The sequence below is a fragment of the Bradyrhizobium sp. LVM 105 genome (assembly GCF_003957705.1).
GTDB lineage: Bacteria > Pseudomonadota > Alphaproteobacteria > Rhizobiales > Xanthobacteraceae > Bradyrhizobium > Bradyrhizobium frederickii.
The window spans coordinates 51,902-161,627 of sequence record NZ_QZMV01000006.1 but is presented as its reverse complement, the minus strand read 5'-3'; the positions used below and the strand labels follow the sequence as shown (position 1 = coordinate 161,627).

115 protein-coding genes and 2 pseudogenes (1 of these 117 only partly in view) are annotated in these 109,726 nt (G+C 65.3%); 53 read left to right on the top strand and 64 right to left on the bottom strand.

Annotation, left to right across the window (positions count from 1 at the left end; all coding sequences use genetic code 11):
• Positions 1-52 precede the first annotated feature (52 nt).
• Positions 53-1,234: a GNAT family N-acetyltransferase gene (locus D6B98_RS19025; protein WP_126258480.1), complete on the bottom strand. Its 1,182-nt coding sequence runs from the start codon at positions 1,232-1,234 to the stop codon at positions 53-55.
• A gap of 162 nt (positions 1,235-1,396) precedes the next feature.
• On the opposite strand from D6B98_RS19025, the gene D6B98_RS19020 reads away from it, so the two are divergent.
• A complete protein-coding gene (locus D6B98_RS19020; protein WP_126258715.1) occupies positions 1,397-2,443 on the top strand; it encodes a polysaccharide deacetylase family protein in 1,047 nt (348 codons plus the stop codon).
• On the opposite strand, the gene D6B98_RS19015 is transcribed toward D6B98_RS19020, so the two are convergent.
• Positions 2,427-2,648, bottom strand: coding sequence for a DUF2842 domain-containing protein (locus D6B98_RS19015; RefSeq protein ID WP_126258479.1), 222 nt, complete (start codon positions 2,646-2,648; stop codon positions 2,427-2,429). The two genes, D6B98_RS19020 and D6B98_RS19015, sit on opposite strands and share 17 nt — an antisense overlap.
• A 95-nt stretch (positions 2,649-2,743) precedes the next feature.
• Between D6B98_RS19015 and D6B98_RS19010 the strand changes: the two genes are divergently transcribed.
• Positions 2,744-3,820, top strand: a complete 1,077-nt coding sequence (locus D6B98_RS19010) for a COX15/CtaA family protein (RefSeq protein ID WP_126258478.1) — start codon at positions 2,744-2,746, stop codon at positions 3,818-3,820.
• Positions 3,821-3,837: 17 nt separating this feature from the next.
• On the opposite strand, the gene D6B98_RS19005 is transcribed toward D6B98_RS19010, so the two are convergent.
• The 4 genes from D6B98_RS19005 to D6B98_RS18990 form a co-directional block, all read right to left on the bottom strand.
• Complete coding sequence (locus D6B98_RS19005) at positions 3,838-4,170, bottom strand: hypothetical protein (protein WP_126258477.1); 333 nt, start codon at positions 4,168-4,170, stop codon at positions 3,838-3,840.
• Positions 4,171-4,367: 197 nt separating this feature from the next.
• Positions 4,368-5,648 carry an O-acetylhomoserine aminocarboxypropyltransferase gene (locus tag D6B98_RS19000; protein WP_126258476.1) on the bottom strand — a complete coding sequence of 427 codons (1,281 nt, stop codon included), beginning with the start codon at positions 5,646-5,648 and terminating at the stop codon, positions 4,368-4,370.
• A gap of 138 nt (positions 5,649-5,786) precedes the next feature.
• The gene (locus D6B98_RS18995; RefSeq protein WP_126258475.1) at positions 5,787-6,371 is read right to left on the bottom strand and encodes a CoA-binding protein; all 585 of its coding nucleotides are present in this window, start codon (positions 6,369-6,371) and stop codon (positions 5,787-5,789) included.
• A gap of 107 nt (positions 6,372-6,478) precedes the next feature.
• Positions 6,479-7,303, bottom strand: coding sequence for an enoyl-CoA hydratase (locus tag D6B98_RS18990; protein WP_126258474.1), 825 nt, complete (start codon positions 7,301-7,303; stop codon positions 6,479-6,481).
• Positions 7,304-7,389: 86 nt separating this feature from the next.
• Here D6B98_RS18990 and D6B98_RS18985 point away from each other — a divergent pair, with 86 nt between their 5' ends.
• From D6B98_RS18985 to D6B98_RS18960, 6 genes are all read left to right on the top strand, one after another.
• Positions 7,390-7,818, top strand: a complete 429-nt coding sequence (locus D6B98_RS18985) for a PaaI family thioesterase (RefSeq protein WP_126258473.1) — start codon at positions 7,390-7,392, stop codon at positions 7,816-7,818.
• 157 nt (positions 7,819-7,975) lie between these two features.
• On the top strand, positions 7,976-8,440 hold the full coding sequence (rplM, locus tag D6B98_RS18980; protein WP_011087726.1) for a 50S ribosomal protein L13: 465 nt from the start codon (positions 7,976-7,978) through the stop codon (positions 8,438-8,440).
• Between the two features lies 1 nt (position 8,441).
• A complete protein-coding gene (rpsI, locus tag D6B98_RS18975; protein WP_028136031.1) occupies positions 8,442-8,921 on the top strand; it encodes a 30S ribosomal protein S9 in 480 nt (159 codons plus the stop codon).
• Positions 8,922-9,150: 229 nt separating this feature from the next.
• Positions 9,151-10,371 (top strand): GGDEF domain-containing protein, encoded by a 1,221-nt coding sequence (locus D6B98_RS18970; protein ID WP_126258472.1) that lies wholly within the window; start codon positions 9,151-9,153, stop codon positions 10,369-10,371.
• Positions 10,372-10,431: 60 nt separating this feature from the next.
• Positions 10,432-10,671, top strand: coding sequence for a hypothetical protein (locus D6B98_RS18965; protein WP_126258471.1), 240 nt, complete (start codon positions 10,432-10,434; stop codon positions 10,669-10,671).
• A gap of 101 nt (positions 10,672-10,772) precedes the next feature.
• A complete protein-coding gene (locus D6B98_RS18960; RefSeq protein WP_126258470.1) occupies positions 10,773-11,069 on the top strand; it encodes an antibiotic biosynthesis monooxygenase family protein in 297 nt (98 codons plus the stop codon).
• Between the two features lie 16 nt (positions 11,070-11,085).
• Here D6B98_RS18960 and D6B98_RS18955 read toward each other — a convergent pair whose 3' ends face one another.
• Complete coding sequence (locus D6B98_RS18955; protein WP_126258469.1) at positions 11,086-12,237, bottom strand: AI-2E family transporter; 1,152 nt, start codon at positions 12,235-12,237, stop codon at positions 11,086-11,088.
• A gap of 134 nt (positions 12,238-12,371) precedes the next feature.
• Here D6B98_RS18955 and D6B98_RS18950 point away from each other — a divergent pair, with 134 nt between their 5' ends.
• Both D6B98_RS18950 and D6B98_RS18945 read left to right on the top strand, forming a co-directional pair.
• Complete coding sequence (locus tag D6B98_RS18950; protein WP_126258468.1) at positions 12,372-13,070, top strand: hypothetical protein; 699 nt, start codon at positions 12,372-12,374, stop codon at positions 13,068-13,070.
• Positions 13,071-13,159: 89 nt separating this feature from the next.
• Positions 13,160-13,933: a gamma-glutamyl-gamma-aminobutyrate hydrolase family protein gene (locus D6B98_RS18945; RefSeq protein ID WP_126258467.1), complete on the top strand. Its 774-nt coding sequence runs from the start codon at positions 13,160-13,162 to the stop codon at positions 13,931-13,933.
• Positions 13,934-14,307: 374 nt separating this feature from the next.
• On the opposite strand, the pseudogene D6B98_RS18940 reads toward D6B98_RS18945, so the two are convergent.
• Positions 14,308-14,733: pseudogene (locus tag D6B98_RS18940) on the bottom strand (GyrI-like domain-containing protein).
• Positions 14,734-14,894: 161 nt separating this feature from the next.
• Between D6B98_RS18940 and D6B98_RS18935 the strand changes: the two are divergent.
• Positions 14,895-15,521, top strand: coding sequence for a cupin (locus D6B98_RS18935; RefSeq protein WP_126258466.1), 627 nt, complete (start codon positions 14,895-14,897; stop codon positions 15,519-15,521).
• A gap of 20 nt (positions 15,522-15,541) precedes the next feature.
• Here the strand turns inward: D6B98_RS18935 and D6B98_RS18930 are convergent, their stop codons facing one another.
• Together D6B98_RS18930 and D6B98_RS18925 are read right to left on the bottom strand one after the other, a co-directional pair.
• Positions 15,542-16,258 carry a Crp/Fnr family transcriptional regulator gene (locus D6B98_RS18930; RefSeq protein WP_126258465.1) on the bottom strand — a complete coding sequence of 239 codons (717 nt, stop codon included), beginning with the start codon at positions 16,256-16,258 and terminating at the stop codon, positions 15,542-15,544.
• Positions 16,259-16,275: 17 nt separating this feature from the next.
• Complete coding sequence (locus D6B98_RS18925) at positions 16,276-16,515, bottom strand: hypothetical protein (RefSeq protein WP_126258464.1); 240 nt, start codon at positions 16,513-16,515, stop codon at positions 16,276-16,278.
• 159 nt (positions 16,516-16,674) lie between these two features.
• Here D6B98_RS18925 and D6B98_RS18920 point away from each other — a divergent pair, with 159 nt between their 5' ends.
• Positions 16,675-17,412, top strand: coding sequence for a Crp/Fnr family transcriptional regulator (locus tag D6B98_RS18920; RefSeq protein ID WP_126258463.1), 738 nt, complete (start codon positions 16,675-16,677; stop codon positions 17,410-17,412).
• 13 nt (positions 17,413-17,425) lie between these two features.
• On the opposite strand, the gene D6B98_RS18915 is transcribed toward D6B98_RS18920, so the two are convergent.
• The 9 genes from D6B98_RS18915 to lptF form a co-directional block, all read right to left on the bottom strand.
• Positions 17,426-18,142 carry a Crp/Fnr family transcriptional regulator gene (locus D6B98_RS18915; RefSeq protein ID WP_126258462.1) on the bottom strand — a complete coding sequence of 239 codons (717 nt, stop codon included), beginning with the start codon at positions 18,140-18,142 and terminating at the stop codon, positions 17,426-17,428.
• Between the two features lie 155 nt (positions 18,143-18,297).
• Positions 18,298-18,534 (bottom strand): hypothetical protein, encoded by a 237-nt coding sequence (locus tag D6B98_RS18910; protein ID WP_126258461.1) that lies wholly within the window; start codon positions 18,532-18,534, stop codon positions 18,298-18,300.
• Positions 18,535-18,611: 77 nt separating this feature from the next.
• Positions 18,612-19,670 carry an alcohol dehydrogenase gene (locus D6B98_RS18905; protein WP_126258460.1) on the bottom strand — a complete coding sequence of 353 codons (1,059 nt, stop codon included), beginning with the start codon at positions 19,668-19,670 and terminating at the stop codon, positions 18,612-18,614.
• Between the two features lie 23 nt (positions 19,671-19,693).
• Positions 19,694-20,551 (bottom strand): 16S rRNA (adenine(1518)-N(6)/adenine(1519)-N(6))-dimethyltransferase RsmA, encoded by an 858-nt coding sequence (rsmA, locus tag D6B98_RS18900; RefSeq protein WP_126258459.1) that lies wholly within the window; start codon positions 20,549-20,551, stop codon positions 19,694-19,696.
• Entirely contained in the window at positions 20,551-21,585 is a 1,035-nt protein-coding gene (gene pdxA / locus D6B98_RS18895) for a 4-hydroxythreonine-4-phosphate dehydrogenase PdxA (RefSeq protein WP_126258458.1), read from the bottom strand. Before pdxA ends, rsmA begins: the two co-directional genes overlap by 1 nt.
• Positions 21,585-22,520, bottom strand: coding sequence for a SurA N-terminal domain-containing protein (locus tag D6B98_RS18890; RefSeq protein WP_164718714.1), 936 nt, complete (start codon positions 22,518-22,520; stop codon positions 21,585-21,587). Before D6B98_RS18890 ends, pdxA begins: the two co-directional genes overlap by 1 nt.
• A gap of 69 nt (positions 22,521-22,589) precedes the next feature.
• A complete protein-coding gene (locus D6B98_RS18885; protein WP_164718713.1) occupies positions 22,590-25,076 on the bottom strand; it encodes an LPS-assembly protein LptD in 2,487 nt (828 codons plus the stop codon).
• Positions 25,076-26,173, bottom strand: coding sequence for an LPS export ABC transporter permease LptG (gene lptG / locus D6B98_RS18880; protein ID WP_126258455.1), 1,098 nt, complete (start codon positions 26,171-26,173; stop codon positions 25,076-25,078). The genes D6B98_RS18885 and lptG overlap by 1 nt, the downstream gene beginning before the upstream one ends.
• The gene (gene lptF, locus D6B98_RS18875; RefSeq protein ID WP_126258454.1) at positions 26,170-27,339 is read right to left on the bottom strand and encodes an LPS export ABC transporter permease LptF; all 1,170 of its coding nucleotides are present in this window, start codon (positions 27,337-27,339) and stop codon (positions 26,170-26,172) included. Before lptF ends, lptG begins: the two co-directional genes overlap by 4 nt.
• Before the next feature lie 340 nt (positions 27,340-27,679).
• On the opposite strand from lptF, the gene D6B98_RS18870 reads away from it, so the two are divergent.
• The 4 genes from D6B98_RS18870 to D6B98_RS18855 all read left to right on the top strand — a co-directional run bounded on the left by D6B98_RS18870 (position 27,680) and on the right by D6B98_RS18855 (position 31,591).
• Positions 27,680-29,179, top strand: coding sequence for a leucyl aminopeptidase (locus tag D6B98_RS18870; RefSeq protein WP_126258453.1), 1,500 nt, complete (start codon positions 27,680-27,682; stop codon positions 29,177-29,179).
• Positions 29,180-29,185: 6 nt separating this feature from the next.
• Complete coding sequence (locus tag D6B98_RS18865; protein WP_126258452.1) at positions 29,186-29,638, top strand: DNA polymerase III subunit chi; 453 nt, start codon at positions 29,186-29,188, stop codon at positions 29,636-29,638.
• 165 nt (positions 29,639-29,803) lie between these two features.
• On the top strand, positions 29,804-30,283 hold the full coding sequence (locus tag D6B98_RS18860; protein ID WP_164718712.1) for a hypothetical protein: 480 nt from the start codon (positions 29,804-29,806) through the stop codon (positions 30,281-30,283).
• 342 nt (positions 30,284-30,625) lie between these two features.
• Positions 30,626-31,591 (top strand): tripartite tricarboxylate transporter substrate binding protein BugD, encoded by a 966-nt coding sequence (locus D6B98_RS18855; RefSeq protein ID WP_126258450.1) that lies wholly within the window; start codon positions 30,626-30,628, stop codon positions 31,589-31,591.
• Between the two features lie 188 nt (positions 31,592-31,779).
• Here the strand turns inward: D6B98_RS18855 and D6B98_RS18850 are convergent, their stop codons facing one another.
• The 4 genes from D6B98_RS18850 to D6B98_RS18840 form a co-directional block, all read right to left on the bottom strand.
• A complete protein-coding gene (locus tag D6B98_RS18850; protein WP_126258449.1) occupies positions 31,780-33,642 on the bottom strand; it encodes an ABC-F family ATP-binding cassette domain-containing protein in 1,863 nt (620 codons plus the stop codon).
• 62 nt (positions 33,643-33,704) lie between these two features.
• Positions 33,705-33,878: a hypothetical protein gene (locus D6B98_RS39980; protein ID WP_164718711.1), complete on the bottom strand. Its 174-nt coding sequence runs from the start codon at positions 33,876-33,878 to the stop codon at positions 33,705-33,707.
• A gap of 225 nt (positions 33,879-34,103) precedes the next feature.
• Positions 34,104-34,364 (bottom strand): sulfur globule protein precursor, encoded by a 261-nt coding sequence (locus tag D6B98_RS18845; RefSeq protein WP_126258448.1) that lies wholly within the window; start codon positions 34,362-34,364, stop codon positions 34,104-34,106.
• Positions 34,365-34,438: 74 nt separating this feature from the next.
• Positions 34,439-34,681: a hypothetical protein gene (locus D6B98_RS18840; RefSeq protein WP_126258447.1), complete on the bottom strand. Its 243-nt coding sequence runs from the start codon at positions 34,679-34,681 to the stop codon at positions 34,439-34,441.
• Here D6B98_RS18840 and ndk point away from each other — a divergent pair.
• Both ndk and D6B98_RS18830 read left to right on the top strand, forming a co-directional pair.
• Positions 34,674-35,096 (top strand): nucleoside-diphosphate kinase, encoded by a 423-nt coding sequence (gene ndk / locus D6B98_RS18835; protein ID WP_126258446.1) that lies wholly within the window; start codon positions 34,674-34,676, stop codon positions 35,094-35,096. The two genes, D6B98_RS18840 and ndk, sit on opposite strands and share 8 nt — an antisense overlap.
• Before the next feature lie 41 nt (positions 35,097-35,137).
• The gene (locus tag D6B98_RS18830; RefSeq protein WP_126258445.1) at positions 35,138-35,998 is read left to right on the top strand and encodes a TerC family protein; all 861 of its coding nucleotides are present in this window, start codon (positions 35,138-35,140) and stop codon (positions 35,996-35,998) included.
• 9 nt (positions 35,999-36,007) lie between these two features.
• Here D6B98_RS18830 and D6B98_RS18825 read toward each other — a convergent pair whose 3' ends face one another.
• The 5 genes from D6B98_RS18825 to D6B98_RS18805 all read right to left on the bottom strand — a co-directional run bounded on the left by D6B98_RS18825 (position 36,008) and on the right by D6B98_RS18805 (position 41,605).
• Positions 36,008-36,319 carry a DUF3240 family protein gene (locus D6B98_RS18825; protein WP_126258444.1) on the bottom strand — a complete coding sequence of 104 codons (312 nt, stop codon included), beginning with the start codon at positions 36,317-36,319 and terminating at the stop codon, positions 36,008-36,010.
• Positions 36,316-39,390 (bottom strand): efflux RND transporter permease subunit, encoded by a 3,075-nt coding sequence (locus D6B98_RS18820; RefSeq protein WP_126258443.1) that lies wholly within the window; start codon positions 39,388-39,390, stop codon positions 36,316-36,318. The genes D6B98_RS18825 and D6B98_RS18820 overlap by 4 nt, the downstream gene beginning before the upstream one ends.
• On the bottom strand, positions 39,391-40,425 hold the full coding sequence (locus D6B98_RS18815; protein WP_245481425.1) for an efflux RND transporter periplasmic adaptor subunit: 1,035 nt from the start codon (positions 40,423-40,425) through the stop codon (positions 39,391-39,393).
• Positions 40,426-40,754: 329 nt separating this feature from the next.
• Positions 40,755-41,318: a cytochrome b/b6 domain-containing protein gene (locus tag D6B98_RS18810; protein ID WP_126258441.1), complete on the bottom strand. Its 564-nt coding sequence runs from the start codon at positions 41,316-41,318 to the stop codon at positions 40,755-40,757.
• An 11-nt stretch (positions 41,319-41,329) separates the two neighbouring features.
• Positions 41,330-41,605, bottom strand: a complete 276-nt coding sequence (locus D6B98_RS18805) for a PepSY domain-containing protein (protein ID WP_126258440.1) — start codon at positions 41,603-41,605, stop codon at positions 41,330-41,332.
• Positions 41,606-41,737: 132 nt separating this feature from the next.
• Here D6B98_RS18805 and D6B98_RS18800 point away from each other — a divergent pair, with 132 nt between their 5' ends.
• From D6B98_RS18800 to D6B98_RS18790, 3 genes are read left to right on the top strand one after another with little or no spacing between them, the layout of a single operon-like run.
• Positions 41,738-42,064 (top strand): PepSY domain-containing protein, encoded by a 327-nt coding sequence (locus D6B98_RS18800; protein WP_126258439.1) that lies wholly within the window; start codon positions 41,738-41,740, stop codon positions 42,062-42,064.
• Positions 42,064-42,729 carry a response regulator transcription factor gene (locus D6B98_RS18795; protein WP_126258438.1) on the top strand — a complete coding sequence of 222 codons (666 nt, stop codon included), beginning with the start codon at positions 42,064-42,066 and terminating at the stop codon, positions 42,727-42,729. Before D6B98_RS18800 ends, D6B98_RS18795 begins: the two co-directional genes overlap by 1 nt.
• Positions 42,726-44,102 (top strand): sensor histidine kinase, encoded by a 1,377-nt coding sequence (locus D6B98_RS18790; protein ID WP_126258437.1) that lies wholly within the window; start codon positions 42,726-42,728, stop codon positions 44,100-44,102. The genes D6B98_RS18795 and D6B98_RS18790 overlap by 4 nt, the downstream gene beginning before the upstream one ends.
• 38 nt (positions 44,103-44,140) lie before the next feature.
• Here the strand turns inward: D6B98_RS18790 and ppx are convergent, their stop codons facing one another.
• The 4 genes from ppx to D6B98_RS18770 form a co-directional block, all read right to left on the bottom strand.
• Complete coding sequence (gene ppx, locus D6B98_RS18785; RefSeq protein ID WP_126258436.1) at positions 44,141-45,643, bottom strand: exopolyphosphatase; 1,503 nt, start codon at positions 45,641-45,643, stop codon at positions 44,141-44,143.
• Positions 45,644-45,658: 15 nt separating this feature from the next.
• Positions 45,659-47,851, bottom strand: a complete 2,193-nt coding sequence (locus D6B98_RS18780) for an RNA degradosome polyphosphate kinase (protein WP_164718710.1) — start codon at positions 47,849-47,851, stop codon at positions 45,659-45,661.
• Between the two features lie 153 nt (positions 47,852-48,004).
• On the bottom strand, positions 48,005-48,682 hold the full coding sequence (locus D6B98_RS18775) for a P-loop NTPase family protein (protein ID WP_126258435.1): 678 nt from the start codon (positions 48,680-48,682) through the stop codon (positions 48,005-48,007).
• Positions 48,683-48,793: 111 nt separating this feature from the next.
• Positions 48,794-49,336, bottom strand: a complete 543-nt coding sequence (locus D6B98_RS18770; protein WP_025035876.1) for a CDP-alcohol phosphatidyltransferase family protein — start codon at positions 49,334-49,336, stop codon at positions 48,794-48,796.
• A gap of 155 nt (positions 49,337-49,491) precedes the next feature.
• Here D6B98_RS18770 and purM point away from each other — a divergent pair, with 155 nt between their 5' ends.
• Both purM and purN read left to right on the top strand, forming a co-directional pair.
• Entirely contained in the window at positions 49,492-50,565 is a 1,074-nt protein-coding gene (purM, locus tag D6B98_RS18765) for a phosphoribosylformylglycinamidine cyclo-ligase (RefSeq protein WP_126258434.1), read from the top strand.
• On the top strand, positions 50,565-51,218 hold the full coding sequence (purN, locus tag D6B98_RS18760; RefSeq protein WP_164718709.1) for a phosphoribosylglycinamide formyltransferase: 654 nt from the start codon (positions 50,565-50,567) through the stop codon (positions 51,216-51,218). Before purM ends, purN begins: the two co-directional genes overlap by 1 nt.
• Before the next feature lie 92 nt (positions 51,219-51,310).
• On the opposite strand, the gene D6B98_RS18755 is transcribed toward purN, so the two are convergent.
• Positions 51,311-51,517 carry a cold-shock protein gene (locus D6B98_RS18755; RefSeq protein WP_018645416.1) on the bottom strand — a complete coding sequence of 69 codons (207 nt, stop codon included), beginning with the start codon at positions 51,515-51,517 and terminating at the stop codon, positions 51,311-51,313.
• 15 nt (positions 51,518-51,532) lie between these two features.
• Positions 51,533-52,006 (bottom strand): hypothetical protein, encoded by a 474-nt coding sequence (locus D6B98_RS39975; RefSeq protein ID WP_164718697.1) that lies wholly within the window; start codon positions 52,004-52,006, stop codon positions 51,533-51,535.
• On the opposite strand from D6B98_RS39975, the gene D6B98_RS18745 reads away from it, so the two are divergent.
• Complete coding sequence (locus D6B98_RS18745; protein WP_126258432.1) at positions 51,891-53,066, top strand: autotransporter outer membrane beta-barrel domain-containing protein; 1,176 nt, start codon at positions 51,891-51,893, stop codon at positions 53,064-53,066. The genes D6B98_RS39975 and D6B98_RS18745 overlap by 116 nt on opposite strands.
• 18 nt (positions 53,067-53,084) lie before the next feature.
• On the opposite strand, the gene D6B98_RS18740 is transcribed toward D6B98_RS18745, so the two are convergent.
• Positions 53,085-54,125 (bottom strand): LysR family transcriptional regulator, encoded by a 1,041-nt coding sequence (locus D6B98_RS18740; RefSeq protein WP_126258431.1) that lies wholly within the window; start codon positions 54,123-54,125, stop codon positions 53,085-53,087.
• 71 nt (positions 54,126-54,196) lie between these two features.
• Here D6B98_RS18740 and D6B98_RS18735 point away from each other — a divergent pair, with 71 nt between their 5' ends.
• The 5 genes from D6B98_RS18735 (at position 54,197) to D6B98_RS18720 (ending at position 57,812) form a co-directional block, all read left to right on the top strand.
• A complete protein-coding gene (locus D6B98_RS18735) occupies positions 54,197-54,814 on the top strand; it encodes a hypothetical protein (protein ID WP_164718708.1) in 618 nt (205 codons plus the stop codon).
• Positions 54,801-55,421 (top strand): GNAT family N-acetyltransferase, encoded by a 621-nt coding sequence (locus tag D6B98_RS18730; RefSeq protein WP_126258430.1) that lies wholly within the window; start codon positions 54,801-54,803, stop codon positions 55,419-55,421. The genes D6B98_RS18735 and D6B98_RS18730 overlap by 14 nt, the downstream gene beginning before the upstream one ends.
• Before the next feature lie 25 nt (positions 55,422-55,446).
• Positions 55,447-56,010 (top strand): isochorismatase family protein, encoded by a 564-nt coding sequence (locus D6B98_RS18725; RefSeq protein ID WP_126258429.1) that lies wholly within the window; start codon positions 55,447-55,449, stop codon positions 56,008-56,010.
• Between the two features lie 30 nt (positions 56,011-56,040).
• Entirely contained in the window at positions 56,041-56,211 is a 171-nt protein-coding gene (locus D6B98_RS39970; protein WP_164718707.1) for a hypothetical protein, read from the top strand.
• A 218-nt stretch (positions 56,212-56,429) separates the two neighbouring features.
• The gene (locus D6B98_RS18720) at positions 56,430-57,812 is read left to right on the top strand and encodes an aspartate aminotransferase family protein (protein WP_126258428.1); all 1,383 of its coding nucleotides are present in this window, start codon (positions 56,430-56,432) and stop codon (positions 57,810-57,812) included.
• 242 nt (positions 57,813-58,054) lie between these two features.
• Here the strand turns inward: D6B98_RS18720 and rnd are convergent, their stop codons facing one another.
• Entirely contained in the window at positions 58,055-59,203 is a 1,149-nt protein-coding gene (rnd, locus tag D6B98_RS18715; protein ID WP_126258427.1) for a ribonuclease D, read from the bottom strand.
• Between the two features lie 351 nt (positions 59,204-59,554).
• Entirely contained in the window at positions 59,555-60,454 is a 900-nt protein-coding gene (locus D6B98_RS18710; protein ID WP_126258426.1) for a LysR family transcriptional regulator, read from the bottom strand.
• A gap of 101 nt (positions 60,455-60,555) precedes the next feature.
• Here D6B98_RS18710 and D6B98_RS18705 point away from each other — a divergent pair, with 101 nt between their 5' ends.
• Complete coding sequence (locus D6B98_RS18705) at positions 60,556-61,545, top strand: zinc-dependent alcohol dehydrogenase family protein (RefSeq protein WP_126258425.1); 990 nt, start codon at positions 60,556-60,558, stop codon at positions 61,543-61,545.
• 75 nt (positions 61,546-61,620) lie between these two features.
• Here the strand turns inward: D6B98_RS18705 and D6B98_RS18700 are convergent, their stop codons facing one another.
• The 7 genes from D6B98_RS18700 to D6B98_RS18670 form a co-directional block, all read right to left on the bottom strand.
• Complete coding sequence (locus D6B98_RS18700; RefSeq protein ID WP_126258424.1) at positions 61,621-62,955, bottom strand: ABC transporter substrate-binding protein; 1,335 nt, start codon at positions 62,953-62,955, stop codon at positions 61,621-61,623.
• Between the two features lie 11 nt (positions 62,956-62,966).
• Positions 62,967-63,836 (bottom strand): carbohydrate ABC transporter permease, encoded by an 870-nt coding sequence (locus tag D6B98_RS18695; protein ID WP_126258423.1) that lies wholly within the window; start codon positions 63,834-63,836, stop codon positions 62,967-62,969.
• Entirely contained in the window at positions 63,833-64,783 is a 951-nt protein-coding gene (locus tag D6B98_RS18690; RefSeq protein ID WP_164718706.1) for a carbohydrate ABC transporter permease, read from the bottom strand. The genes D6B98_RS18695 and D6B98_RS18690 overlap by 4 nt, the downstream gene beginning before the upstream one ends.
• A gap of 1 nt (position 64,784) precedes the next feature.
• A complete protein-coding gene (locus tag D6B98_RS18685) occupies positions 64,785-65,633 on the bottom strand; it encodes a phosphodiesterase (protein ID WP_126258421.1) in 849 nt (282 codons plus the stop codon).
• 232 nt (positions 65,634-65,865) lie between these two features.
• The gene (locus tag D6B98_RS18680; protein WP_126258420.1) at positions 65,866-66,123 is read right to left on the bottom strand and encodes a hypothetical protein; all 258 of its coding nucleotides are present in this window, start codon (positions 66,121-66,123) and stop codon (positions 65,866-65,868) included.
• The gene (locus D6B98_RS18675) at positions 66,120-66,566 is read right to left on the bottom strand and encodes a hypothetical protein (protein WP_126258419.1); all 447 of its coding nucleotides are present in this window, start codon (positions 66,564-66,566) and stop codon (positions 66,120-66,122) included. Before D6B98_RS18675 ends, D6B98_RS18680 begins: the two co-directional genes overlap by 4 nt.
• A gap of 12 nt (positions 66,567-66,578) precedes the next feature.
• On the bottom strand, positions 66,579-68,051 hold the full coding sequence (locus D6B98_RS18670; protein ID WP_126258418.1) for a protein adenylyltransferase SelO: 1,473 nt from the start codon (positions 68,049-68,051) through the stop codon (positions 66,579-66,581).
• A 198-nt stretch (positions 68,052-68,249) separates the two neighbouring features.
• Here D6B98_RS18670 and aspS point away from each other — a divergent pair, with 198 nt between their 5' ends.
• Complete coding sequence (gene aspS, locus D6B98_RS18665; protein ID WP_126258417.1) at positions 68,250-70,022, top strand: aspartate--tRNA ligase; 1,773 nt, start codon at positions 68,250-68,252, stop codon at positions 70,020-70,022.
• 162 nt (positions 70,023-70,184) lie between these two features.
• Here the strand turns inward: aspS and D6B98_RS18660 are convergent, their stop codons facing one another.
• Positions 70,185-72,149 (bottom strand): aq_1923 C-terminal domain, encoded by a 1,965-nt coding sequence (locus D6B98_RS18660; protein WP_126258416.1) that lies wholly within the window; start codon positions 72,147-72,149, stop codon positions 70,185-70,187.
• 246 nt (positions 72,150-72,395) lie between these two features.
• Between D6B98_RS18660 and D6B98_RS18655 the strand changes: the two genes are divergently transcribed.
• Together D6B98_RS18655 and D6B98_RS18650 are read left to right on the top strand one after the other, a co-directional pair.
• Positions 72,396-74,702, top strand: coding sequence for an NADP-dependent malic enzyme (locus D6B98_RS18655; RefSeq protein WP_126258415.1), 2,307 nt, complete (start codon positions 72,396-72,398; stop codon positions 74,700-74,702).
• A gap of 319 nt (positions 74,703-75,021) precedes the next feature.
• Positions 75,022-75,474: a DoxX family protein gene (locus tag D6B98_RS18650; protein ID WP_126258414.1), complete on the top strand. Its 453-nt coding sequence runs from the start codon at positions 75,022-75,024 to the stop codon at positions 75,472-75,474.
• 3 nt (positions 75,475-75,477) lie between these two features.
• On the opposite strand, the gene D6B98_RS18645 is transcribed toward D6B98_RS18650, so the two are convergent.
• From D6B98_RS18645 to D6B98_RS18625, 5 genes are all read right to left on the bottom strand, one after another.
• Complete coding sequence (locus D6B98_RS18645; RefSeq protein ID WP_126258413.1) at positions 75,478-76,593, bottom strand: helix-turn-helix domain-containing protein; 1,116 nt, start codon at positions 76,591-76,593, stop codon at positions 75,478-75,480.
• A gap of 412 nt (positions 76,594-77,005) precedes the next feature.
• Positions 77,006-77,557, bottom strand: a complete 552-nt coding sequence (locus tag D6B98_RS18640; protein ID WP_164718705.1) for a dihydrofolate reductase family protein — start codon at positions 77,555-77,557, stop codon at positions 77,006-77,008.
• A 7-nt stretch (positions 77,558-77,564) separates the two neighbouring features.
• Positions 77,565-78,581, bottom strand: coding sequence for a polysaccharide deacetylase family protein (locus D6B98_RS18635; RefSeq protein WP_126258412.1), 1,017 nt, complete (start codon positions 78,579-78,581; stop codon positions 77,565-77,567).
• Between the two features lie 166 nt (positions 78,582-78,747).
• Positions 78,748-79,317, bottom strand: coding sequence for a glutathione peroxidase (locus D6B98_RS18630; RefSeq protein ID WP_126258411.1), 570 nt, complete (start codon positions 79,315-79,317; stop codon positions 78,748-78,750).
• Positions 79,318-79,642: 325 nt separating this feature from the next.
• On the bottom strand, positions 79,643-81,241 hold the full coding sequence (locus D6B98_RS18625) for a L,D-transpeptidase (RefSeq protein ID WP_164718704.1): 1,599 nt from the start codon (positions 81,239-81,241) through the stop codon (positions 79,643-79,645).
• Between the two features lie 208 nt (positions 81,242-81,449).
• Here D6B98_RS18625 and D6B98_RS18620 point away from each other — a divergent pair, with 208 nt between their 5' ends.
• A complete protein-coding gene (locus D6B98_RS18620) occupies positions 81,450-81,998 on the top strand; it encodes a CreA family protein (protein WP_126258409.1) in 549 nt (182 codons plus the stop codon).
• On the opposite strand, the gene D6B98_RS18615 is transcribed toward D6B98_RS18620, so the two are convergent.
• Complete coding sequence (locus D6B98_RS18615; protein WP_164718703.1) at positions 81,988-82,173, bottom strand: hypothetical protein; 186 nt, start codon at positions 82,171-82,173, stop codon at positions 81,988-81,990. The genes D6B98_RS18620 and D6B98_RS18615 overlap by 11 nt on opposite strands.
• A gap of 615 nt (positions 82,174-82,788) precedes the next feature.
• Here D6B98_RS18615 and D6B98_RS18605 point away from each other — a divergent pair.
• Complete coding sequence (locus D6B98_RS18605) at positions 82,789-83,151, top strand: hypothetical protein (RefSeq protein WP_126258406.1); 363 nt, start codon at positions 82,789-82,791, stop codon at positions 83,149-83,151.
• A 3-nt stretch (positions 83,152-83,154) separates the two neighbouring features.
• Here D6B98_RS18605 and D6B98_RS18600 read toward each other — a convergent pair whose 3' ends face one another.
• Positions 83,155-83,388 carry a DUF6719 family protein gene (locus tag D6B98_RS18600; RefSeq protein WP_126258405.1) on the bottom strand — a complete coding sequence of 78 codons (234 nt, stop codon included), beginning with the start codon at positions 83,386-83,388 and terminating at the stop codon, positions 83,155-83,157.
• A 67-nt stretch (positions 83,389-83,455) separates the two neighbouring features.
• Positions 83,456-84,928, bottom strand: a complete 1,473-nt coding sequence (pdxR, locus tag D6B98_RS18595; RefSeq protein ID WP_126258404.1) for a MocR-like pyridoxine biosynthesis transcription factor PdxR — start codon at positions 84,926-84,928, stop codon at positions 83,456-83,458.
• 74 nt (positions 84,929-85,002) lie between these two features.
• On the opposite strand from pdxR, the gene D6B98_RS18590 reads away from it, so the two are divergent.
• The 7 genes from D6B98_RS18590 to D6B98_RS18555 all read left to right on the top strand — a co-directional run bounded on the left by D6B98_RS18590 (position 85,003) and on the right by D6B98_RS18555 (position 91,641).
• Positions 85,003-85,728 carry a pyridoxamine 5'-phosphate oxidase family protein gene (locus D6B98_RS18590; protein WP_126258403.1) on the top strand — a complete coding sequence of 242 codons (726 nt, stop codon included), beginning with the start codon at positions 85,003-85,005 and terminating at the stop codon, positions 85,726-85,728.
• Positions 85,729-85,781: 53 nt separating this feature from the next.
• Positions 85,782-87,059 (top strand): ArgE/DapE family deacylase, encoded by a 1,278-nt coding sequence (locus D6B98_RS18585; protein WP_126258402.1) that lies wholly within the window; start codon positions 85,782-85,784, stop codon positions 87,057-87,059.
• A gap of 250 nt (positions 87,060-87,309) precedes the next feature.
• Entirely contained in the window at positions 87,310-88,119 is an 810-nt protein-coding gene (locus tag D6B98_RS18575; protein ID WP_126258401.1) for a hormone-sensitive lipase, read from the top strand.
• Between the two features lie 35 nt (positions 88,120-88,154).
• Entirely contained in the window at positions 88,155-88,994 is an 840-nt protein-coding gene (kynA, locus tag D6B98_RS18570; protein ID WP_126258400.1) for a tryptophan 2,3-dioxygenase, read from the top strand.
• A gap of 8 nt (positions 88,995-89,002) precedes the next feature.
• A complete protein-coding gene (kynU, locus tag D6B98_RS18565; RefSeq protein ID WP_126258399.1) occupies positions 89,003-90,205 on the top strand; it encodes a kynureninase in 1,203 nt (400 codons plus the stop codon).
• A gap of 279 nt (positions 90,206-90,484) precedes the next feature.
• On the top strand, positions 90,485-90,883 hold the full coding sequence (locus D6B98_RS18560) for a PaaI family thioesterase (protein ID WP_126258398.1): 399 nt from the start codon (positions 90,485-90,487) through the stop codon (positions 90,881-90,883).
• A 152-nt stretch (positions 90,884-91,035) separates the two neighbouring features.
• The gene (locus tag D6B98_RS18555; RefSeq protein WP_126258397.1) at positions 91,036-91,641 is read left to right on the top strand and encodes a GNAT family N-acetyltransferase; all 606 of its coding nucleotides are present in this window, start codon (positions 91,036-91,038) and stop codon (positions 91,639-91,641) included.
• A gap of 81 nt (positions 91,642-91,722) precedes the next feature.
• Here the strand turns inward: D6B98_RS18555 and D6B98_RS18550 are convergent, their stop codons facing one another.
• The 5 genes from D6B98_RS18550 to D6B98_RS18530 form a co-directional block, all read right to left on the bottom strand.
• Positions 91,723-92,028: a hypothetical protein gene (locus tag D6B98_RS18550; RefSeq protein WP_126258396.1), complete on the bottom strand. Its 306-nt coding sequence runs from the start codon at positions 92,026-92,028 to the stop codon at positions 91,723-91,725.
• A gap of 96 nt (positions 92,029-92,124) precedes the next feature.
• Complete coding sequence (locus tag D6B98_RS18545; protein ID WP_126258395.1) at positions 92,125-92,811, bottom strand: DUF2161 domain-containing phosphodiesterase; 687 nt, start codon at positions 92,809-92,811, stop codon at positions 92,125-92,127.
• Between the two features lie 76 nt (positions 92,812-92,887).
• A complete protein-coding gene (locus D6B98_RS40895; RefSeq protein WP_126258394.1) occupies positions 92,888-93,142 on the bottom strand; it encodes a ParE family toxin-like protein in 255 nt (84 codons plus the stop codon).
• A complete protein-coding gene (locus D6B98_RS18535; RefSeq protein ID WP_126258393.1) occupies positions 93,139-93,336 on the bottom strand; it encodes a hypothetical protein in 198 nt (65 codons plus the stop codon). Before D6B98_RS18535 ends, D6B98_RS40895 begins: the two co-directional genes overlap by 4 nt.
• Positions 93,337-93,392: 56 nt before the next feature.
• Positions 93,393-94,073, bottom strand: a complete 681-nt coding sequence (locus tag D6B98_RS18530; RefSeq protein WP_126258392.1) for an SDR family oxidoreductase — start codon at positions 94,071-94,073, stop codon at positions 93,393-93,395.
• A gap of 119 nt (positions 94,074-94,192) precedes the next feature.
• Between D6B98_RS18530 and D6B98_RS18525 the strand changes: the two genes are divergently transcribed.
• Complete coding sequence (locus D6B98_RS18525) at positions 94,193-94,933, top strand: SGNH/GDSL hydrolase family protein (protein WP_126258391.1); 741 nt, start codon at positions 94,193-94,195, stop codon at positions 94,931-94,933.
• Here the strand turns inward: D6B98_RS18525 and D6B98_RS18520 are convergent, their stop codons facing one another.
• A complete protein-coding gene (locus D6B98_RS18520; protein WP_126258712.1) occupies positions 94,934-95,677 on the bottom strand; it encodes a tyrosine-protein phosphatase in 744 nt (247 codons plus the stop codon).
• 319 nt (positions 95,678-95,996) lie between these two features.
• Positions 95,997-96,200, bottom strand: coding sequence for a DUF2735 domain-containing protein (locus D6B98_RS18515; protein ID WP_126258390.1), 204 nt, complete (start codon positions 96,198-96,200; stop codon positions 95,997-95,999).
• Positions 96,201-96,740: 540 nt separating this feature from the next.
• Between D6B98_RS18515 and D6B98_RS18505 the strand changes: the two genes are divergently transcribed.
• From D6B98_RS18505 to D6B98_RS18480, 6 genes are all read left to right on the top strand, one after another.
• Positions 96,741-97,775 carry a glutamine synthetase beta-grasp domain-containing protein gene (locus D6B98_RS18505; RefSeq protein ID WP_126258389.1) on the top strand — a complete coding sequence of 345 codons (1,035 nt, stop codon included), beginning with the start codon at positions 96,741-96,743 and terminating at the stop codon, positions 97,773-97,775.
• A gap of 198 nt (positions 97,776-97,973) precedes the next feature.
• A complete protein-coding gene (locus D6B98_RS18500; protein ID WP_126258388.1) occupies positions 97,974-98,675 on the top strand; it encodes a GrlR family regulatory protein in 702 nt (233 codons plus the stop codon).
• 18 nt (positions 98,676-98,693) lie between these two features.
• A complete protein-coding gene (locus D6B98_RS18495) occupies positions 98,694-99,377 on the top strand; it encodes a substrate-binding domain-containing protein (protein ID WP_126258387.1) in 684 nt (227 codons plus the stop codon).
• Positions 99,378-99,409: 32 nt separating this feature from the next.
• Positions 99,410-100,231, top strand: a complete 822-nt coding sequence (locus tag D6B98_RS18490) for a tetratricopeptide repeat protein (RefSeq protein ID WP_164718734.1) — start codon at positions 99,410-99,412, stop codon at positions 100,229-100,231.
• 71 nt (positions 100,232-100,302) lie between these two features.
• Complete coding sequence (locus D6B98_RS18485) at positions 100,303-100,452, top strand: hypothetical protein (RefSeq protein ID WP_007609497.1); 150 nt, start codon at positions 100,303-100,305, stop codon at positions 100,450-100,452.
• A gap of 239 nt (positions 100,453-100,691) precedes the next feature.
• Positions 100,692-101,396 carry a hypothetical protein gene (locus D6B98_RS18480; protein ID WP_126258385.1) on the top strand — a complete coding sequence of 235 codons (705 nt, stop codon included), beginning with the start codon at positions 100,692-100,694 and terminating at the stop codon, positions 101,394-101,396.
• A gap of 15 nt (positions 101,397-101,411) precedes the next feature.
• On the opposite strand, the gene D6B98_RS18475 is transcribed toward D6B98_RS18480, so the two are convergent.
• Positions 101,412-102,311, bottom strand: a complete 900-nt coding sequence (locus D6B98_RS18475; protein WP_502699899.1) for a DUF3750 domain-containing protein — start codon at positions 102,309-102,311, stop codon at positions 101,412-101,414.
• Positions 102,312-102,584: 273 nt separating this feature from the next.
• On the opposite strand from D6B98_RS18475, the gene D6B98_RS18465 reads away from it, so the two are divergent.
• Both D6B98_RS18465 and D6B98_RS18460 read left to right on the top strand, forming a co-directional pair.
• Positions 102,585-102,938 carry a hypothetical protein gene (locus D6B98_RS18465; RefSeq protein WP_126258382.1) on the top strand — a complete coding sequence of 118 codons (354 nt, stop codon included), beginning with the start codon at positions 102,585-102,587 and terminating at the stop codon, positions 102,936-102,938.
• Between the two features lie 69 nt (positions 102,939-103,007).
• A pseudogene (locus D6B98_RS18460) lies at positions 103,008-103,196 on the top strand (ABC transporter ATP-binding protein); the annotation flags it as partial.
• A 135-nt stretch (positions 103,197-103,331) separates the two neighbouring features.
• On the opposite strand, the gene D6B98_RS18455 reads toward D6B98_RS18460, so the two are convergent.
• The 3 genes from D6B98_RS18455 to D6B98_RS18445 are packed head-to-tail and all read right to left on the bottom strand — an operon-like array spanning position 103,332 to position 107,250.
• Complete coding sequence (locus tag D6B98_RS18455; protein ID WP_126258381.1) at positions 103,332-103,949, bottom strand: Isoquinoline 1-oxidoreductase subunit; 618 nt, start codon at positions 103,947-103,949, stop codon at positions 103,332-103,334.
• Between the two features lie 8 nt (positions 103,950-103,957).
• On the bottom strand, positions 103,958-104,482 hold the full coding sequence (locus tag D6B98_RS18450) for a (2Fe-2S)-binding protein (protein ID WP_126258380.1): 525 nt from the start codon (positions 104,480-104,482) through the stop codon (positions 103,958-103,960).
• Positions 104,479-107,250, bottom strand: coding sequence for a xanthine dehydrogenase family protein molybdopterin-binding subunit (locus tag D6B98_RS18445; protein WP_126258379.1), 2,772 nt, complete (start codon positions 107,248-107,250; stop codon positions 104,479-104,481). The genes D6B98_RS18450 and D6B98_RS18445 overlap by 4 nt, the downstream gene beginning before the upstream one ends.
• A 276-nt stretch (positions 107,251-107,526) precedes the next feature.
• On the opposite strand from D6B98_RS18445, the gene D6B98_RS18440 reads away from it, so the two are divergent.
• Positions 107,527-109,086, top strand: coding sequence for a multicopper oxidase family protein (locus D6B98_RS18440; protein ID WP_205680495.1), 1,560 nt, complete (start codon positions 107,527-107,529; stop codon positions 109,084-109,086).
• 123 nt (positions 109,087-109,209) lie between these two features.
• A protein-coding gene (locus D6B98_RS18435; RefSeq protein ID WP_126258377.1) for an ABC-F family ATP-binding cassette domain-containing protein crosses the window boundary here: on the top strand, positions 109,210-109,726 show its start. It continues 1,106 nt past the right edge of the window; only the first 517 of its 1,623 coding nucleotides appear in the window; its start codon is at positions 109,210-109,212; its stop codon lies off the right edge, out of view.

Genomic DNA, 109,726 nt, shown 5'->3' with positions numbered 1-109,726 from the left:
CCACCTTCTCCCACAAGGGGAGAAGGAACAGCACCTCACGAAAGGTTGGAGTCTACCCGAACGCCTGCCGCAGCCGGCGGGCGAGGTCGAACAGCATCTGGTTCTGCTTCACCAGCCGCTTGCCGCGGCTCAGCGATGACATCGCCATTGCGGCGAGGGTTCCGCGCGAGGTCAGCGGGACGAAACTGTCGAAGATCTCTTCGTCGTCCTTGCAGAACATCCGCTTGTAATCGTCCGAGCCGATGCCGAGGTCGAGCGAACGGTAGCCGCGCTCGCCGTAGCGGTCGATGATGTAGCGCATCAGGATCAGGCCGGGGCTGTAGCGGGCGTGCTCGGACATCGTGTAGGTGTTGAACATCATCGAGAAGCGCTCGCCGTCGGCGACGCCGGCGAAGATCGCGATCACCTCGTCGTCGCATTCGAGCGCATGGATGTCGATGACGCGGCCTTCGCCGCGCGGCGCAAGGCAGGCGCTGCGGACGAACTGTTCGACGCCGGGCTCAGCGAAGACGTTCGGGAGCTTCTGCTCCGCCATCCGCACCGGCTTGACGCGAAAGAACCAGTCAAGCAGGCGGGCAATGTCGGCGTCGGTGGTGGCCAGGTGGTAGCGATAGCCGGCGAGGGCCTGGAGCTTCTTTTCCTTGCTCTTGAGACGGCGGCGAAGCGAATTGCTGATCCGCGATGCCGGCGGCCCGCCCGGCTCCATCACCAGCTGCGGACAGCCGTTGATGGCGCTCTGTCGCGGCAGCAGCGCAAACGGGTTCGGCTGGTCGTGCCAGCGCAGCGGCTGCTGCGTCAGCGCGAGCACGTCGATGTGCTGGCGGAGCGGCGCCAGCAGCGCCTCGAGATCGGCGGCATTGGTCTGCGCGGCGCAGGCGGCGTCCCACAGGCCCATGTTGAAGGTCGTATGCTTGCCGCCCATGAAGCTGGCCGTGCGCACGCCGTGGCCTTGGCGCAGCGAGAGCGGGAGCAGCAGCAGCGGATTGCGATCGGCGTCGCGGGCGATCACGACGAAGGGGCGGCCGCCCTCGCGCGCGCCGACCAGCCGCTGCCAGGGGCTCAGCAGATCGAACCGCTGATAGGGCGTGTAGAGGTGGCCGGTCTCCTCGAAGCTGCGCCAGACCGCCTCGGCGGCGTCGAGATCGGTGACGATGTCGACCTGCGCGATACGGCTCGCTTTCGACCGCGCTGGCGCTTCTGCCGTCCGGCTTTGCATCGCCGCAGCCATGGTCATTCGCGAAACCTGTCGAGGAATCAGAAATAGAGGTCAATCGGCCTGTGGCCGACCTTTGCAAAGAAAGGTCAACAAAGGGTAAGGACAATGGGAGCGGGAACGGGCGCCTTGAGGGCGCCAACGGTGGGTGAGGCTCAAGGGTGAGGCTCAAAGGTGGGGACATTGGCCTCCGACGACAGATGGCTGGAACGGCTGCGCCTCGAGCTGGCCTGGTTCACCGGCCGGGCCGCGCTGGGCAGCCGTGGTGCCGGCGCCATCCTGCGCTTTGAACGGGTGCGCCCGCGGCGCGGCGGGTTTCAGCCGCTGCGCGCGCACGAGATCACGCCGCAATTCCTCGATCGCGCCATTCGCGCGCTGAAGCGCTGGGAGTACGATTTTCTCGGCATGGACGAGGTCTGCCGGCGCGCGGTGACGTTGCCGGAGCCGCGGCGCTTCGTGGCGCTCACCTTCGACGGCGCGCCCAAGGATCTCATCGAATTTGCCTACCCCGTGCTGGCACATCACGCGGTGCCCTTCACGATCTACGTGCCCACCGCGTTTCCCGACGGCGTCGGACAGGCCTGGTGGCTCGCGCTCGAACAGGTGGTCGCGCGCGAGAGCCGCATCAACCTGATGATGGGCGAGAAAGAGCAACGCTTCGTCGTCACGGATCGGGCCGGGAAGCAGGCGCTGTTTGCGCATCTCGAGAGTTGGTTGCGCTCGCTGTCGCCGGCGGATCTGGCGGCGGCGATCGCCGATCTCTGCACGCGCTACCGGATCGACCTTGCCGCACTCTCGCGCGAGGCGTCGATGGATTGGGAGGATCTGGCGAAGCTCGCTGCCGATCCGCTCGTCACGATCGGCAGCGCGACCGTGAACTATCCTGTTCTCGCCAACATGAAGGACAGTGCGGCGCTGCGGGAGATGACGATGGGCAAGGCCGTTGCGGAAGCCGCCTTCCGCCGCGAGATCGGGCATTTCGCCTTTCCGTTCGGCGATCGCGCCTCGTTCCGGCGCAGTCATGTCATCATGGCGGAGGAGGCCGGCTTTGCCAGCGCGGTGTCGACCATCCCGGGCATCGTGGATGCGGAGGGACGGACCAATTTGCGCGCGCTGCCGCGGATCTCCTGGGACGGCCGTGTGCGCTCGCTGCGCATGTTGCGCGTCCTGGTGTCGGGCGCTGCCTTTGCGCCGGTGAAACCGACCGGCAGCACTACCGGCCAGACTTGACCCGGTCGGGACGCTGCATCCAGCTCACGATTGGCATGGCCGGCAGCACCCAGCCCATCCCGACCACCACGTAGTAGATTGCCTGCCGCCAGCCGGATTCGGCAATCCACGGCATCTGCGCCGCGGCCATGCCGAGCAAGGCCCAGACCGTTGCCAGCACCAGCAGCAGGATGGCGCCGAGGAACTTGCGGGTGCGGATCGTCATGACGGGAGCTTGCTGTTGTCGCGTAACTTGCGCTGCGGGAGCGGGGGACTATAAGGGGCACGCAGTCCGGTTCAAGCCCTGGTTTTAACCCCTGAATGACGACGAATTCCGTTCCGACCAATCCGCATCGCGCCGTGCGCTGGTGGCTGATCTTCGTCGCCGCGCTGATCGCGTTGATGGTGCTGGTGGGCGGCGCGACGCGGCTGACGGAATCCGGCCTTTCGATCGTCGAGTGGAAACCGGTCACCGGCAGCGTGCCGCCGCTGTCGGAGGCGCAGTGGACCGAGGCGTTCGAGGCCTACAAGAAGATCCCGCAATATCGCGAGCTCAATGCGGGCATGAGCCTGTCCGAGTTCAAGGAGATCTTCTGGTGGGAGTGGAGCCACCGCTTGCTCGGCCGCTTCATCGGCGTCGCCTATCTGTTGCCGTTCCTGTTCTTCCTGTGGCGCGGCGGTCTGTCCGGTGAGCTGAAGCGCCGGCTGTGGCTGCTGTTCGCGCTCGGCGGGCTCCAGGGTGCGGTGGGCTGGTGGATGGTCGCCTCGGGCCTGACGGAACGGGTCGAGGTGTCGCAATATCGGCTGGCGACGCATCTGCTGCTCGCGCTGCTGATCTTCGCCGGCATCGTCTGGACGGTGCGGCGGCTCGAGCAGCGGCCGCAGATCGCAGCGCCGGCGCGGCTGCGGTTCACGAGCGCGCTGCTGCTGGTCGTGACTTTGGTGCAGATCTATTTCGGTGCGCTGGTCGCGGGCTTGCGCGCCGGCCGCGCCTACAACACCTGGCCGCAGATCGACGGCGCGTTCATTCCCTCGGCCGAGCGGCTGTGGTTCGAGACGCCGTGGTGGCGCAACATGTTCGACAACGTCCTGACGGTGCAGTTCGAGCACCGCATGACCGCCTATGCGCTGCTCGTGCTGGCGCTGCTGCACGCAATCGACGCGGTGCGCTCGCGCGCAGGCGCGGCGGGGGCGCTGTGGCTGCTCGCCGCGGTCAGCGTGCAGGCGGTGCTCGGCATCCTCACGCTGCTCAACCAGGTGCCGATCGACCTTGCGCTGTCGCACCAGGCGGTCGCGATCGCGGTGCTGACGCTTGCGGTGATGCAGGTGGAACGGCTCGCTTCGCGCCAGCAGACGCACGCGCAGCCGCGCGCGGTTCCGGTCGGTCAGGCCGGCTGATCACATCGGCCGACCGATCAGCAATAGCCGTAAACACCGCACGCATAGGGCAGGCGCCAGAAATAATCGACCTGCTTTCCGCCGTAATACGCGCCCTGATAATCGTAGTCCCAGGGACGGCCGTAATAGCCGGGCAGCGTGTGAGAGCCGGGCAGGAGCGGTGTGCCGGGCAGATTGCGGATGTAGCTGCCGACGCCATAGGCCGGCGAGATCAGTGCGTCCGGATCGGTCTCGACATAGACCTGCGGCGGCGCGACGGCCCGCCGCTTCGGCGTGGCCGGCAAGTCGGCAGCAACGGCAGCCGAGACCGTCAGCATCACTGTCAGGGCAGGCACCATCCAGCGCAACATCGTCGGCTCCGAATCAAAGGGGCGATCCAAAGACGATGTATGGGGCAGATATGGTTAACGACTGTTAACTGACGGCGGCCGAAACGGCCGCCGTCATTCCGGGGCGCGCGTTTAGCGCGAACCCGGAATCTCAAGGTTCCCCGGTGCGCAATTGCGCACCTGAGGTTCGCGCTTTGCGCGCCCCGGAACGACAGCGACTACGCCCCCAGCGCCTGTTCCAGATCCGCGATCAGGTCTTCCTTGTCCTCGATGCCGATCGAGAGCCGCACCACGTCGGGGCCGGCGCCGGACTTGATCTTGGAAGCGTCGTCGAGCTGGCTGTGCGTGGTCGAAGCCGGGTGGATCACCAGCGAGCGGGTGTCGCCGACATTGGCGAGATGCGAGAACAGCTGCAGCTTCGACACCAGGTTGACGCCGGCGTCATAGCCGCCCTTCAGGCTGAAGGTGAACACGGCGCCCGCGCCCTTCGGCGCGTATTTGCGGGCCAGCCGGTTGTACTTGTCGCTCGGCAGGCCCGCATAATTGACCGAGGCCACCGCCGGATGTCCGGCGAGGAATTCGGCAACCGCCTTGGCGTTGTCGCAGTGCTTCTGCATCCGCAGCGGCAGCGTCTCGATTCCCGTGAGGATCATGAAGGCATTGAACGGCGACAATGCCGGTCCGAGATCGCGCAGGCCGAGCACGCGGCAGGCGATCGCGAAAGCGAAATTGCCGAAGGTCTCCTGGAGGCGGATGCCGTGATATTCGGGCCGCGGCTCCGACAGCATCGGATATTTGCCGCCGGTGGACCAGTCGAAGGTGCCGGCATCGACGATGATGCCGCCGAGCGAATTGCCGTGACCGCCCAAAAATTTCGTCAGCGAGTGCACGACGATGTCGGCGCCGTGGTCGATCGGGCGGATCAGATAGGGCGAAGCCAGCGTGTTGTCGACGATCAGCGGCACACCCGCCTTGCGCGCGACCGTCGAGATCGCCTCGATGTCGGTGATGCTGCCGGCGGGGTTGGCGATGGACTCGATGAAGATGGCTTTCGTGCGCGGCGTCACCGCGCGCTCGAAGCTCGCGATGTCGTCGGGATCGGCCCATACCACGTTCCAGCCGAAGCTCTTGAAGGCGTGCGTGAACTGGTTGATCGAGCCGCCGTAGAGCTTTCTCGCGGCGATGAACTCGTCGCCGGGCTGCAGCAATTGCTGCAGCACCACGACCTGCGCGGCGTGGCCCGAGGCCACCGCCAGCGCGGCCGTGCCGCCTTCGAGCGCGGCGACGCGCTCTTCCAGCACCGCATTGGTGGGATTGCCGATGCGGGTATAGATGTTGCCGAATGCCTGCAGGCCGAACAGCGAGGCGGCGTGGTCGGCGTCGTTGAACACGAACGAGGTGGTTTGATAAATCGGAGTCGCGCGCGCACCGGTGGTGGGGTCGGGCTGTGCACCGGCATGCACGGCGAGGGTTGAAAATCCCGGAAGGCGATCGCTCATTGAGGGCGTCCTGTTCTTGTGGCCTGAAATCGCGCGGCATGCTGATGGGCGCCGCGCTCGCCGTCAAGGCGCCACGTCAGTTCGGAGTGATCTTGCTAGGCATTGCCGCGTTCGCGAAACGAATCCTTCGCGATTGCGTCAGCTTTGCTCGTTCTTGTTTTTGGCGGCCCGATCGGATGCCGCGGTCTCGCCGCCGCCGACACTCATCCGATTGAGGGAGAGCCGCATGCCCTGCGTTGGTGCCGGCGCGCGCTTGGAGCTCAGCGTGCGCGAATTCACGCCCATCCAGGAGATCTCGGACGACAGGCGGCCATATTCGATCTTGGGGCAGCGGTTCATCACCACCTTGATACCGACCGATTCCGCCTTCGCCGCCGCGGCTTCGTCACGTGCGCCGAGCTGCATCCAGATCACCTTCGGCAGCGGATCCAGCGTGAGCGCCTCTTCGACCACGGGCATGATGTGGCTGGAGTTGCGAAAGATGTCGATCATGTCGATCGGACGCCCGATGTCCGAGAGTGAGGCGACAAAGGGTTTTCCGAGCAGCTCCTTGCCGACATGGCCCGGATTGACCGGGATCATGTCGTAGCCGCGCTGCGCCAGGTATTTGAACGCGAAATAGCTCGGCCGCACGTTGACCGGCGAGGCGCCGACCATCGCGATCGACTTCACGCTGTTGAGGATGCCGCGGATGTAATTGTCGGGATAGGCGTCGTGGTTCATCGGATCTTCTTTGCTGCTGTCATTGCGAGGAGCGAAGCGACGAAGCAATCCAGTCTGTCACTGCGGAGGGATTCTGGATTGCTTCGCTTCGCTCGCAATGACGAATTCTACTCATCCCGCCATGTCGGCTTGCGCTTCTCGATGAAGGCGCCGATGCCTTCCTCGGCGTCGCGCGCCATCATGTTCTCGGTCATCACCTCTGCCGCATAGCGATAGGCGTCCGCAAGGCTCATCTCGGCCTGGCGGTAGAACGCCTCCTTGCCGAGCTTGACGGTGTAGGCGGATTTCAGCGCGACCTGCTGCGCGAGCTCGATCGCGGCACCGAGTTCGGTACCGGCGGGCACCACGCGGTTGATGAGGCCGATCTCGCGGGCCCGCTCGGCCGTGACAGGCTCTCCCGTCAGCAGCATCTCCATGGCCTGCTTGCGCGGGACGTTGCGCGACAGCGCCACCATCGGCGTCGAGCAGAACAGGCCGATGTCGACGCCGGGCGTGGCGAACTTCGCGTCCTCCGATGCGATCGCAAGATCGCAGCTGGCAACCAGCTGGCAGCCGGCCGCGGTCGCGATGCCCTGAACGGACGCGACGACAGGCTTCGGCAGATGCACGATGGCCTGCATCATGGCGCTGCAGGCATTCATCATCTCGGCGAAGAAGGCGCGGCCGCGATCGGGATCGGTGCGGCGCGCGGTGAGCTCCTTCATGTCGTGACCGGCCGAGAAGGCCGGGCCGGTGGCGGCGATCACGACGCCGCGGACCGCCTTGTCGTCGCGGATATCATCGAGCTCCGCATGCAGGCTCGCGATCATCGCGGCCGACAGGCTGTTGCGCGCGGCGGGGCGGTTCAGCGTCAGGATCGCGATGGGACCTGCGGTCTCGCGCAGCAGGATCGGCGGTTGCGGGGAGGGGGCGCGGGCGGCCGTGACGGACATTGACGCGATTTCCGCTAAATGATTGCAATTGGATGACACAGATAACTTAATGTAACAGGGCAAGCGAAGCGAGGGCGGGGAACAGCATGGCGTTAGCGAAATTGAGCGTGGCAGAGGTCGAGCAGTTCCTCCGTCACGAGTTTCCCCAGGCCTTTAGCGGCGACGACATCACGATCGAAAGCGCGGACGGCCAGACTTGCCTCCTGCGGCAGCGTTACAGCGAAAGGATGCTGCGGCCGGGCGGGACCGTGTCCGGCCCGACGCTGATGGCGCTGGCCGATTTCGCCATGTATGTGGTGCTCCTGTCCGCGATCGGGCCGGTCGGGCTCGCCGTGACCACCAATCTCAACATCAACTTCCTGCGCAAGGGCCTGCCCGGCCAGGACGTGCTGGCCGAGGCGCGGCTGCTCAAGCTCGGCAAGCGGTTGGCGGTCGGGGAGGTGAAGCTGTTGTCCGGCACTTCGCCCGATCCGATCGCCCATGTCACCTCGACCTATTCCATTCCAAATGTTTGAGCTTTTTGCAGGTAATATAGCACCATATTTATAAGCAATTGATATTACGTAGATAATTTACGTCGCTGGGCATTGACCGTGGCGCGTCTCTTCTCTAGAACCCGCGCAGTCCGGTGCGGTGTTCGCGCCGATGCTCCCCGTCCACGGAAACTCTGACATGAAAACCTTTTCGGCAAAGCCGGCTGAGGTGACGAAGAAGTGGGTGCTGATCGACGCCAAGGGTCTGGTCGTCGGCCGTCTCGCCACCATCGTCGCCATGCGCCTGCGCGGCAAGCACCTCCCGACCTACACTCCGCACGTCGATTGCGGCGACAACGTCATCATCATCAACGCGCAGCATGCGGTCCTCACCGGTCGCAAGCGCGAGCAGAAGACCTATTACAAGCACACCGGCTATGTCGGCCACGTCAAGGAGCGCACCGCGCGCCAGATCCTCGAGGGCAAGCATCCCGAGCGTGTGCTCGAGAAGGCCGTCGAGCGCATGATTCCGCGTGGCCCGCTCGGTCGCGTGCAGATGGGCAACCTGCGTGTCTACGGCGGGGCCGATCATCCGCACGAGGCGCAGCAGCCCGAGAAGATCGACATCGCCAAGTTGAACCGCAAGAACACGAGGGCCGCATAACATGGCCGAATCCATCCAGTCGCTCGACCAGCTCTCGCAGCTCAAGACGGCGGCCGCGCCCGACGCGCCCAAGCACGAGAAGAAGGTCGACAAGTTCAACCGCGCCTATGCCACCGGCAAGCGCAAGGACGCGGTCGCTCGCGTGTGGATCAAGCCGGGCGCCGGCAAGGTCACCGTCAATTCGCGCGAGGTCGAGGTCTATTTCGCCCGTCCCGTGCTGCGCATGATGATCGAGCAGCCGTTCTCCGTGGCCCAGCGTTCGGGCCAGTACGACGTGATCTGCACCGTCGCCGGCGGCGGCCTGTCCGGCCAGGCCGGCGCGGTCCGTCACGGCATCTCCAAGGCGCTGACCTATTTCGAGCCGGAGCTGCGCGGCGTGCTCAAGAAGGGCGGCTTCCTGACCCGCGACTCGCGCGTGGTCGAGCGCAAGAAGTACGGCAAGGCCAAGGCCCGCCGCTCCTTCCAGTTCTCGAAGCGTTAATCGCTTCGGTCGCATTCGCCGCGAAAGCGGCTTCAATGAGATGCAAAAGGGCGCTGATTTCAGCGCCCTTTTTGCTGCTCGTTTGTATGCAAATTGAGGGCGTGTTTCGGGAAAACTTGGCCTCCCGCGAAAACCTGAATGGAACTCGCCAGACCTAGCGTCGCCTTCGGAAGGGCGCGCAAATCGGATGTGCCGATCGCGTAACTGCTATGATCTAAAGGGGGCCGACATGATGTCGCTCGATAGCATCACGCTCTATTTGGTCGCCACCATGGTTGCCGCATTGCTCGGCGCGATGATGGTGTTTTTCGGCAGGCAGGAAAACAGCCCTGCACTGAAATGGTGGGGCACCGCCTATCTGCTCGGTGCCGCGTCCGTCGCGCTATGGACCGCGGCCGGCGACAGACTCGGTCCGCATCTCTATCTGGCGTTAAATGCCGTCGGCTTCGTTGCCTGCGGCATGGTGTGGAACGCGGCGCGCGTCTTCCACGGCCGCAAGCCGAACTGGCCGGGTCTCGTGCTCGGCGCGCTCGCCTGGGTCGCCGCCGTGACATTGCTGGATCCCGCGGCATCCATGCTGCGCATGATCGTCGGCGCCGGCATCGTCTCGGTCTATGCGGCGCTGACCGCCAGCGAGCTCTGGACCGAACGGCGCAAGAGCCTGCAACGACGCTGGCCGGCCTTAGTGATGCCGGTGATGCACGGCTGCGTGTTGATGCTGCCGATCCTGATCGGCAGCTTCCTGCGCCCGAACGATGCCGGCTTCTCCGGCAGCATCTGGGTCACCGTATTCGCGGTCGAGCTCATCCTCTATGCCGTCGGCACCGTCTTCGTGATCTTCATGCTGGTGTCCGAGCGCACGGTGACCGCGCACCGGACCGCGGCTTCCACCGATCCCCTGACCGGCATGCTCAACCGCCGCGGCTTCTCCGAGGCCTGCGGCCGCGTCATCGAGCGCGAGGCCAAGGCCGGGCGCCCCGTGACCGTGATGATCTTCGACATCGACCACTTCAAGTCGATCAACGACCGCTTCGGCCATCCCGCCGGCGACGAGATGCTGAAGCTGTTCTCGACCGTCGTCGTCAGCAATTTACGCATCTCCGACCTGTCGGGCCGCATCGGCGGCGAGGAATTCGCAGCGCTCTTGCCGTGCTCGCTGGAGGAGGGCGTGCTGGTCGCCGAGCGCGTGCGCGAGGCGTTCGAGACCTCCGGCGTCGTGGTCGATGAGGGGCCGGTCGATACCACCGTCAGCATCGGCGTCGCCGGCGGGCCTGCCGGCACCGAGCTCGAGGTGCTGCTGGCGTCCGCCGACACCGCGCTCTACCAGGCCAAGCGCGGCGGCCGTAACCGCGTCGAGGCGGCGGAGGAGCTACCGTTGTCGCTGGAGAACTGGCGCCGCCAGAGCGCCGCGCGGGTCGGTGCGCCGCAGGCGCGGCCGGCCACCGCCTGAGACGCGAGGCGGCGTTTGCGGTAATGCTCTGTTTACCATTCGATCCCTACCATTGCGGTCATGGAATCGATCCGTCGACAGAACCCGCAAGCCGCCCTGATGTCGCTCGAAGCCGCTGCGGCCTCGGCACGCAGCGGTTTCGCCTGCCTGTTCTCGACCGCGGATGAATACGAGAGCGCGCTGATCACCGAGCGCCGCGCGCAGGGCCGCTACACGCAAAGCCGCCGCAGCACCTGGCCGCTCGCGCTGTTCGCCGGTTGCGTCCTCATCGTGGCGGGCACGGTCCTGCTGCTGGTCTGAGCGATCTGCATATTTGGGCCGACCAGGGCGCCGTTTCGGCGCCTTTTTCTTTTTCGCCGGCTGCGCTAGACACGCCCATCGAACAAGAAGGGTGGAAACCGATGATCACCGAGATCGCGCAAATCGACGTCAAGCCGGGCAGCGAGAAGGACTTCGAGGCCGCCGTCGCCAAGGCCAAGGCCGCTTTCGGCCGCTCCAAGGGCTTTCACGGCTTCGAATTGCACAAGTCGATCGAGAAGCCGCAACGCTACCGGCTGATGGTGAAGTGGGCGACGCTTGAGAACCACACCGTCGATTTCCGCGGCTCGGAGCATTTCACCGAATGGCGCGGCCTCGTCGGCCAGTATTTCGCGTCGCCCCCCGAGGTCGAGCACACCGAGACCGTGCTGACGACCTGAGCCGAGGCGGGCCGCCTCACGCCGCCTCCATCAGCGGCGCCGCCTCATAAGTCTTGAAATGGTCGATCATGACCTTGGCGATGGCGACCAGCGGCAGCGCCAGGGCCAGTCCCCAGATTCCGAACACGACGCCGAGCAGGATCTGGAACGCGAACAGCGTGGCCGGCGGGATGTCCAGCGCCTGCCGTTGCAGGACCGGCGTCAGCACGTAGCTCTCCATGGCGTGCACGCCCATGAAGAGCAGAAAGGCCGACAGGGCCGGGATCCAGCCCGAGGCAAGGCTTGCCAGCACCACGATGACGCCGGCGATGATGGCCCCGACGGTCGGGATGAAGGCGAGCAGGCCGGCCTGAATTCCCAGGATGAACGAGCCGGGAATGCCGATGAGGGCAAGGCCAATCCAGGTCACCACGCCGACCGCGAGCATGACGATGATCTGCGCGATCAGCCAGCGCTCGAGGGTCTCGGCTATGCGGTCGATGATGAGGGTGACGCGGGTGCGGTGCCTGGCCGGCGCCAGGAACAGGAGGCCGTCGTGATAGACGGCCGGCTGGGCGGCGAAGGCGAAGCCCAGGAACAGCACGATGAAGATGTTGCCGACGCCGTGGATGGTGCCGAGCAGCACCTTGAAGGTCTGGCTCACGATCGCGCCGCCGCTGGAGGCCAGCGCGCCCGCGCCGGGCAAGGCGCTGCGTGAGGGCGTCGCCGGTGGGGGGCTCGTCTCCGCCGGCGGACTGACCGCGGAATCGGCTCCGCCGTTGCCGAGATCGAAGAAGCTGGTGTCGATGCCGTGGTTGTCGAGGAACGACCTGACATTGGCGAGCTGCGACTTGAGGGTCTTGCTCAGCAGCGAAGCCTGCTCGGCGATGGTGGCGCCGCCGAGATAGGCGATGCCGGCGAGCATCAGGGCAAGCGCGGTGCAGACGATCGCGAGCCGCACCGCATGCGGCAGGGGCACGCGGCGACCGAGCGCGATCGTCAGCGCGTTGAGGCCGAGACCGAGCAGCATGCCGGTGAAGATCAGCAGCAAGGTCGCCGCGAAATACCAGGTGAAGACAAGCAGCGCGGTGAACAGCACGATGCCGATGCCCCCGACCGAGATCGCCCAGGCCTGATCCCGGGCCAGTTCGCTGCGAGTGAGGGAGCGTTCATTTTTGGATAGGGTCACATCGGGTCCTTTCGGGGCCAAGGGCGCCGCACTCTCTCGATAAACGCGCTTCCGATCAAGACCACGTCAACGCTCTGGTTTGACGCCGGCAAGCCGACGGTGCAGAGCGGTGAGGACAGAACAACGGGGGCGGTTTGAGCTTCATCAGCAAATGGGCCGGTCTGCTCGGACTCCTGGCCGTGCTCGTGATCGGCGACCAGATCCGCATCCACCGGCCCGGCCACAAATATCGCCTCACGGTCGAGGTGACGACGCCCGACGGGATCAAGTCCGGGTCCGGCATTCTGGCCGTCGTGCCCGACCGCAATTACAACCGCGGCGGCCGCACCACGATGCGCGGGGAGGCGGTGTTCGTCGACCTCGGTCAGGGCAAGAATCTGGTGGCCTCGCTGGCGCACTGGCAGGGCGCCAGGCTGGACTTTGACGACATCAACTATGTCGCGCTCCGCGCCTACGGCGCCGGACGCGGCAACCGCGTCTCGTTCAACGATATGCACCGGCAGACCGGCGTGGTCCCGGTGCAGGCAGACCTCGTCCCCGTGCTCCTGAGCTTTGGCGATCCCAATGATCCTGCGACCGCCCGGCTCGTCGCCGCCGACCATGCGGAGGCGGTTCTGGGCGAGGGCCATGCGATCCGCGGCCTTTCGGCCGAAGTCGTGCCCAACGGGTTCTGGCCGATTGATTTCGGTGGCATGCTCGGGGAGCCCGTGACGCGTGGCATCGACGCGAAGCTGCCCTGGCTGACCGCGCGCGGCGATGGCGCGGCAACGGCGCTGAAGGCCGCCGGTCTGCCCGCCGGGGGCGAGGCCCGGGCGGCATTTGCGCGAAAATAGCATTGCCGTCCCGCGATCCCTTCTGTTGAATTTGTTCCATCCGAGGGGCATGTTGGGAGAATCTTCTGACGGGAGGCGCGGAACGACAGATGAGAAAGCCGGTCGTCGGCGTGATCGGGAATGCCCATCGCGTCGAAAATCGATTTCAGGTCCAGATGGTCGGCGAGCGCAATTTGCGCGCCGTGGCCGAGGTCTCCGGCGGCTTGCCGGTGATGTTCGCGGGCTCGCCTGACATCACCGATATTGCGGCACTGCTCGACACCGTGGACGGCATCATCCTCACCGGCGCACGGGCCAACGTGCACCCGACCCGTTTCAACGTCGACCCCTGCGAGAAGCACGAGCCCTACGACATCCACCGCGACGAGGTGGCGCTGGCCCTTTCCGTTGCCTGTGTTGCCCGCGGCATCCCGCTGTTCGGCATCTGCCGCGGCCTGCAGGAGATGAACGTCGCCTTCGGCGGCTCGCTCCATCCGGAGATCCGCGAAATTCCCGGCCGTATGAACCATCGCATGCCACGGCTCGAGAACGGCGAAATCCATCCCGATCCGACCGTCATATTCGCCGACCGCCACGACGTCGACCTGACGCCGGGCGGGGCGTTCGCAAGGATTCTCGGCTGCGAGAAGATCAGGGTCAATTCGCTGCACGGCCAGGGCATTCTCGATCCCGGCAAGCGCGTGCTGATCGAGGGCGTCGCCGAGGACGGCACCATCGAAGCGATCCGGATCGCGGAAGCCCCGAGCTTTGCGCTCGGCGTGCAATGGCACGCCGAATACGATCCCCAGCACAATCCGATCAACCGCAAGCTGTTCGAGGCGTTTGGCGAAGCGCTGGTGGCGCGGCAGAAGGCGGCGGCGTAACTCGCCCTCCTGTCCCGGACGCGCTGCAGCGTTCTTACGCTGCGCAGAACCGGGACCCAGCGCTCTGGACTTTCGGTGCGGCATGGGCCCCGGCTCTGCAGCGCACCGCCAAGGGCGCTGCGCTGCGTCCGGGGCACGAGAGGAGGCAGGGGCGCTCTCTCTCCATCGTCATCGCGAGCGCAGCGACGCGAAGGCCTTGACCAGGTTGTTTTGCCCGACGCCTCGCGCGCGGTTGCCGCTGCTCCACGCGTCATTCCGGGGCGCCCTGAAAGGGCGAGCCCGGAATCCATTTTGCGGCGGGGCATGCGGCCCGATGGATTCGGGGCCTGCGCACGCACGCATCCGGGAATGACGCTGCATGTGGTGAGAGCAGTTCATTTCAACGGCAGGAATAGATCCGCGGCCGCCTCGTGCTCGGCGACATCAGGAACGAAGCTCAGCCGCTGGCAATAGATCGGAAGTCGCGGGCTTCCTCACCGCTGGCCGGAAGCCAGTCGCGATAGAGGAACAGCGCGGCGGGCTCGAGATTGTCGGTGTTGCCGACGACGCGCAGCGATATCCGTGACGCTTTCGGCGTCGCTGTAGGCCAACCGGTATGAAGCGCGCTTCATGCGGGCGAGCTGGATATAGCGATGCACGGACAGCCTGAAGGTCGCCGTGAACTGCCGGTGGAAATGATACTTCGAGTAGGCGGCGACGCTGCTCAGCGCATCGAGGTCAAGATCATCATCCAGATGCCGGTCGATGTGATCCAGCACCCGCTGCATCCGGGTATGGTAGTTGCGAAGCGCCGCCGTCATCGTTCCGTTCTCCGTGGCAGCGCCAGCTAAAGCCTATGCGGGCAGGAGGTGCTCGACCGATCTTGCGGTTTTGCCACGGGGTGCAGAAAGCCAGCCAAGCTGTTTTCACCTTGGGAAACTTCTCGCCTCCGCCGCCGTTGAATCGCGGCTGAGGAGGCGCCATGCCGATCAAGGATCAGGTCAAGAATTTCGCCAGGAAGCTGGTGGAGGACCGTCCCAATGCAGCAGCGCTGCGGGCGCTGGTGCGGGCGCGAAGGCCAGCCGCCCTCCATTTTCGCGACGACGGCATCGTGCCAAACAATCCGAAATTTCCAGCATTGCTCTATCGCGGGGCGGTGAAGCTGACGAGCCGGCGCTTTCGCCCTGACGTCATCATCGACACGATGTTCGATGCGAATGGCTGGGGCCGGTCATGGCGCGATACCGTGTACGACTTCGTCCATTATCATTCGCAGATCCATGAGGTGATGGGTGTGGCACGCGGCTCGGCCAGAATCGAGTGCGGCGGGATCAAGGGGCGAATCCTGAGTGTGAGGCCCGGCGATGTTCTGGTCCTTCCCGCAGGCACGGGACACCGTCTCATCGAGTCCAGTCGGGATTTTCTGGTGGTCGGCGCCTATCCGCAGGACGGGACCTATGACGAGTGCACTGACACGCGCGAGCGTCCCGACGCCATCAAGCGCATCGCCAAGGTCCGGAAGCCGAAGACGGATCCGGTCCTTGGCCGCGGCGGCCCGCTGCTGCGCGCGTGGCGGAAAGAGCGGCCGCGATCGCGAGCCGGCGGGTAGCGCTGCTCGGCGGTTTCTCCTCACGTCCGCGGCGCTCCCGTCAGATAGTCCGGCGCGAAGTCCGCAAGCTTGCGCAGCTCCTCTGGTTGCAGCAGCTCGATCTCGCTGCCCTCCCAGGCGATCAATCCACGATGCCTCAGCTCCTGGATGGTGCGATTGACGTGGACGATCGAGAGTCCGCAGGCATCTGCAACGTGCCGCTGCGTCATCGGCATCTGGAAGCAGCCGTCGTCGAGAAGGCCGACGAGCTCCAGCCTTGCGGCGAGCTCGCAGATGAGGTGCGCGACCTTGGCCAGGGCCGCTTGCGCGCCGAGGCGGGCGATCCATCGTCGCGAGATCGCCGCATCGATCAGCGTCTCGCGCCAGAACGCGCGAGTCAAATGCACCGAGCCGTCGAGAAGCTGCTTGAGCTGGCTGTGCGCGACCGCGCCGACGATAGTCGGTCCGAGGCCGACGAGGTCTGCATCCATCGGCGAGACCAGCAGCGTGTGCAGGCAGGGCATGTCGCCGGGAACGTGGAAGGCAAGGATCTGGCTGCGGTCGCCGACGATGCGGGTCTGGTAGAGGAAGCCGTGCACGACGAAGACGCAGCGCGAGGCGGTCTCGCCCTGGCGTAGCACGATCTCGCCGTCGGCGACCTGGCGCAGCGTGGCGGGCAGGGCGGCGATCTGTCGACGTTCGTCCTCGGACAGGTCTTCGACGGCCTGCAGACGCGCGATGAACTTCTGATGCGGCATGAGCCTCGCGTGCCGGTTCAATTCGCGCGCGACCTGGATGCCTCGACGAGGCGCCCAGACAGCTTTGCGAGGGTCCAGGCGGAGACGGGCGCAGAGCGGAACTCGCGAATGGCACGGGCGAGTTCCTGATCGGACATCGGCCGGACCGGCTGCTTCAGCGTGCCTTCGACGAAGGCATTCTCGATGCTGTCGAGGTGCTCGCTCGTATCCGGCGTGAACAGGCTGCGGATACGTTCCAGAATCGTCGCAGGGCTCATGAAGGGACGGCTCGGCTCGTCGTCGAGGTGACGGGGTGGATGCGACCCGGTACGGTCGCAGATCGATTAGCAACCTCTGCTTCCGAGACGCGTTCTAGTCCGCTGAAGCCATGCCGGACGTATCATTTGATAGAACCCGGCGCGATTTTTGGCGGCCCCATGGAAAAAGCCCACGACGTGCTGATCCGGAACCTGTGCGAGCACACCGCGCTCGCACCGGAGGATCTCGCCGAGATTCGCGCGCTCACCTTCACGCTGCGCGATTTCGAGTCGAACGAGGATTTCATCCGCCAGGGCGACGAACCCGAGCATTCGGTGCTGGTCGTCTCGGGCATGGTCGCGCGCTACCATCTGCTCGGCGGCGGCGGGCGGCAATATCTCGCCTTCCACCTCACCGGCGACCTGCCGGACGCGCAGGGCCTGTTCATCGACCAGATGGACCACGGATTGAGCGCGCTGGGGCCCGCCTCGGTCGCCTTCATCCCGCATCGCGAATTGTTCATCGCGTTCCGGCGGCGGCCGAGCTTTGGGTTGGCCATCTGGCGCGAGACGCTACTCGATGCCGCGATCTTTCGCGAAGCCATCACCAACAACAGCGCCCGGCCGATGCAGGCGCGTATGGCGCACCTGTTCTGCGAGCTGTTCTACCGCGCCCGCGCCGCGCAGCTCGTCCGCGGCAATCGCTGCCCCTTGCCGATCAGCCTGGCGCAGCTCGGCGAGACGCTGGGCATGGCGATTGCGACCGTGAACCGGACGCTCGCCGAGCTCAGGCGCAGCGGCGCCATGGATCTGCGAGAGGGCGAGCTGATCGTGCTGAAATGGCGCGACTTGCAGCGACTCGGCGATTTCAGCCCGACCTATCTGCACCAGAAACGGCAGTCGCCGCCGCCGGCGTGAGTCCGCCGGCATGCTAGCCATCGGCGGATGCCGCGCCGAGCACTTCGTCAAAATGCTTCTTCACCCAATCGTTGCAGCAGCAGGCTCTGGCGGCGAGCGCCGCTGCGTCGAGGATCAGGATGGCGCCGCGCCGGGTGGCGAGGATGCGCCGCGCCTTGAACATCTGGATGACGCGGCTGGCATAGCTGCGGGAGACGCCGAGCATGCCGGCGAGCTGCTCGTGGGTGAGGGGGATCTCGGCCTGGCCGATACGCTCCTGCGTGGAGATGATCCACTTGGCGGCGCGCTGCTCGATCGAATGCGCGGCGTTGCAGGCCGCGTTTTGCAGCAATTGCGCGAACTGGCAATCGGCGTAGCGCGAAAACGCCTCTTCCAGCGCGGCCGACCTCTGCTGCGCCTGCTCGAGCGCGCGCAGCGGCAGCCGGACGAGCGTGCCGCCGAGCTTCACGACGATACGGGAATAGGCGAGCGAAAGATTGCGGCCGGCGGCAACACCCACCGCACCCTCGCGTCCAACCAGCAGGCTTTCGACCTCGCGATCATCCTCGACCGGAACGGCGAACGACACGAGCGTGGGGCCGCATGGGAAATGGACCGCCGTCACGGCGTCGCCGGCGTGATGCAGGATGTGGCCCGCCTCGATGTCGACCGGCTGGAGATGAGGTGCAAGAAGTTCGAAATCTCGCGGGGCGAGCTGCCGGAGCAGATCGTTCTGGGGCCGACCGGTCACAGTCTCTTCTCTTGGCTGGCCGGGAATCGGCGCCGGTCAGAACCCTACGTTTCCGTGGCGGAACCAACGGTTCCAAAGTGCACACAAGGCGAGGCTCGGGGTCGAAAAGTTCGCGCGCCGGCCTCTGCCGCCGGGCCCGCATGCGCGATGAAACATCACCCGACGCGGGCTTCGCGGTCCCCTGTGGATCGGCGTTCGGCCGCATGCACGCGATAGGCGTCGATCGCCCTGTTGGCCAGCATCAGCTGCCGGCGTTCGCCGGTCCTGAGCTGGGCTTCGATGGCGTCGAGAAGGACGTTCGCGCTCTCGTCCGGCGGGCCGAGCTCGCCGCTCTGCTCGAGGCAGCTCCAGGCGATGAAGAATGCGCTTTCGACGGTGCAGCGGATGGACATGCGCTGCCAACGCGGCGAGGTCGAAGGCGTTCCGTGCGGCGGGCGCAACTTGCGTCGGGCCCGCAGCAAGCGATCGGTCAGTTCTTCAGCACGATGCGGCCGACGACCTTGCCGGCACGAAGCTCGTCGATCCATTTCTGGACCTCGCCCATCGGCTCCTCGCGCATCGGCGTCGGCCTGATCTTGCCGGCGCGTGCCAGCGCCATCAGCTCGTGGGCTTCGGCCAGCGTGCCGACCATGAAGCCCTCGATGGTCATCCGCTTGTAGACCCATTGCACCATCGGCAGCGTGAACTGGCCGCCCATCAGGCCGGAGACCACGATCTTGCCGCCGCGCGCGGCGACTGCGACCGCAAAGGCCATCGACTTCTCGTTGCCGGCGAAATCGACGATCTCGTCGAAGCCGCCCTCGGTCTCCTTCAGGATGCGCTTGATCACGTCGGGCTCGGACGGGTCGTAGGCGATTGCGGCGCCGTTCTTGAGCGCGGTCTCGCGCGCGGCCGGCGAGAGGTCGGCGACCGTGATCGGCTGCCTGAACATCGCCTGGGCGAACGACAGTCCCATCATGCCGACGCCGCCGAGACCGATCAGCAGTAGGTTGCGCTGGCGCGGGCGGTCGACCAGGCGCTTGAGCGCGCCATAGGCGGTGACGCCGGAGCACATCAGGGTCGCGGCCTGGTTGACGGGCAGGGGATCGTAGTCGAGCAGATATTTCGCGTCGGGCACCAGCACGTGGGTGGCAAAGCCCCCGTCGATGGAGACGCCGAGGAAGCGCTGCTTCACGCAAAGATTCTCGTCGCCATTGGCGCAGTCGCGGCACTGGCCGCAGCCGATCCAGGGAAAGACGGCCTTCTTCGCGCCGACGAGACCCGCCGGCAGGTCGGGGCCGACCTCGTCGACCACGCCGGCGATCTCGTGGCCCAGCGTGAACGGCAGCGTCATGCCGCGCGTGGTGTCGAGCTTCTTGCCGCCGCCGAGATCGGCATAGCCGTCCTGGATGTGCAGGTCGGAATGGCAGAGGCCGCAGCGCTCGATGCGCACCAGCACCTCGCGGCCTTGCGGCTTCGGCGTGTCGACGATGGTCTCGCACAAGGGCGCGTCGAACTTGACCAGGGACTGCCTGCGCATCAGCGCCATTTTCTTTCCTCCGGAATTCTTGGTTACTCGGTTTCGCTGCGTATATCCGCCAATTCGCGCGCCATGGCAACAAAGCCGGAAATGGGAATGGTCTCCGCGCGCCGCGTCGCATCGACGCCGGCGGCCTGCGCGAGCCGGGCCGGATCGACGCCGAGCGCCTTCAGGCTTTGCCGCAGCATCTTGCGGCGCTGGCCGAAGGCGGCGGCGGCGACCTGTTCGAGCAGCTTGCGATCGCAGGCAAGCGGCTCTGCGCGCGGCTTGAGGCGCACGACGGAGGAGGTGACCTTGGGCGGCGGGACGAAGGCGGACGGCGCGATGTCGAACAGGATCTTGGTCTCGCAGCGCCAGTTGGCGAGCACGCCGAGCCGGCCATAGGCCTCCTCGTCCTCGCGCGCCACGATGCGCTCGCCGACCTCGCGCTGGAACATCAGCACCATCATGTCGTACCAGGGCGGCCAGGGCTCGCTGGTGAGCCAGTTGATCAAGAGCTGGGTCGCGATGTTGTAGGGCAGGTTGGCGACGATCTTTGCTCGCTCGCCATTGAGCAACGGGCGGGGATCGAATGTCATGGCGTCGCCGTGCACGATCTCGAGCCTGTCAGGATAGTGCGCGGAAATATCCTGCAACGCCGGGATCGCGCGCTCGTCGTGCTCGATGGCGATCACCCGCCTCGCGCCGAGCGCGAGCAGGGCGCGCGTCAGCCCGCCCGGGCCGGGGCCGATCTCGACGATGGTGGAATCCTCGAGCGGCGCCGCGGCGCGCGCGATCCGCGCCGTGAGATTGAGGTCGAGCAGAAAGTTCTGGCCGAGCGATTTGCGCGCCGACAGCGCGTGGCGGCGAATGACCTCGCGCAGCGGCGGGAGGTCGTCGATCGCGCTCATCAGCTTTGTGGGCTTGGTGAAGCCGCCATGCGGCTGGCGAGCCTCAAGGCTGCGATCAGGCTCGCCGGGTTGGCCTTGGCCGTGCCGGCGATGTCGAAGGCGGTGCCGTGATCGGGCGAGGTGCGGACGAAGGGCAGGCCGAGCGTGACATTGACCGCGTTGTCGAACGCGACCGTCTTGATCGGGATCAGCGCCTGATCGTGATACATGCAGATGGCGCAGTCATAGGTGCTGCGCGCGGCCTCGTGGAACATAGTGTCGGCGGGCAGCGGGCCCCTGGTCTCGATGCCGTCGTTGCGCAGGACTTTCAGCGCCGGGGCGATAATGCTCTGCTCCTCGTGGCCGAGCGAGCCGTCCTCGCCGGCATGCGGATTGAGGCCGGAGACCGCGATGCGCGGCCGCGCGATGCCAAAACGGGATTTCAGCTCGGTTGCGACGATGCGCACCGTCGAGACGATCAGCTCGCTGGTGAGCTGGGCCAAGGCATCGCGGATCGAGACGTGAATGGTCACGGGCACCACGGCGAGTTGCGGCGACCATAGCATCATCACCGGCTGCGGCACGCCCCCGTTCTTGGCGGCGAGCTCGGCGAGGAATTCGGTGTGGCCGGGATGACGGAAGCCCGAGCGGTAGAGCACGCTCTTGGCGATCGGATTGGTGACGACGGCGCCGGCGCGGCCCTCGCGAACATCGGTGACCGCCTGCCGGATCGAGGCGAGCGCGGCGGGCGCGCTCGATGCGTCGGGCTTGCCGGGCTCGGCGGTCGCGCGCTCGCCGGTGGCGACCACGGGCAGGGCCTCGGTGAAGGCAGCAGCGGCCTCGCCGGGGCTTACCGCCGCGGTCCTGACGCCGGCCCCCAGCGACGGGGCGAGCGCCTTGGCCCGCCGCGCGATCAGCGCCTCGTCACCGAGCAGATAGAAGGCGGGCAGGTTCAGCTCGCGGCGCCGCAGCCAGGCCGCGATCGTGATGTCGGGGCCGATGCCGGCGGGCTCTCCCAGGGTCAGGGCAAGGGGCTTTGCTGCGCGATCGGCCATCAGCGGTTGCGATATTCGATCATCGCGGCCTTGCGGAGCTCGTCGAGATAGGCCTTCTGGGTCTTCTCGTATTTCTCCTGATACATCTTCTCGCGGACCTCGCGCTTCTTCGGCGTGTCGATCATGGTCGGCTTGCGCGAGCACAGCACCACCATCTCGATGCCGTTCTTGGTCAGCTCGGGCGCGGTCAGGTGGCCGATCGGGGTGTCGTCGAGCACCTTGCGCAGCACCTCCGGCAGTTCGGCGGTGGTCTTGGTGACGGCGTCCCGAATGGTGACGTTCGGTGTCGAGCGGAACAGCGAATTGGCTTCTTCGCAGCTTCCGACGCGCGCGCGATAGCTCTCGGCTTCCTTCTTCCGGGTCTCCAGGAACGACGGGGACGAGCCGCGCGGCACGATCAGCACGATCGGCTGCATCTTGTACTCGGTGCCTTCGACCTGCAGCTTGTCGCCGGTCTGGGCCTGCACGGCCTGCGCGACGTCGCGCTCGCCGACCAGCAGCTTCTCCTTGAAGCGGCCGCGCACGAGGCTGGTCCAGACCATCTCGGACCTCATGCGGCTCTTCAGCGTCTCGGTGCGGAGGCCTTTGGATTCGAGCGACTTGGCGAGCTGGTCCGGCGTGATGCGCATGCGCTGCGCCATGCCCTCGAAGGACTGGTTGATGTCGGAGGCGCTGGGATCGACCCCGTACTTCTTGCCCTCCTTGATCTTCACCTTGTCGTCGATCAGCTCGTTGATGACCTCCTGCCGGCTCGGGGTCTTCTGCGTCGTCAGCTGGTCGAGCTTGGAGCGCTGCTCGATGTCGAAATCGGTGATCGGATCACCGTTGACCATGACGACGATGTTCTGCGCGCGCGACGGCGAGGGCAGTCCGGTCAGGATCAGCCCGGCAGTGATGGCGAGCAGGAGGCGGAAGACGGGCAATGGGGTCGTCATGATTGTCGCTCGCATGTCAGCCGCGTCGAGCCTGTGATGGGGGCAAGCGCGGCCGGCACTTCAAACCGTTCACTGGAGGCCGGAGGAACTGCTGGTCGTCGACGAGTTCGCCAGCGTGCGCAGGCCGATTTGGAACATGAACGCGTGGCTCAACACGGGCGGCGTGGTGCCCGCAGAATAACTATACGAAGTTACGTAGTTCGCCGCCAGCACGAAGCAATCGTCGACATAGCCGGCACCGACCACATATTGGTTGATCTTGTTGGCCTCGAGGTCCCAGCGCGCCGAGCCCGACACCACCCAGTTGTTCGCCACCTTCAGCGAGCCCGAGGTCAGGATGCCCTCGCGGCGGGTCAGATAGCCGAGCTCCGGCTGCGCTGCGTAACTGCCATACAGCATGCTGACCGACCAGCGATTGAAGTTGGCGCGGCCTTCCGCCTCGAAGCGCTGCACGTTCCAGGTCTGCTCGTCCATGCGGGAGCGGACGCTGAACGTGTAGGTGCTGTTGGGCGAGTAGCTGGCGCTCGCGACGTAATCGGAACGCGGCTTGTCCAGGCCGGAATTGATGCCTGTATTGATGGCGTCCTGGACCGCGAAGGAATTCATGCCGAACAGCTGGTAGGACTGGCCGAACAGCACCTTGACGGCGCCGCCCTTGTCGAACTGCGTGGTGGACTGCACGCCGACATTGGCGCGGCCGCCGCCCTCGACGCGGTCGTAGCCGGAGAACTTGTCGACGCTGAACAGGTTGGAGGCGTCGAACACCAGGCTCTGGGCGTCCTCGTTCGGGAGCTTGCCGGCATAGGTCTCGTTCGGCCGGATGATGATCTGCGCGATCGGCTCGAGCGTGGTCGATCCCCAGGGCTGGATGTTGATGAAGGGGTAGCGGTATTCGAGGCCCACGGTCGGCATCAGGCGGAACGCCTGGGTGTCGCCGACGGGAAGATAGTTCGACACGCCCGGCTGGTTGGAGACCGAGGAGTTGATCGCGTCGGCGCGCAGGCTCGCGAACGGCGTCCAGATCTGGCCGAACGGGTCGGTGAAGGACTTGCGCCATTGCGCTTCCGCCGTGAGGCGGGTGTAGGTGCCAGGGAAGCCGCGCAGCAGGCACTGCGAGGGCATGCGGGCGAGCGGATCGGCCGATGCCGTCGTGCACAGGCTGTTGGTGTTGGCCAGCGTCGTGATCGGATCGAACACCGACTGGTCGCGCGACAGGTTGACGAAATTGGTTTTGTAACTGAACTCGCCGCCGAACACCGGATAGTTGAGCACGTTGGAATAGTCGATCACCGGATAGACGATCGGCACCTGGCTCTGGTTACCCGAATAGCTCAGCCAGTACATCGTGCGCGCGTCGAAGAAGCTGCGGTTGCCGACACCGGTCAGATAGAGCTGCGACAGCGCTTCCGTCGGCAGCAGCAGGAACGAGCCGAGCGGATCGCGGTACTGATAGAGGCGGTAGTCCGAGAAGAAATAATAGTCGGACATCAGGACGCCGTCCCAGCCCCAGACCCATTTGTCGTTCAGCGCGAACTGACCCTTGGTGTCGATGGCGCCGCGGAAATCGCGGTCGCCGGGCTGCCCGGCAAACGCTCCGGGATCGAGCTGGTTGATGCCGTAGGCGCGGATCTGGTAGGCGCCGTCGATCAGGCGCTGTCGGAATTCGCCCTGCAGCAGCACGCCTTGCCGCGACAGGAAGCGCGGGGTGAAGGTTGCGTCCATGTCGGGCGCGATCGCCCAATAATAGGGAACCTCGACGCCATAGCCCGTGTTGTCTGTGCCGGAAATGTAGCCCGGCATCAGGAAGCCGCTCTTGCGCTTCACGGTCGGGTCGGGCGTCGAGAAATAGGGCATGTAGGCGAGCGGCACGCCGAAGAATTCGAGCTGCGCTGTCTCGAAATACAGCATCTTCTCCTGCTGGTCGTGGATGATGCGCGCACCCTTGACCTGCCACAGCGGCGGCTTCTTCGGATCGTCCCGACACGGCGCGCAGGCCGTGTAGACGCCGTTCTCGAACACCGTGTAATTGCCGCTGGAGCGGTCGGCGCGGCTCGCGGCCATGCGGGTCTGGTCGGCGGTGTCCACGCGCAGCGAATCGACGAAACCGTCGCGGTAATCGTCGGAGAGATCCATGATCTCGGCATAGGTGATCTTGCCGTCGGCATCCGTCATGCGGATGTTGCCCTCGGCATGCAGCCGCTTGGTCTTCTGGTCGTAGATGACCCTGTCGGCCTCGACGCTGGTGCCGTTGTAGAACAGCTGGACGTTGCCGACCGCGGAGACGCGCGAATTATTGTAGTCGTAGTCGACCTCGGTCGCCTGCACCAGCATCTGGTTGTCGTTGGCGACCCTGGGCGGCTTCGGACGCGGCGGTAGCGGATTGTACGTATATTGGGCGGAGGCCGGCGCCACGGCGGCAACGTCGATCAGCCCGCCGAGCGAGGCAGCGGTCACGACGGCGAGCAGCAGCCTGCGGATGGACAAGCCGTGCCCGTTCGCGCGCATCAACATGCGCCGCGTCAAACGAGACACGAGCCCTCGTTGGACGGCACTCACTAACCGTCCTCCTGATAGAGCAAGGCCAAAAAGCCGGTGAGGCCGCCCACTACAACGGGCAACCACGCCGCAGCGATCGGATGCATCAACTCAGCCTTGCTCAAGTCCTCAGTTACTTTCGACAGAACGTAGAGCAGAAAGCCTGCGCCCACGCCACTCAAAACCATCTTTTGCACGCCGCCCATCCGGAAGAAGCGCAACGACACGGAGGCCGCGAGCATCACCATGGCCGCAAGCAAAAACGGCTGTGCCAGAAGCTTCTGATACTGGAGTCGGTAACCGGCTGTCGCGAAGCCCGAGCTTTCGGACGAGCGGATGTAGCTCGGTAGTTGCCAAAAGGACACAGTCTCGGGGGTGGAGAAGCTGTTGCGGACCTGCGCCTCGGTCAGCGTCGTCGGAATCTCCAGGCTGGCCTGGTCGATCGGCGGGGCGTCCAGCGAGAAGCGGCGGACGCCCTTGAACAGCCAGCGACCGGCCTCGAGCGTCGCCTCGCGCGCCTCGACCCGTTCCTTGAAGTGCTGCTCCGGGTCGAACCGGAACAGCGTCAGCCCCGTGAGCCGGACGCCCTGCTGCTCGCTGCGTGCCGCGTTGATGATGGTCTGGCCGTCGCTGGTCACCTGATTGAGCCAGAAGCCGGAGGCGTCCTGGATACCGCCGCCCGGCGCCGAGCCGAACAGCTCGGCCTCCATGCGCTTGGAGGCTTCGCGCAAGTTGGCCGACATCGGATTGTAGGCGACGGTGGCGATCACGCCGATCAGGAGCGCGCTGCCGAGCGCCGGTGAGATGAACTGCCATGCGGAGATGCCGGCGGCGCGCGCGACCACGAGCTCGAGCCGGCGGGAGAGGGCGAGATAGCAGGTCATGGCGCCGATCAGCATGCAGAACGGCGTCAGCTTCTCCAGAAGCTGCGGCACCCGGAACAGCGAGGTCTCGGCCACCATGAGCGCCGAGGCGGAGGCGAGGCCAGAGGTCTTGCGCACCATCTCGATGTAGTCGACCAGCACCAGCAACAGGAAGATGCTCGCGAACACGCCGAGCGCCGCGACGACGAAGCGGCCGGCGAAATAGCGCCCGAGTGTGTTGGTGAGCATGCTCATGCGGTGGCCGGACGTCCGAACAGCCGCGCGATGCGCGCGTTCGACCTGTTGATGGCCTCCATCAGGCCGGGGGGCGGCTCGACCACGACGCCGCTGACGATGATCCACAACCCGATGCCGATGGCGCCGAACACCATCGCGTATTGCACCAGCACCGGGCCCGACGACTTCACCGCCATCACCGAGCAGGCAAAGCCCGCCATGCGCAGGCCGAACACCGCGATGATCGACGAGCCGATCGAGAAGTTGCGGCTCTGGCGGGTGGTGCGCGGCGCGCCGAGGAAGGCGAAGGTCAGCACGGCAAAGGCGAAGGGATAGATCGGCGCGAGCAGGCTGTCATGCAGGGCCGAGCGGAATTGCCCGGGGATCTGCCTGTAGACGGGGTCGTCCTCGGACGGCGAGAACAGCTCCCAGAGATAGCGCTCGCGGATGCCAAGGGTGACGTCGCGGCCCTGGTTGGAGAATTTCGACATGTCGAAGCCGTAGCGGCCGAAGGCCACCAGCGCCGGATCGCGCTTGCCCGCCTCGAAGCGCTGCAGATTGCCCGTCTCCAGCACCAGGAACGAGCCGGTCTCGTTCTTCACGACCTCGCCGCGTTCGGCGACGATCGAGACGCGCTCGTTCGGATCGCGGCGGTCGTCGATGAAGATGCCGGCAAGAATGCCGCCGGGCTGGCGTTCGCGAATCCGGATCGTGAGGTTCTTGTCGAGCTGGGCGAAGCGGCCGGGCTGCAGGATGTTGGTGAGCACGTCCGCGGTGATCTCGGCATCCCACTGCTTGATTCGCCGCATGCCGTCGGGGGCGAGATAGGCCGCGATGAAGGCAACCAGCAGCGCCACCACGCAGGTTGCGTAGAAGAACGGATAGAACAGCCGGAACGGCGAGAAGCCGGCGGCATTCATCACGATGATCTCGGAATCGGTCGCGAGCTTGTTCAGCGTGTGCGAGATCGCGATCATCAGCGCGATCGGCGAGATGATCAGCACCAGGGCCGGGATGACGAGGCTGGTGATGCCGAGGAAGGTGAGGATGGTCTGACCCTGGCTCGTCATCAGGTCGATGCCGCGCAACGCCTGCGTAATCCAGATCACGCCGGTGAGGCTGACCAGGACCAGCGCAAACGACGCCAGCGTCGTGCGGAAGATATACCTATCGATCGACCCCATGCGCTACCGCACGAATCCCACCAAGTCCCCAATGTCGGCTGAAATTCCGCTTGTCCAACCAATCCCCGGTCAGGGGATCCCCAAGGTTGGCCGCAGGGCTCTTCCGCCAGCTTACTCTCTCACTACCATCCCTTTGATCCGTCAACAAAATGGCTGCCCCGTGGCACCCTCAATATATGGTTAATATTTCGCTCGTTGTGGCCGGGCGGCCACGGCGGCGCTTGGCATCGGGCGGGCCGCTGGCCCATAGTAGGGCAAGCCTCAGTGAATCGCCGTTCAGCTTCGGCTGGGACCGGCACCGCCGAACGGCGAAAAGTTACATGCATTAAAGGAGTTATCTATGTCCGATGCCATCAAGGTCGGCTTTGTCCCCTTGTCTGCCGCCCCCCGTGGCATCCTGGTGGTGTTCTGCGATGACGACCTGAAGCTCGGCCCGGCGACGGCCAAGGCACTGGGCGGCGCTGTCGATCTTGTGAAGCGCGCAGCCGCCGCCGCTGCCTTCAGAGGTAAGAGCGCGGCCGCGCTGGACATCCTGGCGCCGGAGGGCGTGAAGGCGACCCGGCTGATCGTAATCGGCGCCGGCAAGGCGGCCGGCCTGAAGGCGAACGATTTCCTCAAATTCGGCGGTGTGGCCGCGAGCAAGCTTCCCGCCGGGACTGCCGCCATGACCGTCATGGCGGAGCTGCCGGATGGCGCGATGACGAGCGAGCAGGCGGTTGCGATCGCCTCCGGCTTGCGCCTACGCGCCTACAAGTTCGACCGTTACAAGACCAAGAAGAAGGACGGCGAGGAGGGCGGCTCGCGCGCCGACATCTCGCTTGCGGTCGGCGATGCCGCTGCCGCGAAGAAGGCGTTTGTCGCGGCCGGCCACGTCGTCGACGGCGTGATCATCGCGCGCGACCTCGTCAACGAGCCGCCGAACGTGCTCTTCCCCGAGGAGTTCGCGCGCCGCGCCAGTCAGCTCCGCAAGCTCGGCGTCAAGGTCGAGGTGCTCGACGTCAAGGCGATGCAGAAGCTCGGCATGGGCGCGCTGCTCGGTGTCGGCCAGGGCTCGGCGCGGCCGAGCCGTACCGTGATCATGCGCTGGGACGGCGGCAAGAAGGGCGAGGCGCCGGTCGCCTTCGTCGGCAAGGGCGTCTGCTTCGACACCGGCGGTATCTCGATCAAGCCGGCCGGCAGCATGGAGGACATGAAGGGCGACATGGGCGGCGCCGCCTGCGTCGTCGGCCTGATGCACGCGCTGGCGGCGCGCAAGGCCAAGGCCAACGTGGTCGGCGCCATCGGCCTCGTCGAGAACATGCCCGACGGCAATGCGCAGCGGCCGGGCGACATCGTCACCTCGATGTCGGGCCAGACCATCGAGATCATCAACACCGACGCGGAGGGCCGTCTCGTGCTGGCCGACGTGCTCTGGTACGTCGCCAAGAAGGTGAAGCCGAAATTCATGGTGGATCTGGCGACGCTGACCGGCGCGATCGTGGTCGCGCTCGGCACCGAGCATGCCGGCATGTTCTCCAACAATGACGAGCTGGCCGAACGCCTGCTGACGGCCGGCATCGAGTGTGGAGAAAAGGTCTGGCGCATGCCGCTCGGTCCCGAATACGACAAGCTGATCGATTCCCAATTCGCCGACATGAAGAACACCGGCGGCCGTCATGGCGGCTCGATCACCGCGGCGCAGTTCCTGCAACGCTTCGTCGACGGCACGCCCTGGGCCCATCTCGACATCGCCGGCACCGCCATGGGCGCGCCGAAGACCGACGTCAACCACAGCTGGGGCAGCGGCTATGGTGTCCGCCTGCTCGATCGCCTCGTCGCCGACCATTACGAGCGCAAATGACCCGAGATGACTGAAGTCCTATTCTATCATCTGCAAAACATGACGGTGGAGAACGTGTTGCCGCCGCTTCTCGAGAAATCGCTCGAGCGCGGCTGGCGCGTCGTGGTGCAGTCGACCTCGGAGGAACGCGCCGACGCGCTCGACGCGCATTTGTGGACCTATCGCGACGATTCCTTCCTGCCGCACGCGACATGGCGCGTGAACGACGTTGCCGATCAGCCCATCGTGCTGGCGATCGAGGAGGGCAATCCCAACGGCGCCCATGTCCGCTTCCTGGTCGACAATGCCGCCCTCCCGGAGGACGCGCAGGGCTATGCGCGCATGGTGCTGCTGTTCAACGGCGACGACCCGGATGCGCTGGCGCTCGCCCGCAGCACCTGGACGGATTGCAAGGCGCGGGGATTTGATGTCACCTATTGGCAGGCCGACGAGCGGGGCCGGTGGCAGCGTCGGAATTAGGGGCCTTCGCAATTAATGATAATTTGCACTTTTCGGGCGATGCTGGCTTTGGCCACCTTCGTGCCGCAAAGTGATGTTGGGACAATCGCTTAGGGCTGGTCCTTCATGCGGGGAATTTGGTTTATCGTGCGACATCAAAAGCTTCCCAAGTCGCTGTTAGTTGCGTTGGCTGCCGTAGCACCGCTGGTCGCGGGCTGCTCGGGCGGGAGCGATCTGTTGTCGAAGGACGCGGAATGGTTCCAGAAGCCGGGCCGTCTCTTCATCAAGAACATCTCGATCGAGTCGCCGCCGCTGACCCCCGACAAGCCGGTCGGAGCTGAGGATCTCGTCAGCGCCGACGGCGGCTGTCCCGGCATGGCGCCGCCGCCCGGGCCGGCCGACGCCAACGCATCGACGACGGCGCCGATGGGCGGCACGGTCGCGCTGGGCCATACCGAATGCGACGTGGTGCGCGGCATCGGCGCGCCCTCGAGCGTCAACCTCTCCAACGATGCCGCCGGCCGCCGCGTTGCGGTGGTGACGTGGGCCTCCGGCCCGCGCGCGGGCATCTACACCTTCACGGCCGGACGGCTGTCCTCGATCGAGGGCAATCCGGACCCGCAGCCGGTGCCGAGGGCGGCGAAGCCGAAGAAGAAGCACGCGTAAGGCGTATCAGGCGCTATCGACGTCATCGTGCCCCGGACGCTGCGCCGCGCTTGAGCGATGAGCGGCCGAGCCGGGGCCCAACAGCCGCGCGCACGCTGAAGCGTGAAACCGGCTCAGCGTCGCGTCATTTCATGGCGCGTCGCGTCCGGGACACGAGGCCTTCGACCCCGCCGCTTCATCAAACCGAGTGCGGACTTGAGCCGATGCGGCCAGGCCATCGGCCGTGCTCGCGCGCCTTCGCACAGATCGCAACACTTCTGACGCGTCTGATGTGTCGCTTTGGTGATGGCCGCGCGGCCAGGAATGCGCTTTGATGGTGTCAATAACAAACCGGAGGAAACCATGCGGTTCATCGCCCTCGTGTCGGCGCTGCTCCTGCCGTTTGGCGCGGCGCTCGCCCAGGACTATCCGACCAGGCCCATCACCATGCTGGTGCCGTTCGCCGCCGGCGGGCCGACCGACACCATCGCGCGCCTGACCGCGGCGGGCATGGCGAAATCGCTGGGACAGCAGGTCATCGTCGAGAACGCGACTGGGGCCGGCGGCACCATCGGCTCGACCCGTGCCGCGCGCGCCCAGCCGGACGGCTACACGCTGCTGATCCATCACGTCGGCATCTCGACCGCGGCGACGCTGTATCGCAACCTCAGCTACGACACCAAGACAGCCTTTGCGCCGATCGGGCTCGTGACCAATGCGCCGATGACCATCATCGCGCGTGCCGATTTTCCGGCCGACACGCTCAAGGAATTGGTCGCCTACGCCCAGCAGCAGGGCGACAAGCTGACCTACGCCAATGCCGGCCTTGGAGCGGCATCGCATCTTTGCGGCATGCTGTTCATGACAGCGATCCAGAAGCAGCTCACCACGGTGCCGTACAAGGGCAACGGTCCGATCATGAACGATCTGCTCGGCAAGCAGATCGATCTCACCTGCGACCAGGCGACCAACACCACCGGTCCGATCACGGCCAAGCAGGTCAAGGCCTACGCGATCACCACCAAGGAGCGGCTGAAGAGTCTTCCCGACCTGCCGACGGCGGACGAGGCCGGCCTCAAGGGGTTCGAGCTCGGCGTCTGGCACGGCATCTATGCGCCCAAGGGCACACCGCCGGCGGTCATTCAGAAGCTGACGGCGGCGCTCCAGGCCGCACTGAAGGATCCGGCGCTGATCGCCCGGTTCAACGACATCAACACCGAGCCGGTGCCGCAGGACAAGGCGACGCCGGAGGCGCTGGGCGCGATGCTGACGAGCGAGATCGACCGCTGGGCGCCGATCATCAAGGCAGCAGGGCAATACGCAGACTGAGCCGGTCGGGCTGCGGACGCCGGCGTATTCGCCGCTATCGTCTCGTAGACGTGCCCCGGACGCAGCGCAGCGCGTGAGCGATGCGCTGCTGAGCCGGGGCCCAGGAGCCGCGTGCGCGCTGACGCATGGCTCCCGGCTCTGCGTCGCGTCATTTCATGACGCGCCGCGTCCGGGACACGAGAGCTCGCTTACCCCGCCGCCTGATCGAACTGCGTGCTTGCTTCCAGCCATTGCTCTTCCGCCCGCGCCAGCGCGTCGGCCGCGTTGGCCCGCGCCTTCGACAGCTGCGCGGCCTGCTTGGGATCGCGCGTAAAAATGTCGGGCAGGGCAAGGGCCGTATCGATCTTGGTGATGATCTCGCTGACGCGGGCGATCTCGGCTTCGGCCTCCGCGATGCGCTTCTTCAGCGAGCCGCGATTGTCCGACCTTGCGCGCTGCGGCTTTTCGCTTGGCGCACTGCGCTCGCGCGGGGCAGGCTCGCCGTTGCGTGTGGACAGCACCAGGCGGCGATATTCGTCGAGGTCGCCGTCGTAATTGGTGACGGTGCGATCGGCGACGATCCAGAGCCGGTCGGCGCAGGCCTCGATCAGATAGCGGTCGTGCGAGACCATGATCACCGCGCCGGGAAATTCGTTGATGGCTTCGGCCAAAGCGCCGCGGCTGTCGATGTCGAGATGGTTGGTCGGCTCGTCCAGGATGATCATGTTGGGACCGAAGAAGGTCGCAAGGCCCAGGAGCAGCCGTGCCTTCTCGCCGCCCGACAATTTGCCGGCCTTGGTGTCGGCCGCCTTGCCGGAGAAGCCGATCGCGCCGGCGCGCGCCCGCACCTTGGCCTCCGGCGCATCGCCCATCAGCTTGCGGACATGGTCGTAGGCGGAGGCGTCTTCATTCAATTCGTCGAGCTGGTGCTGCGCGAAATAGGCGATCGACAGCTTGTCGGCCCGCGTCACCCTGCCGGAGAACGGCGCAAGGCGTCCGGCCAGCAACTTGACCAGCGTCGACTTGCCGTTGCCGTTGGCACCCAGCAGCGCGATGCGGTCGTCGTTGTCGATGCGCAAGGTGACGCGATTGAGCACGGGCCCGGCGGGATCGTAGCCGACGGAGGCGTTGTCGACCGCGATGATCGGCGGCGAGAGGATCTTTTCCGGCGCGGGAAAGCTGATCTCGCGCACGTCCTCGGTCACCAGCGCCGCGATCGGCTTCAGCCGCTCCAGCATCTTGACGCGAGACTGTGCCTGCCGCGCTTTCGAAGCCTTGGCCTTGAAGCGGTCGACGAAGGCCTGCAGGCGGGCGCGTTCGGCCTCCTGGCGCTTGACCTGCTTGGCATCGAGCAGCTCGCGCGCGGCGCGCTGCTCCTCGAATGAGGAATAGCTGCCCTTGTAGAGCGTGAGCTTGCCGCGCTCCAGATGCAGGATCTGGTCGACCGAGCTTTCCAGCAGATCGCGGTCGTGGCTGATCACGATCACGGTGCGCGGATAATGCGCGAGGTGATCCTCCAGCCATAACGTGCCTTCGAGGTCGAGATAGTTGGTGGGCTCGTCGAGCAGCAACAAATCGGGGGCCGCGAACAGGGTGGCGGCAAGCGCGACGCGCATGCGCCAGCCGCCGGAGAATTCGGCGCAGGGGCGGAGCTGATCGGCGGCGGAGAAGCCGAGGCCGGAGAGAATCGCGGCGGCGCGGCTCGGCGCCGAATGCGCGTCGATGTCGACCAGGCGGGTCTGGATCTCGGCGATCCGATGCGGATCGGTCGCGCTCTCGGCTTCAGTGAGCAGCGCGTCGCGTTCGAGGTCGGCCTTGAGCACGACGGAGATCAGGCTTTCCGGCCCGTTCGGGGCTTCTTGGGCCAGGCTGCCGATCCGCCAGCGCGGCGGCAAGGTCACCGAGCCGTGCTCGGCGGCCAGCTCGCCGCGGATCACCTTGAACAGCGTCGACTTGCCGGTGCCGTTGCGTCCGACCAGACCGACGCGCGAGCCAGGCGTGATCTGCACGGAACTCTGGTCAATCAGAAGGCGTCCGGCGAGGCGGATGGAGAGGTCGGTAATGGACAGCATGCGGCCTTGTCACCGCAGCCGTGGTCAAACGCAACCCGTTTCTGCGATGGCTTGACCGCCGCTCAATGCGCGTCGCGGTCGCGCCGCTCCAGCTCGTTGAGGAGCTGCTCGAGATGGGTCGGGAGCCGTGTTTCGGGACGCAGGCTCTGCTGGAGCCGTTCGCCCACGGCATCGCAAATCGAGCGGCTGGTGCGCCGGTCGATCTGTTCGCTGTCATTGGCAAAGGGCCCAACCATCGCGCGGTTCCGTGTGCTCAGAGTAAAGACACGGTACCAAGTCATTGACCCCCAAAATGGTTTCGCCATTCCTTGGGGATCACTGCCATTCTCGTCAAAATTGCATGAACCCCGCGCCATCCACTCAAAATGCGAAGCCCCGGCGGGGGGATCGCCGGGGCTTCTCTTGGAAGGTACCTGTGGGGGGCGCAGATACCTTGGGGGTTTAGAAAGGTGCTGTCGGGCTCAGTAGCAGCGGTTGATCAGCCGCCAGCGGGGTCCCCAGGGGGTCGGGACCAGCCGGCGCACATAGCAGCCGCCATAACCGTAGGAGACCGGGGCATAGAAGCGCGGTCCGCCCCAGCGGTAGCCGCCGTGCCAGCCGCCACCGCCATGCCCATGCCAGCCCGGGCCGCCGCCACGCCAGTGAGCGGAGGCCGAGGTCGGCGCCAACGCGGCACCGAGCGCAACCGCAGCGACAGCGGCAAGCGAAAGTTTCCTCAACATGGTGATCTCCTCAAAACTGCCGGCGCGGGGGCGATCCGCGTCGATGGAAAGGCGCCGAAACGTCCGCCTGATGGTCAGGTTTGGGCTTCGATGGAAGGAGCATAAGCCGGCAGGCCGAACCAAAGCCTGAATGGAGGCTTCAGATTCGGTTCATCTCGGTGAAATCTCGGTAATTCATGTCCGGATCCGGCCGTGCCGCCGGCGGCGAAGCCTGTGATGTCGTCCCGGCGCTCGCTTGCCGTCCGGCAAAGGCGCCGATATAAGCCCCGCAACCCGGCAATCACCGCTTTTCTTCCCAAGGACAAGATCATGGCCATCGAACGGACTTTCTCGATCATCAAGCCCGACGCGACCGAGCGTAACCTGACCGGCGCCGTCAATGCCGTGATCGAAAAGGCGGGCCTGCGGATCGTCGCGCAGAAACGCATCCGCATGACCAAGGAACAGGCCGAGACCTTCTATGCCGTCCACAAGGCGCGCCCGTTCTTCGGCGAGCTGGTCGAGTTCATGACCTCCGCTCCGGTCGTGGTGCAGGTGCTGGAAGGCGAGGGCGCGATCGCCAAGTACCGCGAGGTGATGGGCGCGACCGATCCGGCCAAGGCGGCCGAGGGCACCGTCCGCAAGCTCTACGCCAAGTCGATCGGCGAGAATTCGGTGCACGGCTCGGATGCGCCGGAGACGGCCGCGATCGAGATCGCGCAGTTCTTCTCGGGCAACGAGATCGTCGGCTGATCAATCCGCCGTAAGTTAAAGACCGGACGAAAGGACTCATTGTGGACTGGCTCTGGCAGATCTTCGATCCCGCGACGATCGGGGCGTTCTTCACCCAGTTTCGCAACGAGATGGCTGCGCCGACCTTCTGGATCGCGGTCGGCAAGATCATCTGGATCAACATCCTGCTCTCCGGCGACAACGCGCTGGTGATTGCGCTGGCCTGCCGCGGCCTCTCGCCGCGACACCGGCTGTGGGGCATGATCTTCGGTGCCGGTGCGGCGGTGATGCTGCGGATCATCTTCACCGGCATCGTCGCAACGCTGATGGAGCTGCCGTACCTCAAGCTGATCGGCGGACTCGCGCTGATCGTGATCGCGGCCAAGCTCCTGGTGCCGGAACACGAGGACGAGGACGACGTCGACGCCGCCGCGCATCTGTGGCACGCCATCCAGATCGTCGTGGTCGCCGACATCGTCATGAGTCTCGACAACGTCATCGCGGTGGCTGCCGCTGCCAATGGCAGCGTGCCGCTCCTGATCCTCGGCCTTGCCATCAGCGTGCCGCTGATCGTCGCCGGCGCGGCGCTGATCATGGCGCTGCTCGAAAAGCTGCCGGTGCTGGTCTGGGCCGGTGCGGCGCTGCTCGGCTGGATCGCGGGCGAGGTGATGGCGACCGATCCCGGCGTCGCGCCCAGGCTGCACACGCTGTTCGACGGTCCGTTCGGCGCCTCGCTCGACAGCATGCTCGGTGCCTTGCGTATCCCGCCGCAGTTCGGCCATGGCGGGGCCGGCGGCGAATATTTCTGCGCCGCGCTCGGCGTCATCGTCGTGCTGGTGGTCGGCACCATCTGGCGCCGACGCAAACTGACCGCCGCCGCGCTGGAATCGTCCGAGCGCCACGCCAGGGCGTCGGCCGAATAGGCCGACCTCTCAGTCGATCCGGCCGAGTTCCATGACCTGCGTCGTCCAGTAGACCAGCTTGGTTCCGGCGAACGAAACCCGCAGACGGTCGAGCAGCCGGCTGGCATCTTTGCCTGCCAGCACCACCTGCACGACGGTCTGGTCGGCATGGCCCTTCACGCGTTCGGCGGCCGTATGCAATCGAACCTCGGTGCCGTGACCCGAGCCCGGCGTGGCCGTGAATCCGGAGACCAGATCGCTCTGTTCGGCGAGATGGTCGAACACCTCGTCGCGCAGCCGATGCGGCACGATCAGCGTGAGGCAGACAAGCTGGTCGATCATTTCGCCACCTTCGACGTCCCGCCATAGCGGCGATACAGGATCGGCAGGAGAATCAGGGTGAGCAGGGTGGAGGACAGCAATCCTCCGATCACGACGATGGCAAGCGGTCGCTGCACCTCGGATCCCGGACCGGATGCGAACAGCAGCGGGATCAGGCCCAGCGCCGTGATGCTCGCGGTCATCAGCACGGGCCGCAGCCTGCGCATGGCGCCCTCGACGACGATGCGGTGCTCGGGGAGGCCGTGGGCGCGCAGCTGATTGAAATAGGACACCAGGACGACGCCGTTGAGCACGGCAATGCCGAGCAGCGCGATGAATCCGACCGAGGCCGGCACCGACAGGTACTCACCCGTCACCACCAGGGCGAAGACGCCGCCGATCAGGGCAAAGGGAATGTTGACGAGCACCAGCAAGGCCTGGCGGATGGCGCCGAACGTGGTGAACAGCAGCACGAAGATCAGGCCGATCGCGACGGGAACCACGATCGACAGGCGCGCGGCGGCGCGTTGCTGGTTCTCGAACTGTCCGCCCCAGGTCAGCCGGTAGCCGTTCGGAAGCGGCAGCTCGCTCGCCACCTTCTGGCGTGCGGCTTCGACGAATCCGACCATGTCGCGGCCGCGCACGTTGGCGCGCACCACGCTCATGCGGGCGCCGTCCTCGCGGTCGATCTTCACCGGACCGTCGACGCGCTGGATGCGGACGACCTGTGACAACGCGACATGCTGTCCCGAGGCCAGCGTCAGCGGCAGGCTCGCCAGCAGCGTCGGCGCTTCCCGCGTCGTCTCGCTGCCCCGGACCAGGATCGGCGTGCGGCGTCCCTCCTCGAGCGCGGTCCCGATGGTTCGGCCCTCGATCTGGGTTCGCAGCGAGTTGACGATGGAGTCCACGGTCAGGCCGAGGCGGCCGGCCTCCATGCGATTGACCGCGACCGTGTAATATTGGGCGCCTTCGTTCAGCGTGGTGTAGACGTCCTCGGCCCCGTCGATGCTGGAGAGGATCGCCGACAGTCTTGCCGCGGTTTCATTCAACCTGGCGATGTCGGGGCCGAAGATCTTGACGGCGACGTCGCCGCGCACGCCGCTGATCATCTCCTGCACGCGCATGTCGATGGGCTGGGTGAAGCTGAGCGAGATGCCGGGAAAGCCGGTCAGGACCTCGCGAAGCTTCTGCAGCAGGGCCTCGCGGTTGTCGGTCGCGCGCTCGGCCGCCGGCTTGAGCACGAGGAACGTGTCGGTCTGGTTGGGACCCATGGGATCGAGGCCAAGCTCGTCCGACCCGGTGCGGGCGACGATGCCGGCAATATCAGGCACGGCCAAAAGCGCGGTCTGGAGCCTGGCGTTCATGGCAAGCGACTCGTCGAGGTTGACGGAGGGAAGCGTCTCCACGCTGACGATGACATCGCCTTCGTCCATCGTCGGCATGAAGGTCTTGCCGAGCTTGGTGTAGGCGAAGCCCGCCGCGACCAGGCCGATCAGGGCAGCCGCCATCACCTTGCGCTCGTTGTTCAAGGCCCAGTCCAGTGCCGGGGCGTAGACCCGTTGGGCCGCACGCACCAGCAGGGGATCGCGATGCGAGGCGGATTTGAGCACGAAGGAGGTCGCGACCGGGATCACGGTGAGCGCCAGCAGCAGCGAGCCGGCCAGCGCGAAAATGATGGCCAGCGCGACCGGGATGAACAGCTTGCCCTCCAGCCCCTGCAGCGTCAGCAGGGGGACGAACACGATGATGATGATGAGCACGCCCGAGGCGACCGGCTCCAGCACTTCGCAAACCGAACGGTAGATCAGGTGGATCAGCGGGAGAGACTTGCCCGGTTCGTGCTTGCCGAGGTTGCCGACGATGTTCTCGACCACGACCACCAGGGCGTCGATCAGCATGCCGATCGCGATCGCAAGTCCGCCGAGGCTCATCAGGTTGGCCGACATTCCCACCACGCGCATGATGATCAACGCGATCACGATGGCGAGCGGCAGGCTGAGCGCGATCACGAGCGAAGCCCGCCAATTGCCGAGGAAGAGCAGCAGAAGAACGATGACGAGAGCGGTGGCCTCGCCGAGGGCCCGCACCACGGTGCCGACGGCGCGATTGACCAGGCGGCTGCGGTCATAGAACACGTTGATCGAAACACTCTTGGGCAGCGAGCCTTGCAGCTCGGCGAGCCGGGCGCGTACGTCGCGGATGAGCTGACCCGCGTTGGCGCCGCGCAGGCCGAGGACGAGCCCCTCGACGGTTTCGCCGCGGCCGTCCGCCGTGACGGCGCCATAGCGCGTCAGCGTCCCGACTTTGACGGTCGCGACGTCGTTGACCAGGATCGGCACACCCTCGCGGGTGTCGACCACGATGGCCTTGATGTCCTCGATCGAACGGATGCTGCCTTCGATCCGAACCAGCGCGCTGTCCTCGCCCTGGTTCACCCGTCCGGCGCCGTCGTTGCGGCTGTTGGCTTCGATGGCTCGGCGAAACAGGTCGTAGGAAATGCCGCGCGCCGCCAGCGCGTCGTTGCGCGGCACGATCTCGAAGGCGCGGACATAGCCGCCGAGCGCATTGACGTCGGCAACGCCGGGCACGGTCCGCAGCGCGGGGCGGATCACCCAGTCGAGCAGGGTCCGGCGCTCGGCGAGCGAAAGCTCGGGACTGTCGATGGTGAACATGAACATCTCGCCGAGGGGGCTCGTGATCGGCGCCAGACCGCCGCTCACCCCTTCCGGGAAGTCGCGCGAGATGTTCGACAGGCGCTCCGAGACCTGGTTGCGTGCCCAGTAGATGTCGGTGCCGTCCTCGAAATCGACGGTGATGTCGGCCAGCGCGTATTTCGTGGTCGAACGAAGCACCTTCTTGTTCGGCAATCCGAGCAGCTCGAGCTCGACGGGGACGGTAATGCGCTGCTCGACTTCTTCGGGGGTGAGGCCCGGCGCCTTCATGATGATCTTCACCTGAACCGGCGAGACGTCGGGAAAGGCGTCGATCGGCAGGCCGGGCAGGAGGACGGCGCCCGCGCCGATCAGCAGCAGCACGCTCAGCATCACGAACAGCCGCTGCGACAACGCGAACGCAACCAGGCGGCGGAGCATCTATTGTCCCAGGCCTAAGAGAATGCCGCGAAGCGCCGAGATGCCGCCGATCGCGATCGCATCCCGGTCCGTAATCGGGCCCGACACGACGACGTGATCCTGATCCTCAGCGAGCAGCTTGACCGGGACCAGGCGGAAGCCGCCGTCGAAGGCGACGAAGACCGAGGTCTGCTCGCCCCTCCGGATCAGCCCGCTATAGGGAATCTCAAAGGCGCTTTCGCCGGCGGAAAGAAAGCCGATGCGGGCCGCGGTGGTCTGACCGGGATGCAGCTCGCCGTCGTTGGGGACCTCCGCGCGCACCAGGATGGTCTGGGTGGCAGGGTCGATGGTCTCGGAGACCAGCACGACCGTGCCGGGCGTGGAATAGCCCTCGATCTCGACTTTCGCACCGGTGCGGATCGCTCGAATATTGGCGGCGGGAACTGCGATCTCGGCCCATAGCGGCGACAGCCGCGCCAGCTTGACCAGCGGCGCGGATTGTTCGAGCCGCTGCCCTGGCGACACCGCGACGTCGACCACGGACGCGGTTTGCGGCGCATTGACCGTGAGCGTGCCGCTGATCGCCGCTTCCTGGGCCAGTCGGGAAATGGCATCGTCCGACATCCCGCTGAGGCGCAGCATCTGGCGCCGTTCGGCGACGACGAGAGCGGCCTGGCGCGCTTCGGCCTGGCTCGCCTCCAGCACGCGTTGCGGCACGGCCTTGCCCTCGAACAGATCGACGTTCCGCTTGAGTTGCTGGCTCGCGAGATGCTCCTGCGCGATCGCGTGCAAATAGTCGCGTTGCTGGGAGACGAAGCTTGGACTCTCCAGGGTGACCAGCGGCTGGCCGGCCGTGGCGCGGTCGCCGCGCCCGACCAGGAGGTTGGCGACCATGCCCGCCACCGGTGCGCTGACGACCCACAATTGCGGCGTGGGGACCATGATCTGGACCGGGTAGGGCAGCGTCAGATCGGTCCGGCTGGCAACCGGATGGGTTACGCGGACGCCGAGATTGCGCGCCTGCGCATCGCTCAGCTTCACCTCGTCCTGCGCCATCGATACCGAACTCAGCAGGCTCAATGCAACGGCGAAGAGCGCACGAACGAGCACGCCCCCGGACGAGGTGAGAGGGAGAGTTCTGCGACGGACTCGCATGAGGAAAAACCCAGACCTGGAGGCGAGCGAAGCGCTGATCGATTGCAGGTTTCGCTTAGCCCACCGGAGCATCGATGGGTTGATTTGCCTCAAGCGGGCCAGCCCCTTTGGAAGGCTGCTCGCCGTTCGTGGCGCGCTTCGGTTGATCTCAGTCGATTGCTTCATGGCCGCAGAGGTCAAGCTGTCGTCGCGCCTTTCGGAAAGGGGGCGGGCAGGCCAACCGACCTCGCTCATGATGGACGCTTCCTTCCCGTGATCATCGCCGTCACCAGGCTCTCACGGTGCTCGAAGCTTGCCAGCAGGACGCCAAGCACATGGACGACCACGAGGCCGATCGTGAGGTTGGCGAACGCCTCATGGACCTCCTCCACCCATTTCGCTCCCCAGAAGCTGTCGGTCGTCATCATGTAGCCGGTGGTGCAGGTGCCGATCAGCATGACGATCAGCGCCACGACCATCATGCCGCCGGCAGGATTGTGGCCAAGAAAGCGTGGCGCCCTGAGCAGCGCCACATCGCGCATATAGGCGAGCACCGCGCGCGGCGAGCGCACGAAGTCGCTGAAGCGTGCATGGCGCGGTCCCACGAAGCCCCACACGATCCGGAGCGCAAGCAACCCGGCAATGGTGTAGCCGGCGGCGATATGGATCTTTTCTATCTCGTCCCCGGTCGCATAGGCGAGCAGAAACAGCCCGGCCAGCGACCAATGGAATACGCGCACGAAAAGGTCCCAGACCTTTACCGTAGCCGGCGGCTTGGCGCCGCCGGCTACGACCGTATCGTGAATGGCGCTCATGATGCGGCCCCTTACAGCTGACCGACGATCCGGCCGCTGGTCGGATCGACGAACAATTCGACCCGGCTGCCGGACTTGTCGATCGTGTAGAGCTCGCCGCAGGCGTTCTTGAGCTTGGCCTTCTGGACCTTGTAGCCCTGGGCTTCGATCTTGGACTGCAATTGCTCGATCGACAGCCAGCTGGTCTGCGGCGCCGCAGTGCAGGGACGCCCGAGGCTGCCGGCGTGAGCGGTCGCGGCGGCTACGAGCAAGGCGGCGGTGGCGGCGATGATGGTGATCTTGCGCATGTTCTCTCCAGCTTGTGGCGCCCGGCCGCGTCATGCGGCGAGGCGATGGGCGGACAGTGCCAGAACCGCCCTGACGGCCGCCTGTTGATCCACGTCAGCAATTTGTCAGGTCGATTGGGGCATTCTCTGCCAATGCAATCCTCAGGCTTTCTGGAATTCCTCGCGGTGCCGCTGCTGGCAGGATTCCTGCTCGCGCCGATGCCTGCGGCCGCAGGCGACCACGATAAGGGCGCGCCGGACGCGGTTCGCCGCGCAGTCGAGGCCGGCGAGATCAAGTCGCTCGCCGACATTCTCGCCTCGCTTCGTGGCAAGCTGCCGGGCGAGGTTGCGGGGGTCGAGATAGAGCGTGAGCGCGGCCGCTGGATTTACGAGTTTCGCCTGGTCGACGACAAGGGCCGGCTCTACGAAGCGCATGTGGACGCGCGTAGCGGCGAGATCGAACGCATCAAGGAGAAGTGATGCGCGTGCTGCTCGTGGAGGACGATCGACGGATCGCGGCCGATGTGGAGAGGGCGCTGCGCGCGGCCGGTTATGTGGTCGAGACCGTCGGCAACGGCGAGGAAGCCTGGTTCCGCGGTGACACCGAGGATTACGGCGCGATCGTCCTCGATCTCGGCTTGCCCGGCATGGACGGTCTGGCGGTGCTCAAGCGCTGGCGCGCGAATGGGCGGTCTATGCCGGTGCTGATCCTGACGGCGCGCGGCAGCTGGGCCGAGCGCGTCGATGGCATCGACGCGGGCGCCGACGATTACCTGCCGAAACCGTTCCGCATGGAGGAATTGCTGGCGCGGCTGCGCTCGATCGTGCGCCGCTCGGCGGGGCATGCCTCGCCACGGATCATCGCCGGCGAGGTCGAGCTCGACGAGCGTCAAATGAAGGTGATGCTGCGCGGCGTACCCGTCGCGTTGTCGCCGTTGGAATACCGCCTGATCGCCTTTCTCCTGCACCATCGCGGCCGCGTCGTATCGCAGCAGGAGCTCGATGAAAACGTCTATGGCCACGGCGAGGACCACGAGTCGAATGCGCTCGAAGTGCTGATCGGCCGCGTGCGCAAGAAGCTCGGTGCCGACCTGATCGAGACCCGGCGCGGCTTCGGTTATCTGGTACCGGAGACGACGCCATGAGCTGGGGCTCGCTGCGGCTGCGACTGGTCGCTGGCGGACTCGTAGCTATCCTGATCGCGCTGACGATTGCCGGCGCCGGGCTGACGTTGCTGTTCGAACGCCATGTCGCGCGCACCATCGGCGAGGATCTCGACGTTTATCTGAAGCAACTCGTCGCGGGTATCGACGCCGATGCGCAGGGCAGGCTGGTGGTGGGCCGGCCGCCGGCCGATCCTCGTTTTGCAGACCCTCTTTCGGGCTTGTACTGGCAGGTATCGGACGATGGCGGTCAGGTGCTGCGTTCACGTTCGCTCTGGGACACGGCGTTGGACCTGCCGCGGGATGAGCCGTCGCCTCGCGAATTGCATCGTCATGTCATCCCTGGACCCGCAGACACGCGGCTCCTAGTCAGCGAACGCCGCGTGATGCTCACCCTGGGGGACCGCCGCGCGCCGGTGCGCGTCGCGGTGGCGGCCGATCTCGCCCGCGTGTCGGCCGCCGCCTCGCATTTCGCCAGGGATCTGGCGCTGGCGCTTGGCGTGCTGGGGCTGGTGCTGGCGGCGGCCACCTCGATCCAAGTCGGCCTGGGCCTTCGTCCGCTGGACGCACTTCGCCGCGGCGTCGCGGACGTCCGCTCGGGGCAGCGCAAGCATCTCCCTGTCGAGGTCCCGACTGAGGTGAAGCCGCTGGTGGAAGAGGTCAACAGCCTGATCGACGCCCAGGAACGCGAAATCGAACGGTCGCGCAGCCGCGCGGCCGACCTGGCACACGGGCTGAAGACGCCGCTTGCCGCACTCGCGGCCGATGTCGCGCTGTTGCGTCAGCGCGGTGAGCAGGAGGTCGCGCAGGCAATCGAGGCCGTCGGCGAGACAATGAGCCGTCACGTCGACCGCGAGCTGGCACGTGCGCGGGCGAGGGGGACGGCTCGCCTGCGCGGCAGTATTTCCACGCCGCTCAGACCGCTTGTCCAGTCCCTGATCCTGACGCTGGCGCGTACGCCTGCGGCACAGCGGATCGCCTTCAAGACCTGCATGACGGGCGAGCCGAGCGTCCCGCTCGATCGCACTGATCTGGCGGAAGTGCTCGGCAATCTCTTGGAAAACGCCGCTCGTCACGCCAAGAGCGAAGTGCGCATAGTCGCGGATGCGGCGAAACCGGCGATCACGGTCGAGGATGATGGTCCGGGCATCGCGCCGGCCGAACGTTCACGCGTGCTCGAACGCGGGGTCAGGCTGGACGAGCGTGGCGAAGGGGCCGGCCTCGGCCTCGCGATCGTTCAGGACGTGCTCAGTGCCTATGGATGGCAGCTCATTCTCGCCGAGTCCGAGCTCGGTGGACTGCAAGCCATCGTCGCGCCGGCGGGCAGCCGCGATCGGATGGCTGCTGCTGATTGAAGAACCCAGCCGCTCGTTTGACGCCCTGTTCCTGTTCGTCAGCGCCGCACGATCGAGCCGGCGCGGCCAATCAGGCGGGCGAGCTGGCGGAAACGGCTGCCGACGCGGTCGGCGACGAGGTCGCCGAGGCGGTGCTCGAACACCAGCATCAATTTACGTCCCTGGCTGCGGAAATGCGTGGCGGGCAGGACACCCGGACGTGCCGCCGAGATCAGATGCGCGACGCGGAACGCAGCGCCCAAGAGACGCGCGCGCTCGAGCTGCGCCGGCGTCAGCAACTCCTGCGTGGTGACCGGCGGCTGATTTTCTTCGCTGAGGCCCGCATAGCGATAGAATACCGACAGGCCGACGAAGGCGCGCTCGGTGTGGGTGATCGCGCCGAAATTGCCGTTGACGACGAGGCTTAGCGTCTGCTCGCCGCGGTGATCCGGATGCACGCGCCAGCCGATGTCGGACAAGAGGCACGCGGTGTGGCGCAGCCGCCGGTCTTCCTCGGTCTCGCGCAGCTTGACCACGCGCACGAGGCGATCGGTCCAGGCGATCAGCTCGCGGGCGTGCTTCGCCGAGCGCGACAGCAGCTGGTTCAGCTCCTCCGCGGCGCAGATCAGGCCGTCCTTGTTGCGTTCCGCCTCCGGCAGCTTCTCATGCAGCAGGCCCTCGCGCACGCCGAAGGTCGAGAACACGATGGTCTTCGGCTTCGCCACCCGGATGATGTGCTCGAGCACCAGGGCCGCATAGGTGAGGAGCGGGCGGCGCGCGTCGGCAACGCTCTCGATGTCGGCGAGCATGTTCGCGGCCGCCAGGCGCCGCAGCCTGCGGGAAAAGTCGAGCGCCTCCGCCGCGGACAGCGAATAGCCGTGCATCACCTGGAGCGGATAGCCGCTCTGGATGATATGAATGCGCGCGAGGGCGCGCCAGGTCCCGCCGACCGCGTAGAAGTTGCGGCCGCGGCCCGCGGTCAGCTGCGGCACCTCGTCGAGCTCCTCGCGCACGATGCGATCGGCGCGCTTGAGCGATCTGTGCGCAAGATCCTGCAGCGCGAGCCCGCCGAGCGGCAGGGTCACGCCGCTGCGCACGCTGTTCTTGCGCACGTCGATCAATTCGAGCGAGCCGCCGCCGAGGTCGCCGACGATGCCGTCGGGATGATGGATGCCTGAGATCACGCCGAGCGCCGACAGCCGCGCCTCGCGCGGGCCCGACAGGATCTCGATCTTCACGGCGCAGATGCGCTCGGCCTTGGCGATGAAATCGGGGCCGTTGGAGGCGTCGCGGCAGGCGGCTGTGGCGATCGCAAACACGCGTCCGACCTGCATCACGCGGCACAAGGCGCGAAAGCGCTTGAGCGAGGTCAGCGCCTTGTCGACGGCGTCGGGGGCGAGCAGGCCGGTGCTCTGCACCTCGCGCCCGAGACCGCACAGCGTCTTCTCGTTGAAGATCGGAATGAGACTCCGCGCCAGCGCCTCGTAGACGACGAGACGGACCGAGTTGGAGCCGATGTCGATGACCGCGACGCTCGAGCCGCGCTTGCGCGGCCGCTTCACGTCGGAAATCCCCGATCAGGACGGATGGCGTTCGTTCCGGCGCGTGAGACGACGCGGCGAGGATTCCTTGAGCGACTTTCCACGGCCAGACAGACTCGGATTTGTCATGAAGTAGTTGTGGACGTTGAAAGGCTCCTCGCCTTTCGCGGTCTTCATACGCGTTGAGGACCCGTCCGGCAACAACTGCCAGCTCTGTTCATTGTCTTTCAGGTTGGCGACCATGATCTGTTCGAGAACCTGCTGATGCACCGTTGGATTTTGCAGCGGACACAGCACCTCGACGCGGCGGTCGAGGTTACGCGGCATCATGTCGGCGGACGAGATATACACAGCCGCCTTGGCGCTCGGCAGGCCCTGGCCCATGCCGAAGCAGTAGATTCGGCCGTGTTCCAGGAAGCGGCCGATGATCGACTTGACGCGGATGTTCTCGGACAGGCCGGGAATGCCGGGGCGCAGGCAACAGATGCCGCGCACCACGAGCTCGACCTGCACGCCGGCCTGGGAAGCCTCGTAGAGCGCGTCGATGATATCGGGGTCGACCAGCGCATTCATCTTCATCCAGACCGCGCCGTGCCGGCCGTGCCGCGCATGCGCGGTCTCGCCCTGGATGTGCTCGATGATGCGCTTGCGCAAGGTCAGCGGCGACACCGCCATCTTTTCCAGATCGCTCGGCGCGGCGTAGCCGGTGATGAAATTGAACACGCGCGCGGCATCGCGGCCGATGGTCGGATCGGAGGTGAAGTAGGAAAGATCGGTGTAGATGCGCGCGGTGACCGGGTGATAGTTGCCGGTGCCGGTATGAACATAGGTGGTGAGGCTGCCACCCTCGCGGCGCACCACCATCGAGAGTTTTGCGTGCGTCTTCAGCTCAAGGAAGCCGTAGACGACCTGCACGCCGGCGCGTTCAAGGTCGCGCGCCCAGCGGATGTTGGCTTCCTCGTCGAAGCGCGCCTTCAGCTCGATCAGCGCCGTGACGGATTTGCCGGCCTCGGCGGCTTCGGCGAGCGTGCGCACGATCGGCGAGTTGTTGGAGGTGCGGTAGAGCGTCTGCTTGATCGCGACGACATCGGGGTCGCGTGCGGCCTGCTGCAGGAACTGCACCACGACGTCGAAGGATTCGTAAGGATGATGGACGACGAGATCCTTCTGCCGGATCGCGGCAAAGATGTCGCCGCCATGCTCGCGCACACGCTCGGGGTGGCGCGGCACGTAAGGGGTGAATTCAAGATCGGGACGGTCGATGCGGGTGAGCTGCGAGAGCTCGTTCATCGCCTGCACGCCGTCGACCAGGAAGACCTCGTCGTCGGCGGCCGACAGCGCGTGCTGAACGAAGTTGCGCAACTGCTCCGGCATCTTGGCGTCGATCTCGAGCCGGATCACCGATCCGCGGCGGCGGCGCTTCAGCGCCGTCTCGAACAGGCGGACGAGGTCTTCCGCCTCTTCCTCGATTTCGAGCTCGGAGTCGCGGATGATCCGGAAGGCGCCCTGGCCGTGCAGATTGTAGCCGGGGAACAGGCGGTTGATGAACAGGGCGGTAGCCTGTTCCAGCGAGATCAGCCGAACGATCTTGCCGTCGGCCGGCAGGCGGATGAAGCGGTCGATCTTGCCGGGCATGCGGATCAGCGCGTTCATCTGCTTGCCGTCGGCGGCACGCGTGAGCTGGAGCGCGATGGTGAAGCCGAGGCTCGGGATGAACGGGAAGGGGTGCGCCGGGTCGATCGCCAGCGGCGTCAGCAACGGGAACACGTTGTTGAGGAAGTACTCCTCGATCCAGGTCCGTTCCGCCTTGGTGACGTCCTTGCCGTCGACCAGCACGATGCCGGCATCGGCCAGCGTGCCGCGCAGGTCGCGCCAGATCGCCTGCTGGTCGGAGGCAAGTTCGGACACGGTGCGGTTGATCAGCGCGAGCTGCTCGGACGGCGTCAAGCCGTCGGGGCTGCGTTCGGCGATGCCCTCGCGCACCTGGGCCTTGATGCCGGCGACGCGGACCATGAAGAATTCGTCGAGGTTATTTGCTGAAATCGACAGGAATCGCACCCGCTCCAGCATCGGGTGGTTGGAATTGACCGATTCCTCCAGGACGCGGCGGTTGAAATGCAGCCAGGAGAGCTCGCGATTGATGAATCGTTCGGGGCTGGAGGCGATCGCCGGCAGACCCTCGGCTTCCACGATTTTTTCTTTTGTTTCAATGGTTTGCGCAGAGTCCATCAGAAGTCTGTCCATCCTGTCTCGCCTCACTTTGCGATCTATGCGCAAAACCCGCGGGAGCATGTGTTACAGCGATGACGTTTCGATGACATTGATGTTCCGCCGCTTCGCTGCGTCAAGCGGGCCTCGCGGCCTGCGGGCGGGTGAGCGGGATCAGGCATCCCGCAGCAGCTCGGCGGCCAGCGCCCTGGTGACGGGGCGGCCGAGCCGCAGGGCCTCGCTGTCGAGCAGTTCCACGGCCTGGCGGGCGGCGGCCGAGGACCGCTCCAGGCGGGTGGCGAGATAGCTGACCACGCTCTCGTCCACATTGAGCTGGTGGTCGGCGCAGAATTTCACGATCAGGCCGCGGAAGAGCTGGTCGTCCGGGGGCAGCAGCGTGACCACCGGCACAGCGCGCAGACGCGAGCGCAGGTCGCGAAGCTCGATCTCCAGCGCGGCCGGCAGCTCGCGTCCGGTGAAGAGCACGTAGGCGCCGTCCTCGCGGGCAAGGTTCATCAGGTGAAAGAGGGCGCGTTCGTCGAAATCGCCCGCCCGGAGATCCTCGACCACCAGGGCGCCGGTGGCGAGCGCGCCCGGAACGCCGGCGGCGGTCAGGACGTTGGCGGCGGTCGAGCGGGCGCCTGATATTTCGGCCCAGATCGCGGCAAGGTGGCTCTTGCCGCTGCCTTCCGGGCCGGCGAGCCACATGATCCGGTTCGGCCATTCCGGCCAGCTGTCGATCAGCGCCACACCGGCCGCGTTGGCGGGGCCCTCGAGGAAATTGTCCCGGCTGAGGCTCTCCGCATGCGGAAGCGAAAACGCCAATTGTCGGGGATGGACGCGGCCTGCCACGCTTGTCTTGCTCCATGCCGGCGCGCCGGCCCGTCTGAAGAGAATTCCGACTTGATCGGGCGGGAGTTGGCCTTTTGCGGGGCCGCATTCCCTCATTTGGCTTCGATCGTGCTACTTGGCCTCGATCGTACTCATGTGCCGCAGCCATTCGACCAGATAGAGCGACACCGAGGAGAGCGTGAAGACCGTGACGAGGCCCATCAGGATAATATCATAAGGGGCCGGCTTGAAGCCGAAGGCAAGCGCCGCCAGCACCAGCGCCGCGAACGCCACCTGGGCGACCGTGTTGAGCTTCGACACTTTCGACGGCTTCATCTCGACCGGCCGGTCGAACAGCCAGGATACGATCACGGCGGCGACAATCATGATGTCGCGCGAGACCACCAGGATCACGATCCAGCGCGGGATCGCGCCCCAGATGCCCAGCGCCATGTAGATCGAGACCAGCAACGCCTTGTCTGCGAGCGGGTCGAGCAGGGCCCCGAGCTCGCTCGTCATGTTGAAGCGCTTGGCCAGGAAGCCGTCCACGGCGTCGCTGATACCGGCGATCAGGAAGACGGCGAACGCGACCTCCATTTGGCTCGACACGATGGCCCAGACGATGATCGGGACCAGCATGATGCGGCCCAGCGTGATGATGTTCGGAATACTCACGAAAGCGCTTCCCGGCACCCGGTCTGACCTCGAATCCGGCCCCTCGGGAGGCTGAACCGGTTGATATCTACATAGTATAGGCAGGAGCGCCATGCGAGCCATTGCGTGTCCCCGGAATTCGACGTAACCAGCCGCAAACCCACTGGAAATCGGGCATGACCGACCGCAAAAACGGCCTTACTTACGCCGATTCAGGCGTCGATATCGACGCGGGCAACCGCCTGGTCGATTTGATCAAGCCGATGGTGCGCGCCACGGCGCGGCCGGGCGCCGATGCCGAGATCGGCGGCTTCGGCGGCCTGTTCGACCTCAAGGCGGCCGGTTTCAAGGACCCCGTCCTGGTCGCCGCGACCGATGGGGTCGGCACCAAGGTCAAGATCGCGATCGAGACCGGGCTGCACGGCGGGATCGGCATCGACCTCGTCGCCATGAGCGTCAACGATCTCGTGGTGCAGGGCGCCGAGCCGTTGTTCTTTCTGGACTATTTCGCCTGCGGCAAGCTCGACCCCGAGGCCACGGCCTCGATCGTCGCGGGCGTCGCGGAAGGCTGCCGCGAATCCGGCTGCGCCCTGATCGGCGGTGAGACCGCCGAGATGCCCGGCCTGTACAAGGACGGCGATTACGATCTCGGCGGCTTTGCCGTCGGCGCGGCGGAGCGGGGCACGCTGCTGCCGCGCAAGGACATCGCGGCGGGCGACGCCGTGATCGGTCTTGCCTCTTCCGGCGTGCATTCCAACGGCTTTTCACTGGTCCGCAAGATCGTGGAACAATCAGGCCTCGGCTTCACCGCGCAAGCGCCGTTCGCACCCGTGATGACGCTCGGCGGCGCGCTGCTGACGCCGACGCGGCTCTACGTCAAATCCTGCCTGCGCGCGATCCGCGAGACCGGCGCGGTGAAGGGGCTCGCCCACATCACTGGCGGCGGCTTCACCGACAACATTCCGCGGGTGCTGCCGCAGCATCTCGGCGTCGGCATTGACCTCGCGCGTCTGCCGGTGCTGCCGGTGTTCAAATGGCTGGCGGCACAGGCCGGCATCGCCGAGCTGGAAATGCTGCGCACCTTCAATTGCGGCATCGGCATGATCGCGATCGTCGAGCCCGACAAGGTCGACAAGGTGATCGAGGTCTTCACCGACGCCGGCGAGACCGTGGCGCAGCTCGGCACCGTGATCCCGGCCGAGGGCGAGCACCGCGTCGTCTATAACGGCCACCTCGATCTGGCGCTGTGATGAAGCGCCGCGTCGCCATCCTGATCTCCGGCCGCGGCTCCAACATGGCCGCGCTGATCAGGGCCGCAAGCTCGGCGGATTTCCCGGCCGAGATCTCCCTCGTCATTTCGAACAAGGCCGATGCGCTCGGACTGGAACGGGCCAAAGCGAGCGGCGTCAACACGCTGGTGATCGAGAGCAAGCCGTTCGGGAAGGATCGCGCCGGCTTCGAGAAGGTGCTACAGGCAGCGCTCGATGAGCACGGCATCGAGTTGATCTGTCTGGGCGGCTTCATGCGCCTGTTCACGGCCGAGTTCACCAAAGCCTGGTATGGGCGGATGCTCAACATCCATCCGTCGCTGCTGCCGTCGTTCCCCGGCCTTGATCCGCACGGCCAGGCTTTGCGTGCCGGCGTCAAGCTGTCGGGTGCGACGGTGCATTTCGTGATCCCCGAGACCGATGCCGGCCCGATCGTGATGCAGGGCGCGGTGCCCGTCAGCGACCACGATACGGGAGATACGCTGTCGGAGCGCATCCTCGAAGTCGAGCACCGCATCTATCCCGAAGCGCTGCGGCTGCTCGCGACCGGCAAGGTCCGGATCGAGGGCAACGTCTGCAAGACGGATGGCAGCGGGCCGTCGGAGAATTTCCTGATTGCGCCGGTGGTGGGCTGAAGCGCCGTCCTCGCGGCGCTCATCGCAAATAAAATCCCCCGGCAGAGCCGGGGGCAACGTCATGATCTCTCGTGTGTCAGCTTCGAGAGAAATCAGGAGACCTTGAGGTTCTCCGCGGATGCCTTGCCGCGGTTCTCCACGAGGTCGTATTCAACCACCTGGTTCTCGTTGAGGGTCGAGAGTCCGGCGCGCTCGACGGCGGAGATGTGAACGAACACATCCTTGTCGCCGCCGTTCGGCTTGATGAACCCATAGCCCTTGGTCGGGTTGAACCATTTGACGGTGCCCTTTTGCGGCATCGCTAGTCTCCTCCACTAGATAGAAAAAAGACGCGGCCGCCTTTTCGCGTGCCACGCCACAAACGGGCTTCCGGAAGTCTGTTCGAGTCTCAATGTCACGAAACGCACAGCCGAGCGGCCAATTCCGATTGTGTCCGATATTGCAACATGAAAATCGCGCGTTAGCAAGCCGCGCGCGCTTTTCAAGACCGGGCCGGGTACCATCGTCTGCTTTTTGCGACCTGTGGCCGCGGAACCACAACCGAGGGCAATAGGCACGGCGACAGCGTGCCAGGCGGTTGACCCTCCGTGGCAGTTCGGCCCAAATCGCCACACATGCGAGCCGCTCGTGTTGCATTTTTGCGGACCGCCCTTTGCTTCGGGATTAGTCGTCATGTGCTGCACCTCGCAGCCTTCAGGGACAGGGCAGACGATCGGGCGGAGCCGCGTCGGCAGGGTCGCGGCCGCGATCGCGATGGCATTTGCGATCGTCGTGATGATGTCGGCCATATCGCCAGTCCTGGCGCAAAGCACGACGCCAACGCCGACGCCGACGCCGACACCCACGCCCACGCCCACGCCGTCACCGACTCCGGTCCCGACGCCGACATCGACGAATTACGACCAGTCGGTCCGCAGCGGCGCGCTCAATCTCGGCTCCAGCTTCCTGGAGCGGCTTGGCAACCAGGTATCGGGTGGTTTCAACCGGGCGTTCCGGACCAATCCCGGCGGCGGCGGCGCATCGGCCAGCACGGAAGATCCGCGTTACCGCACCTGGTTCGAGGGCTACGGCATCTCGGTCCGCTCCGATGCGCAAGGCGACTTCGTCGGCGACAAGCGCAAGACGGTTGGCGGCGTCGCCGGCTTTGGCGCGCGCGTTGCGCCGGGTGTCAATCTCGGCTTCTCCGTCGACCAGAGCCACACCGACATCGACGTGCCGCTGGCGCTGCAATCGGCGACGCTCGACCTGACGCAAATCGGCTTCAGCGGCTCGGTCGACAAGGGCCCGTGGACCTGGGCCTTCGCCGTGGTGCGCGGCTTCGGCAAGGTCCGCTCCAGCCGCGACACCGGTCTCGGCCTTGCGACCGCGGGTTATCGCGCGGCGATCGACGGCGCGCTGACCGAGATCAGCTATTACTGGACCCAGGACCAGATGCGTGTCGTGCCCAAAGGGGCGCTGGAATATGTGCGCGCCACCAGCGCGGCGTTCCAGGAGACCGGAGGCCTCGATCCGCTCAACGTCGGCTCGACGGCGCTCTCGCGCGCACGCGTCATGATCGGGGCCGAGGTCGGCCGTTACTTCGTCATCGATCAGAAAATCCTCGACCTGTCCGCCTACGGCAAGTTCGTCGACAATTTCTACCAGGATCTCGGGTCGATCCAGGTCAGCCTGGGAAGCCAGAGCATCATCGTTCCCGGCATCGGCGAGAGCCGTTACGGCGCGGATGCCGGCGCCTCGGCTTCGCTCAGCCTGACCAGTGTGGCGCGGCTCTACGTCAATTACGACGGCAAATTCCGCAACGAGCTGACCTCGCACCAGGGCATGGTCGGCTTCGAATATCGGTGGTGAGCGGACGTTCGCCCCTGCCTATGTCGGCGTCGCCGCGACATATCCCGTCAGCCCAAACCCCTCGCGCGCGGCCGTCATCATCGGCACCAGCGCGTTCGGATGGATGAACTCGTCGCGGAAGCAGGGATAGGTTTTGGGATCGAAGATCTGCTTGAGCCAGTCGACCACGATCTTGTGGCGCTCGGAGGTCCGGAACTCCTTGTGATAGGTGAGCCAGAGATCGGCGTGGTGGCTGACGCCGAGATCGACGGCGACCAGCGGCGCGCCGAGCGCGATCGAGACCGTCGGCAGGAAGCCGATGCCGGCGCCGCGTTCGACGGCGTAGAGCACGCCGACCGAGGAATTGGTCTTGATCCCGACGATGCCCTCCAGCGACTTCAGTCCGAGCACGCGGGCATAGGCGCCGTCGTCGACCTGCGGTGCGCTCTGCTTGATGATACGGTGGTCCTTCAGCTCCGCAAGGGTCGTCGGCACACCGTAGAGGTTTTCGTACTCCTTGGAGACGAACGGATAAATGTGCAGGCGGCCGAGCTTGGCGACGATCAGGTCGGGATTGGTCGGCGGCTCGAGCTGGATCGCGATGTCCGATTCAAGCCGTGCGACGTCGGCCTGCTCCATCGCGCAACGCAGATCGACGGTGATCCTGCGGTAGGTCTTCTGGAAGTCGATCAGTCGCGGCAGGATCCAGAAATTGCCGGGCCCCTCCGTCACCGCGACGCGCACGGTGCCCGAGGTGTCGTTCGACGATCGCGAAGCGCGCCGGAAGACGTTGAAGGCATGACGCTCCATATGCGCAACGTCTGCGATCATCGCGGTGCCTTCATCGCTGAGCGTGAGCCCGCTCTGGTCGCGCAGGAATAGCTTGCAGCCGATGCTCTCTTCGAGCCGGTCGACCCGGCGCATCAGCGTGGTCGAGGTGAGCCCGAGCTCCTCGGCGGCATTGCGAAAACTTTTATATTTTGCGCATGCTAAAAACAGTTTCAAATCGTCCCAGGACGCATCCAGGGCCTCTTCACGGTGCTGCATCATCGCAGCACCCCGGTGCAATAACTGGTGCATACTCCTGATCTCCAGCCGCTAAGCTCGTCGACGTAGCGGGGCACGAAAGCCTCGAACGATAGAGGCGCGATATGGGTATGGAAAGGGGCTCGTTTGACGCAAGGCATGATTTCGATGCCTTGCCGCTGAGCCCGGATGTCGACGTCCGGTGCGCGCAATCTTCCGAAATCGCCGCGCTGGCGCAGATGGCGCACCGGCTGGTGCCGGGCGTGCGGATCGGAGCGGAAGAGCTTGCGCGATACGCCACGTTCGATCCCCAGAGCATTCTGACGTTCAGCCGAAAGGGCCATCTCGTCGGCGGCATGGCCTTTCTGTTTCTCAATGACCGCGGGCACGATGCGCTGCTGCTCGACGAGATCTGCCTTACCGCGCCCGAGACGCACTATCTCGCCGCCGCGAAGGAAGACGTCGCCGCCATCTACATCTGGGCGATCGCGGCGACGGGACGCGGCATCGCCGGTCTCGGAAAAGCGGCAGCACATCTTCGACAGCTAAGGTTTCGCGGCGCGGATTGCTATGCGCAGCCGTCAACGGTGGCCGGACGCGACATCATGAAGGCGACCGGCTTTGCACCCGTCCCAAGCTTCCAGCCCGACCTCTGGTGCTACGAGCGGCCCTGGCATCGGCAGCCGATGCGTATGCCCGCCGCAATCATTCAAGCAAGGAGTTTTGCAGATGCACGGTACTAGGATCCCTGTCGCCAAGCCCTGTTCCCGCGCCATCAGCATCCGCCTTGCGCGCGATCCAAACGATCTCATGCTGGTCACCGCCATTCGTTCCGCGGTCTATCTCGCCGAGCAGGATTGTCCGTTCGAGGAGGAGTTCGACGGCAACGACATGGTCGCGGCGCACTTCATCGGCTTCGTCGGCAACGAACCCGCGGGCTGCCTGCGGGTGCGCTTCTTCGGCGATTTCGCCAAGGTGGAGCGGCTCGCGGTGCGGCACCAGTACCGGCGCTCGCGCGTCTCGTTCAAGCTGGTGCAGGCCAGCGTCGACTATGTGAAGCGGAAGGGATTTCGCAAGATCTACGGTCAGGCGCAGGACAGGCTGGTGGATTTCTGGGCGCATTTCGGCGCCAAGCCGCTCGGCCATAATCGCAAGATCACCTTCTCGGATTTTTCCTACACGGAGATGCTGTTGGAGATCGAGCCGGGCCCGGACGCCATCACGCTGGACAGCGATCCCTATGTGATCATCCGTCCCGAGGGCGATTGGGACCGGCCCGGCGTGCTCGACGCCTCGGCGGGGCGGGCGGTGACCTCACCGCTGCGGGACCTCGCGCTCGCCGACCGCTGAAACTGGTGCAGCTCGGCGCAAGACAATGCTGGCTTCCATCCATGACGATCCGCCGATCCTGGTCTGCGCGGATCTGCAGATCGAATATCTGACCCCAGGGCGCCGCCACGTCATCCTCGACGGCGACGCCGCCATGGCGCGCTGCCTGGAACTCGTGACGCTGTGGCGCGGCAATCTGTGGCCGGTGATGCACCTGAAGCGCATCGCGCAGGCCGCCTGGTTCAATCCGGCATCCAGGCTGACCGATTGGATCGCGGAGATGAAGCCGCGGCCGGGGGAACTGACATTCGAGCATCCGCTGCCCTCCGCCTACAGCTCGTCGCGGTTTGTGGACTACATGTCCAATATCCGCAATGTGCGCTGCATTCTGGTCGGGTTTTCCTTGGACGAGACGATCCTGGCCACCGCCGCCGAAGGCTTTCACCGCAGCCATCGCTACCAGGTGGTCGCTGACGCCGTGGCTTGCCGCCAGCCGGGCACAGGCGATGCCGCCGCCTATAAGCATGCGGTAGTGAATGTCATCGGGAATTTTGCTACAATCCAATCCAGCGCCGAACTGATCAGAACCAGCGGCGTCGTTGCGGTGTAGGCGGCCGCGACCGGCGGATGGGGTGAGAGATTGTCACGGGGAGACGAGCTCAAGGAGCTGGCCAGCGACCTGTCGCATGCCGCCGAGAAGGCGCGCAGGCTTGGTCTGCCGACGACGGTCTATCTGCTGTCGATGGCGCTGGTGGAGGTGAGGGAAGCCGCAGCCGGCGCCGACGATGGGCATGACGACGACGCGGCGTGAGAGCTGTCTCGCCAGCAGTTTCTGACGTGCGGTTCTGCGGTCTGCCGTTCCCTGATGCGCGGCTTTGTCGTTTGCGGCTTTGTGCAACGCTGCTGAGCGCTTGCTGCCGGCGAATTGGCGTTGCAAGTTCTGCGCTGTCGCAATAGCCAAGGGACTTGATCATCGAGTGATGACGCCGGCTATGCCTGCGACGTGACGCTTTTCAAGGATCTTCGCAAATGTCCATGCTGCCCAATTCGCAAGAGGCCCGGGATGTGGCCTACCAGCTCCATCCCTACACCAATGCGCGCACGCATCAGCAGGCCGGTCCCCTGGTGATCGAACGCGGCGATGGTCCTTACGTCTTCGACGCGTCGGGCAAGCGCTATTTCGAGGCGATGGCCGGCCTGTGGAGCGTCGGGCTCGGCTTCAACGAGAAGCGGCTGGTCGAGGCGGCGCACAAGCAGATGCAGGCGCTGCCGTTCTATCACACTTTCTCCGCCAAGTCGCACGGGCCCTCGATCGACCTCGCGGAGAAGCTGGTCGCGCTTGCGCCGGTTGCGATGAGCAAGGTGTTCTTCACCAATTCCGGCTCGGAAGCCAACGACACCGTGTTGAAGCTGATCGCCTATCGCTCCAACGCGCTCGGCCAGCCGCAGCGCAAGAAGGTGATCAGCCGGATGCGCGCCTATCACGGCGTCACCATCGCCTCCGCCAGCCTCACGGGGCTGCCGAACAATCACCGCTCGTTCGACCTGCCGCTGCCGAACATTCTGCACACGGGTTCGCCGCATTTCTACAAGGACGGCGCCGCCGGCGAGAGCGAGGAGGCGTTTGCGACGCGCCGGGCCGAGGAGCTCGACGCGCTGATCCAGAAGGAGGGGCCCGACACGATCGCGGCGTTCTTCGGCGAGCCGGTAATGGGGGCGGGCGGCGTCATCGTGCCGCCGGCGACCTATTGGGACAAGGTCCAGGCCGTGTTGAAGAAGTACGACATCCTCTTGGTCGCCGACGAGGTGATCTGCGGCTTCGGCCGCACCGGCAAGATGTTCGGTTGCGAGACCTACGGCATCAAGCCGGATGCGATCGTGGTCTCCAAGCAGATCACGTCGAGCTATTTCCCGCTGTCGGCGATCATGCTGAACGAGCGCATGTTCGAGCCGATCGCGGACGAGAGCAACAAGATCGGCGTGCTCGGCCATGGTTTTACCGCCGGCGGCCATCCGGTCGGCTCGGCGATTGCGCTGGAGAACCTCAAGATCATCGAGGAACGCGGCCTGGTCGCGCATGCGGCCGAGCTCGGCGCTTACATGCAGGGCCGCCTGCGCGAGCTCGCCAGTCATCCGCTGGTCGGCGAGGTTCGCGGCGTCGGCATGATCGCAGCGATCGAGCTCGTGCTCGACAAGGGCCGCAAGACGGCGGCGGCAACGCCGGGCGCGGTCGGCGGCATCGCCAGCCGCATGCTCCAGGAGCGCGGCGTGATCTCGCGTAACATGCTGGACGCCATCGCCATCTGCCCGCCGCTGATCGTCAACAAGTCCCACATCGACGATCTGGTCGCCGCGATTTCGGGCGTGCTGGACGACATGAAGGCGGAAGTGGCCAAGCTGACGCCGGCGTAAGCCATACTGTCGCGTCGAATTTCGTCATTGCGAGCGAAGCGAAGCAATCCAGACTGCCTGTGCGGAAAAACTCTGGATTGCTTCGTCGCAAGAGCTCCTCGCAATGACGGGGTGGAGACAGTGAGCTCCAATCCATCACCCGTCACCCGTCACCCTGAGGTGCTCGCCTCGTCGGCGAGCCTCGAAGGGCGACGGCCCGACTGCCGCAGCGGGGCGCTGCGCGTTGGCAATTGGCAGCGAGGTTACGCCCGCTGCACCCCGATCACGCGACCCTTCTCGATCGCCAGCGCCAGCTCGCCGCGCTTCAGCTTGAGCGCGGCATCGCCGAACAATTCGCGGCGCCAACCGCGCAAGGCGGGCACGTCGGCCTCGTCGTCGGCCGCGATCTCCTCGAGATCGTCGACCGTCGCGATCACCTTGCTGGCGACCGCGTGGCGCTCGGCGGTCATGCGCAGCAGCACCTTCAACAGCTCGACGATGGCGGCGCCGTTGGAATTGTTGCGTGGCTTTTCGAGCTTCGGCAGCGTCGCAGGATCCCGCTTGAGCCCGCGCTCGACGGCGGCGACGATGTCCGCGCCCCATTTGGACTTCTCGAACCCTTTCGGCACCGAGCGCAGGTTGGCGAGCTTCTCCAGCGTGGTCGGCGCGTGGGTCGCGATGTCCGAGATCGCCTCGTCGCGCAGCACGCGGCCGCGCGGCACGTCGCGGCTCTGCGCCTCCTGCTCCCGCCAGGCCGCGACCTCCATCAGCACCGCGAGATCCTTCGGCTTGCGCACGCGGGTCTTCAGCCGCTCCCAGGCGCGTTCGGGATGGAAGTCGTAGGTTCTGGGGGAGGTGAGGACCTCCATCTCGATGGAGACCCATTCGCTGCGGCGGCGCTTCTTCAGGTCGGCGTCGAGCGCGGCGAACACGTCACGCAGGTGGGTGACGTCGGACACCGCGTAATGCATCTGCTCCTTGGTCAGCGGCCGGCGCGACCAGTCGGTGAAGCGATGGGTCTTGTCCGGCCGGTGGCCGGTGACCTTCTCGACCAGGGCGTCGTAGGCGATGCTGTCGCCGTAACCGAGCACCATCGCGGCGACCTGGGTGTCGAACACCGGGTGCGGGATGATGTTGGCTTGGTGCCAGATGATCTCGATATCCTGACGGGCGGCGTGGAATACCTTCAGCACGCTTTCGTTGGCCATCAGCTCGAAGAACGGCTTGAGGTCGATACCGGCGGCCAGGGTGTCGATGACGATGGCTTCCTCGGCGCTGGCCATCTGCACCACGCACAGCAGCGGGTAGTAGGTGGTCTCGCGCAGGAACTCGGTATCGACGGTAATGACGGGGTGCTTGGCCAGCCGGCTGCAGGCAGCCGCGAGGTCAGCGGTGGTGGTAATCAAATCCATGAACGGCCCATGACACTTGATATCAGCCGTTCTGCCGAAAGCGCTGTGATGTCAAGGGGCTCGATGCGAATTCGAGCCTTGCATTGGGGCCGGAATCGCTTTTTCCGACGAAATTCCTATTCGTAGCGGACCCGGTGCGAGGATTTGCGGGCGCAGGGCAGCGCCACCACGATCACGCACATGGCGACCAGCGCCAACCCCAGGAACTCGAAAACCAACAGATCCACGGCGAAATCTCCAGAAACATTGATAGATTTGTCGGGGGTGTGTTGAGGGTCTGTTAATTCCAATGGTTACCGGCGGCGGGGCGGGCCGGATGGTGGACGGGGGGTTAATGGGGGAGACCGTCCTTTATGTCATCAGCTTCGGCAGGGCTGCGGCCAAGGTATCCACGGCCACTCGGACCTTTGGCGGCAAGTGGGGTGAGCGCGGCCAGAGCGCGTGGCATTCGTAGAGGAATTCCGGATGGCCGCTGAGGAGACTGATCAGCGCGCCGGTGGCGAGGCGCTCGCGGACCAGCCAGTACGGCAGCCAGGCGAGCCCCATGCCCTGCGTGGCGGCATCGGCAATCGCCTCGAGATCGTCGAGCCGTAGCCGGCCGGACGGCATGATCTCGCGCACGGACCCGCCGCCTTGTGGAAACAGCCACGGACGGACGTGCCCCGAGCGGCGATAGATGATCGCCTGATGCGCGGTGAGATCGTCGATCGATTTCGGCTTGCCGCTCGCCCGTAAGTACGAGCGCGCGCCGCACACCACCATGCGCTGGCTGGCGATGCGGCGTGCGATCAAGCCGGACTGGTCGTCGAGATCGCCGGTCCGGATCGCAAGGTCGTAGCCGGCCTCGATGATGTCGGCGATCGGATCGCTGAAGGAGAGGTCGAGTTCGAGCCGCGGATGCTTTCGCGCGAGCTTCATCAGCAAGGGAGCGATGCAGTGCCGGCCTAGCAGGGCCGGCATGGTCACGCGCAGCCTGCCACGCGGCTCGGACAATTGGTCGGCAACGACGGCATCGGCGGCGTCCGCTTCGAGCAGTACCACGCGACAGCGCTCGTAATAGGCTTGCCCAGCCTCGGTCAGGCTCTGGCGGCGCGTGGTGCGGTTGAGGAGGCGGACGCCAAGGCGCTCTTCGAGGAAGCGCACATGCTTGCCGACCATCGGGCTCGACATTTCCAGGGCATCGGCCGCGGCCGCGAAGGAGCCGAGATCGACCGCCCGAACGAACACGGCCATGCTGGTGAGGCGGTCCACGATTGCAAACTCCTGGTTTCGATTGTTCGCCCGTTTCGGCGATTTATCCGCTTCTTCCGGGGACGGCATAGCTCCATTCAGTTCAACTGTTGGAGTGTTTCATGGCCCGCGTCGTTCGCTTTCATCAACATGGCGGCCCCGCGGTGCTGCACCTCGAGACTGTCGAGGTTCCAGCGCCGGCAAAGGGCGAGGTTCAGATCCGGGTCAAGGCGCTCGGCCTCAACCGTGCGGAAGCGCTGTTGCGGCGAGGCACCTATATCGAGACCGCGAAATTCCCGTCGGGTCTCGGTCTGGAGGCGGCCGGGCTTGTCGAGGCCATCGGTGAAGGCGTGTCCGGATTTGCGCCGGGCGACGCCGTGAGCATCGTGCCGCCGATGTCGATGGTGCGATGGCCGGCCTATGCCGAGATCGCGACATTTCCCGCCGAACTCGTCGTGAAGCATCCGCCGGAGCTTGGCTTCGAGGCGGCGGCTGCCGTGTGGATGCAATTTCTGACAGCCTACGGCGCTCTGGTCGACATCGCCGGACTTCGGCGCGGAGACGTAGTCGCCATCACGGCGGCATCGAGCAGTGTCGGGCTTGCCGCCATCCAGATCGCGAACCGGGTTGGCGCTATCCCGGTTGCCCTGACGCGCACCTCGGCCAAGCGTTGCGCTTTGCACGATGCCGGCGCCGCCCATGTCATCGCCTCGGACGAAGAGGACATCCGATTGCGACTTGAGCGGATCGCAGGCTCAACTGGTGTCCGCGTGGTATTCGACGCGGTCGGCGGTCCCGCGTTCGAGCCGCTGACCGCGGCAATGTCGTCGGGTGGTATCCTAATCGAATATGGCGGGCTCAGCCCCGCGCCGACGCCGTTTCCGCTGTTCAGCGTCCTGACGAAGAGCCTAACGCTGCGCGGCTATCTGGTACACGAGATCATCAGCGATCCTCCGCGCCTTGCGCGGGCCAAGGCGTTCGTTCTCGACGGCTTGGCGGACGGCACGCTGAAGCCTGTTATCGCGAGGACGTTCCGGTTCGACGAGATCGTCGAGGCGCATCGCTTCCTGGAGTCGAACGAACAATTCGGCAAGATCGTGGTGACGATCTGAGCTCGCGCCATCCCAAAATGCATTCGGCGCCCCGCATGACGGAGCGCCGATGATCGTTTGCTGATGTCGGCCGCTTTAGGGCAGCTTCAGCGACGTCTCCGCATTGTACGGCTTCAGCGTCTCGTCGGCGGCCTTCTGCGCCGCAACCAGCGCCTCCTTCGGCTGCTTCTTGCCGTTGAGGACCAGCATCACCTCGTCCTCGAGGTTCTTGCGGACGGGCACGGTCTTGTAGGTCGCAAACCACGGCTTTGCGACGTCGAGCTGCTCGACGGCGGTCTTGGCGTCGGGGTTCTTGTTCAGGAAGTCGACCATGTCAGGCGTCTTGTACGCCGCCATGTTGGGCGCGAAATAGCCGGTGGCGCGGCTCCACCAGCCGCTCTTCTCGGGCGAGGTCATCCACTTGATCAGCGTCCAGGCGGCCTTCTGCTTCTCGGCTTCGAGACCGGCCGGAACGATCAGCGAGGCGCCGCCGATCGGCACGGCGTTGCGGACGTTGCGCGGGATGAAGGCGACCTTGTAGGCGAACTTGGCGTTGTCGCGCACGTAAGTGAGCGAGCCCGTCGACAGCATCATCATCGCGGCATTGCCGGAGATGAAGGAGGTGCTGACGGCAGGGCCGGGCGTCGCGCCGGGCGGGTGGACCTTGTGCTTGGTGACGAGGTCGTTCCACCAGGAGAGCGCGCCCAGCATCGAGGGGGTGTCGTAGTAGACCTCGCCGCCGAACTCCTCGTTGTAGTAGCGCCCGCCATTGCTCATGGTGAGCGTTTCCATCATCCAGCCGCAATAATCATAGGCGCAGGGGATCGCGATGCCCCATTGGGTCACCTTGTCGCCCTCGCGCTTGGTCAGCTTCTTGGCCCAGTCGGTGAGCTCGGCCCAGGTCTGCGGCGGCTTGCTCGGATCGAGGCCGGCTTCCTTGGCCTTGTCGGCATTGATGTAGAGCAGCGGCGTCGAATTGTGGAACGGCACGCCGTAGACCGAGCGGTTGATCACCGCGTTGCCGTGCAGGGCCGGGAAGAACTGGCCGAGGAACTGCTCCTTGGTGGTGCCGTCGGCCTTGATCAGCGCATCGAGATTGGTGAGCTCGTTCTCGATCTGCATGTCGAGCAGGAAGTTGGCCGACATGATCACCGCGGACGGCGGCTTGCCGGCCTTGATCGCGGCGCGCGTCTTGATCAGCGTGTCGTCATAGGAGCCGGTGTAGACCGCGGTCGCCTTGACGCCCGCGTGGGTCTCGTTGAACTCCTTGATCAGGGTGCCCATGTCGCGGGCGAGCTTGCCGTCGACGGGGACGGGGAAGAACAAGTCGATCTCGGTCGGACCTTCGCCGGCGAGGGCCGGAAAAGCGAGCGCGCCGGCCATGGTGCCTATCATGGCGAGGCCGAGTGCAAGCCTGCGGGAAAACAGCATCGAAGAATCTCCTATTTGATGCCTGAGGTGACGAAAGAGCTGATGAAACGCTTCTGGAAGATCAGGAAGGTGACGAGCAGGGGGCCAATCACCATCAGCGTGCCGGCGGCGATGGTGCCCCAGGCCTGCGTGCCTTCGGCGGTCTTGGTGAAGACGGACAGGCCCACCGTGAGCGGCCGCTTGTCGGGCGAGTTGATCACCATCAGCGGCCACAGGAAGTCGTTCCAGTGGCTGGTCACCGAGATGATGGCGAAGGCCGAGAAGCTCGGCATCGACAGCGGCACGTAGATGTGGCGGATGCGCTGGAGCAGGCTGGCGCCGTCGATCAGGGCGGCGTCTTCCAGCTCGGTCGGAATCGCCTCGAAGGCCTGGCGCATCAGGAAGGTGCCGAAGGCGGAGGCGAAGAACGGCATCATCACGCCGGTGAGCGTGTCGTAGAGTCCAAGCTGCGCCACCAGCGACAGGTTCGGCACGATCAGCAGCACCGGCACCAGCATCAGCTGCATCAGGAACAGGTAGAAGATCAGCGTCTTGCCGACGAATTCCAAGCGCGCGAAGGCAAAGCCGGCGAGCGTGATCGTGACGAACTGCACCAGCAGGATGCCGGCGCAGATGATCGTGGTGTTGATCGTGTAGCGCGGGAAATCGCCGATCTCCCAGGCATCCCTGACGTTGTCGAGCGTCGGCTTCAGGCTCGGCATCAGCTCGGCCATGGCGTTGATGCCGTCGGAAGCCGGGCGCAGCGTCGCGACGACCATCCACAGAAACGGGATGAGCCAGACGATTGCGAGCAGCACGGTCAGCAGAAAGCCGAGCTTGGGGGTGATCTCGCCCCTTGTGGCGAGCGGGGCGTCTCTGAACAGGCGATCGAACAGCTTCATGCCCCGCCCTCGCCGTTCGCCATGGTGCGGAAGGAGAGCGCGGTCAGGCCCATCAGCGCGGCGAGCGTCAGCAGCGTCGCGGCCGAGGCCTTGCCGATATCGTAGTGCTCGACCGCCTGCTGGTAGATGTAGAACAGCACGAGATTGGTCGAGTTCGACGGTCCGCCCTGGGTCATGACGAAGACGTGGTCGACCTGCGTCACCGCGTTGAGAATCGCGATGACGATGACGAACAGGAAGGTGGGCTTGAGCTCCGGCAGGATGATGTGGCGCAGGCGCTGATATGGGCCCGCGCCGTCGAGATGGGCCGCCTCCATCACGTCCTCGGGCACGGCCTGGAGACCGGCGAGGAAGAACAGCATGTAATAGCCGGCATTCTTCCAGATCGTGATGACCATGATCGCATAGAGCGCGACGTCGGAATCGCCGAGCCAGTTCGGCAGCACCGGAAGCAGGCGGCCGATGTAGTAGTCGAGCAGGCCGACGTTGGGCAGGAAGATGAACATGAACAGCGCGGAGGCCGCGACCATCGGGATCAGCACCGGCAGGAACAGCGCGGCGCGCAGCGCGCTGCTGACGGCGTTGGTGCGCGCCAGCGCCAGCGCGAACAGCAGCGCGAGCGCGATGCTCGGGATCGCCGTTCCGACGGCGTAGATGAGGTTGTTGACGACCGCGCCGGTGAAGGCGGGGTCGGTCAGAACTGCGCTGATATTGTCGAGACCGACGAAACGCAGCGGCGCCTTGGGCGTGGCGCGCTGATAGAGCGCATCGACGAGCACGCGTCCCATTGCGCCATAGGTGAACAGCGCGAGGAAGACCAGCGAGGGCAGCAGCAGCAGGTAGGCCGGCAGCGAGGCTTTGAAGCGGGTGGTGAGGCGCTTCAGGACATCGAGGCGCGGTGCCGCCGAGGTCGCGACCGGGAGTGCCGCGGGTTCAGCGAGGCTCATCTCACCGTGCCGCGAAGTTGAGCGCATAGTCGCGGCCGTCGACTCCCGCGGGCGGCTCGAAGGGGAAGCGCAGACTTTCGTCGAGGAAGTCGTGGCTGTGCACGACGACGTTCTCGTCGTCGATCAGCACCACGCCATAGGCGGGGGGCTCGTGGCTGGCGAGGTGCGGGGCGCCCGCATTGAGCTCGAACCAGACCTGGTGGTTGGTGCCGCGCAGCGTCGAGAACGGGATCTTGCCAAAACTGCCGAAGATCGGCCGGTGCACGTGGCCGAAGAACAGGTGCCGGATGCGCGCGCGGTAGGGTGCGATGATTTCGCCGAATTCGGTGCTCTGCTTCAGCCCGATCTCGTCCATCGCGTGGACGCCGATCGGGAAGGGCGGATGATGCATGAAGACGACGAACTCCTGCTCGGCAGGCGCGGCCGCAAGCGTGCTCGCAAGCCAGCCGAGGCGCCTTTCGCACATCTCGCCGGCGTGGCTGGTCTCGTCCAGCGTGTCGAGGAAGACGAACAGGCCGTGCTCGGTGGTGCGCGTGCCCTGCACGAAGCCGTTGGCATCGCGCGGCGCGGCTTTCAGCGCGTCGAGGCAGGTGACGCGCCGGTCGTGATTGCCGACCATGGCGATGTACGGGATCTTCAGCGCAGCCATCGCCTCGGCGAAATTGGCGTAGGATTCAGCCTCGCCCCAATGGGTGAGATCGCCGGTCACCACCGCAAAGGCGGCGTCGGACTGGTGCTGGTTGATGTCGGCAATCGCAGCGTCCAGCCGGGCGCGCGGGTCGAGGCCGTAGAGCGTCGAGCCGGGGTTAGCCAGGTGCGTGTCGGTGAGGTGGATGAATTTGAAGGGCATGGCGCGCTGTGTCGGGACGGTTGGAGGATGGACGTCTCCGGCAAGACGACCCTGACAGGCGGTTAGAGCGGGTGTGTTTCAGTTTGATGACAGCGGTTCCCGCGTCCACAACTGCCGCTGCGTAGGGTGGATTAGCCGAAGGCGTAGTTCGCGGTCCCGGCGTACCTTGAGTTGCGCCGTCTGCGGCGCTTGGTATCCAAGCGTGCCGACGAGATCTCTATCAAAGAACGAGCTAGCGATTTATCGAGCGAAGGCGCTCGATTTCCGCGATCAGCCTTGGAATGTCTTGTCGTGCGTGAGCAATAAAGTCGTAATCTGCAATCGTTGCACCGGAGAGATAAATGTCCTCACCTCCAGTCCGAATGAAATCAGATCCGCTGAACTTGTCCCGTTTCTCGATGAACGATCTCCAGGGACCGGAGGTCGCCTGTTCACAGCGCGCCTTGATTGCTTCGATCTCGTCCCCGATGAGAGGACCATTCTGGTTCATTTGAACGGCTCCCCGCCAGTGGCTCGGTCTCGTTTCGCGACGTATTCGCCCAACCGGGCGAGCAGATCGGCAGCACCAGCCTGAGCTTCAACTGGTGCAATCCAGTCGGTCGCCTCGCGCGACAATTCGAGAGCGTCCAGCACCTCATTGACGAGCGGCTCAACCCCGTACTGAGCAAGCTGCGACGCTTCGACATGTATCGTCGGCCCCTTTGCGTCGAGATACCTCACCGCATGTTCCAGTTCACACAAGAGCACCACGCGCCCGGAAGCGAGGCTCAACAGCATCCCGCTGGCGGAACCAAGCCCGCCTTCTTGCCAATGATCAATAGTGAAGCCAAAGCGATTAGCCAGGGTGGCGACGTTTACGACTAAACTGACGATGGGCCAGTCAGTGCTCGAGAACCGATAATCTGGGATTTGCACCACCTTGGTCTCGGGCATCTCTTAGTTGCCTCACGTCCCGCAGAACGTCTGCAATACCCGCTGATCCGGCAGCGGCGGATCGGCGTAGGCGGCGTAGTCCGGCTGGTCCTCGTACGGCTTCGCCAGCACCTTCACCAATTCCTCGAACGGCGCGTAATCATCATCGTTCACCGCGGCCTGGATCACGGCTTCGACGCGGTGGTTGCGCGGGATGAAGAGCGGATTGACGGCGTGCATGGCGGCCTGCCGCTCGGCCGCGCTCTGCGGCTCCAGCGCGATGCGCGCGCGCCAGCGGCCGGCCCATTCGTCGAACGCGCCGGGCTCCATGAACTGCGCGCGCGCGTCGGCTGCGTCGCCTGCCGCGGCATCGCCGAGCTTGCGGAAGGTGAGGGTGAAGTCGGCCTGGTTCTTGGCCATGGCATCGAGCAGATCCTGGATCAGGGCCTCGTCGCCGTCGCGCATCGTGAACAGGCCGACCTTCCGGCGCAGGCCGGCTTGATAGGCGGCGCTGAACTGGTCCGAGAAGGCGCCGAGAATGTCCTGGGCCTCCGCGACCGCCTTTTCCTGCTCGTCCGAGAACAGCGGCAGCAGGCATTCGGCGAGGCGCGTCAGATTCCACAGCGCGATGCGTGGCTGGTTGGCATAGGCGTAGCGGCCCATCTCGTCGATCGAGGAGAACACCTGCGCGGGGTTGTAGGCGTCCATGAAGGCGCAGGGGCCGTAATCGATGGTCTCGCCGGAGATGGAGCTGTTGTCAGTGTTCATCACGCCATGGATGAAGCCGACCAGCAGCCAGCGCGCGATGAGTTCGGCCTGGCGCGCGACGACGGCCGCGAGCAGCGCGTGATAAGGCCGCTCCGCGTCGCGCAGCTCCGGGTAATGCCTGATGATGACGTGATCGGCGAGCCGGCGAATGGCCTCGGTGTCGCGGCGGACGGCAAAGAACTGGAAGGTGCCGACGCGGATGTGGCTGGAGGCGATACGCGTCAGCACCGCGCCGGGCAGCGCCGTCTCGCGAATGACGTGCTCGCCGGTGACGACGGCGGCGAGCGAGCGCGTGGTCGGAATGCCCAAAGCGAACATCGCCTCGCTGACGATGTATTCGCGCAAGACCGGCCCGAGCGCCGCGCGGCCGTCGCCGCGCCGGGAGAACGGGGTCGGGCCGGAGCCCTTGAGCTGGATATCGCGGCGGACGCCCTCCCTGTCGATGACCTCGCCGAGCAGGATGGCGCGGCCGTCGCCGAGCTGAGGCACGAAATGCCCGAACTGGTGCCCGGCATAGGCCATGGCGATGGGATCGGCGCCTTCGGGAACCGTCTTGCCGGCCAGGATCGCGGCGCCCTCAGGGGTCTCCAGCAGGTCCGGATCCAGCCCGAGCTGGATTGCCAGCGGCCGGTTCAGCTTGATCAGCCGGGGGGCGGCGACCGGGGTCGGCGCGACGCGGGCAAAGAAGCTGTCCGGCAGCGCCGCATAGGAGTTCTGGAAGGGGAAATGCACCGTCATGGGCTCAAGATAGGGCTGGAACGCCTGATGGCAAAGGCTTGGCCTCTGATAAGCCAAAAATGGGCCCTCCGGGTCCAAAACACCCCGTTCCCTTGGTTGCCGCCTTGGGCCTCGTCGGGTAAACCCTGCCGCAATCTCGGACCGGCCATGACAGGCGGTTCGATTCGCTATCCTTCAGACATTCATTTTGGGACGACCATGCATCGCTACCGGTCACACACATGCGGCGCGCTCCGCGAGAGCAACATCGGCGAGACGGTCCGCCTGTCGGGCTGGGTCCATCGCGTTCGCGACCATGGCGGCGTGCTGTTCATCGACCTGCGCGACCATTACGGCCTGACCCAGTGCGTGGTCGATCCGGACTCGCCGGCGTTCTCGCTGGCCGAGAAGCTGCGCTCGGAATTCGTGGTGCGGATGGACGGCAAGGCCCGCCGCCGCCCCGAGGGCACCGACAATGACGACCTGCCGACCGGCAAGGTCGAGGTCTATGTCAGCGAGATCGAGGTGCTGGGCCCGGCCGGCGACCTGCCGCTGCCGGTGTTCGGCGACCAGGAATATCCCGAGGACATCCGCCTGAAATACCGCTTCCTCGACCTGCGCCGCGAGAAGCTGCACCAGAACATCATGACACGCGTCGCGATCATCAAGTCGATGCGCCGGCGCATGGAGGAGCAGGGCTTCTTCGAGTTCAACACCCCGATCCTGACCGCGTCCTCGCCGGAAGGCGCGCGCGACTTCCTGGTGCCGTCGCGCATTCATCCCGGCAAGTTCTATGCGCTGCCGCAGGCGCCGCAGCAGTACAAGCAGCTGCTCATGATGAGCGGCTTCGACCGCTACTTCCAGATCGCGCCCTGCTTCCGCGACGAGGACCCGCGCGCCGACCGTCTGCCGGGCGAGTTCTACCAGCTCGACGTCGAGATGAGCTTTGTCACGCAGGAGGACGTCTTCGCCGCGATGGAGCCTGTCATCACCGGCGTGTTCGAGGAGTTCGCGAAGGGCAAGCCGGTGACCAAGGGCTGGCGCCGGATTCCGTTCGCCGAGGCCTTGCGCAAATACGGCAGCGACAAGCCGGACCTGCGCAACCCCATCGAGATGCAGGATGTCTCCGAACACTTCCGCGGCAGCGGCTTCAAGGTGTTCGCGCGCATGCTCGAGGATCCCAAGAACCAGGTCTGGGCGATCCCGGCTCCTGGCGGCGGCAGCCGTGCGTTCTGCGACCGCATGAATTCGTGGGCGCAAGGCGAGGGCCAGCCCGGCCTCGGCTACATCATGTGGCGCGAGGGCGGCGAGGGTGCAGGTCCGCTCGCCAACAACATCGGTCCCGAGCGCACCGCCGCGATCCGCGCGCAGCTCGGTACCAAGGAAGGCGATGCCGCCTTCTTCGTCGCCGGCGATCCCGACAAGTTCTGGAAGTTCTCAGGGCTCGCCCGCAACAAGGTCGGCGAGGAGTTGAACCTCACCGACAAGGAGCGGTTCGAGCTCGCCTGGATCGTCGACTTCCCGATGTACGAGTACAACGAGGACGACAAGAAGGTCGACTTTTCGCACAACCCGTTCTCGATGCCGCAGGGCGGCCTCGAGGCGCTGAAGGGCCAGGATCCTCTGACCATCAAGGCGTTCCAGTACGACATCACCTGCAACGGCTACGAGATCGCCTCGGGCGGCATCCGCAACCACGTGCCGGAAGCGATGGTGAAGGCGTTCGAGATCGCAGGTTACGGCGAGCAGGAAGTGGTCGACCGCTTCGGCGGCATGTACCGCGCCTTCCAGTACGGCGCGCCGCCGCATGGCGGCATGGCCGCGGGCGTCGACCGCATCGTGATGCTCCTGTGCGGCACCACGAATCTGCGCGAGATCTCGCTGTTCCCGATGAACCAGCAGGCCATGGACCTCTTGATGGGCGCCCCGTCGGAAGCCACCACCAAGCAGCTGCGCGAGCTGCACGTGAGGGTGAACCTGCCGCAGAAGTGAGGCGTGGGGCGCTGCTCCTAAGGCGCGAGCCAGCCGCTCCAATTTCGTCATGCCCGGGCTTGTCCCGGGCATCCACGTCTTTTCAGCTGCGTGAAAGAACGTGGATGGCCGGGACAAGCCCGGCCATGACGGCGGTAAAGGCGTGCGCTCCTCACTCGCCTCCTACAGCCCCGTCGATGCCTCAATCCTGAACTGCGCCAGCGCGCTGTCCGGGGCGGTCTGGATCAGCTGCATCAATTGCATCAGCGGCACCTTGGCGCGCGGCGTGAGCTTGAGGGTCAGCGTCTGTCCTGAGGTCTCGACGAATCCGGCGAGCGCAGCCACCGCGCCCCTGGCATCGACGCTGGACCCCGCGATCTTCTCGCCCTGCGCCCGGATCATCTCGACGATGGCGCTGCGCGCGGTGTCGCGGCTGACATTCTGCATGCGCGCGAACTGCGCCACGACCAGATCGACCACGCCGCTGTCGCGCAGCGAGAGCTCGAACGCACCGGTCTCGACCTGCGCCGCCTGGCTCATCGCCTGCACCGGGTCGGTGGTGAACAGGCCGCGCGGCACGTTGGCGAGCGCGAGGCGGGCCTGTGCCCTGGCGAGGCTGCCGAGATCGATGGTGGCGGGCGCAAGCGCAAATGCGCCTGTCGATTCCGTCCATCCGGCGCCGAGATCGAGGTCGATCGCGAGCTTGTCGATGCCGGCCATGGTCAGCGGCTGCAGCGCCGGATTGGCCGGATCGGTCGGCGTGACCATCTTGACGACCAGATTGGCCCTGCTCGGGATCGAGCCGACCAGCTGGCCCCAGTTCAGGCTGATCGTGTCGACGGTGAATAGCTGCCGCGTATTCTTGTAGGGCGCGACCACGCCCTTGATCTCGGCGCCTTCGAGCACGCGGAACAGGCCGAGCATTTGATCCGGCGAGGGCGGCTGTCCGGACGTCTGGAGGCTCGCCGCCCAGCGCATCAGATTCGCCGCGCTGAAGGACTTCAGCGCGAAGCGCTCGATCTTGAGCTGCCCCTGCGGCAGCGGCATGTCGAGGCCTTCCAGCGCGACCTTGTCCTGATCGTATTTGACGGCGCTGAGCCGCCCCGTTCCTTGCGGCGTCTCGACCGTCTGCTTGCCGATTTCGACCTTGCCGATCTGGAAGCCTTCGAAGAAGTCAGCCACTCTCGCGATCATGTCGCGCGACTGCGCCGGCGTTGGGATCGCGCCGTCAGCCGGCACCAGCGCGATGATCTCGGCCGGCCGGAATTTCGAGGGCCGGATGGCAATGTCGTCGAAGGTGAAGCCGTCCACCTGCATGCGCATGCCGGGCGCCGCCGTCACGACATAGGAGTTGACCGAGATGCGCCGATAGATCCTGTGAAAATTATCGTCGTTCGATCCTTGCTGATCGAGCGCGGCCCTCACAGCGGTTGCGTCGAAATCGTAGATGGCCAGACCGGACATTTCGCCGGTCATCTTCGCGGGCTTGCCCGGCTGCGCCAGGTCGATCGTATAGGTAACGCGGTCCATCTTCGCCGTTTCGATCTTGCCCCGGTTGACGTTCTGGACCGATAGACCTGAATAGACATAATCACCGCTGCCGGCATTCCTGCCCGCATCGACGTTGACCGCGAGGGTCGGCACCGCGATCTCCGACGCCGAGATCGTCCCGTATTGCGCGAGGATGAAGCGGTACATATCGATGATCGAGCCGGCCACCGGCGTGCCGTCTGCGCGGGTCGGGCCGGAAAAATCTCGCGCGCTGATCTGCGGGATCTTGTAGTTCGCCTTCACGGTTATCCGCTCGGTGGATGTGAAGCCGAGCTCGACCCCCGATGCCTCGATGCTGTCGGCCGAGAAACGGGCCTCGTCCGGCTGGCGCACACCGACGGCCGTGATCTTGGCGACCTTGAAGGTGGCGAACTGCGGCTGGGCAGGCTCGACCGCAATGTCCTCGATCGTCAGCGTCCGGGTCGCGAGCGCGAACGTGATCTTGCCGTGGCTGGCTTTGCTGCCACCAGCGCGAAGCCGCTCGAAGGCCGCCTCGACCTCGCTGGTCGCCCGGTGCTGGACATAGAGATTGAAGCCGAGCCACCCGCCTGCGCCGAGCGCGGCTGCCACGATCAGGCCGATCAGGATTCGCTTCATTCCCAGCTCCAGTTGCTCGTTTCGCACCGCGCAACCTGCCATATTCGCGAAACGCCGCGCGGTCCAGGGAAAGCTATGGTTTTCAAACATTTGACTGCGCGCCCTGTTGATGGGCGCGCAATCGGATGTTGCCACCGGGGCGGCCGGCGTGCTTCATCCCGTTTCCATGATCCGGAAATTCGGCTCGCTTGGACAGCGGCTCCGGATCGCGCATTTTGAGGCCGGTAACGCAAGGCGAGACAACGCATGTCGTCCTATTCCGATGATCTCCACCAGGCGGCGCTCGCCTACCATCGTCTGCCGCGCCCCGGCAAGCTCGAGATCCAGGCGACCAAGCCGCTTGCCAACCAGCGCGACCTCGCGCTGGCCTATTCGCCGGGCGTCGCCGCGGCCTGCACCGAGATCGCCAAGAACCCGGCCGAGGCGGCCACGCTCACCACCCGCGCCAACCTGGTCGCGGTGGTCTCGAACGGTACCGCGGTGCTTGGCCTCGGCAATATCGGCCCGCTGGCCTCCAAGCCCGTCATGGAGGGCAAGGCGGTCCTGTTCAAGAAGTTCGCCGGCATCGACGTGTTCGACATCGAGATTGCCGCCGACACCATCGACCGCGTGGTCGAGACCGTGGCGGCGCTCGAGCCGACCTTCGGCGGCATCAATCTGGAGGACATCCGCGGACCTGAGTGCTTCGAGATTGAGACGCGCTTGAAGGAGCGCATGAAGATCCCGGTCTTCCATGACGACCAGCACGGCACCGCCATCATCGTCGCGGCTGCCATCACCAATGGCCTCAGGCTGAACGGCAAGAAGCTGTCCGACGTCAAGATCGTGGCATCCGGGGCAGGGGCCGCGGCGCTCGCGACGCTCAATCTTCTGGTGTCGATGGGCGCGCAGCGCAAGAACATCTGGGTCTGCGACATCGACGGCCTCGTGCACGAGGGCCGCAATACCACGATGGACCGCTGGAAGGCGGTCTATGCGCAGAAGACCGACAAGCGCACGCTCGGCGACGTCATCGGCGGCGCCGACATCTTCATCGGTCTCTCGGCACCGGGCGTGCTGACGCCGGAGATGGCGAAAGCGATGGCGGACAAGCCGTTGATCATGGCGCTCGCCAATCCCACGCCGGAGATCATGCCGGAGGAGGCGCGGAAAGCGCGGCCCGACGCCATGATCTGCACCGGGCGCTCCGATTATCCGAACCAGGTCAACAACGTTCTCTGCTTTCCCTTCATCTTCCGCGGTGCGCTCGACGTCGGCGCCACCGCGATCAACGAGGAGATGAAGCACGCCGCGGTCGAAGCCATCGCGCAGCTCGCACGCGAGGCGCCCTCGGATGCGGTGGCGCTGGGGGTCGAGACCAACGAGGCGGGCGGTTTCGGTCCGGGCTCGCTCATCCCGAGCCCGTTCGATCCGCGGCTGATCCTGCGGGTGGCGCCGGCGGTTGCGAAGGCGGCGATGGAGTCGGGCGTCGCGACGCGTCCCATTACCAATTTCGACGACTATGCTGCGCAGCTCATGCGCTTCGCCTTCCGCTCCGGCCTCGTCATGAAGCCGATGTTCGCCAAGGCCAAGACCCAGCCGGTGCGCGTGATCTACGCCGAAGGCGAGGACGAGCGCGTGCTCCGCGCCACGCAGGTGGTGCTGGAGGAGAACCTGGCGCGGCCGATCCTGGTCGGCCGTCCTTCGGTCGTGGAGGCGCGCATCAAGCGCTTCGGCCTCTCGATCCGCGCCGGCAAGGATTTCGACCTCGTCAATCCCGAGGACGATCCGCGCTACCGTTCCTACGTGCAGTCCTATGTCGAGGTCGCCGGCCGCCGCGGCGTGACGCCGGATGCGGCCCGCACCGTGGTGCGCACCAACAACACGGTGATCGCCGCGCTCGCGGTCACGCGCGGCGAGGCGGACGCCATGCTGTGCGGCGTCGAGGGCCGCTACATGAGCCATCTGCGCCACGTCCGCGAGATCGTCGGCTTCTGTCCCGGCATCAGCGACTACGCGGCGCTGGCGCTGCTGATCACGACCAAGGGCGCCTTCTTCATCGCCGACACGCAGGTGCGCCCCAATCCGAGCGCGGAGGAGCTGGCCGAGATCGCATCGCTCGCCGCGGTGCATGTCCAACGCTTCAACATCAAGCCGAAGATCGCCTTCGTCTCGCATTCGGATTTCGGCAGCTACGACACCGATTCCTCGCGCAAGATGCGGCTGGCGACCCAGCTGCTGAAGGACAAGCATCCCGAGATCGAGGCCGACGGCGAGATGCAGGGCGATACCGCGCTCTCCGCTGCCGCGCGAAAGATGGTGCTGCCGCATTCCAAGCTGGAGGGCGAAGCCAACATCCTGATCATGCCGACGCTGGACACCGCCAACGTCGCCTATCAGATGATCAAGTCGCTGGCGGACGCGCTGCCCGTCGGCCCGATCCTGGTCGGCCCGGCGCGCCCCGCACACATCCTCACCCCGTCGGTGACGGCGCGCGGCATTCTGAACATGACGGCGGTCGCCGTGGTCGAAGCCCAGGAGCGGGCTGCGCGGCAGCCGACGTTGTTTACCTAGTTGCTTCGTACTCCTTCGACGTCCTCGGCGTGACGCTCGCACCGCAAGCCCGTCATGCCCGGGCTTGTCCCGGGCATCCACGTTCTTCGTCCCGCGAGGCAAGTCGTGGATGGCCGGGTCGAGCCCGGCCATGACGGCGAGCGAGTTGCGGCCAATCACGTTGCTCTCGGTTCGATCCCGCTAGGGATCGCCAACTAAGCGACGCGCCGCAAGCCTTGAATTCCTCGCACTTCTCCATTTCCCCGTTTGTAAACCGGCGCACGACTCTCCATAATCCTGCCAAGCATTCCCGCGCTTTGAGCTTGCCAAGAGGCCGATCATGCCAGCGTTCGTGACTTTCGGGCGAATTCTGTTCGCCGTGCTGTTCATCTACACGGGCGCGACCAAGCTCTTTGCCATCCAGGCGACGGCCGACTTCATCGCCACCAAGGTCGTGGTGCCCGACATCGTCGCGCCCTACGCCAAGGAGATCGAGACCGTCGCCGCCATGACCACGCCGCAGCTGCTGGCGATCGCGATCGGCGGGCTCGAAATCATCGCGGGCCTGATGATCGCGCTGAATTTCGGCGCCCGGTTCTTCGCGATGCTGATGATCATCTACGTTGCGGTTGCGACTGTACTGTTCAACGACTTCTGGAACCAGGCGGCGCCCGACAATGCGAAGGTGGTGGTCGACGCGCTGAAGAACCTCTCGATCATCGGCGCATTGTTCATGCTGATGGGCTACGGCCGCACAACGCGTCCGGCCGAGGCGGCTTACGGGGACGTGTAGGGATCAATCCGCACGCGGGGGCGCGATCTCGCGCATCCACCGCGAGATCGTTGCGTTGCTTGTTCCGTCCATGCCCCGCTGCACACCGAGCAAGGCGGCCTCGCGCGCGGCGCGCGGCGTGATGCCATAGGCTGCCTTGAAGGAGCGTGTGAAATGCGCGTCGGTGCCGAGCTGCCAGCGCCGCGCGACTTCGCTGATCCTCAAGGTTCTCGCATCTGAACTGGCGAGGTCGAAGAAGGCGCGGTGCAGCCGCCGGCTGCGGATGTAGTCGGCGATGCCGCCGACCGGCGCGAACAGCCGGTACAGGGAAGCCCGGGACAGGCCGAAATGGGCCGCGATCGAGCCGGCCGACAGCTCGTCGCTGGCAAGACCAGCCTCGATGTATCGGCGAATCCGCATCAAGGAAGGACCCGCCGTGACGGCTTGGTCGGCGTCGGGATCGCCACGCTCGAGCTCGTTGCGCAGGCACGCCGCCAGCAGCGAGACCGTGCCCTCGACCACCGAATGGCATTCGTCGAGGCTCATGCGCGGGGCGAATTCGAACAGGGCGGTGAGATGCCCGGCAAGCAGCCTCGCGATCACGCTGCTGCCCGGCAAGACGAGACCATGCAAATCGTCGACCCGCAACAGATGGGTGTCGAACATCGGGCGCGGAACCACCAGCGTGACATTCTCGAAGGCCGTCGCCTTGGTCTCCAGGGTCTGGGCCAGGTCGAACAGGCAGATGTCGCCGGCGCGCACACGGATCGGACGATCGCCTGCGATGCCGTCAAAGCCACCCCTGAGGTAGAGCTGGAGAATGATGTGGTCGACGCCGCTGCGCGCGATCGTCTCGGCGGTCCGGCGGAAGCGCTGGCCGCTGGCCCGGCTCAATCCGATCAGCACCGGCCCCATGGCGTAGGAGTTGAGGTCGGCGCGGAACGGGCCCGGCTCGTCGGCGGCGAGCTCGTCGACGTCGAACAGCGTGGCGACAGCCTCCCGCCACGCCGCGACGTTGGCATTGGCCTCCATCTGATCGGCGCGGAAGCCGAATGCCGGAAGCAGGGATGAAATCGGCGCTGCATCAGCAGCCAGCCCGGAGGCGTCAGTCGATCCTGTCGTCGTCGCGTCGTCGCTCATGGTGGTCGGGGTCGCGTTCTGATCGGCAGTGAAGAAGCGGGGAAGGGCGGCGCCGGGCCAAGCAGGCCCGGCTGGAGGTTGATATCCGGCGAAGGCAAAGGGTTCGTTTGCGCGGGAGTCCTGCCGCCCGCGCGGCGACAGCCTCGAGCCGAAGCCGTCCAGTTTTGCGCTTTTGTCTCAGTCTATTGATGCGGCGTTTCGGAATGGTCGGCTCGTATTGACGCAGCGCCACAGAGGTTGGCTATAGCGCCATCACCGCCGTCGGGGCCGATTATTGGTCTCGGCAAATATGCTAGCCGGCTTTGCGCTGGCCGGCGGCGGGACCAATTTTCAGCGTGATATCGGCGGGATACGTAATGGTGTCATATTGCCGGTACTGTGCATGGGGGTGTTTTTCCGATTTTGATGGGAGCTAGCCGGGCCGCCACGGCGTCACGGTCACCTCATGCGCCGCGTCGAGCACATACGGCGCGCCGGGTCTCATTCCGTGCGAAGCCAGCACCTCGTGCGGCGTCCGCTGGGGTACGCCGACGAAACAGCCTTCACCGCCGGGCAGGCGCACATGCGGGGCTTCCGACAGCCAGAACGTGTCGTAGCGATCCATGAATAGGTCGAACACGACGGGGCCGCCGATGACGGCGACCATGCCGGAGGCGACGTCGGCAAAGGCGCAGGCCTCCTCGAAGCTCGCATGTTCCGGATTCCACAGCGTCGCGTTCGGCAGCTCTGGATCGACGGTGAGCGCCTTGATCTTGCGGGTCAGGATCAGCCGCTTGCGATTCGGCGAGTTCGGCTGCTGCTCATGCGAGTTGCGGCCGTGCACGATCAGCGCGGCGCGGTCGAGCGCCTGCTCGAAGAACAGCTTGTCGCCCTCGAACTTCAGGCTGTCGGGCATGACGCGACCGGCGTCGGCAAGCATGCCGTCCGCCGAGACGATGACGTAGCCTTCGATACGGAAAGACAATGGCCGTCTATTCGGAAACGGTCGTCACCACGGAATTGACCGGGCGCTGGCTGACGGTCGGCAGCTTGATGTCCTTGCCCAGATCCTGGTCGTATTCCGGCAAGGAGGACGCCGGGAATTTGGCGCGCATCGCCACCACCTTGTAGCCGCCGGCCTTGAGGCGCTTGAGCAGCTCGGGCAGGGCTTCCGCAGTGTGCTTCTGGAAGTCGTGCATCAGGATGATGCCCTTGCCCCTGGTATCGAGCTTCTTCATCACGGTCTCGACCACCTTCTCAGGCTTGGAGGCCTTGAAGTCGAACGAGTCGATGTCGCAGGAGAAGATCGCGGTGTTGCGGTTGCCGAGATAGGTGACCATCTCCGGCGGATGCTGAAGTGCCGGGAAGCGGAAGAACGGCGAGGGCGAGATGCCGCCGAGCGCCCACTTCACCGCGGAAACGCCCTTCTCGATCTCTTCCTTGCGCTGTGCCTCGCTAAGCTTCTTGTTGTTGAGATTGGCGTGCGACCAGGTGTGGGTGCCGACGGTGTGGCCGGCGTTGTAGACCTGCTTCAGGATCTCCGGCTCGTAGGTCGCGTGCTTGCCGATGGTGAAGAAGATGCCGGTGGTGCATTCATCGGCGAGCGCCTTCAGCACTGCGGGCGTGTTGCGCGGCCATGGGCCGTCGTCGAAGGTCAGCACCACCTCCTTGTCGCGCAGGAAGTCGAGCTCCTTGAAGTGCTCGAAGCCGAAGCCCGGACCGCCCGTGGTGTCGATCTCGACGGTGCGGGCGACACCGAGCGCGCCCGGCGTGTTGCAGGCCGCGCGCGCCGGTTGCGGCGCCTGCTTGGGCGGAGGCGGATTGACGAAACCCGCCGGCGCGGCGCCTGCCGCGGGAGCCGCGGGCGGAGCGGCGGCCGCCGCTGCCGGCGTTGCCGCGGGAGCGGCTTGTGTCGCGGCTGCGGGCTTTGCCGGGGTCTGCGACCACGCCGCGCCGGTCATGGCCAAAGATATCGCGCTTGCCAAAATCAGTCCTGCCGCCACGCGCATGGTGTTGTCCTCGAGATTGATCCCGTTGTTCCGCCGCGGCTTTTCGCCACCGGCAAAACCATCCTGCCCCAAACCAATCCTAGCCTAGATGGTAGGCCATCGCCATTGCAACGGCTGTTTGGCATCTCGCCACGATTGTGCCCAGCCCGATTGGGCGCGCCTCGCGTCAGCCGGCGGCCAGCGCCTTGGCAACGGCTGTTTTGATTCGCGTATCGGTTGGTTCGACCGCCGAGGAAAACACGTCGGCGATATAGCCGTCGCGGCCGATCAGGTATTTGTGGAAGTTCCAACGCGGAACCTCCCGAGGCCTCGCCTCGGCGGCCCACTTGTAGAAGGGATGCGCCTTGGTGCCGACCACGACAGCCTTGGCCGTGATTGGAAAGGTAACACCATATTGGTGATGCGCGGTCGCCGCGATCTCGCCGGTACCGCCCGGCTCCTGGCCGCCGAAATCGTTGGAGGGCACGCCGATCACGGCGAGGCCGCGTTCGCGAAACTCGTTCCAGAGCTCCTGCAGGCCGGCATATTGCGGCGTGTAGCCACAGAGCGAGGCCGTGTTGACGACCAGCAACGGCTTACCGGTGAACGCGGCGAGACGGATGTCGTCGCCGGACAAAGCAGGGAAAGAAAAGGCATAGGCCGAGATTCGGCTCATGCCGCCATCGGCAAACGCACGCGTCGCCGGCGCGAGCACGCCCGCCAGCGCCACGGTGAGCACGGTCCTGCGGTTCACCATGAAGGCGTCCCCCGAAATGATCCGAGGGGCATTTTACTCCGCGGCAGCGCCCCGCCTCGTCAACACCGCGTTATCGGACGCGGTGAGACACTAGAGTGGAGTGGCTTAAGGTTGAACAGATTGCCGCAGGGGCGTTCACCTCTCCCGCTTGCGGGAGAGGTCGGCGCGTCCGGGCGATGCGAAGCATCGTCCCGCGCGCCGGGAGAGGGCTTTCTCCTCTTGGGGATTGTCCCATTGAGGACACCCTCTCCCCAGCCCTCTCCCGCAAGCGGGAGAGGGAGTGCACCTCCGTCATCGTGGCAATCGAGCTTGATCCCATCATGCTTTAGTACAGGCGAACGATGAAGTCGGTGCCTTCGCCGGTCTCGCCCTGGTTGATGCCCTGGTCGGAGATGATGATGGAGCCGCCCGTTGTCAGCATCTCGTTGATCTTCGCCATGGTGTCGGCGGGGATCGAGATGCGGTCGAGGGCCTCGGCCGGGCTGTCAGGCGTGACCAAGGGCTTGGCGGCGACAGGCTTGGCGGCGACAGGGATCAGGGCAGCGCCACCCTTGCGGCGCGTGAGGCGGCTGTCGTCCTCGCGTGCCGCGGCACGGGCGGACACCGGCAGCGACACCACCGACCAACGCAGCGCATTGGAATCGGTCTTGTCGAGTTCGGCGGTGAAGATATGTGTGCCGAGCGGACGGTCGCTGGTGGCGATCGTGACCGGGACATCGAACAGCGGCGCAAAATTCTGCCGCACGTAGAGCTTGGAATCCTTGCGGCTGATGAAGACGGCGATCTGGCCGGCCCGCTTGGGTGCTTCCGGCTTCGCGGCCGGCGCCGGTTCGGCAAGGCGGCTCTCGTCCTTCTTGGCGTCGGACGAGGCGGCGATCGAAGGTGCCCGTGCGTCGGGTGTCTTAGCGGCGTTCGCGTTGGCCGGTTCGGATTTGGCCGGCTCGGCCTTGACGGCCTCGACCTTGTCGGCGGGCTTGTCCTCGTTCGCCGGCTTGGCGGCTCTGTCCGACTGAGGCTTGGCCGCATCGGATGCTTCGGCGGTCCTGACCTCCTCGGCCGGGGCGGCGACATCCTCGCGGACGGGCGCATTGCCGGTGGTCACATCCGACATCACGGTGTGGCCGACGGAGGCGCGCAGCTCGAGCACGGCTTCGGCGCTGGCGGTCTTGGTTTCGGTCGGTTTGGCTTCGGCGGCTTTGGTTGGCGCCGCGCCCTTGTCGGCCTTGTCGCCGGCATTGGTCTGCGGCTCGAGGCTGGCGGCGGGCTGCGGCGGCACGCGCGCGGAGGCGAGCAGGGGATGGGAGAAGCTGTGCGGCGATATCTCTCCGGGCGCGACGATGACGCGCGCGCCCATCCTGGTCCAATTCCACATCTTCATCGCGAACGACATCGGCATGCGGATACAGCCATGCGAAGCCGGATAGCCCGGCAATACGCCGGCATGCATGGCGACGCCGGACCAGGTGATCCGCTGCATGTACGGCATCGGCGCGCCGCTATAGATGTTGGAATGGTGGAACTTGTGCTTCTGGATGACGCTGAACACACCCATCGGCGTGGAATGGCCCTTCATGCCTGTCGACACCGGAGATTCCGCGAACACGCCATTGGTGTCGTAGACCGTGACCTTCTGCCGGTCGATCGAGACGACGATGACCAGCGGCCCTTGCGGCTTGGTGCCGGCTTCCTTCTCGGCGACGACCGCCTTCTTGCCGGTCGCGCTGCGCTTCTGCGGCTTCTGGCGCGGTATCTCGGGACGCCGGTCCTGCCGGGGGTAATAGGATCCGTCGGAATAATCCGTCCAATAATAGAATGCTGCGTTTGCCGGGCTGGTCGCGCCGATCGCACCCGCCGCCGTCAAAATGGCGACCTGCCAGAGCCGCGCCGGCTTGGCGGAAAAACCCGACCCGTTCACGCTGTTCATCCTCGAATCCATAATCCAAATCAAACGTTAGTCTCGCAAAGGGACTACGCGTTCACTAGCAGGGTGGTTCTGCCGTCGCCTACTTTTGTTCAAGACGTAGCAAAAAAGCCTCACAGAGCGGTAAACGGCGGCCACCCCCGGCTGCGCGTCGTCTTCCTGTCGGGCTGACGCGCTCCTACATTGCGAGGACTTGTTAGCGGAGAACTTCATGTCATCTCGTTTCCCTGGTCTTGCCGGCATCCGCCTGAAAGGCCTCGCCTTATTCCTCCTGGCCTTGGCTGTGCCGGCAGCGTCGGTCCAGGCTGCCGACGAGCCAGATCTGATCTTCCGCCGCTCCACCGTGTTCAAATGGATGAGCCCGAACGACAAGCTTGCGACCTATGGTCTCGACGATCCCGAGGTCGAGGGTGTCGCCTGTCATTTCACGGTGCCGGAGAAGGGTGGCTTCAAGGGCTGGCTGGGCCTTGCCGAGGAGGTCTCGGACATCTCGCTGGCCTGCCGTCAGGTCGGCCCGATCAAGTTCAAGAACAAGATGGAGCAGGGCGACGACATGTTCCGCCGGCGCCGCTCGCTGTTCTTCAAGAAGATGCAGATCGTGCGCGGCTGCGACACCAAGCGCAACGTGCTGGTCTACATGGTCTATTCGGACAGGCTGATCGAGGGTTCGCCGAAGAACTCGACCTCGACGGTGCCGATCATGCCGTGGGGAGCGGCAGACGCAAACGTTCAGAAGTGCGGCGAGTTCTTCACGGATTGACGCGCTTGGCGAGATGCGAGCCGGTCAGCCGCGCGAAGGCTTGCGGCGTGGCCTCAAAGCCGCGGCCGGACTGCAGCGACATCGCGCCGGCCGAGGCGACGCGGCTGGGGCGTTGATCGCCGCCGTCGCTCCGTTGGTCCGCCTCGCGCGGCGTTGCGCGATCTTGCCCCATCATGATGGCCATCCCTCAGCTGAACGCGCCCGGTGATCCCGGGCGTCTCGGTTTCGATGGCTTGGGTCGCAGCCGATGCGCCCCCGGTTCGATGGGACCCAGCCTTCGTTCGTCCCTCTTCAACAGAAAAACGTAAAATGCGTGTGAAGCGGGCAAGGCGGAACCGTGACGACGCCGACGCAAGGGGTGCTCGCAAACCGCATGCGGAACCTGTCAGGCCGCTTAGAGTTCCGGCGCGAGCTGACTGAAATAATTGGCGGATTTCGAGAATTGTGTCGTCGCCTCGGACCCGACGAAACAATTCTCACGCAGGATGAAACCATTTTGCGCTTTCGGCGCATCACGCGCGAAACCGCCCATGGTTATCAACTCGACAACGACGAACGGCGCACCGCCGGCCACGGAATTCGGAGACCACACCATGCGCGCGTTCAGCTTCATCCTTGCTTTCGCTTTCGTGGTTGCCGGGTCCTCGTTCGCGGGCGCGCCGGACGGCAGTCTCCCGGGTATCGGCACCTTCCAGTACAGCGGCTCGCCGGTGAGCACCGCGACGTCGCAGCCGATCTTGGTTGCCGCGCGCTTCTGATCGACAATAAGAAATCAGCCGGTAAGGCCGTCATGCTCGTTCGATTTTGCGCCGCTGCGTTCGTCTCCATTCTGACGATCGGCGCCGCTCAGGCGCAGGTGCGCGCCCCCTCCAGATTACCGGATCCCCGCACTGAGTTCGTGCGTCAATGCGCGCCGCGGATGCTTGGGCGGTGGGAACATCCTGAGGAAGTCTGCGGCTGCCTGCACGATCACGCCGCGGCGGCCGTCGAGGACCGCGATCTGCGCGAAGCGCTGTTGCGCGGCATCAGCGAAACCGGCGTGCCCACCATCGAGACCGACTGGGTGCCGGCTTCCAAGCAAAGCGAAATCGGCCCGACCTTCACCAAGATCGCCAAGCCGACCTTGCAATGCATGTTCGATCCGGCGAAGTAGCAGCTATTTCGTCTTCGGACCGTATCGCGGCACACAGGTGCTGGTGCGCGCGACGCCCTTGTCCGTCATCCTCGCTCCACGCACTTCCTTGACCTGTCCGGCGGGACAGGTTCCGTCATCCACCTGCACGCGCTGACCCAGCTTGAGATCGACGATGTCCTGCTCGCGTCCAACCGAGCCGGCATGTGCCGTCGCGACAAGCACGATGGAGATCAGGAACGAGAGGCGTAGCAGCATGGCGATAGGTCTCGGCGACGGTGCGGCAATGTAGGGACTGGCCGGCGATTCTCATAGTGAACGTTCGTCACGCGCGCCGAGCGGCTCTGGTTCCCGCGCGCAGGGCTGCGCGCGACTCCCGCGCGAGCCGTTCGGCGGAGGCTTTGAGCTGCGGAACCGCGTGGCCGGAAAACCCCAGCACGAAGCCGGGCAGAGGGCGCGCGCGCGAATAGGTGTCGGCCAAGAGCCAGCCTTCCGCGCCGCACGCCCGCTTGGCCCGCGCGGCCACCGACGGGTCGACCGATGGATCGAACCTGGCGACCAGATGCAGGCCTTGTGACGGCACCGGCACCGAGAGCACGCCATCGGAAGCGGCTTCCAGCGTTTCGGCCAGGACATCGCGCGCATCGCGATAGAGTTTTCGCACGCGCTTGAGGTTTGCGGCGAATGCGCCCGAGTTGAGCATGTCGGCGACCGCGCCTTCCATCAACGTGCCGGGGAAGCGGTCGAGCGCCGCGCGCGCAGCCGTCACGTCGGCGATGAGGCGCTCGGGCAGGGCGCAATAGCCGATGCGCAGACCTGGAAACAGCGTCTTGGCGAAGGTGCCGAGGTAGATGACGCGCTGGAGACGGTCGATGCCGGCGAGCGACATCAGCGGTGCGCCGTCATAGCGAAACTCGCTGTCGTAATCGTCTTCCAGCACGAAGGCGCCGGCCTGCCTGGCCCAGTCCAAAAGCTCGAGCCGCCGCGGCATCGACATCTGCACGCCGAGCGGAAACTGGTGCGACGGCGTGATGTAGGCCGCGCGCGCGGACGGCGCCGTGGCGCGGCCCTTGGCGATGCGCATGCCGTGCCCGTCGACAGGAACGGGCACGGCGCGATAGCCGCAATGCGCGATGGTCTTTCGCGCGGCGGGATAGCCGGGGTCTTCGCACCAGACCTGGTCGCCCGGCTTGAGGATCACGCTCAGCACGATGCGCAGCGCGTGCAGAGTGCCTGACGTCAACATGATCTGATCGGGATCGCAGCGCAGCCCGCGCGCCGACAACAAATGATCGGCGATGGCGGCGCGCAGCTCGCGGCTGCCGCGGGGATCGCCGTAATGCAGGTGTTCGGACCCGAAGGCGCGCATGCGCCGGCCGACGAAGGCGCGGAAGCGCTGCACGGCGCGTGCGTCGATATGGGTGCAGCCGAGCGCGAACGCACCTTGCCTGGGCGCTTCGACAACCGCCTTGGGCTTGCTCGGCGCGGCCGTGCGCGCTGGGATGCGCGCGGCGACGAAGGTGCCGGAGCCGACTTTGGCCTCGGCAAAGCCGTCGGCGATCAGGCGCTCATAGGCGATGACGATAGCGTTGCGCCGAAAGCCCGTCTGCCTGGCCAGCGTGCGCGAGGGCGGCAGCGGCTCGCCAGGCTTGACGAGGCCGGAAACGATCATCTCGCACAAGGCCTGATAGAGCCGGTGCGCGGCGGAGGCGCCCGCCGTGACGTGGGGGCCGGCGAGGTCGAGCGGCAGCTCGGTCTTGGCCGGTGAGGGCAGGGAATTGGTCGGAATTTTTCGCATGGAATTGGAACTATCGCAGACCAAATGCGCCGCTACAACTATTCCCGATCTTTCCAATCCGATCAGGAGCGGCCGTGAGCCAGACCGAGACCTCGAATTCCTATCCGACATCGGCGCGCAACCAGGTGAAGCGCCGGCACGACCGCGGCTTCTACGATCACGACACGGTTCATCGCATCCTGGATTCCTCGATGCTCTGCCACGTCTCCTACGTGATCGACGGCCAGCCCTATTGCACCCCGACCTTCTTCTGGCGCGAGGGCACCAAGCTGTACTGGCACGGCTCGAGCGCCAGCCGGATGCTGCGCAATCAGACCAAAGGCGAGCGCGTGTGTCTCACCGTCGCCCATCTCGACAGCCTCGTGCTGGCGCGCTGTGGCTTCAACCATTCCGCCGACTACCGCGCGGTGATGGCATTCGGCACCGCCTATCTCGTCACCGATCCCGATGAGAAGGAGCGGGCGGTGATCGCCATGGTCGATCGCTTTTTCCCGGATCGCACCGCGAGCCTTCGGGCCAGCACCACCCAGGAGATCAAGGCGACGTCCTTCATCGCGATGGAGATCGAGGAAGCCTCGGCCAAGATACGCGCCAAGGGTGTTGCTGACGACGACGAGGACTATGCGTTGCCGATCTATGCCGAGCGCATTCCGGTGCGCACGGTGCTCGGCGCGCCGGAGCCGTGTCCGCGCCTACTCGACGGCGTCAGCCGGCCTGCGACGCTGGACGGCTATTCGGAGGGGCGACTGCTCGAAGATGCATTGCGGGATGCATATTTTGTGGAGTACCCGAACGGCTGAAATCGGCTAGCTTGCGCACTCCCTGGGACCCTTGGAATGCCTGGAGTTGCCTGATGAATGCCGAAACGCAGCAGAGGATTCTCGACGCCGTCGATGCCGGCTTCGAGGCCCAGCTTGCCACCACACGCGATTTCGTCGCGATCCCTTCGACCCGTGGGGCGGAGGGGCCGTGCCAGGACATGATCGGCGACCTCCTGCGCGAGCGCGGCTACGAGGTCGACGATTGGCACATCGACGTCGACGATCTCAAGGATCTGCGCGGCTTCGGCCCGATCGAGCATGATTTCTCCAAGGCGCGTTCGGTGGTGGGGACCTACCGTCCGCAAACGAACGACGGCAAATCGCTGATCCTGCAGGGCCATTGTGACGTGGTGCCCGCTGGCCCGCTGGAATTGTGGGACACGCCGCCGTTCTCGCCGGTCATCAAGGACGGCAAGATGTTCGGTCGCGGCGCCTGTGACATGAAGTCGGGCACCATCGGCGCGCTCTATGCGCTGGATGCGATCAAGGCCGCGGGCTTCAAGCCGACGGCTCGGATCCACTTCCAATCTGTCATCGAAGAGGAGAGCACCGGCGTCGGCGCACTCTCGACCTTGCAGCGCGGCTACCGCGCCGATGCCTGCTTCATTCCGGAACCGACCGGCGGCAAGATGGTGCGCTCGCAGGTCGGCGTGATCTGGTTTCGCTTGCGCGTCAAGGGGCATCCGACTCACGTGGCGTTCGCCGGCTCCGGCGCCAATGCGATCATGGCCGCCTATCATTTGATCCAGGCGTTGCAAAAGCTCGAGATCGAGTGGAACGAGCGCGCCAAGGCCGACAGGCACTTCAAGACGCTCAACCACCCCATCAACTTCAATCCCGGCATCATCAAGGGCGGCGACTGGGCCTCCAGCGTGCCGGCCTGGTGCGACGTCGACTGCCGGATCGCGGTTCTGCCGGGCTGGTCGATCGCCGATCACCAGAAGGAGATCATGGCCTGCGTCGCGGCCGCGGCGCGCAACCACCGCTTCCTCGCCAACAATCCGCCTGAGATCGAATGGTCGGGCTTCCTGTCGGAAGGCTATGAGCTGACCGACGCCGCCGCGCCGGAAGCTGCATTCGCCAAGGCGTTCGGCAAGGTCTATGGCGGCGTGCCGGAGGATCTCGTCTTCACCGCGCTCACCGACACCCGCTTCTATGGCCTCAACCACGGCATCCCCAGCCTCTGCTTCGGCGCCAGCGGCGGCGAAATGCACGGCTTCAACGAATTCGTCGACCTGGAGTCGCTGAAGAAGACGACCAAGGCGATGGCGCTGTTCATCGCGGAATGGTGCGGGCTGGAGAAGGCTTAGCGTCGCCTCAGTCGCAGCTCTCGCAGGGTGGGCAAAGGCGCGTTAGCGCCGTGCCCACCAATTTTCTCCGACATGACCAAATGCGTGGGCACGCTGCGCTTTGCCCACCCTACGATATCTCGGCCGGAGCGACTGTTGCCCGAAACACCGGCTCTCCCAAATCCTTTAAGCTTAAAATAAAGACTAGGATGCGGCCCTGACCGGTGGCAGACTGACGCCTGATCGCAGAGCCCGAGTCCGAGGAGTGACAATGCGCGATTGGGATGATGCTTACGCCAATTCGGCCCATATCCCGGGATCGGACAAGATGCCGGCGCAATGGGCGGAGCGGGCGGCGGCCTACCGGGCCGGGCTGAAGAATTTTCGCGCTGATATCGCCTATGGCGCCGCTGAGCGCCAGAAACTCGACCTGGTCCTGCCCGACGCCGACAGCAAGGGCCTCGTCATCTTCGTGCACGGCGGCTACTGGATGCGCTTCGACAAGTCGGCCTGGACCGATCTGGCCGAAGGCGCACGCCTTCACGGCTGGACGGTAGCGTTGCCGAGCTACACGCTGACACCGGCCGCACGCATCTCCGACATCACTGCCGAGATCTCCGCCGCGATCGCGAAAGCGGCTTCTCTCGTCGCAGGACCGATCCGGCTTGCCGGCCATTCCGCCGGCGGCCACCTCGTCACGCGCATGCTGTGCGACGACAGCCGGCTGGAGCCCGCCGTCTTCAACCGTATCGCCGGCACGCTCTCGATCAGCGGCCTGCACGACCTGCGGCCACTGCTGAAGACCAAAATGAATGACACGCTGCGCATGACGATGGAGGAGGCGGCGCTCGAAAGCGCGGCGCTGCATCTGCCGCGCGGGCATTCGCCCGTGACCGCCTGGGTCGGTGGCGGCGAGCGGCCCGAATTCATCCGCCAGTCCGATCTGATGGCCAATATCTGGACCGGTTTCGATGTGCAGACCCGTCTCGTCGTCGATCCCGGACTGAACCATTTTACCGTGATCGACGGATTGAAGGATCCGGCCTCGCCGATCACCGCGCGCCTGATCGGCCTCGACTGAGCAAGGCTGGGAAGATCGATCGAAAGGGCCTGCCCATGACGTCCAGCGATTATGATCCCACTAGCGAAGGCGCCGAGACCGATTTCGCCCGGCGCATGTCCTACGGCGACTATCTGGCGCTGGACGCGATCCTCGGCGCGCAACATCCGCTGTCTGAAGCGCATGACGAGATGCTGTTCATCATCCAGCATCAGACCACCGAGCTGTGGATGCGCCTCGCCATCCACGAGCTCAGTGCCGCGCGCCGGGCCATCGCCAGAGACGACGTTTCGCCCGCCATGAAGATGCTGGCGCGGATGTCGCGCATCTTCGAGCAGCTCAACAACGCCTGGGATGTCTTGCGCACGATGACGCCGAGCGAGTACACGCGCTTCCGCTCGCAGCTCGGTCAGTCCTCGGGCTTCCAGTCGCGCCAGTACCGGCTGATCGAATTCCTGCTCGGCAACCGCAACCACGCCATGCTGAAGCCGCACGCGCACGATCCGGAGACGACGAAGCTGCTGGAGGCCGAGCTTGCGACCCCAAGCCTCTATGACGAGGTGCTCAGGCTCGCCGACCGCAACGGGCTCAAGATGCCGGCGGCTGTATTGGCGCGCGATGTGCGCGAGACCCACAGCTTCAACGAGGGCGTGCTGCAGGCCTGGCGCGTCGTCTACGAGGCGCCGGAGACGCATTGGATGCTCTACGAGCTCGCCGAAAAACTGGTCGACTTCGAGGATTATTTCCGCCGCTGGCGCTTCAACCATGTGACCACGGTCGAGCGCGTCATCGGCTTCAAGCGCGGCACCGGCGGCACCGGTGGTGTCAGCTATCTCAAGCGCATGCTGGAGGTGGAGCTGTTCCCCGAGCTCTGGCGCGTCCGCACCATTCTGTAGAAATGCCCATGACCAGATATCGCGTCTATGACGATACCAAAGCTCTGTTCCATCTGCCTGACGGCGTCGTCTATCTCGACGGCAACTCGCTCGGTGCGCTGCCATCGGGCGTTGCCGAACGGGTCAACCGCGTCATCACGAAGGAGTGGGGCGTTGAGCTGATCCGCGCCTGGAACACCGCGGGCTGGTACGTCCAGCCGCGCCAGCTCGGCGATCGCATCGCACGGCTGATCGGTGCGGCAGCCGGCTCGGTGATGGTCGGCGACACGCTGTCGCTCAAGGTTTACCAGGCGCTCGCCGCCGCGCTGGACATGAATCCGTCTCGCAAGACCGTCCTGTCGGACAACGGCAATTTCCCGACCGACCTCTACATGGCCGAAGGCCTGATCGCGACGCTCGGGCGGGGCCATCAATTGCGTCTGGTCGCGCCGGAGGAAATCGAGGCGTCGTTGTCGGAGGAGATCGCGGTGCTCTACATCACCGAGGTCGACTACCGCACCGGCCGCCGCCACGACATGGCGGATCTGACCGCGAAGGCGCATGCGCTCGGCATCGTCACGGTCTGGGATCTCGCGCATTCCGCCGGCGCACTGCCAGTCGATCTCGCCGGGACCGGCGCCGATTTCGCGGCGGGGTGCACTTACAAATATCTGAACGCCGGGCCCGGCGCGCCGGCCTTTCTCTACGTTGCGCCGCGCCACGCCGACAACGCGCGCGCGGCGCTGTCGGGGTGGATGGGGCACGCCAAGCCGTTTGCGTTCGAGCTTGCCTATGCGGCCGCCGGCGGTGTCGAGCGCATGCGCGTCGGCACGCCACCGGTGCTGGCGATGGCGGCGCTGGAGGCCTCGCTCGATATCTGGGACCGCGTCGATATCGCTGACGTCCGCGCACGCTCGCTGGCGCTCGGCGACTTGCTGATCGCCGAAGTCGAGCGCCGCTGTCCGTCCCTGAGGCTGATGACGCCGCGCGCGCATGATCACCGCGGCTCACAGGTCTCCTTCGCTTTCGACGGCGGTTACGCCGCCATGCAGGCGCTGATCGCCCGCGGCGTCATCGGCGATTTTCGCGCGCCTGACATCATGCGGTTCGGGATCACGCCGCTTTACATTGGCGAGCGCGAGATCATCCGGGCTGCCGAGATCATCGAGGAGGTCATCGCAGGCGAGGTGTGGCGGCGGCCGGAATATCAGGTCGTGAACGCGGTGACGTGAAAATCCATCACCGTCAACCCTGAGGCGTGAGCTCGATGGCGCCGATGCGCCGCTGAGCGAGCCTCGAAGGGCGACGGCCCGGCGGCTTCGCGGCCGTTCATCCTTCGAGGCTTTCTGCACGGCGCTGCGCACCGCGCAGCTCGCGCCTCAGGATGACGGAACCGAGAGAAGCCCATGCACTGTGCCCGCCGATGTCAGCACGGCGATTACCTCGGACGTCATTGCTTTGCCGCGCGAAGCAATTCACGCTGAGACAACAACGAATTGGGAGAAGATCTGATGACGCCGCTCGAGAAACTTAAAGCGATGAAAATGCCGTTCGCCGAGCTCAAGGGCGTCGAGTTCGTCGAGGCCGGGAAGGACCGCGTGGTGGCGCGGATGACGGTCCGCCCCGATCTCTGCACGCTGCACCACACCATCCATGGCGGGGCGGTGATGGCGCTGGCCGATTCCGTTGGCGCGGCCGCGACTGTGATCAACCTGCCTGACGACGCCAAGGGTACGACCACGCTGGAGAGCAAGACCAATTTCATCGGTGGGGCCAAGGAGGGAACCACGGTGATCGCCACGGCGACCCCGGTCCATCGCGGCCGGCGGACCCAGGTCTGGACCACCCGGCTGGAGACCGAGGACGGCAAGCTGGTGGCCGTGGTGACCCAGACCCAGCTGGTCCTGTAAGACTACGGGGCTTTGAATTCATTAACGAATTAGTCGTCTCCCGTGCCTTTAAGTTGGGCAGGTTCCTGTCTTGCAAAAGATGCTGCGATGCACAATATAGGGAGCCTAGGGATTCGAACGCCTCCTCGAGGGACACCAAGAGGAGTTTTGACGTGGTACTTCAAGAGACCGTCCGCACGGCTCCGGGCTATGTGCGGACCCTGATCCAGCAGGAAGAATTGCCGCTCCTGCGTGATCACCTGCTGAGGCTCGATGCCGCAAGCCGGCACGACCGTTTCAACGGTTATCTCGACGACAGCTTCATCGAGCGATACGCCGCCCGCTGCGCCGAGGACGGCACCGTAATCGTTGCGTATATCGTCGACGGCGTGGTCCGCGGTGCGGCCGAGCTGCATCCGCCGGAAGATGAGGCCCTGCCTGAGGTCGCCTTCAGCGTGGAAGCCTCGGCGCGGCGCCAGGGTGTCGGCACCGCGTTGTTCCGCCGCCTGATCGCGGAGGCGCGCTGGAAAGGCTACAGGCGTCTGCGCATCACAACCGGTGCCGAGAATCACGCGATGCGGGCGCTCGCCAGGAAGTTCGGGGCGCATCTGGCTTTCCGCCAGGGCGAATCGACCGGCACGATCGATCTTGCCAAGACGCCCGAGGCAGAGCTTGCCGATCTCGCGGCTTCGCCCTTCACGGCCGGGCGTGCGCTTCTCAGCCTCAACTCGACCTGCTGGAAGATCATCTCCAGCATGTACGACAATCGCGCGGCCTGACTTCAAATCGCAGGCTGAATCAAAAAGCGGACCGGCATGGCCGGTCCGCTTTCGTATTTCGTAGATCGTGAAACGAACGCCTTAGGTGCCGGTACGCGTGCCGGTGCCGAAGCGGCGCACGGTGCGGCGTTCGACCACGACGGAGCGCTGTGCGCCCTGTTCGCCGGCGATCACGCGCGTCGCAGTGATGCGGCTGTTGGTGCGCGCCTGCTTCTTCACCTCGGCCTGCACGACATCGAGCGGCATCCCCATCAAGGCTGCGGCGATCTCGGCCTGCTGCCCCTGATCGTCGGTGATGCCGATAGCGGCGAAGATCGCCTCGTCCAGGGTGGGCGGATCGTGGCGGACGCGCCGCGTGCCATATTTGGTATTCCAGTCTGCGCTCATAACGGCCTCGTTTCGATGCCGGGGATACCTAGTGCCGCCAATGTTGCATTGCAATATGAAATTGGTGTGGCATCTCAGCTATGCACCGGTCGGGTGTCATGACAGCGACGCAACAGCGGAATCGACCTCAATCCGTTGCTGTGGCCAGCGTTTCAGGGCGGCGTGTCCGGCCTCGGTGAGCCCGTAGATTCCCCGGTCGGCCCGTTCGAACCAGCCATACACATTGTTAAGCAAGATCTTGCCCGCATCAGGACAGCGTTCGCGCAATTCGCGCACGCGCCGCGGCCCGTCGGCGAGCGCCGAGGCGCAGGCCAGCGCTTGCTGCCGATAGGCCGTCATGATCGGCGCGCGGGTGCTGCCGCCGAGCACGGGATCGCCCTGGCGGCGCTGATGCTCGGCGACGAGGCGTGAGCGCACCTTCGGCTCGCGGCGCGGCGCTGCCGTCGGCGGCTTCACCAGCACCTCGACCTGGCCGCGATCGGTAACGCCGAGCATGCCGAAGCCGAGGCGGCGGCAGAGATTGCGATAGCGCGCATCGCTCTCGCGTCCCTTGCCGCGCACTGACATCTTGGCCGCGATCCAGACCTCGTCACCGGCCGGTGCGCGGTCGACCGCCTGCAGGATCAGTTCGAGGTTGAAGGCGAGCTTGAGCTCGCCGATCACCACGACCGGCGGATCGCCGGCGCTGAGGCCGACGAGATCGCAGCCGCCGATCTCGCCCTTCACGGTGAAGCCGAGTCCCTCGAGGAAGCGTTTGACGGGCAGATAAAGGGCGGTTTCCAAAGGAAGGTCCCGGGTCGATGTTCGAACGGAGAATCAATTGCGCCAGTCTATCCCGGATCGGAGTTGAGCAGAGCGTTCAACCGACTAGCCGATCATAGTCCGCATGGGAACCGATCCAGAACCAGACGCACGCACCGTCAGTCTCGACTGCCAATGCGCGGTGCCGCAGGCCGACGCGAGCCGACCAGAATCGTCCGACCTTCTTGAAATGCAGCGATGGGTGGCTGGGATCGCTCTTCAAAAGGGCGAAATTGGCATCGGCCAACTTCTGAATATTGGCAGGCAAGGCTGCGTAGGCTTTCCAAAATCTTGGCGAAGCCGTGTGTCTCACAAGTCGCGCGTCTGCCCTGCGCGGTAGGCGTTCAACGCCTCCTCGGCGAACGCGTCGAGCCTTCCTGCCTGAGCGTCGCGCTCCAGGGCTTGATCAAAGCGCTGGGCTTCAAACTGTTCGAACCACGCGCGAAAGCGCGCAAGTTCGCTTGGCGTTAGCAGCTCTATCGCTTTCTCAATATCTTCGGTCGTCATGATCCAAATATAGCAATGTTGACTTGCCACGAAAAGATGCGTCCGACGCCCTCGACTTAGACCCGCCCGCCCACCGGGATCAACGCGCCGGTGACGCCGCTCGCGGCGTCGCTGGCGAGAAACAGAATGACCTCGGCGAGTTCCTGCGGTGTCACCCATCTGGAGAAATCGGCCTTCGGCATGTCGGCGCGATTGGCCGCGGTGTCGATGATCGACGGCAGCACGGCGTTCACCGTGACCATTCCCTTCCACTCGGTGGCGAGCGCCTCAGTGAGCCGGTGCACGCCGGCTTTCGACGCCGCGTAAGGCCCCATGCCGGCGCCTGCCTGGAGCGCGCCCTTGGCGCCGATATTGACGATGCGGCCAGCGCTGGACGCTGCGAGATGGGGCAGCGCCGCGCGCGAGGCGTTCAGCGCGGTCAGGACGTTCAGCGCGTGCATGCGCTGCCAGGTCTTGATGTCGCCGTCGCCGACAGTTTCGAACGCAAAGCCGCCGGCGATGTTGATCAGCGCATCGAGCCGGCCGAGATGCTTGGCTGCCGAATCGACCGCCGTCCGCGCTTGCGCCGCGTCGGAGAGGTCGACGCCGCCGATCTCGATGCGGTCTGGCGTCGGGGGCACTTGCGAAGGCGCGTGGTCGATGCAGGCCACGCGCGCGCCGCGCGATCGAGCGATCTCCGCGACCACCTTGCCGAGCGCGCCGCGCGCGCCCGTCACGAGAACCACTTTTCCCTGCACGTTGCTCTCCGTCGTTACCCGTTGCGCTCCGACATTGCGCGGGCCGAATTGGACTTGCAATGGCGGCGGCTTCAAGGCTGAATGAGTTCTGCAACCTTGAATAGCGTGAGGGCGTTGGCATGTCCGAAAGTCTGCCAGCCGTAGACATCCCGCAGGACATCATCGCGCTCAAATACCCGCTGCGACGCTTCTTTGACGCTCTGCGCGGAGAAGGTCCGGTTCGCATCGTGGCGATGGGATCATCCTCAACGGCGGGACGTGCGGATGTCGTGCCTTACCCCGCCCGCCTGGAGATGTATTTGAGGCAGCACTACGTCGGCCCCTTGCCGAAGCTTCGCATCGACGTCCTGAACCGCGGCAGGGGCGGAGAGGAGGCGCCGAAAGAACTCGATCGGTTCGACGCAGATATTTTCGCGGACCGGCCCGCGATGGTACTTTGGCAGGTCGGCACCAACGCTGTCTTCCGCAAGAACGAGTTCAACTTTCAGCAGGTGCTGGACAGCATTGCCGAAGGCGTGCGCCGGCTGGGGCAGCATCCGATGGATGTTGTGTTGATTGATCCGCAATATGTCACCGCCATGCTCCGCGACGACAAGGCCGAGCTTTCGGAGCAGATGGTCTCGAAGATCCGGGAGATCGCGGAAGCTGCGAAGGTCAATGTGTTCCGACGTTGGGCCCTGATGCGGCATTGGCATGTGCAGAATGGCGTGCCATTCGACCAGATGCTCGATCCAACGGATCGACCCGACATGCTTCACCAGAGCGACTGGAGCACGCTTCAGGTCTCCAAAGCCCTGTGTCAGGCAATCACCGACGCTGTCCCGCCGGGGAGGTGGCTGATCGACCAAGCAACGTCGTGATCAGGCTTGCAGATAGCGCGCCTTCAGCGCGGCCCGCTCGGCTTCGCCGAGCTTGAGCCCGTCGCGCAGATAGGTTTCGAGATCGCCATACTCGCTGCCGACGGCCTCGAAGGCCGCAGCAAGATACGAGGTCTCGACGCTGCCGATGGCGTTGCGGACGTCCTCGGGCAGGTCCGTGCCGGCCGTCGCATCGCGCTTGTAGTGACGGTTGGTCAAGAGGTAATCCTCGGCGATGATGTCATCGGGCACGCCGAGCGCGTGCAGGATCAGCGCGCTGGCAAAGCCGGTGCGGTCCTTGCCGGCGGTGCAGTGAATCACCAGCGGCGCACGGTCTTCCAGCAGATGGCCGAACAGGCTGCGAAAGCTGTGCGTGTGGTGGCGGACGTAGTTGCGATAGGACTCGCGCATCAGCTCGAGTGCCACCGGCGCGGTCAGTGTCCCCTTCGAGAGTTCAGCGCGCAGCGCAGCCACGACGGTCGGCTCGATCGGCAGCGAGTGCACATTGATCTCATTCACCACGCAGACGCCGGCCGCGCGCTCTTCAAGCCCGCGGAAATCGAATGCGCTTCGCACGCCCAGCGCGCGGACGATCTCGACATCGGCAGCGGTGAGCTGGCCGAGATGGTTGGAGCGGAAGATGTGCCGCCAGCGCGTGGTGCGGCCATCGGCGGTCGGATAACCACCGAGATCGCGAAAATTGCTGGCGCCTTGCAGAGCCAGATGACGGGCAGGGGAGTCTCTCAGAGAAGAATCTTGCATGGGATCGACTTCGGTTATGGTTCCATTGGACGCACGAGGGGGCGTCCTTGAGATCCATTACAGGGGGCGATCATCGGCCGGCACAAGGCCATTCTTTTGCTGGCGGCTGGATCACGCTGACCATCGGAGTCCCGGCACCACCATGGTCAAGCATCCGAAGCGGCCGGCGACGGCCTGCGCCATGATCTGAACGGCGCGGATTCACCCGGGAATCAAAAAGGGCCGAAACATTGCTGTTTCGACCCTTTTTCAACTTCCGCCAGGCGTTTGTTCGAGCGCGGCGGTTTCAAACCGAGCAAAGGCATCAGCGATCCCATTTCGGCTTGGCGTCGTCGACCGCGTCCTGGTGGTACCAGCTGTCGCTGCAGATCGAGACGTTCGCGGGATGCGAGGAATGATCGGCAGGGAGGCGGGTCTCGCCATAGCGGCGTCCGGCGAGAGCTGCGCGGCCCCCGACCGGGAATTGGTAGATCGTTGCCGATCCGTGACTCAGACCATTGTTCATCATTGCGATTCTCCTTGGTCGAAGCGCATTGGCCTCCATGGTGCGCCCGACTCGTTCGATTGTGGTTACCGGAGTCCCCATATCGGCCGCGTCCCCTGGATTGGAAAGTGCTGAAAAGGAAATCAGTTGCCGCCCAATTTGTGGGCAGATGGAGGTCTGCTTCTCCTAAGGCAGCTTGCCGGAGGCCAACGCGGGGGCCATTCCAAAGGTTGCTGCGAAGGGGCGAGAGACTTTGCAAAAATTGCCGGCGGTTGATGCGCGTTTCATCGGCACCGTTCGGAGCCGCGCCGCCTGCTACAAAAACTGGCGGTTTCCGCAGCGTTTTTGCGTTGCGGCTTCACGCAGAGGTGCGCGGCTATGACGCATATCGCAGGAGGCGGTCTGCTCGCGGCGGGGAGTCCCCGATCGCGATGGAAAACGTCCCGCACTGCGGCTTTTTGGCACGTAAAATGCTTGTTAGGGGCTGGCCGATGATGGCCGGGTACAAAACGTTCAGGGGCCTCCGGGCCCCCAAACCTTTCGCATCATCTACAGAGAGGCTCAATGACCAAGTATAAGCTCGAGTACATCTGGCTCGACGGATATACGCCGACTCCGAATTTGCGCGGCAAAACCCAGATCAAGGAATTCGCGTCGTTCCCGACGCTCGAGCAGCTTCCGCTCTGGGGCTTCGATGGTTCTTCCACCCAGCAGGCCGAAGGCCACAGCTCCGATTGCGTGCTGAAGCCGGTCGCCGTCTTCCCGGACGGGGCGCGCACCAACGGCGTGCTGGTGATGTGCGAAGTCATGATGCCCGACGGCAAGACCCCGCATCCCTCCAACAAGCGCGCCACCATCCTCGACGATTCCGGCGCCTGGTTCGGCTTCGAGCAGGAATACTTCTTCTACAAGGACGGCCGTCCGCTCGGCTTCCCCGAGGCCGGCTATCCGGCACCGCAGGGCCCGTACTACACCGGCGTCGGCTACAAGAACGTCGGCGACGTCGCCCGCAAGATCGTCGAAGAGCATCTCGACCTCTGCTTAGCTGCCGGCATCAACCATGAAGGCATCAACGCGGAAGTCGCCAAGGGCCAGTGGGAATTCCAGATCTTCGGCAAGGGCTCCAAGAAGGCCGCTGACGAAATGTGGATGGCCCGCTACCTGATGCTGCGCCTGACCGAGAAGTACGGCATCGACATCGAGTTCCACTGCAAGCCGCTCGGCGACACCGACTGGAACGGCTCGGGCATGCATGCCAACTTCTCGACCGAGTACATGCGCACCGTGGGTGGCAAGGAATATTTCGAGGCGCTGATGGCGGCCTTCGACAAGAACCTGATGGACCACATCGCCGTCTACGGCCCGGACAACGACAAGCGTCTGACCGGCAAGCACGAGACCGCGCCGTGGAACAAGTTCAGCTACGGCGTTGCCGACCGCGGCGCCTCGATCCGCGTTCCGCACTCCTTCGTCAACAACGGCTATAAGGGCTATCTGGAAGACCGCCGTCCGAACTCGCAGGGCGACCCATACCAGATCGCTTCGCAGATCCTGAAGACGATCGCCTCCGTGCCGACCGACAAGAAGGCCGCGGCCTAAGTTCCTCCCGGCCCGGGCTGGGGGGCTGGCCCGGGTTGGTGCTCAATCCGCCGGAGCTGCAAGGCTCCGGCGGATTTTTTGCATTTGGATGACGGTCATCCTGGTAATTGCCTGGCCCGGCCGCGCGACACTTGTCCATTGCCGCTGAAAGCGCGATAGAATGTCTTGGGATGCGCGCGAGGCCCGGGGACACGGTTGGTGTTTGAAGGCTTCTACAAGGTGAAATTTCAGCTCGGCGACGCCGTCGGCCGCAGCGTGATGCATGCCGGCAATGGCAAGATGCTCGGCGGCAATTCGGCCTTCGCCCATATCGGCACCTATGAGAAGACCGACAGCGGCGTCGATATCGTGATCAGCACCGTCCGCCATAATCCCGATCCGAATTACCGCGCCATGGCGGGCACTGACGACGCCACCTTGCTCGCCAAGGGCTGGGCGGATGGCGACCTCTATCGCTTCAAGGGCGAACTGAAGGAGCTGCCGGGCATTCCCTTCCAGTCGGTGATGACACCGATCACGGACGACGAGGTGCCGATTGCCGGTGGCATCGGCGAAGCAGGCATCGCCGATGGTCTCTATTCCATCCATCTGCGCATGCTCGACGGTCTCGACGGCGGCCTCACCGGCGTGATGCTGCTCAACCGGGGCCGCATCCTCGGTGGCGATGCCTCGTTCTACTATCTCGGCAGCTACACCGCCGCGAACGGCCGCTGGAAGGGCCAGATCCTCAACCAGGAGCACACGCCGGCCAAGGACGATCCGATCTTCGGCGGCCACGAGGTCGGCATCGGGTTCTCCGGTCGCTACGATGCGGAAGAGGCGGTGATGGAGGCGGCCGCGCTTGCCGGCAAGCGCAGCCTGCGCCTGACCGCCGCGCTCAAGCTGATGCACCGCGCCTGATCGTGACGGGAAGCGCACATGGAAAAAGTCCGCATGCTTTCGACGCTCGGCCTGATGGGCGCGATGCGGAGCCTGTCCTGCGCCTTCGAGGCTGAAACAGGCATCCATGTCGACGCGGACTTCGCGCCAACCCTGGCCCTGCTGAAGCGCTTGCGCGACGGCGAGGCCGCCGACCTCGTCATTCTCACGCGCGAGGGGCTGGACGAGGTGATCGCGGAGGGCCGCGTGCTCGCCGATGGCGCGGCCGATCTGGCGCGCTCCTATGTCGGCATCGCGGTGCGGGCCGGACAGCCGCAGCCCGACATCGGCAGCGAAGCGGCGCTACGCAAGTCGCTGCTCGCAGCGCGGTCCGTTGCCTATTCGCGGCTGGGCGCGAGCGGCGTCTACTTCGCCCAGCTGATCGTACGGATGGGCATCGCGGCCGAGATCAACGCCAGGGCCAGCATCGTGGAGCAGGGGTTCACGGCGCAGCGCCTCGTCAGCGGCGAGGCCGACCTTGCCGTGCAGCAGATCAGCGAGCTGAAGCAGGTCGAAGGCATCGAGGTGGTCGGCCCGATCCCGCACGAATTGCAGACGCCGGCGGTGTTCTCCGCCGGCCGCGTGGGGAATGCGAAACATGCGGAAGCCGCTGACCGGCTGCTGCGCTATCTGGCATCGCCTGATGTCGTGCCCGTGCTGCGCCAATCGGGACTCGAGCCTTGAATTTGCCGGAACGGGAACGCAACGTGGCGACCATGCGGACTTATCTCCTTGCCATGCTGTTCGCGCTCGCCGTGCCCCTGACGGCGCAGGCGCAATCGGCCGATCTCGTTCTGTGCGACCGGGTCGCCGCCGATCCCAGCGATCCCGACAAGCCGGCCGACGTGAGGGGCGTGGCGGAGATCGCGGCCTCCGACATTGCAACCGCGATCAGGTTCTGCAAGCAGGCCGCGCCATCCTCGCGGCGCGCGATGTTCGCGCTCGGCCGCGCCTATGCGGCCAACCGGCAGACCGGCGAGGCGATGGCGGCCTGGCGCAAGGCCGCCGACAAGGGATCTAGCGCGGCCATGGTCGAACTCGGCGTCGCCTACGCCACCGGCGCCGGCGTTGCCAAGGACGAGGCACAAGCGCGAAAGCTGTTCGAGAAGGCGGCGCAGGCCGGCAATCCCCGTGGCGTCAGCAATCTCGCCGCGCTCGGCGGCGCAGGTGGCGCCGCGCCGGCCGATCCCGCGCAGGCGCGCGCGCTGCTCGGCAGGGCTGCCGAGACCAACGCGGAAGCGCAGTACCAGCTCGGCCTGATGCTCTCCGATGGCACGGGTGGCGCGAAGGACGAGGTCGCGGCTCGTGCGCTGTTCGAGAAGGCGGCGGCACAAAACCATCCCGGCGCATTGGAGCGGATGGGTGCCTTCGCACAGGAAGGCCGCGGCGGGCCCAAGGACAAGGACGCCGCGAAGGCCTATTACGAGCGTGCCGCGGCGCTCGGCGACGAGGACGCCAAGAAGGCGCTGGAGCGCATTCGCTGTCCCTATGCGATCAAGGACAAGCAGGGCAAGCTCGTCACCACGCTGTGCTTCTGAGCAGAGCCAGGACCCGGCGGAACCTGGCTCGCGCATACGTCGTTGACGTCAGGACAAGACGGAGCGCGATCATGATCCGCAAACTGGCGTCGGGCGAATACCGCCTCTATTCACGCAAGGTGAATCCCAAGACTGGCAAGCGTCGCAATCTCGGCACCTTCAAGAGCCGTGCGGCGGCCGAGAAGCACGAGCGCGAGGTGCAGTATTTCAAGCGTCACTGACGCCAGATGAGCCTCGCGGCACCCAATAAACGCGAAAACAACCCCATGCACAGTAGCCAAGTCCTTGAAATCGTTGACTGCGGATTAGGCGAAATGGATGGCTGTCCAGGGCAAAGCAGGCATGACGTCCGGGAGCCGCTGAGACCCGCAACGCCCCTGCGGGCAAAAGCCCGGTGGCCGAGACGCGGCGGCAATGCTAGGTAGCCCGGAGCACTTTTCCGATTTGTGGGCTGACTGCGTTGCTGGACGGACTCTACAAGGTTGAATACGGCGTCAACGATGCGTTCGGCTGCAGCATCATGTGCCTGCATGACGGCAAGATGCTGGGCGGCAATTCGGGCTTTGCGCACCTTGGCACCTACGACGAGCGCGACGGCGAGATCGTCGCCGAGGTGATCACCGAGCGGCATAACCTCGATCCCAACTACAAGCCGCTGATGGGCGCGGACGTCGCCAGGATCGGGGCGCGAGGGCGGCTGATCGGCGATCAGATCCGCCTGCAGGGCGGCGCCGACACCATGCCGGGCGCCCATTTCTGGGCCAATCTCACCCGGCTCGACGATGGCGCGCTGCCGCCGCGCGGCACGATCGGGCAGGGCGGCATCGCCAACGGTCTCTACGGGATGAGCCTGCGCGCGCTCGACGGCGTCGATGCCGGCCTCTCCGGCGTGATGCTGCTGATCGACGGCCGCATCCTCGGCGGCGATGCGTTCTTCTATTATCTCGGCTCCTATTCTTCCGCGGACGGCCGCTGGAAGGGCGAGATGCTGAACCAGGAGCATACGCCGGCGAAGGGCGAGAATCCCGTGTTCGGCGGCTTCGAGGTCGGGATCGGCTTCTCGGGCTCCTGCACGGCCGACAGCGGCGATTTCGAGGGCATCGCGCTTGCCGGCAAGCGCAGCCTGCGGCTGGCGGCCTCGCTCAAGCTGATGCGAAGGGCGTAGGTCGAAGTCGCGCTCTTACACGCCGGGGCGAATCCCAACGCGGCCGAGGCCGGGTAGCTTGAGCGCCGGGCGCCGGATGTCGAAGCCGAGCACGGCACCGAAGAAATTGATCTCCAGGCCTTCGACCCAGCCGATCGAGAAGCCGATATATCCGGCAAGCGAAGCATAGATGCCTGTGCCGGACGCGGTTACGCCGGCCCATCTGCCGGTGTACGGGAAGTCCTTGCCGATCGCGGTCGGCGGCAGGACGGCGCGAAGCTCGGGGACGGAATCGAGTGCGGCCTGCACGAAGGTGTTCGAATTGGGACCAGGCCAGACGCTGTAATCTCCATAGGATCGAAACTTGTAGGTTTCGATCACGTCCCGGATCTTGGGGATCAGCGCCTCCGCGCGCTCTCCATCGACAGCGACAATGGTTTCCGGCGCAGCGCCGAACCATCGACCGTCGGGAGCAAAACCGTTCGTGCGGATCGGCTCGCCCCACGCCGTGTAGTCATATCGGGTGTAGGTCGCCGCATTGTTCTCTTTGACGACGATCCAGGTGTGAACGGCAAAGATGCTGCGCCATCTCACCGTTCTCGCCCCGAACACCCGTATGACCGCTTCAGGGTGATCGGAGGCGGCAGGCAGAAGGCCAGCACTCGACCGATCGGCGGTTTGCCAATTCTCGCGGCCATCGCCCAGCCAGACATATCTCGCCGCTGAGGCGGCCAGCGGTGCGAGGACGAGGAACAGAAGGATGAGCAAGGACTTCTTCAAGGGAGTGTTACGGCGGGGCGTGTGACAACCATATAATTCGCATGGAGGGCGCCGCCAGAGCTGCTCCCATGGGTTCCGGGCGAGATCGCCACCGGAGGCAAAGGCACCGCGGTCGAATTGGAGTTCGCGCATGGACATGAAGGAAGCAGAGGCCATGACGGAGGCCTCCGGGTTGACAAGCGATCACGGTGGCAAAGAGCAGACCTCTAGCCCGCGGTCGAGTTCCGGCACGAAGAGAGCTGCTTTTGGTCCGCAGCTCAACTCTCCTTCGTCGGACTCCGCAGCGCGATGGGCCGACCAACTGCGTGAGCTGACCATGAAGGCGCCGTTACGGGCATGGATCGCTCGCCGGCGCTAGGAGCGCTCGGCTGGCGATTGGGCCAAAGAAACCAGGGCGACCATGCTCTTGCTGGTGGAATGAGGACGGAGATGAAGCTTCTGGCCATCACAGTGACCATCCTGCTGGGCAGCATTTCGTTTGCCACGGCGCAAAGCTCAGGGGGCGCTTCAGGCGGTTCGTCATCTGGCAGCGGTGCGAGCGCGACTGGTTCGAGCGGTGGGGCCGGTTCGACGCTGTCGAATGCGGTGACCCTGAGTGGAACCGGCGGTTCGCAGGGCCCGAACGCATCCAATGCAAAAGGTCAGGGAACGACGGGCGACAGACTGGGCGTGACGCCTTCTGGTCAGGACGGCGGTGGATCCCGACCCAGCTATAACACGCCAGCCGCCAACATTGCCGTTCAGCAGCTTGGAAACACCGAAACCGGCATTCTCAAGAAGTGAAGGCTGCTGATGCGGGCGCAAACACTAGACGCGGCGCGGGCACAAAAGCCCCTCTGGCAGCCTTGACCCCGCTCTATGGTGGCCGAGGTGATGGACGGCGCGGGTCCGGTCAGCGAGGTCGCGGCCGAGCTGCGCGCGCTCGAGACCCGCGATGGCCGACCCTGACAAGGCCGACCAGATGGACGAGATCATCGCCCGCTACGGCGCGAGGTGCAGCACCGTTTCGAGGAGCTCGACGGCTATGCGCTCGACGGCAAGCGCAGCCTGCGGCTGGCGGCCTCGCTCAAGCTGATGCCGCGGGCGTAGGCTCACAAACTCGATTGGCCTGCGCGCACATGGGCCGTGTCCGTTCAGCATTCAAGCCGACGATTATGAGGACTTGCGCCAGCCTCATCACGGTGCCGGACAGGCCGCCCCCGCCTTCACCCAGGCCTCGACCAGCGCGCCGGCCTGTTGTTGCGTGCCCGGTACGGGCGAGCGGCCGAAGCCGGGGTGCCAGGCCCAGCCGACCAGCGTGTCTTTGCCGATGTGGTCGATCAGCTCTTCCACCTTGCGCCCGCCATTGCGCTTGGGGTCCCTGATCTGCTCGCAGATCTCGCCGGCGGTCTTGCCCTCCCAGGCCATCTCGCGCGGGGCGAGATGCCATTCGGGATGCCCGGGCATGCGGCCGGGCTCGAAATTGGCCTTCTGGTGGCAGGTGTGGCAGCGCATCGGCTCGAGCCCGTGGCCGTCAGCGCCGCGCGTGACTGGCGGCTGATGCAGGCGGGGATTGTCGCCTTGCCGCGGGCTGTCGCCGGCCGGATGGCAGTTGGTGCAGCGCGGGTGCGTCAGAACCTTTCCGAGCTCGGTGAAGATCGCCGCCGAGCGTTTTTCGACATCGGTGATGTTGGCAAAGCTGTCGGGCGAGGCCAGGGCATGGCTCGCTGTCTCGGACGCCGCGTAGCCCGCGCAAAGGCTGCTGGCGAACGCCGCGATCACGGCCATCGTCTTGAAGCGCGCGTCAGAGAACATGGCTCGTGTCACTTGGTGGCGATGAGGTAGCGGTTTGAATCGGCGAGGATCACGTCGCGCACCGCCTCGTGATATTTGATGTAGCCGGTGCAGCGGCAGAGATGGCCATCAAGGGCGTCCGCGATCGTCTGCTCCAGAGCCTCGCGCGGCACCGGCGCGCGTGCGAGACGTTCGAGCAGGACCTGTCCTTCGTTGAGGAAGCCCGCCGTGCAGTAGCCGCACTGAAACGCGAAATGATCGACGAAGGCCATTTGCAGCGCCGAGAGCTGGCCGTCCTTGGCGTGACCCTCGACGGTGCGGATCGACTTGCCGTCGAAGCTCACGGCCGGCGCGATGCAGGTCGGGCTGGTGTAGCTGGTGCCATCGGGCGCGTCGACGATGATGGCGCAGCTCAGGCATTGTGCGGCGCCGCAGCCGAACTTGGTCCCGGTCATGCCGAGCATCTCGCGCAGAAAATCGTTCATCGAGAGATCGTCGTGGACGTCCATCGGACCGTGCTTCTGGCCGTTGATGGTGAGGCTGAGGGTCGTCACGCGAGCACTCCCTTCAAAAGGCTTGAGCTGACCGGCAGCGAGCGGAAGCGATGGCCGGTGGCGTCGTGGATGGCGTTGATGAGCGCCGGCACAATCGGGATCATCACGACCTCCGCCATGCCCTTCGGTGCTTCGTCTGGCGTCTGCGGCTTTAGCATCTCGATCTCGAGATCGCGGAGCGGCAGGTCGGAGCCGCGTGCGACGAGATAGCGGCCGAGATTCCAATCGCCGCCGCCCGGCCCGCCCTCGAACGGCGGCAAATGTTCCAGAAGCGCGTAGCCGACGCCCATGGCGAAGCCGCCCTGGGCCTGGCCCATCACCACCTCGGGTACGAGTGCGGTGCCGCATTCGAACACACTGTAGGCCTTGGCGATACGCAAGGCGCCCGTCGCACGCTCGATCTCGACGCGGACGACCGTGCCGCACATCGAGGTGTAGGCGGTGCCGATCCGGTTGTTGTCGGTCGGCGGAAACTTCACGCTGGTGCGGTTGATCCGCTCGAACTTACCGTTGCCGCGGCGGATCGCAAGCGCGTCGATGTCGGCGCGGTATTGCTCGCCGAACAGCGGAAAGCGTGCTCGCGACCACGCCCAGCGCGAGAAGCTGTGCGCAACCGCACCGGTAACGAAGCCGCGTGCATGAGCTGTTGCGGCCAGTACCGGCAGCGCCAGCGGTTCGAGACCGGGCATGGTCAGCTGCCCGTTCTGCCAGCTTGCGGCGTCCCGTTGGCGCGCGCGCGGATCAGTCCTTGCGATGCGCCACAGCTCAAGCGCTGCCGGCCACAGGCCGAAGCGGAAAATGACGCGAGCGGCTTCCGCGGAGGAATGCGTGCCGACATGCGCGCCGATCGAGGAGCTAGTCGGCGAGCTGATCGCGGGCACCCAGCGCGGATTTTTCTCCGCGGCATCCTGGGTTTTCTGGTCCATGGTGGAGGGATCGCCGGACGTGACCAGCCCGAGTACGTCATAGCTATCGACGCGGGCGACCGAGACCTCATCGGCGATGACGCCGAGATGGCTTGCGACCCGGTTGGCCAGCGCCGTCCCGATGCCGTTGCCCATCTCGACATGATCGCAATAGATTGCGATCTTGCCGTCGGGGGAAAGCTCCACGCGTCCGAGCGAACCGTCCGCGCCGGAGCCATAGTCTTTCGTCACGCAGGCAACGCCGGTGCCGACCAGCCGATCCGACGACGTCTGCTTGAATTGTGCCCGCTGCTGCCAGATCGGATGCTTCTCGAGCTTGTCGAGGATTTCGGGCGTGCGCACCGAGACGATGTAGGGATTGCCAGTCATGGTCCGACCGTTCTGGGGCAGCGCATTGCGCCGCCGGAATTCGATCGGATCGCGCTTGAGCTCGGACGCCGCCTCGTCGATCAGGACCTCCAGCGCCGTCATGGCTTGCAGGATGCCGTAGCCACGCATCGAGCCCGCGCTCACGCCGCGCGAGTGCACCGCGACGGTCCTGACGTCGACCTTCGGAATGTCGTAGATGCCGATCGCGCCGGTGCCCGCGACAACGGCGACGCTGGCCGAGAAATGGGCGAGCCCGCCGCCGTCGAGCACGTGATCGGCGGCGAACGCTTTGATCTTGCCGGTCGCGCGATCGATGCCGATGCGCGAGCGCATCTTGATCGAGTGGCGCTTGATGCCGCCCTGAAACTGCTGGTAGCGGTCATGCGCCAGCCGCACGGGCCTACCGGCAAAGCAGACCGCCGCGAGCGCAACATAGAGAATGAAAGGCGTGTGATCGCGGCCACCAAAACCGCCGCCAACATGGGCGAACTGCGCGTTGATGTGCGCCGGCTTGTAGGGCGCGCGGGCCTTGCCAAACAGATGCGCGATCGACTCCGCCGCCTCGTAGGGCGACTGGACGCCAAGCAGCAGTTCGAGATTGCCGCCCTTGCCGTCGTACCAGGCGAGCCCGCATTCCGGCTCCAGGAACATCGGGTCGACCGATTGCGTCTCGAACTCGCGGTCGAGCACCAGCAGCGAGGCGTCGTCTGCGGCGAGCTCGGCGCGGATCTGCTCGCCATGTTTCGCCGCCTTGGCGTAATCCGCCGGCATTTCCTTCGCGAGGGGTGACCACACCGGCAGCGCCGCGCTCTGCACCTTCTTGGGCGAGACCCAGCCCGCCTGGAGCGGGGAATAGACATCCGGCTTGTCAGGCGAAGGACCTGCCACGCGGGTGAAGCGGAAGGCCCCATAATCGGGCACGACGACGGGCCCGGTCTCCTCGCCGAATTGGACGAACGTGCCCTCCCGCAGCACGAGACGCGCCTGGTCGAAGGCGTCGAACTTTTCGAAGATCAAAAGCGCGACCGGCTGGCCGAGATAGAGCGGCGTCTTGCCGACCGGACAGAACAGGTCGCCCGCATAGAATTCCGGCACCTGCGTCCCGATCCGGTCGAGATCAGCGGCAGTCACCACCACCGACGGCTTGAGTGCGCCGCCAAGGCGCGCGAGATCCATGCCGGTATAGACGTGCGTGGCGTCGTTGGCGCGGATCAGGATAGCGTGCGAGGTGGCCTGCGGCCAGCCAGCGAGATCGTTGGCCCGGAAGTCGGAGGCGTAAAGCTTCGCGCCCGTGACCTTGGCGACGGCGTCGACACGGCCGGCGCCCTTTGTCGCGGGATTGAACTTGCCGCGTCCGGGCAGCGTCTCGTGGGCTGCGAAGGGAGCTGTCGTCGCCGAAGCAAGATGCGACAGACTGACCGAGATGCCTCCCGCCGACAACCACTTCACGAACTCCCGTCGCGAAGGCTCCATGATGAGATCCTTGTACAGAGTTTCGAGGACATCACGATGCCGACGGCATCGATGCCCGGTAGGTCCGCGCCAATGCTAGCTCGAATCCATCGTGATTCGTCATGCGACGATAAAGAGGGGCATGGCGTTTACAACCGGTGCATGCAACGCGATTTCCGGATGGAATTGTCCTTTCGCGCTTGCTCTAGGATCGAATCAAACTGAAGACGGATCGGTAACGGGAGCGAAACTCAAATGCAGCACGATCCGAACGACGTCTCTCCAGTCAGAGTGGATATGACAAAGCTCTCGCGGCGCCAATTGCTCGATTACGGTCTCAAGGCGGGCGCGATGTCGCTGGTCGCAGGCAGCGCGAAGGCCCAGCATGCCGCGCACGACCATGCGAGGATGTCCCACACCGCGGACATGTCGCCGACGATGGGGATGGTTCCGGAAACCCCGGTTCCCGCCATGGATCAGCCGCTGCTCGAGCCCGAGGTGCGGCGGTCCGTCAATGGCCTGCTGAGCACGACCCTGCGTGTTGGCTACGCCTATCGCCAGATCGGCGGCGTCAGGCTCTATGTCAGGTCCTATGAAGGCGGCAGCCCCGGGCCGACGCTGCGCATGAAGCCCGGCGAGACCCTGCGCATCAAGATGATCAACGACCTGCCGCCGAACCGCGATGGAATGCCGGCCGACATCAGCCATCCGCACCAGTTCAACAACACCAATTTCCATTTCCACGGCGCGCATACCAGCCCGAGCGGGATTTCCGACAATGTCATGCGCTCTATGGCACCGGGCCGCAGCTACAACATCGAGATCACCCTGCCGGCCGACCACACTAGGGGCACCTACTGGTATCACCCGCATCACCACGGCAGCGCCGACATTCAGATCTCCTCCGGCATGGTCGGTGCCGTCGTCATCGAGGGCGATTTCGCCGACGTTCCCGAGATCGCGACAGCCCGCGAACGCCTCATGGTGCTCACCCAGGTGGTCTACGACGCCCACGGCATGGTCGAGAATTTCGAGACGCTGTTTCCCGAGACCGCGACGCGCTTTCTCGCTATCAACGGCCAGCGCCGGCCAATGATCGACATGCGACCCGGCGAGGTACAGCGGTGGCGCATCCTCAATGCCGCTTATCAGGACGACATGCTGCTCGACCTGGAAAAGCACGATCTGCATGCGATCGCCTATGACGGCATCCAGCTCGGCGCCATGCAGCCGCTCAAACAGGTCCTGATCGCGCCCGGCCAGCGCGCGGACATTCTGGTGAAGGCAGGCGGCCCCGGCACCTACGCCTTTAACGCCGCGCCCTACGACCAGGGCCATCCTTCGCCCGTCGGGCCGCTAGGGCGGGTCGTGGTGTCAGGTGCGCCGATCGACATGAAGCTGCCACGCGCCCTGCCGCCGGCGCCGCTTGCCACGATCAAGGATTCCGAAATCACCAACCGTCGCAAGGTGACTTTGTCGGCAACCGCGCCGGAGGCCGATGCCGCCGGCCATTGGCAGGAGTTCGAGTTCTTCGTCGACGGCAAGAAGTTCGATCCCGGCCGCATCGATCAGCGGGTCAAGCTGGGCGCGGTCGAAGAATGGACCATCGTCAATACGCATGAGCATGACGACCACGTCTTCCACATCCACACCAATCCGTTCCAGGTAGTCTCGGTCAACGGCAAGGCGCTGGCCGTGCCGGAATGGCGGGATTCCGTGATCGTGGAGCGCAAGGGCGGCCAGGTCGTGTTCCGCTCGCGCTTCATCGATTTCACCGGTGTCTACATGCTCCACTGCCACATGATGAACCATGAGGAGATGGGCATGATGCAGACGGTGGAGGTCTACAAGCCCTAAGTTGCGGGTCGAACTGCGCGAATTTGGCTGCGGAACAGGGGTGACCCGTACCGCGCCGGGCTTCCCCTCGGGGCCCGCATGGCCTATGACGCTGCAACGCAAAAATCCCCCTCAAATGACCCCATGATCCGCCTCGACAACGTCAGCAAGCAAGCCGGCCACCAGATCCTGTTCATTGAAGCCTCCGCCGCCCTCAACAAGGGCGAGAAGATCGGGCTCGTCGGCCCCAACGGCGCCGGCAAGAGCACGCTGTTCCGGATGATCGCCGGCCAGGACCTGCCCGACGAGGGCCAGGTCTCGATCGATCGCGGCATCACCATCGGCTATTTCAACCAGGACGTCGGCGAGATGTCTGGCCGCAGCGCGGTGGCCGAGGTGATGGACGGCGCGGGTCCGGTCAGCGAGGTCGCGGCCGAGCTGCGCGCGCTCGAGACCGCGATGGCCGACCCTGACAAGGCCGACCAGATGGACGAGATCATCGCCCGCTACGGCGAGGTGCAGCACCGTTTCGAGGAGCTCGACGGCTATGCACTCGACGGCCGCGCGCGCGAGGCGCTGGCGGGCCTCGGCTTCAGCCAGGAGATGATGGACGGCGACGTCGGAAAACTCTCCGGCGGCTGGAAGATGCGCGTGGCGCTGG

Bases quoted from the DNA above. Each gene is read 5' to 3' on its own strand.
- D6B98_RS18505 (WP_126258389.1), top strand. From the start codon at position 96,741: ATGACCAAGTATAAGCTCGAGTACATCTGGCTCGACGGATATACGCCG.
- D6B98_RS18455 (WP_126258381.1), bottom strand. From the start codon at position 103,949: ATGTTCTCTGACGCGCGCTTCAAGACGATGGCCGTGATCGCGGCGTTC.
- D6B98_RS18800 (WP_126258439.1), top strand. From the start codon at position 41,738: ATGCAATCCTCAGGCTTTCTGGAATTCCTCGCGGTGCCGCTGCTGGCA.
- D6B98_RS18575 (WP_126258401.1), top strand. From the start codon at position 87,310: ATGCGCGATTGGGATGATGCTTACGCCAATTCGGCCCATATCCCGGGA.
- D6B98_RS18985 (WP_126258473.1), top strand. From the start codon at position 7,390: ATGGCGTTAGCGAAATTGAGCGTGGCAGAGGTCGAGCAGTTCCTCCGT.
- D6B98_RS18465 (WP_126258382.1), top strand. From the start codon at position 102,585: ATGAAGCTTCTGGCCATCACAGTGACCATCCTGCTGGGCAGCATTTCG.
- D6B98_RS18850 (WP_126258449.1), bottom strand. From the start codon at position 33,642: ATGCTGTCCATTACCGACCTCTCCATCCGCCTCGCCGGACGCCTTCTG.
- D6B98_RS18440 (WP_205680495.1), top strand. From the start codon at position 107,527: ATGACAAAGCTCTCGCGGCGCCAATTGCTCGATTACGGTCTCAAGGCG.
- D6B98_RS18605 (WP_126258406.1), top strand. From the start codon at position 82,789: ATGCTCGTTCGATTTTGCGCCGCTGCGTTCGTCTCCATTCTGACGATC.
- D6B98_RS18645 (WP_126258413.1), bottom strand. From the start codon at position 76,593: ATGAGCGACGACGCGACGACGACAGGATCGACTGACGCCTCCGGGCTG.
- rnd (WP_126258427.1), bottom strand. From the start codon at position 59,203: ATGGATTTGATTACCACCACCGCTGACCTCGCGGCTGCCTGCAGCCGG.
- D6B98_RS18855 (WP_126258450.1), top strand. From the start codon at position 30,626: ATGCGGTTCATCGCCCTCGTGTCGGCGCTGCTCCTGCCGTTTGGCGCG.
- D6B98_RS18820 (WP_126258443.1), bottom strand. From the start codon at position 39,390: ATGCTCCGCCGCCTGGTTGCGTTCGCGTTGTCGCAGCGGCTGTTCGTG.
- D6B98_RS18475 (WP_502699899.1), bottom strand. From the start codon at position 102,311: ATGGCCTCTGCTTCCTTCATGTCCATGCGCGAACTCCAATTCGACCGC.
- D6B98_RS18795 (WP_126258438.1), top strand. From the start codon at position 42,064: ATGCGCGTGCTGCTCGTGGAGGACGATCGACGGATCGCGGCCGATGTG.
- D6B98_RS18685 (WP_126258421.1), bottom strand. From the start codon at position 65,633: ATGCCCTTCAAATTCATCCACCTCACCGACACGCACCTGGCTAACCCC.
- D6B98_RS18660 (WP_126258416.1), bottom strand. From the start codon at position 72,149: ATGAAGCGAATCCTGATCGGCCTGATCGTGGCAGCCGCGCTCGGCGCA.
- ndk (WP_126258446.1), top strand. From the start codon at position 34,674: ATGGCCATCGAACGGACTTTCTCGATCATCAAGCCCGACGCGACCGAG.
- D6B98_RS18705 (WP_126258425.1), top strand. From the start codon at position 60,556: ATGGCCCGCGTCGTTCGCTTTCATCAACATGGCGGCCCCGCGGTGCTG.
- D6B98_RS19010 (WP_126258478.1), top strand. From the start codon at position 2,744: ATGACGACGAATTCCGTTCCGACCAATCCGCATCGCGCCGTGCGCTGG.
- D6B98_RS18600 (WP_126258405.1), bottom strand. From the start codon at position 83,388: ATGCTGCTACGCCTCTCGTTCCTGATCTCCATCGTGCTTGTCGCGACG.
- D6B98_RS18890 (WP_164718714.1), bottom strand. From the start codon at position 22,520: ATGACGACCCCATTGCCCGTCTTCCGCCTCCTGCTCGCCATCACTGCC.
- D6B98_RS18870 (WP_126258453.1), top strand. From the start codon at position 27,680: ATGTCCGATGCCATCAAGGTCGGCTTTGTCCCCTTGTCTGCCGCCCCC.
- D6B98_RS18650 (WP_126258414.1), top strand. From the start codon at position 75,022: ATGCCAGCGTTCGTGACTTTCGGGCGAATTCTGTTCGCCGTGCTGTTC.
- rplM (WP_011087726.1), top strand. From the start codon at position 7,976: ATGAAAACCTTTTCGGCAAAGCCGGCTGAGGTGACGAAGAAGTGGGTG.
- D6B98_RS18690 (WP_164718706.1), bottom strand. From the start codon at position 64,783: ATGAGCCTCGCTGAACCCGCGGCACTCCCGGTCGCGACCTCGGCGGCA.
- D6B98_RS18805 (WP_126258440.1), bottom strand. From the start codon at position 41,605: ATGCGCAAGATCACCATCATCGCCGCCACCGCCGCCTTGCTCGTAGCC.
- D6B98_RS18920 (WP_126258463.1), top strand. From the start codon at position 16,675: ATGGAAAAAGCCCACGACGTGCTGATCCGGAACCTGTGCGAGCACACC.
- D6B98_RS18930 (WP_126258465.1), bottom strand. From the start codon at position 16,258: ATGCCGCATCAGAAGTTCATCGCGCGTCTGCAGGCCGTCGAAGACCTG.
- D6B98_RS18790 (WP_126258437.1), top strand. From the start codon at position 42,726: ATGAGCTGGGGCTCGCTGCGGCTGCGACTGGTCGCTGGCGGACTCGTA.
- D6B98_RS19005 (WP_126258477.1), bottom strand. From the start codon at position 4,170: ATGTTGCGCTGGATGGTGCCTGCCCTGACAGTGATGCTGACGGTCTCG.
- D6B98_RS18525 (WP_126258391.1), top strand. From the start codon at position 94,193: ATGTCCGAAAGTCTGCCAGCCGTAGACATCCCGCAGGACATCATCGCG.
- D6B98_RS18965 (WP_126258471.1), top strand. From the start codon at position 10,432: ATGGAATCGATCCGTCGACAGAACCCGCAAGCCGCCCTGATGTCGCTC.
- D6B98_RS18995 (WP_126258475.1), bottom strand. From the start codon at position 6,371: ATGAACCACGACGCCTATCCCGACAATTACATCCGCGGCATCCTCAAC.
- purN (WP_164718709.1), top strand. From the start codon at position 50,565: ATGAAGCGCCGCGTCGCCATCCTGATCTCCGGCCGCGGCTCCAACATG.
- D6B98_RS18865 (WP_126258452.1), top strand. From the start codon at position 29,186: ATGACTGAAGTCCTATTCTATCATCTGCAAAACATGACGGTGGAGAAC.
- D6B98_RS18615 (WP_164718703.1), bottom strand. From the start codon at position 82,173: ATGATGGGGCAAGATCGCGCAACGCCGCGCGAGGCGGACCAACGGAGC.
- D6B98_RS18780 (WP_164718710.1), bottom strand. From the start codon at position 47,851: ATGGACTCTGCGCAAACCATTGAAACAAAAGAAAAAATCGTGGAAGCC.
- D6B98_RS18825 (WP_126258444.1), bottom strand. From the start codon at position 36,319: ATGATCGACCAGCTTGTCTGCCTCACGCTGATCGTGCCGCATCGGCTG.
- D6B98_RS18935 (WP_126258466.1), top strand. From the start codon at position 14,895: ATGCCGATCAAGGATCAGGTCAAGAATTTCGCCAGGAAGCTGGTGGAG.
- D6B98_RS18740 (WP_126258431.1), bottom strand. From the start codon at position 54,125: ATGCACCAGTTATTGCACCGGGGTGCTGCGATGATGCAGCACCGTGAA.
- D6B98_RS18620 (WP_126258409.1), top strand. From the start codon at position 81,450: ATGTCATCTCGTTTCCCTGGTCTTGCCGGCATCCGCCTGAAAGGCCTC.
- lptF (WP_126258454.1), bottom strand. From the start codon at position 27,339: ATGGGGTCGATCGATAGGTATATCTTCCGCACGACGCTGGCGTCGTTT.
- D6B98_RS18755 (WP_018645416.1), bottom strand. From the start codon at position 51,517: ATGCCGCAAAAGGGCACCGTCAAATGGTTCAACCCGACCAAGGGCTAT.
- lptG (WP_126258455.1), bottom strand. From the start codon at position 26,173: ATGAGCATGCTCACCAACACACTCGGGCGCTATTTCGCCGGCCGCTTC.
- D6B98_RS18695 (WP_126258423.1), bottom strand. From the start codon at position 63,836: ATGAAGCTGTTCGATCGCCTGTTCAGAGACGCCCCGCTCGCCACAAGG.
- D6B98_RS18515 (WP_126258390.1), bottom strand. From the start codon at position 96,200: ATGATGAACAATGGTCTGAGTCACGGATCGGCAACGATCTACCAATTC.
- D6B98_RS39975 (WP_164718697.1), bottom strand. From the start codon at position 52,006: ATGGCCGACATCATCACGACGATCGCAAATGCCATCGCGATCGCGGCC.
- D6B98_RS18630 (WP_126258411.1), bottom strand. From the start codon at position 79,317: ATGGTGAACCGCAGGACCGTGCTCACCGTGGCGCTGGCGGGCGTGCTC.
- aspS (WP_126258417.1), top strand. From the start codon at position 68,250: ATGCATCGCTACCGGTCACACACATGCGGCGCGCTCCGCGAGAGCAAC.
- D6B98_RS18845 (WP_126258448.1), bottom strand. From the start codon at position 34,364: ATGTTGAGGAAACTTTCGCTTGCCGCTGTCGCTGCGGTTGCGCTCGGT.
- D6B98_RS18810 (WP_126258441.1), bottom strand. From the start codon at position 41,318: ATGAGCGCCATTCACGATACGGTCGTAGCCGGCGGCGCCAAGCCGCCG.
- D6B98_RS18680 (WP_126258420.1), bottom strand. From the start codon at position 66,123: ATGAACCAGAATGGTCCTCTCATCGGGGACGAGATCGAAGCAATCAAG.
- D6B98_RS18445 (WP_126258379.1), bottom strand. From the start codon at position 107,250: ATGGAGCCTTCGCGACGGGAGTTCGTGAAGTGGTTGTCGGCGGGAGGC.
- rpsI (WP_028136031.1), top strand. From the start codon at position 8,442: ATGGCCGAATCCATCCAGTCGCTCGACCAGCTCTCGCAGCTCAAGACG.
- D6B98_RS18720 (WP_126258428.1), top strand. From the start codon at position 56,430: ATGTCCATGCTGCCCAATTCGCAAGAGGCCCGGGATGTGGCCTACCAG.
- D6B98_RS18655 (WP_126258415.1), top strand. From the start codon at position 72,396: ATGTCGTCCTATTCCGATGATCTCCACCAGGCGGCGCTCGCCTACCAT.
- D6B98_RS18625 (WP_164718704.1), bottom strand. From the start codon at position 81,241: ATGAACAGCGTGAACGGGTCGGGTTTTTCCGCCAAGCCGGCGCGGCTC.
- pdxR (WP_126258404.1), bottom strand. From the start codon at position 84,928: ATGCGAAAAATTCCGACCAATTCCCTGCCCTCACCGGCCAAGACCGAG.
- D6B98_RS19025 (WP_126258480.1), bottom strand. From the start codon at position 1,234: ATGACCATGGCTGCGGCGATGCAAAGCCGGACGGCAGAAGCGCCAGCG.
- D6B98_RS18990 (WP_126258474.1), bottom strand. From the start codon at position 7,303: ATGTCCGTCACGGCCGCCCGCGCCCCCTCCCCGCAACCGCCGATCCTG.
- D6B98_RS18745 (WP_126258432.1), top strand. From the start codon at position 51,891: ATGTGCTGCACCTCGCAGCCTTCAGGGACAGGGCAGACGATCGGGCGG.
- D6B98_RS18910 (WP_126258461.1), bottom strand. From the start codon at position 18,534: ATGTCCATCCGCTGCACCGTCGAAAGCGCATTCTTCATCGCCTGGAGC.
- D6B98_RS18925 (WP_126258464.1), bottom strand. From the start codon at position 16,515: ATGAGCCCTGCGACGATTCTGGAACGTATCCGCAGCCTGTTCACGCCG.
- D6B98_RS19015 (WP_126258479.1), bottom strand. From the start codon at position 2,648: ATGACGATCCGCACCCGCAAGTTCCTCGGCGCCATCCTGCTGCTGGTG.
- D6B98_RS18635 (WP_126258412.1), bottom strand. From the start codon at position 78,581: ATGCGCGTGGCGGCAGGACTGATTTTGGCAAGCGCGATATCTTTGGCC.
- D6B98_RS18735 (WP_164718708.1), top strand. From the start codon at position 54,197: ATGGGTATGGAAAGGGGCTCGTTTGACGCAAGGCATGATTTCGATGCC.
- D6B98_RS18560 (WP_126258398.1), top strand. From the start codon at position 90,485: ATGACGCCGCTCGAGAAACTTAAAGCGATGAAAATGCCGTTCGCCGAG.
- D6B98_RS18945 (WP_126258467.1), top strand. From the start codon at position 13,160: ATGAGAAAGCCGGTCGTCGGCGTGATCGGGAATGCCCATCGCGTCGAA.
- D6B98_RS18700 (WP_126258424.1), bottom strand. From the start codon at position 62,955: ATGCTGTTTTCCCGCAGGCTTGCACTCGGCCTCGCCATGATAGGCACC.
- rsmA (WP_126258459.1), bottom strand. From the start codon at position 20,551: ATGAGCGCGATCGACGACCTCCCGCCGCTGCGCGAGGTCATTCGCCGC.
- kynU (WP_126258399.1), top strand. From the start codon at position 89,003: ATGACCAGATATCGCGTCTATGACGATACCAAAGCTCTGTTCCATCTG.
- D6B98_RS18675 (WP_126258419.1), bottom strand. From the start codon at position 66,566: ATGCCCGAGACCAAGGTGGTGCAAATCCCAGATTATCGGTTCTCGAGC.
- D6B98_RS18495 (WP_126258387.1), top strand. From the start codon at position 98,694: ATGGAAAAAGTCCGCATGCTTTCGACGCTCGGCCTGATGGGCGCGATG.
- D6B98_RS19000 (WP_126258476.1), bottom strand. From the start codon at position 5,648: ATGAGCGATCGCCTTCCGGGATTTTCAACCCTCGCCGTGCATGCCGGT.
- D6B98_RS39980 (WP_164718711.1), bottom strand. From the start codon at position 33,878: ATGGTTGGGCCCTTTGCCAATGACAGCGAACAGATCGACCGGCGCACC.
- D6B98_RS18485 (WP_007609497.1), top strand. From the start codon at position 100,303: ATGATCCGCAAACTGGCGTCGGGCGAATACCGCCTCTATTCACGCAAG.
- D6B98_RS18535 (WP_126258393.1), bottom strand. From the start codon at position 93,336: ATGACGACCGAAGATATTGAGAAAGCGATAGAGCTGCTAACGCCAAGC.
- pdxA (WP_126258458.1), bottom strand. From the start codon at position 21,585: ATGGCCGATCGCGCAGCAAAGCCCCTTGCCCTGACCCTGGGAGAGCCC.
- D6B98_RS18550 (WP_126258396.1), bottom strand. From the start codon at position 92,028: ATGAGCGCAGACTGGAATACCAAATATGGCACGCGGCGCGTCCGCCAC.
- D6B98_RS18725 (WP_126258429.1), top strand. From the start codon at position 55,447: ATGCTGGCTTCCATCCATGACGATCCGCCGATCCTGGTCTGCGCGGAT.
- D6B98_RS18840 (WP_126258447.1), bottom strand. From the start codon at position 34,681: ATGGCCATGATCTTGTCCTTGGGAAGAAAAGCGGTGATTGCCGGGTTG.
- D6B98_RS18730 (WP_126258430.1), top strand. From the start codon at position 54,801: ATGCACGGTACTAGGATCCCTGTCGCCAAGCCCTGTTCCCGCGCCATC.
- D6B98_RS18585 (WP_126258402.1), top strand. From the start codon at position 85,782: ATGAATGCCGAAACGCAGCAGAGGATTCTCGACGCCGTCGATGCCGGC.
- D6B98_RS18960 (WP_126258470.1), top strand. From the start codon at position 10,773: ATGATCACCGAGATCGCGCAAATCGACGTCAAGCCGGGCAGCGAGAAG.
- D6B98_RS18490 (WP_164718734.1), top strand. From the start codon at position 99,410: ATGCGGACTTATCTCCTTGCCATGCTGTTCGCGCTCGCCGTGCCCCTG.
- D6B98_RS18905 (WP_126258460.1), bottom strand. From the start codon at position 19,670: ATGGCGCTGATGCGCAGGCAGTCCCTGGTCAAGTTCGACGCGCCCTTG.
- D6B98_RS18815 (WP_245481425.1), bottom strand. From the start codon at position 40,425: ATGGCGCAGGACGAGGTGAAGCTGAGCGATGCGCAGGCGCGCAATCTC.
- D6B98_RS18670 (WP_126258418.1), bottom strand. From the start codon at position 68,051: ATGACGGTGCATTTCCCCTTCCAGAACTCCTATGCGGCGCTGCCGGAC.
- kynA (WP_126258400.1), top strand. From the start codon at position 88,155: ATGACGTCCAGCGATTATGATCCCACTAGCGAAGGCGCCGAGACCGAT.
- D6B98_RS18970 (WP_126258472.1), top strand. From the start codon at position 9,151: ATGATGTCGCTCGATAGCATCACGCTCTATTTGGTCGCCACCATGGTT.
- purM (WP_126258434.1), top strand. From the start codon at position 49,492: ATGACCGACCGCAAAAACGGCCTTACTTACGCCGATTCAGGCGTCGAT.